Annotated in this window: 105 protein-coding genes and 1 tRNA gene (2 of these 106 only partly in view); 45 read left to right on the forward strand and 61 right to left on the reverse strand. The window is 69.5% G+C overall.

Annotated features, from left to right (window positions below; all coding sequences use genetic code 11):
• Positions 1-470, forward strand: the end of a protein-coding gene (yhjD, locus tag ACFOW8_RS08545; protein WP_378547951.1) for an inner membrane protein YhjD. The gene continues 553 nt to the left of window position 1, outside the view; the window shows 470 of its 1,023 coding nt (coding positions 554-1,023); the start codon falls outside the window, past its left edge; the stop codon is at positions 468-470.
• A 225-nt stretch (positions 471-695) separates the two neighbouring features.
• Here yhjD and ACFOW8_RS08550 read toward each other — a convergent pair whose 3' ends face one another.
• The 4 genes from ACFOW8_RS08550 to ACFOW8_RS08565 all read right to left on the reverse strand — a co-directional run bounded on the left by ACFOW8_RS08550 (position 696) and on the right by ACFOW8_RS08565 (position 4,479).
• Positions 696-1,319, reverse strand: coding sequence for a Uma2 family endonuclease (locus ACFOW8_RS08550; protein WP_378547954.1), 624 nt, complete (start codon positions 1,317-1,319; stop codon positions 696-698).
• Between the two features lie 28 nt (positions 1,320-1,347).
• A complete protein-coding gene (locus tag ACFOW8_RS08555) occupies positions 1,348-2,643 on the reverse strand; it encodes a D-alanyl-D-alanine carboxypeptidase family protein (protein WP_378547957.1) in 1,296 nt (431 codons plus the stop codon).
• Between the two features lie 139 nt (positions 2,644-2,782).
• A complete protein-coding gene (locus ACFOW8_RS08560; protein ID WP_378547960.1) occupies positions 2,783-3,454 on the reverse strand; it encodes an ester cyclase in 672 nt (223 codons plus the stop codon).
• A 143-nt stretch (positions 3,455-3,597) separates the two neighbouring features.
• Entirely contained in the window at positions 3,598-4,479 is an 882-nt protein-coding gene (locus tag ACFOW8_RS08565; protein ID WP_378547963.1) for a phenylalanine 4-monooxygenase, read from the reverse strand.
• Between the two features lie 259 nt (positions 4,480-4,738).
• Between ACFOW8_RS08565 and ACFOW8_RS08570 the strand changes: the two genes are divergently transcribed.
• Positions 4,739-4,930 carry a type II toxin-antitoxin system VapB family antitoxin gene (locus tag ACFOW8_RS08570; RefSeq protein ID WP_378547966.1) on the forward strand — a complete coding sequence of 64 codons (192 nt, stop codon included), beginning with the start codon at positions 4,739-4,741 and terminating at the stop codon, positions 4,928-4,930.
• Between the two features lie 67 nt (positions 4,931-4,997).
• On the forward strand, positions 4,998-5,669 hold the full coding sequence (locus tag ACFOW8_RS08575; protein WP_378547969.1) for a JAB domain-containing protein: 672 nt from the start codon (positions 4,998-5,000) through the stop codon (positions 5,667-5,669).
• Here the strand turns inward: ACFOW8_RS08575 and ACFOW8_RS08580 are convergent.
• The 3 genes from ACFOW8_RS08580 to ACFOW8_RS08590 all read right to left on the reverse strand — a co-directional run bounded on the left by ACFOW8_RS08580 (position 5,666) and on the right by ACFOW8_RS08590 (position 8,888).
• Complete coding sequence (locus tag ACFOW8_RS08580; RefSeq protein ID WP_378547972.1) at positions 5,666-6,835, reverse strand: hypothetical protein; 1,170 nt, start codon at positions 6,833-6,835, stop codon at positions 5,666-5,668. The two genes, ACFOW8_RS08575 and ACFOW8_RS08580, sit on opposite strands and share 4 nt — an antisense overlap.
• Before the next feature lie 75 nt (positions 6,836-6,910).
• A complete protein-coding gene (locus ACFOW8_RS08585) occupies positions 6,911-7,630 on the reverse strand; it encodes a TetR/AcrR family transcriptional regulator (protein ID WP_378547975.1) in 720 nt (239 codons plus the stop codon).
• 28 nt (positions 7,631-7,658) lie between these two features.
• Positions 7,659-8,888 (reverse strand): cytochrome P450, encoded by a 1,230-nt coding sequence (locus ACFOW8_RS08590; protein WP_378547978.1) that lies wholly within the window; start codon positions 8,886-8,888, stop codon positions 7,659-7,661.
• Between the two features lie 159 nt (positions 8,889-9,047).
• On the opposite strand from ACFOW8_RS08590, the gene ACFOW8_RS08595 reads away from it, so the two are divergent.
• Positions 9,048-9,947, forward strand: coding sequence for a fructosamine kinase family protein (locus tag ACFOW8_RS08595; protein ID WP_378547981.1), 900 nt, complete (start codon positions 9,048-9,050; stop codon positions 9,945-9,947).
• 4 nt (positions 9,948-9,951) lie between these two features.
• On the opposite strand, the gene ACFOW8_RS08600 is transcribed toward ACFOW8_RS08595, so the two are convergent.
• Positions 9,952-10,368, reverse strand: a complete 417-nt coding sequence (locus ACFOW8_RS08600) for a PIN domain-containing protein (protein WP_378547984.1) — start codon at positions 10,366-10,368, stop codon at positions 9,952-9,954.
• An 11-nt stretch (positions 10,369-10,379) separates the two neighbouring features.
• Between ACFOW8_RS08600 and ACFOW8_RS08605 the strand changes: the two genes are divergently transcribed.
• The 3 genes from ACFOW8_RS08605 to ACFOW8_RS08615 all read left to right on the forward strand — a co-directional run bounded on the left by ACFOW8_RS08605 (position 10,380) and on the right by ACFOW8_RS08615 (position 11,808).
• On the forward strand, positions 10,380-10,781 hold the full coding sequence (locus tag ACFOW8_RS08605) for an endonuclease/exonuclease/phosphatase family protein (protein WP_378547987.1): 402 nt from the start codon (positions 10,380-10,382) through the stop codon (positions 10,779-10,781).
• Positions 10,782-10,895: 114 nt separating this feature from the next.
• Positions 10,896-11,048, forward strand: coding sequence for a hypothetical protein (locus ACFOW8_RS08610; RefSeq protein WP_378547990.1), 153 nt, complete (start codon positions 10,896-10,898; stop codon positions 11,046-11,048).
• A 151-nt stretch (positions 11,049-11,199) separates the two neighbouring features.
• Positions 11,200-11,808: a dihydrofolate reductase family protein gene (locus tag ACFOW8_RS08615; RefSeq protein ID WP_378547993.1), complete on the forward strand. Its 609-nt coding sequence runs from the start codon at positions 11,200-11,202 to the stop codon at positions 11,806-11,808.
• A gap of 27 nt (positions 11,809-11,835) precedes the next feature.
• Here the strand turns inward: ACFOW8_RS08615 and ACFOW8_RS29140 are convergent, their stop codons facing one another.
• From ACFOW8_RS29140 to sdhC, 6 genes are all read right to left on the reverse strand, one after another.
• Positions 11,836-12,339, reverse strand: a complete 504-nt coding sequence (locus ACFOW8_RS29140; RefSeq protein WP_449289758.1) for a DoxX family protein — start codon at positions 12,337-12,339, stop codon at positions 11,836-11,838.
• Between the two features lie 210 nt (positions 12,340-12,549).
• Positions 12,550-12,828: a hypothetical protein gene (locus ACFOW8_RS08625; RefSeq protein ID WP_378547996.1), complete on the reverse strand. Its 279-nt coding sequence runs from the start codon at positions 12,826-12,828 to the stop codon at positions 12,550-12,552.
• 198 nt (positions 12,829-13,026) lie between these two features.
• Positions 13,027-13,797 carry a succinate dehydrogenase iron-sulfur subunit gene (locus ACFOW8_RS08630; RefSeq protein ID WP_378547999.1) on the reverse strand — a complete coding sequence of 257 codons (771 nt, stop codon included), beginning with the start codon at positions 13,795-13,797 and terminating at the stop codon, positions 13,027-13,029.
• Complete coding sequence (gene sdhA, locus ACFOW8_RS08635; RefSeq protein WP_378548002.1) at positions 13,797-15,566, reverse strand: succinate dehydrogenase flavoprotein subunit; 1,770 nt, start codon at positions 15,564-15,566, stop codon at positions 13,797-13,799. The genes ACFOW8_RS08630 and sdhA overlap by 1 nt, the downstream gene beginning before the upstream one ends.
• 16 nt (positions 15,567-15,582) lie before the next feature.
• On the reverse strand, positions 15,583-16,038 hold the full coding sequence (locus ACFOW8_RS08640; protein WP_378548005.1) for a succinate dehydrogenase hydrophobic membrane anchor subunit: 456 nt from the start codon (positions 16,036-16,038) through the stop codon (positions 15,583-15,585).
• A 2-nt stretch (positions 16,039-16,040) separates the two neighbouring features.
• Entirely contained in the window at positions 16,041-16,445 is a 405-nt protein-coding gene (gene sdhC / locus ACFOW8_RS08645; protein ID WP_378548008.1) for a succinate dehydrogenase, cytochrome b556 subunit, read from the reverse strand.
• Positions 16,446-16,735: 290 nt separating this feature from the next.
• Between sdhC and ACFOW8_RS08650 the strand changes: the two genes are divergently transcribed.
• The 4 genes from ACFOW8_RS08650 (at position 16,736) to ACFOW8_RS08665 (ending at position 20,395) form a co-directional block, all read left to right on the forward strand.
• The gene (locus ACFOW8_RS08650) at positions 16,736-17,137 is read left to right on the forward strand and encodes a cytidine deaminase (RefSeq protein WP_378548011.1); all 402 of its coding nucleotides are present in this window, start codon (positions 16,736-16,738) and stop codon (positions 17,135-17,137) included.
• Between the two features lie 179 nt (positions 17,138-17,316).
• A complete protein-coding gene (locus ACFOW8_RS08655) occupies positions 17,317-18,603 on the forward strand; it encodes a thymidine phosphorylase (RefSeq protein ID WP_378548014.1) in 1,287 nt (428 codons plus the stop codon).
• 19 nt (positions 18,604-18,622) lie between these two features.
• Positions 18,623-19,147 (forward strand): hypothetical protein, encoded by a 525-nt coding sequence (locus ACFOW8_RS08660; RefSeq protein ID WP_378548017.1) that lies wholly within the window; start codon positions 18,623-18,625, stop codon positions 19,145-19,147.
• Between the two features lie 147 nt (positions 19,148-19,294).
• Positions 19,295-20,395, forward strand: a complete 1,101-nt coding sequence (locus tag ACFOW8_RS08665) for an adenosine deaminase (protein WP_378548020.1) — start codon at positions 19,295-19,297, stop codon at positions 20,393-20,395.
• Positions 20,396-20,447: 52 nt separating this feature from the next.
• Here ACFOW8_RS08665 and ACFOW8_RS08670 read toward each other — a convergent pair whose 3' ends face one another.
• Genes ACFOW8_RS08670 through ACFOW8_RS08690 form a run of 5 tightly spaced genes read right to left on the reverse strand, consistent with a single transcriptional unit; the run spans position 20,448 to position 23,869 of the window.
• Positions 20,448-21,689 carry a primosomal protein gene (locus ACFOW8_RS08670; protein ID WP_378548023.1) on the reverse strand — a complete coding sequence of 414 codons (1,242 nt, stop codon included), beginning with the start codon at positions 21,687-21,689 and terminating at the stop codon, positions 20,448-20,450.
• Positions 21,690-21,709: 20 nt separating this feature from the next.
• Entirely contained in the window at positions 21,710-22,063 is a 354-nt protein-coding gene (locus tag ACFOW8_RS08675; protein ID WP_378548026.1) for a YbaB/EbfC family nucleoid-associated protein, read from the reverse strand.
• Positions 22,060-22,413 (reverse strand): hypothetical protein, encoded by a 354-nt coding sequence (locus tag ACFOW8_RS08680; protein WP_110037008.1) that lies wholly within the window; start codon positions 22,411-22,413, stop codon positions 22,060-22,062. The genes ACFOW8_RS08675 and ACFOW8_RS08680 overlap by 4 nt, the downstream gene beginning before the upstream one ends.
• Complete coding sequence (locus tag ACFOW8_RS08685; RefSeq protein WP_378548030.1) at positions 22,410-23,540, reverse strand: C40 family peptidase; 1,131 nt, start codon at positions 23,538-23,540, stop codon at positions 22,410-22,412. Before ACFOW8_RS08685 ends, ACFOW8_RS08680 begins: the two co-directional genes overlap by 4 nt.
• The gene (locus tag ACFOW8_RS08690) at positions 23,537-23,869 is read right to left on the reverse strand and encodes a hypothetical protein (protein WP_378548033.1); all 333 of its coding nucleotides are present in this window, start codon (positions 23,867-23,869) and stop codon (positions 23,537-23,539) included. Before ACFOW8_RS08690 ends, ACFOW8_RS08685 begins: the two co-directional genes overlap by 4 nt.
• A 144-nt stretch (positions 23,870-24,013) precedes the next feature.
• Here ACFOW8_RS08690 and upp point away from each other — a divergent pair, with 144 nt between their 5' ends.
• Positions 24,014-24,637: a uracil phosphoribosyltransferase gene (upp, locus tag ACFOW8_RS08695; protein ID WP_378548036.1), complete on the forward strand. Its 624-nt coding sequence runs from the start codon at positions 24,014-24,016 to the stop codon at positions 24,635-24,637.
• 33 nt (positions 24,638-24,670) lie between these two features.
• On the opposite strand, the gene ACFOW8_RS08700 is transcribed toward upp, so the two are convergent.
• On the reverse strand, positions 24,671-26,179 hold the full coding sequence (locus tag ACFOW8_RS08700; protein ID WP_378548038.1) for a phospho-sugar mutase: 1,509 nt from the start codon (positions 26,177-26,179) through the stop codon (positions 24,671-24,673).
• Positions 26,180-26,959, reverse strand: coding sequence for a purine-nucleoside phosphorylase (locus ACFOW8_RS08705; RefSeq protein WP_378548041.1), 780 nt, complete (start codon positions 26,957-26,959; stop codon positions 26,180-26,182).
• Between the two features lie 197 nt (positions 26,960-27,156).
• Between ACFOW8_RS08705 and ACFOW8_RS08710 the strand changes: the two genes are divergently transcribed.
• The 3 genes from ACFOW8_RS08710 to ACFOW8_RS08720 all read left to right on the forward strand — a co-directional run bounded on the left by ACFOW8_RS08710 (position 27,157) and on the right by ACFOW8_RS08720 (position 30,408).
• A complete protein-coding gene (locus ACFOW8_RS08710) occupies positions 27,157-27,858 on the forward strand; it encodes an enoyl-CoA hydratase-related protein (protein ID WP_378548044.1) in 702 nt (233 codons plus the stop codon).
• Between the two features lie 37 nt (positions 27,859-27,895).
• On the forward strand, positions 27,896-29,098 hold the full coding sequence (locus tag ACFOW8_RS08715) for a M20 family metallopeptidase (protein WP_378548046.1): 1,203 nt from the start codon (positions 27,896-27,898) through the stop codon (positions 29,096-29,098).
• 125 nt (positions 29,099-29,223) lie between these two features.
• Positions 29,224-30,408, forward strand: coding sequence for a M20 family metallopeptidase (locus ACFOW8_RS08720; protein ID WP_378548580.1), 1,185 nt, complete (start codon positions 29,224-29,226; stop codon positions 30,406-30,408).
• Positions 30,409-30,644: 236 nt separating this feature from the next.
• On the opposite strand, the gene ACFOW8_RS08725 is transcribed toward ACFOW8_RS08720, so the two are convergent.
• Entirely contained in the window at positions 30,645-31,106 is a 462-nt protein-coding gene (locus tag ACFOW8_RS08725) for a gamma-glutamylcyclotransferase (protein WP_189030880.1), read from the reverse strand.
• Between the two features lie 258 nt (positions 31,107-31,364).
• On the opposite strand from ACFOW8_RS08725, the gene ACFOW8_RS08730 reads away from it, so the two are divergent.
• From ACFOW8_RS08730 to ACFOW8_RS08745, 4 genes are all read left to right on the forward strand, one after another.
• A complete protein-coding gene (locus ACFOW8_RS08730; protein ID WP_378548050.1) occupies positions 31,365-32,765 on the forward strand; it encodes an NAD(P)H-quinone dehydrogenase in 1,401 nt (466 codons plus the stop codon).
• A 282-nt stretch (positions 32,766-33,047) separates the two neighbouring features.
• Positions 33,048-34,019, forward strand: coding sequence for a hypothetical protein (locus ACFOW8_RS08735; protein WP_378548052.1), 972 nt, complete (start codon positions 33,048-33,050; stop codon positions 34,017-34,019).
• Between the two features lie 69 nt (positions 34,020-34,088).
• Positions 34,089-35,405: a hypothetical protein gene (locus ACFOW8_RS08740; protein WP_378548055.1), complete on the forward strand. Its 1,317-nt coding sequence runs from the start codon at positions 34,089-34,091 to the stop codon at positions 35,403-35,405.
• Between the two features lie 91 nt (positions 35,406-35,496).
• A complete protein-coding gene (locus tag ACFOW8_RS08745; RefSeq protein WP_378548058.1) occupies positions 35,497-36,672 on the forward strand; it encodes an aminotransferase-like domain-containing protein in 1,176 nt (391 codons plus the stop codon).
• 34 nt (positions 36,673-36,706) lie between these two features.
• Here ACFOW8_RS08745 and glpK read toward each other — a convergent pair whose 3' ends face one another.
• Positions 36,707-38,203: a glycerol kinase GlpK gene (gene glpK / locus ACFOW8_RS08750; RefSeq protein WP_378548061.1), complete on the reverse strand. Its 1,497-nt coding sequence runs from the start codon at positions 38,201-38,203 to the stop codon at positions 36,707-36,709.
• 234 nt (positions 38,204-38,437) lie between these two features.
• Here glpK and glpD point away from each other — a divergent pair, with 234 nt between their 5' ends.
• Entirely contained in the window at positions 38,438-40,222 is a 1,785-nt protein-coding gene (glpD, locus tag ACFOW8_RS08755; protein ID WP_378548064.1) for a glycerol-3-phosphate dehydrogenase, read from the forward strand.
• Positions 40,223-40,323: 101 nt separating this feature from the next.
• On the opposite strand, the gene ACFOW8_RS08760 is transcribed toward glpD, so the two are convergent.
• Genes ACFOW8_RS08760 through ACFOW8_RS08775 form a run of 4 tightly spaced genes read right to left on the reverse strand, consistent with a single transcriptional unit; the run spans position 40,324 to position 47,579 of the window.
• Positions 40,324-41,181, reverse strand: a complete 858-nt coding sequence (locus tag ACFOW8_RS08760) for an MBL fold metallo-hydrolase (RefSeq protein ID WP_378548067.1) — start codon at positions 41,179-41,181, stop codon at positions 40,324-40,326.
• Positions 41,181-41,744 (reverse strand): TetR/AcrR family transcriptional regulator, encoded by a 564-nt coding sequence (locus ACFOW8_RS08765; protein ID WP_378548070.1) that lies wholly within the window; start codon positions 41,742-41,744, stop codon positions 41,181-41,183. Before ACFOW8_RS08765 ends, ACFOW8_RS08760 begins: the two co-directional genes overlap by 1 nt.
• Before the next feature lie 32 nt (positions 41,745-41,776).
• Positions 41,777-42,556: an Fpg/Nei family DNA glycosylase gene (locus ACFOW8_RS08770; RefSeq protein ID WP_378548073.1), complete on the reverse strand. Its 780-nt coding sequence runs from the start codon at positions 42,554-42,556 to the stop codon at positions 41,777-41,779.
• A gap of 4 nt (positions 42,557-42,560) precedes the next feature.
• Positions 42,561-47,579, reverse strand: coding sequence for an Lhr family ATP-dependent helicase (locus tag ACFOW8_RS08775; RefSeq protein WP_378548076.1), 5,019 nt, complete (start codon positions 47,577-47,579; stop codon positions 42,561-42,563).
• A gap of 88 nt (positions 47,580-47,667) precedes the next feature.
• Here ACFOW8_RS08775 and ACFOW8_RS08780 point away from each other — a divergent pair, with 88 nt between their 5' ends.
• Positions 47,668-48,207, forward strand: a complete 540-nt coding sequence (locus ACFOW8_RS08780; RefSeq protein WP_449289763.1) for a histidine phosphatase family protein — start codon at positions 47,668-47,670, stop codon at positions 48,205-48,207.
• Between the two features lie 55 nt (positions 48,208-48,262).
• On the opposite strand, the gene ACFOW8_RS08785 is transcribed toward ACFOW8_RS08780, so the two are convergent.
• Together ACFOW8_RS08785 and amaB are read right to left on the reverse strand one after the other, a co-directional pair.
• Positions 48,263-48,336, reverse strand: a tRNA-Met gene (locus tag ACFOW8_RS08785).
• 53 nt (positions 48,337-48,389) lie between these two features.
• Positions 48,390-49,913 carry an L-piperidine-6-carboxylate dehydrogenase gene (gene amaB, locus ACFOW8_RS08790; RefSeq protein ID WP_378548082.1) on the reverse strand — a complete coding sequence of 508 codons (1,524 nt, stop codon included), beginning with the start codon at positions 49,911-49,913 and terminating at the stop codon, positions 48,390-48,392.
• Between the two features lie 117 nt (positions 49,914-50,030).
• On the opposite strand from amaB, the gene ACFOW8_RS08795 reads away from it, so the two are divergent.
• Complete coding sequence (locus ACFOW8_RS08795; protein ID WP_378548085.1) at positions 50,031-50,483, forward strand: Lrp/AsnC family transcriptional regulator; 453 nt, start codon at positions 50,031-50,033, stop codon at positions 50,481-50,483.
• A 65-nt stretch (positions 50,484-50,548) separates the two neighbouring features.
• Positions 50,549-51,889, forward strand: coding sequence for an L-lysine 6-transaminase (gene lat, locus ACFOW8_RS08800; protein WP_378548088.1), 1,341 nt, complete (start codon positions 50,549-50,551; stop codon positions 51,887-51,889).
• Between the two features lie 78 nt (positions 51,890-51,967).
• Here lat and ACFOW8_RS08805 read toward each other — a convergent pair whose 3' ends face one another.
• The 6 genes from ACFOW8_RS08805 to ACFOW8_RS08830 all read right to left on the reverse strand — a co-directional run bounded on the left by ACFOW8_RS08805 (position 51,968) and on the right by ACFOW8_RS08830 (position 58,507).
• Positions 51,968-52,315 (reverse strand): hypothetical protein, encoded by a 348-nt coding sequence (locus ACFOW8_RS08805; RefSeq protein WP_378548091.1) that lies wholly within the window; start codon positions 52,313-52,315, stop codon positions 51,968-51,970.
• Between the two features lie 16 nt (positions 52,316-52,331).
• The gene (locus tag ACFOW8_RS08810; protein WP_378548094.1) at positions 52,332-53,699 is read right to left on the reverse strand and encodes a DoxX family protein; all 1,368 of its coding nucleotides are present in this window, start codon (positions 53,697-53,699) and stop codon (positions 52,332-52,334) included.
• Between the two features lie 178 nt (positions 53,700-53,877).
• Complete coding sequence (locus ACFOW8_RS08815) at positions 53,878-54,846, reverse strand: patatin-like phospholipase family protein (protein ID WP_378548097.1); 969 nt, start codon at positions 54,844-54,846, stop codon at positions 53,878-53,880.
• A gap of 84 nt (positions 54,847-54,930) precedes the next feature.
• The gene (locus tag ACFOW8_RS08820; RefSeq protein ID WP_378548100.1) at positions 54,931-55,515 is read right to left on the reverse strand and encodes a hypothetical protein; all 585 of its coding nucleotides are present in this window, start codon (positions 55,513-55,515) and stop codon (positions 54,931-54,933) included.
• A 116-nt stretch (positions 55,516-55,631) separates the two neighbouring features.
• Positions 55,632-57,431 (reverse strand): acetyl/propionyl/methylcrotonyl-CoA carboxylase subunit alpha, encoded by a 1,800-nt coding sequence (locus ACFOW8_RS08825; protein ID WP_378548103.1) that lies wholly within the window; start codon positions 57,429-57,431, stop codon positions 55,632-55,634.
• A 185-nt stretch (positions 57,432-57,616) separates the two neighbouring features.
• The gene (locus tag ACFOW8_RS08830) at positions 57,617-58,507 is read right to left on the reverse strand and encodes a sulfurtransferase (protein WP_378548582.1); all 891 of its coding nucleotides are present in this window, start codon (positions 58,505-58,507) and stop codon (positions 57,617-57,619) included.
• Positions 58,508-58,671: 164 nt separating this feature from the next.
• Between ACFOW8_RS08830 and ACFOW8_RS08835 the strand changes: the two genes are divergently transcribed.
• On the forward strand, positions 58,672-59,445 hold the full coding sequence (locus ACFOW8_RS08835) for a helix-turn-helix transcriptional regulator (protein ID WP_378548106.1): 774 nt from the start codon (positions 58,672-58,674) through the stop codon (positions 59,443-59,445).
• Here ACFOW8_RS08835 and ACFOW8_RS08840 read toward each other — a convergent pair.
• The 3 genes from ACFOW8_RS08840 to ACFOW8_RS08850 form a co-directional block, all read right to left on the reverse strand.
• The gene (locus ACFOW8_RS08840; protein ID WP_378548109.1) at positions 59,371-60,006 is read right to left on the reverse strand and encodes a nucleoside triphosphate pyrophosphatase; all 636 of its coding nucleotides are present in this window, start codon (positions 60,004-60,006) and stop codon (positions 59,371-59,373) included. The genes ACFOW8_RS08835 and ACFOW8_RS08840 overlap by 75 nt on opposite strands.
• A gap of 7 nt (positions 60,007-60,013) precedes the next feature.
• The gene (locus tag ACFOW8_RS08845; protein ID WP_378548112.1) at positions 60,014-60,343 is read right to left on the reverse strand and encodes an acyl-CoA carboxylase epsilon subunit; all 330 of its coding nucleotides are present in this window, start codon (positions 60,341-60,343) and stop codon (positions 60,014-60,016) included.
• A gap of 131 nt (positions 60,344-60,474) precedes the next feature.
• Positions 60,475-62,115 (reverse strand): acyl-CoA carboxylase subunit beta, encoded by a 1,641-nt coding sequence (locus ACFOW8_RS08850; protein WP_378548115.1) that lies wholly within the window; start codon positions 62,113-62,115, stop codon positions 60,475-60,477.
• Positions 62,116-62,238: 123 nt separating this feature from the next.
• On the opposite strand from ACFOW8_RS08850, the gene ACFOW8_RS08855 reads away from it, so the two are divergent.
• Complete coding sequence (locus tag ACFOW8_RS08855; protein ID WP_378548118.1) at positions 62,239-63,033, forward strand: biotin--[acetyl-CoA-carboxylase] ligase; 795 nt, start codon at positions 62,239-62,241, stop codon at positions 63,031-63,033.
• Between the two features lie 154 nt (positions 63,034-63,187).
• On the opposite strand, the gene ACFOW8_RS08860 is transcribed toward ACFOW8_RS08855, so the two are convergent.
• The gene (locus ACFOW8_RS08860) at positions 63,188-64,153 is read right to left on the reverse strand and encodes an acyl-ACP desaturase (RefSeq protein ID WP_378548121.1); all 966 of its coding nucleotides are present in this window, start codon (positions 64,151-64,153) and stop codon (positions 63,188-63,190) included.
• A gap of 128 nt (positions 64,154-64,281) precedes the next feature.
• Between ACFOW8_RS08860 and ACFOW8_RS08865 the strand changes: the two genes are divergently transcribed.
• From ACFOW8_RS08865 to ACFOW8_RS08875, 3 genes are read left to right on the forward strand one after another with little or no spacing between them, the layout of a single operon-like run.
• Positions 64,282-64,812 (forward strand): PH domain-containing protein, encoded by a 531-nt coding sequence (locus ACFOW8_RS08865; RefSeq protein ID WP_378548124.1) that lies wholly within the window; start codon positions 64,282-64,284, stop codon positions 64,810-64,812.
• 29 nt (positions 64,813-64,841) lie between these two features.
• The gene (locus tag ACFOW8_RS08870; RefSeq protein ID WP_378548127.1) at positions 64,842-65,540 is read left to right on the forward strand and encodes a response regulator transcription factor; all 699 of its coding nucleotides are present in this window, start codon (positions 64,842-64,844) and stop codon (positions 65,538-65,540) included.
• The gene (locus tag ACFOW8_RS08875) at positions 65,540-66,847 is read left to right on the forward strand and encodes a sensor histidine kinase (RefSeq protein ID WP_378548130.1); all 1,308 of its coding nucleotides are present in this window, start codon (positions 65,540-65,542) and stop codon (positions 66,845-66,847) included. The genes ACFOW8_RS08870 and ACFOW8_RS08875 overlap by 1 nt, the downstream gene beginning before the upstream one ends.
• 65 nt (positions 66,848-66,912) lie before the next feature.
• Here ACFOW8_RS08875 and ACFOW8_RS08880 read toward each other — a convergent pair whose 3' ends face one another.
• Positions 66,913-67,461, reverse strand: coding sequence for a GtrA family protein (locus tag ACFOW8_RS08880; RefSeq protein WP_378548133.1), 549 nt, complete (start codon positions 67,459-67,461; stop codon positions 66,913-66,915).
• Between the two features lie 87 nt (positions 67,462-67,548).
• On the opposite strand from ACFOW8_RS08880, the gene ACFOW8_RS08885 reads away from it, so the two are divergent.
• From ACFOW8_RS08885 to ACFOW8_RS08900, 4 genes are all read left to right on the forward strand, one after another.
• Positions 67,549-68,724 carry a 5-(carboxyamino)imidazole ribonucleotide synthase gene (locus ACFOW8_RS08885; protein ID WP_378548584.1) on the forward strand — a complete coding sequence of 392 codons (1,176 nt, stop codon included), beginning with the start codon at positions 67,549-67,551 and terminating at the stop codon, positions 68,722-68,724.
• The gene (purE, locus tag ACFOW8_RS08890) at positions 68,721-69,257 is read left to right on the forward strand and encodes a 5-(carboxyamino)imidazole ribonucleotide mutase (RefSeq protein ID WP_378548136.1); all 537 of its coding nucleotides are present in this window, start codon (positions 68,721-68,723) and stop codon (positions 69,255-69,257) included. Before ACFOW8_RS08885 ends, purE begins: the two co-directional genes overlap by 4 nt.
• A 111-nt stretch (positions 69,258-69,368) precedes the next feature.
• Positions 69,369-70,028, forward strand: a complete 660-nt coding sequence (locus tag ACFOW8_RS08895) for a TetR family transcriptional regulator (RefSeq protein ID WP_378548139.1) — start codon at positions 69,369-69,371, stop codon at positions 70,026-70,028.
• Between the two features lie 167 nt (positions 70,029-70,195).
• Positions 70,196-71,353, forward strand: coding sequence for an acyl-CoA dehydrogenase (locus ACFOW8_RS08900; protein ID WP_378548142.1), 1,158 nt, complete (start codon positions 70,196-70,198; stop codon positions 71,351-71,353).
• A gap of 163 nt (positions 71,354-71,516) precedes the next feature.
• On the opposite strand, the gene ACFOW8_RS08905 is transcribed toward ACFOW8_RS08900, so the two are convergent.
• Entirely contained in the window at positions 71,517-71,801 is a 285-nt protein-coding gene (locus ACFOW8_RS08905) for a GNAT family N-acetyltransferase (protein WP_378548145.1), read from the reverse strand.
• Between the two features lie 77 nt (positions 71,802-71,878).
• The gene (locus tag ACFOW8_RS08910; RefSeq protein WP_378548148.1) at positions 71,879-73,246 is read right to left on the reverse strand and encodes an FAD-binding oxidoreductase; all 1,368 of its coding nucleotides are present in this window, start codon (positions 73,244-73,246) and stop codon (positions 71,879-71,881) included.
• A gap of 283 nt (positions 73,247-73,529) precedes the next feature.
• Here ACFOW8_RS08910 and ACFOW8_RS08915 point away from each other — a divergent pair, with 283 nt between their 5' ends.
• Positions 73,530-73,856, forward strand: a complete 327-nt coding sequence (locus ACFOW8_RS08915; protein ID WP_378548151.1) for a hypothetical protein — start codon at positions 73,530-73,532, stop codon at positions 73,854-73,856.
• A 108-nt stretch (positions 73,857-73,964) separates the two neighbouring features.
• Positions 73,965-74,465, forward strand: coding sequence for a GtrA family protein (locus tag ACFOW8_RS08920; protein ID WP_378548154.1), 501 nt, complete (start codon positions 73,965-73,967; stop codon positions 74,463-74,465).
• Between the two features lie 54 nt (positions 74,466-74,519).
• On the opposite strand, the gene ACFOW8_RS08925 is transcribed toward ACFOW8_RS08920, so the two are convergent.
• Genes ACFOW8_RS08925 through ACFOW8_RS08935 form a run of 3 tightly spaced genes read right to left on the reverse strand, consistent with a single transcriptional unit; the run spans position 74,520 to position 76,488 of the window.
• On the reverse strand, positions 74,520-75,161 hold the full coding sequence (locus ACFOW8_RS08925; protein ID WP_378548156.1) for a Type 1 glutamine amidotransferase-like domain-containing protein: 642 nt from the start codon (positions 75,159-75,161) through the stop codon (positions 74,520-74,522).
• The gene (locus ACFOW8_RS08930) at positions 75,161-76,003 is read right to left on the reverse strand and encodes a maleylpyruvate isomerase N-terminal domain-containing protein (RefSeq protein WP_378548159.1); all 843 of its coding nucleotides are present in this window, start codon (positions 76,001-76,003) and stop codon (positions 75,161-75,163) included. Before ACFOW8_RS08930 ends, ACFOW8_RS08925 begins: the two co-directional genes overlap by 1 nt.
• Complete coding sequence (locus ACFOW8_RS08935) at positions 76,000-76,488, reverse strand: HIT family protein (RefSeq protein ID WP_378548162.1); 489 nt, start codon at positions 76,486-76,488, stop codon at positions 76,000-76,002. Before ACFOW8_RS08935 ends, ACFOW8_RS08930 begins: the two co-directional genes overlap by 4 nt.
• Positions 76,489-76,887: 399 nt before the next feature.
• On the opposite strand from ACFOW8_RS08935, the gene ACFOW8_RS08940 reads away from it, so the two are divergent.
• The 3 genes from ACFOW8_RS08940 to ACFOW8_RS08950 are packed head-to-tail and all read left to right on the forward strand — an operon-like array spanning position 76,888 to position 79,744.
• Entirely contained in the window at positions 76,888-78,006 is a 1,119-nt protein-coding gene (locus ACFOW8_RS08940) for a Re/Si-specific NAD(P)(+) transhydrogenase subunit alpha (RefSeq protein WP_378548165.1), read from the forward strand.
• Entirely contained in the window at positions 78,006-78,308 is a 303-nt protein-coding gene (locus ACFOW8_RS08945) for an NAD(P) transhydrogenase subunit alpha (protein WP_378548168.1), read from the forward strand. The genes ACFOW8_RS08940 and ACFOW8_RS08945 overlap by 1 nt, the downstream gene beginning before the upstream one ends.
• A 17-nt stretch (positions 78,309-78,325) precedes the next feature.
• The gene (locus tag ACFOW8_RS08950; RefSeq protein WP_378548587.1) at positions 78,326-79,744 is read left to right on the forward strand and encodes an NAD(P)(+) transhydrogenase (Re/Si-specific) subunit beta; all 1,419 of its coding nucleotides are present in this window, start codon (positions 78,326-78,328) and stop codon (positions 79,742-79,744) included.
• A 145-nt stretch (positions 79,745-79,889) separates the two neighbouring features.
• Here ACFOW8_RS08950 and ACFOW8_RS08955 read toward each other — a convergent pair whose 3' ends face one another.
• The 5 genes from ACFOW8_RS08955 to ACFOW8_RS08975 form a co-directional block, all read right to left on the reverse strand.
• On the reverse strand, positions 79,890-80,888 hold the full coding sequence (locus tag ACFOW8_RS08955) for an ABC transporter substrate-binding protein (RefSeq protein ID WP_378548171.1): 999 nt from the start codon (positions 80,886-80,888) through the stop codon (positions 79,890-79,892).
• Between the two features lie 33 nt (positions 80,889-80,921).
• Positions 80,922-89,996, reverse strand: coding sequence for an amino acid adenylation domain-containing protein (locus ACFOW8_RS08960; protein ID WP_378548174.1), 9,075 nt, complete (start codon positions 89,994-89,996; stop codon positions 80,922-80,924).
• 155 nt (positions 89,997-90,151) lie between these two features.
• Positions 90,152-90,808: an isochorismatase family protein gene (locus tag ACFOW8_RS08965; RefSeq protein WP_378548177.1), complete on the reverse strand. Its 657-nt coding sequence runs from the start codon at positions 90,806-90,808 to the stop codon at positions 90,152-90,154.
• A gap of 30 nt (positions 90,809-90,838) precedes the next feature.
• Positions 90,839-91,984 carry an isochorismate synthase gene (locus tag ACFOW8_RS08970; RefSeq protein WP_378548180.1) on the reverse strand — a complete coding sequence of 382 codons (1,146 nt, stop codon included), beginning with the start codon at positions 91,982-91,984 and terminating at the stop codon, positions 90,839-90,841.
• A complete protein-coding gene (locus ACFOW8_RS08975) occupies positions 91,981-92,826 on the reverse strand; it encodes an SDR family oxidoreductase (protein WP_378548182.1) in 846 nt (281 codons plus the stop codon). Before ACFOW8_RS08975 ends, ACFOW8_RS08970 begins: the two co-directional genes overlap by 4 nt.
• Before the next feature lie 88 nt (positions 92,827-92,914).
• On the opposite strand from ACFOW8_RS08975, the gene ACFOW8_RS08980 reads away from it, so the two are divergent.
• Positions 92,915-94,570 (forward strand): (2,3-dihydroxybenzoyl)adenylate synthase, encoded by a 1,656-nt coding sequence (locus ACFOW8_RS08980; RefSeq protein WP_378548184.1) that lies wholly within the window; start codon positions 92,915-92,917, stop codon positions 94,568-94,570.
• A gap of 40 nt (positions 94,571-94,610) precedes the next feature.
• On the opposite strand, the gene ACFOW8_RS08985 is transcribed toward ACFOW8_RS08980, so the two are convergent.
• Genes ACFOW8_RS08985 through ACFOW8_RS09015 form a run of 7 tightly spaced genes read right to left on the reverse strand, consistent with a single transcriptional unit; the run spans position 94,611 to position 100,803 of the window.
• Complete coding sequence (locus ACFOW8_RS08985) at positions 94,611-94,826, reverse strand: phosphopantetheine-binding protein (protein WP_378548187.1); 216 nt, start codon at positions 94,824-94,826, stop codon at positions 94,611-94,613.
• Positions 94,826-95,671 (reverse strand): siderophore-interacting protein, encoded by an 846-nt coding sequence (locus ACFOW8_RS08990; RefSeq protein ID WP_378548190.1) that lies wholly within the window; start codon positions 95,669-95,671, stop codon positions 94,826-94,828. Before ACFOW8_RS08990 ends, ACFOW8_RS08985 begins: the two co-directional genes overlap by 1 nt.
• Entirely contained in the window at positions 95,668-96,894 is a 1,227-nt protein-coding gene (entS, locus tag ACFOW8_RS08995) for an enterobactin transporter EntS (protein ID WP_378548193.1), read from the reverse strand. The genes ACFOW8_RS08990 and entS overlap by 4 nt, the downstream gene beginning before the upstream one ends.
• Positions 96,891-97,904 (reverse strand): ABC transporter substrate-binding protein, encoded by a 1,014-nt coding sequence (locus tag ACFOW8_RS09000; RefSeq protein WP_378548196.1) that lies wholly within the window; start codon positions 97,902-97,904, stop codon positions 96,891-96,893. The genes entS and ACFOW8_RS09000 overlap by 4 nt, the downstream gene beginning before the upstream one ends.
• A gap of 27 nt (positions 97,905-97,931) precedes the next feature.
• The gene (locus ACFOW8_RS09005) at positions 97,932-98,744 is read right to left on the reverse strand and encodes an ABC transporter ATP-binding protein (RefSeq protein ID WP_378548199.1); all 813 of its coding nucleotides are present in this window, start codon (positions 98,742-98,744) and stop codon (positions 97,932-97,934) included.
• Positions 98,745-98,752: 8 nt separating this feature from the next.
• Complete coding sequence (locus ACFOW8_RS09010; protein WP_378548590.1) at positions 98,753-99,778, reverse strand: FecCD family ABC transporter permease; 1,026 nt, start codon at positions 99,776-99,778, stop codon at positions 98,753-98,755.
• 26 nt (positions 99,779-99,804) lie between these two features.
• Entirely contained in the window at positions 99,805-100,803 is a 999-nt protein-coding gene (locus ACFOW8_RS09015; protein ID WP_378548202.1) for a FecCD family ABC transporter permease, read from the reverse strand.
• A gap of 285 nt (positions 100,804-101,088) precedes the next feature.
• Between ACFOW8_RS09015 and ACFOW8_RS09020 the strand changes: the two genes are divergently transcribed.
• Entirely contained in the window at positions 101,089-101,718 is a 630-nt protein-coding gene (locus tag ACFOW8_RS09020; protein ID WP_378548205.1) for an MspA family porin, read from the forward strand.
• A gap of 41 nt (positions 101,719-101,759) precedes the next feature.
• Complete coding sequence (locus ACFOW8_RS09025; RefSeq protein WP_378548593.1) at positions 101,760-102,419, forward strand: MspA family porin; 660 nt, start codon at positions 101,760-101,762, stop codon at positions 102,417-102,419.
• A 64-nt stretch (positions 102,420-102,483) separates the two neighbouring features.
• Here the strand turns inward: ACFOW8_RS09025 and ACFOW8_RS09030 are convergent, their stop codons facing one another.
• On the reverse strand, positions 102,484-104,049 hold the full coding sequence (locus ACFOW8_RS09030; protein ID WP_378548208.1) for an MFS transporter: 1,566 nt from the start codon (positions 104,047-104,049) through the stop codon (positions 102,484-102,486).
• Between the two features lie 98 nt (positions 104,050-104,147).
• On the opposite strand from ACFOW8_RS09030, the gene ACFOW8_RS09035 reads away from it, so the two are divergent.
• Positions 104,148-105,299 carry a DUF5925 domain-containing protein gene (locus tag ACFOW8_RS09035; RefSeq protein WP_378548211.1) on the forward strand — a complete coding sequence of 384 codons (1,152 nt, stop codon included), beginning with the start codon at positions 104,148-104,150 and terminating at the stop codon, positions 105,297-105,299.
• On the opposite strand, the gene ACFOW8_RS09040 is transcribed toward ACFOW8_RS09035, so the two are convergent.
• Positions 105,300-105,887, reverse strand: a complete 588-nt coding sequence (locus tag ACFOW8_RS09040; RefSeq protein WP_378548214.1) for a TetR/AcrR family transcriptional regulator — start codon at positions 105,885-105,887, stop codon at positions 105,300-105,302. It abuts the gene before it with no gap.
• A 105-nt stretch (positions 105,888-105,992) separates the two neighbouring features.
• Between ACFOW8_RS09040 and ACFOW8_RS09045 the strand changes: the two genes are divergently transcribed.
• Complete coding sequence (locus ACFOW8_RS09045; protein ID WP_378548217.1) at positions 105,993-107,690, forward strand: nitroreductase family deazaflavin-dependent oxidoreductase; 1,698 nt, start codon at positions 105,993-105,995, stop codon at positions 107,688-107,690.
• Here ACFOW8_RS09045 and ACFOW8_RS09050 read toward each other — a convergent pair.
• Entirely contained in the window at positions 107,680-108,957 is a 1,278-nt protein-coding gene (locus ACFOW8_RS09050; protein ID WP_378548596.1) for an MFS transporter, read from the reverse strand. The genes ACFOW8_RS09045 and ACFOW8_RS09050 overlap by 11 nt on opposite strands.
• 122 nt (positions 108,958-109,079) lie before the next feature.
• Here ACFOW8_RS09050 and ACFOW8_RS09055 point away from each other — a divergent pair, with 122 nt between their 5' ends.
• The 3 genes from ACFOW8_RS09055 to ACFOW8_RS09065 are packed head-to-tail and all read left to right on the forward strand — an operon-like array spanning position 109,080 to position 111,693.
• Positions 109,080-110,312 carry a linear amide C-N hydrolase gene (locus tag ACFOW8_RS09055; protein WP_378548220.1) on the forward strand — a complete coding sequence of 411 codons (1,233 nt, stop codon included), beginning with the start codon at positions 109,080-109,082 and terminating at the stop codon, positions 110,310-110,312.
• Between the two features lie 26 nt (positions 110,313-110,338).
• Positions 110,339-111,280 carry an AraC family transcriptional regulator gene (locus ACFOW8_RS09060; protein WP_378548223.1) on the forward strand — a complete coding sequence of 314 codons (942 nt, stop codon included), beginning with the start codon at positions 110,339-110,341 and terminating at the stop codon, positions 111,278-111,280.
• Between the two features lie 20 nt (positions 111,281-111,300).
• Positions 111,301-111,693: an acyl-CoA thioesterase gene (locus tag ACFOW8_RS09065; protein ID WP_378548599.1), complete on the forward strand. Its 393-nt coding sequence runs from the start codon at positions 111,301-111,303 to the stop codon at positions 111,691-111,693.
• Between the two features lie 146 nt (positions 111,694-111,839).
• Here ACFOW8_RS09065 and ACFOW8_RS09070 read toward each other — a convergent pair whose 3' ends face one another.
• On the reverse strand, positions 111,840-113,124 hold the 3' portion of the coding sequence (locus tag ACFOW8_RS09070) for a uracil-xanthine permease family protein (RefSeq protein WP_378548226.1). The gene runs 80 nt beyond the window's last position; 1,285 of the gene's 1,365 nt are visible here — the last part of the coding sequence; the start codon falls outside the window, past its right edge — the gene reads right to left on this strand; its stop codon occupies positions 111,840-111,842.

The raw sequence follows: 113,124 nt of genomic DNA on the forward strand, positions 1-113,124 counted from the left end.
ATCATCTGCCCGGCGCGTCGGTGGTGCTGCGGGCGGTGTCGATCGGGCTCGGTCTGCTGGCCTCGTGGGCGGTGTTCGCCTGGATGATCGCCAGACTGCCACGGGAACCGGTGTCGGTGCGTAGCGCGCTGCGCGCTGCCGCGCTTGCCGCGGTCGCGTTCGAGGTGTTCAAGTTCGTCGCCGCGATCTATCTGCAGATGGTGTTGCGCAGCCCGGCCGGAGCGACGTTCGGTTCGATCATCGGTCTGATGGTGTTCAGCTACACCACCTACCGCATCCTGCTGTTCGCCACCGCGTGGGCGGCGACCTCGGCCGACAATGTCGGCGATGCGGCGATCGCGCCGCCGGGTGCGGTGGTGATCCGGCCACGGGTGGTGGATCGCGGCATGTCGACAGGGGCGGGCGCGGCGTACTTCGGCGCAGGCGCGATCGCGGCGCTGGCGCTTGTACTGTTCGGCAGACGCCGCTAGCGCCGGATCCGCGGCGAGGAACTCCGCTGGTCCGGAGAGCGCAGTCGATGCCGGATTGTGCGGTGGAACTGATCACGAGAGTGGCCGCGCATAGTCAGCGTGACACGTGTCGAAGGTGTCGCCGGCTCGGTGAGTCCGCGGAATCGGGCAGTGATCCGGCGATGGATCAGTGACTTCATCGTCCTGGAGAGCTGACAGAGCAGGTCTGCGAGTGAGGACCGACGATCACAGGACCAGGTCGGTCAGTTGCTCCCAGTCGAGGGTGACCCGGATCGGCAGGTCAAGGGCGAACCCGGTGCCCGGCCGCAGTGTCCGTGCGTGGCGATAGTGCCCGACGGTGTGGTCGAGGCCGTAGGCTTCGATCGATGTCACCGCGCTGTCATCGACGCTCACCAGCCAGTACCAGGGGATGCCTGCGGCCGCGTATTCAGCCATCTTCTCGAGCCGGTCCGTCTTCACGTTCCCAGGTGAGATGATCTCGACGGCGATTCGCAGCGATCGCGCAGGTACCGGCCGCACCTCTGGTGGTACGCAATCGAAGAGCGCGACGTCCGGCCTGCGGATCGTGGCATGCGGGACTTCCCAGAGCAGAACATCGAAATCCTGATTGGCGTCCAGGCATGCAGAGGGATCCTCGGCCATGTACTCCCTTGCTGCGTTCTCGAGCATGGTGAGCAGCCGGTGGGCGGCCTTCTGATGCGCCCGGCTCGGCGATTCACATCGCACGGCCTGGCCGTTGACGACCTCGACCTGTCGGCAGAACTCTTCGGGCAGTTCTCGCCACACATCGACGGTGATGGGCTCGGGTTGGAGATTGTCCGCGTGTGCCCAGTCGTGGATCGACACCATGACTCGAAGTCTAGTGCTCGGCCCGCTACTAGCGCCGGTACGCGCGCCGGATCCACAGCAGCAGCACCATCACCAGGACCGGGGCCCCGAACAGCACGGCCACCCTGGCTGCCTGGTGTGGCGGCTGGTCGGGCTCGACCCTGGTGCCGTCGGCGCGCGGCGGGGGTGTGGCCAGTGGCACGCTTGGCTGTATTGCCGCACTGCCGGATTCGGGGAGCTTGCCGATCCTGGCGTCGGTGTCGAGCGCGAAACCGTAGTCGAGCAGCCGGGCCGCCTGTTCCCACGGCCGGATCGGGCGCACATCGGCCTGGAGCAGGGTGACAACGAGGCGGTGGCCGTCGCGTTCGGCGGCGGCGACGAAGGTCTGCCGCGCGTCGTCGGTGAAGCCGGTCTTGCCGCCGATAGCGCCCGCGTAGTTGTAGAGCAGCTGGTTGTCGTTGCCGATCGGGAAGCCGGGATGATCCTCGTCGTCGGGGATCGTCGGGTCGGCCGGATAGCCGGGGAAGTCCACCTGCTCGGTGTGGATCAGTTCGGCGAACAGCGGGATGGTCATGGCCTCGCGGAACAGCACCGAGAGGTCGTAGGCGGAGGTGGTCATCCCAGGACCGTCAAGGCCCGACGGTGTCGCTGCGCGGGTATCCAAGGCGCGCAACGACTTCGCCAGATCGTTCATCTTCGCCACCGCGGCCTTGTCGCCGCCGAGCTGGGCGGCGATCGCGTGCGCGGCGTCGTTGCCGGAGCACATGATCAGCGCCTGCATGAGCTGGCGGTTGGTGTAGCGTCCGCCCGGCCCGATGCCGACCCTGGTGCCCTCGACGTCGGCATCGGCTCTGGTTCCGGTGACCACGGTGTCGAGGTCGAGGGTGCGCAGCGCGACGATGGCGAGGGCCACCTTGATCGTGCTGGCGGGCCGGTAGCGCCCGTGCGGGTCCTTGGCGGCGAGCACCCGGCCGGTGTCGAGGTCGGACACCAGCCACGAGGTGGCGGAGATGTCGGCGGGTGGCGCAGGCGCGCCCTCGGGCAGGACGACGCCGCATTCGCCCATCCGCTCGCCGCCGATGGCCGGCGACGGCACCGGCAGCGCGCTCGGCGTCGGCTCGCCGGGTGCGGGTACCTCGGAGCTGTCGATCGGCGGTGGCGGCAGCGTTCGCTGCGGACAGTCGTCGGTGTTCGGGGTGGTGAACGGGGGCGTGGTCGTCGTGCTCGACCCGCCGGCCGGCGGGGTGCTCGGCGCGGCGGGCGCGGGAGCGGTGGTCAGCACGGCCGCGATCGCGGCGGCGCCGAACGTACAGGCGGCGCGCACGCCGTGTTCACGGAGCTTCATCGCCTCAGAGATTAGCGAGAGCCCGGCCGCGAGACTGCGCTCGGACCACTCCGCTGCGGGTCGCGGCGGGCGCGATGATCGGCTCCATGCTCACCACCGCGCCCGTCACCGGCGCTGAACGCGGGCGATCGGTGACCGGTTACTCGGCCGCCGCGTGCGGAACCGGGCAGCCGTGTGCCAGCGGACCGAGCAGCTTGTTGTTGTCGTAGAAGTGCTCGAGCTCGAGGATGCGCAGGTCCTCGCTGACCCTGGCGATGGTGACGCCGAACATCTCGACCTGCTCGCCGGTGGGCTGGTGACCCTTGTACTCGCCCTCGTACTTACCCCAGTGCCGCCACCGGAGGGTGACCGAGGGCGGGCCCGACAGCACCTCGACGACCTCCCAGAAGAAGCCGCCGGGGAACGCGGTGTGGAACACCTTGTGCGAGGACTCGAAGGTCTCGTTCGCCGCGTCGTAGTACGGGTTGTCCCCGATCAGGATGTTGTAGCTGCCGATCCGCGCGAATTCAGCGGCGTCCTGCCACTGGCCGCCGTTGACCCGGCCGCGGTACTGCTCGGCGACCACCGACAGCCAGGTCGCCGGATCGGCCTTGTGCGAGACCTCCATCTCGAAGACCTTCACCAGCTCCTCGACGATCTCCTCCAGCGAGCCGGGCGCGTGCTCGGTGCTGCGCTCACGCGGCATGACCACGTGGCTGAGGTGGTAGTCCGGGGCGCCGTCGCGCCATTCTTCCGGTGCGGCCGCGGCGATCACCGCTTCCCTGCCCTGCAGCCACAGCGGAGTTTCCGTCTTCGTCTCTTCCACAGTCATTTTCGGTCTACCCGACCCTTTCGCAAAGCTCGAACAACCGATCGAAAATAACAGCAGGACGGCGTGTGCGCGCGGCAGGATCTCAGTGGTTGAGACGACGTTGGGAGTCGAACTATGTTCTGTAACAATGCTTTCGGATGGATCTATCGCGATCCGAGCCGCTGCGGGGTCTCGTCGTCCATGGTCGCGAAGAATTCGCCGAGCACGTCGGAGAGCTGATCCACCGACTCACCGCAGAACAGCACCGGCTGGTAGTGGGTGATGTCGTAGGTGATGGTGCCCATCGCGGCCACGTCGAGCGGACGTAGCTCGGCCTGCCGGAATTCGTCGATTTCGCCGTAGGAGGAAAGCAATCCGGCGCCGTAGCAGCGGATCTCGTCGCGTTCGCGGACGACCCCGAATTCGAGCGAGAACCAGAAGACGTCGGCGAGGAATTTCAGTGCCGTGTCGGTCTCCAGCCTGCCGACCGCGGCGCCGACGATCTCGTACAGCGCGGCGAAACGCGGGCAGGCGATCTGGTTGGCATGGCCGATGATCTCGTGGATGGCGTCCGGTTCCGGGGTGTACAGCGGCGCCGAGTGATGCCGGATGTACTGGGTGGAGTGGAAGGTACGCTCGGCGAACGAGCCGAAGAACTCGCGCAGCGGAACAAGGCCTGCCGCGGGGACGTAGCTGAAGCCGGTCAGCGGGGCGAGGAGTGCGGACACCTCGTCGAGCTGCGGAATGTGATCACGTGGCAGGCCGAGGTTCGCCGCGGCCGCACGCACCTCGGCACACGCGTAGACCTCGTGCTTGCGCGCCAGTTCCGCCGACGCGATCCGCCACACCTGCTGTTCGGCTTCGGTGTAGTCGATGTGCGGTAGCGGCTCGCCCTTCGTGTAGTCGAGTGCGAGCGCCGCGATGGCATTGCGCCTCGCGCGGTATGCCTCGTCGTCGACGCCGGGGTGATCGTCACTGAGGTGCACGGTGACATCGCCGTCCCGCTCGCGCGTCACCGGCGAGTACAGCTTTGCCTCTGTGAACATACTTCCAGGCAAGCACCGGGCGGCGGTGCCGACAACAACGACGCGCGCAACTTGGCAAACTGCACAGTTGGTGCCGGGTATCCGTTGCGATTCCGGCGATCGTCCAGGTTTTCTGTGCGCTTGCCGACGCAGGCGGTCCGGTGCGGGAACCTGCCGTTTGTGCGGGTTTGCGAACGGGTGGATCCGGTAACGACCCGCTGAATCGGCAGACGCGCGCGTAGGGCATAACGCAAGATTGCGATCAGACGAAGGAGGACCTGTGCGATCCCTGCGGATAGATCTTGATCAGCGCTTGCTCGCCGCGGCGGCCGACATAATGGGCACGGCAGACTGCACCGCGACCGTCAATGAGGCGCTGCGCCGCATCGTCGTGCACGAGCGGCAGCTTCGCAATCTGGAGCGGCTGATGGTCGACTCGATCTTCAGTGCCGATCCGGTGGCCGAAGGATAGCCGGGCAGCGAAACTGTCGGTACCCGCTGGGATGATCAGCTCCGTCGCCGATCCACAGGGGGAAACGATGTCGGTACCGATCGCGCAGCTGCCACACACCCAGCGCCCACGCGAGCGGCTGCGGCTGCTCGGGCCGCACGCGCTCAGTGACGCCGAGCTGCTCGCGCTGCTGCTCGGCAACGGAACGCGCGGCAATTCCGCGCTGGAGCTGGCGGCCCAGTTGCTCTGCGAGTACGGCGGATTGGCAGGCCTCGCCGCGGCACGGCCAGAAGAGCTGGCGCGAAGGGCTGGCATCGGACCAGCGAAGGCGGCGACGGTGATCGCCGCCTTCCACCTCGGCACTCGCTCCCGCATCGCCTGCGCGGTACCTCAGCTCACCGACCCTGCCCGCATCGCCGACATCGCGGTGCCGCTGTTCGCCGGTGCCAGGGTGGAGCGCCTGCTCGTGCTGATCTGCGATGCCAAACACCGGCTGCGCCACCGCGCCTTCGTCGCCGAGGGCGCCATCGATCACGTCGCCGTCCCGGTCCGCGAGATCCTCAATACGGTCCTGCGCCACGACGGCCGCGCCTTCGCCGTCAGCCACAACCACCCCTCCGGCGACCCGACACCGAGCACCGACGATCGCAGAGCCAGCGCCATCCTCGCCGCCGCGGCCACCACCGTCGGCCTGCGCTACCTCGACCACATCGTCGTCGCAGGCGAGTCCTGGTCCACCGCCCCGCCATTGGACTTCTAGCGTTCGATGTCGGCGGCGGTGAGGCGGGCGAGCGCGGCGGGGTCGGGCCAGTCGCGTGCCTCGAAGCGGGTCGGTTCGATGGTCGGCAGTGGGGTGAGGCCGAGGATCTCGACGACGGTGGGGAAGGGGACGGTGCAGAGGAGTTCGACGTCGCCGCTGTCGTCGCGGCGCAGGAAGCGGACCACGTCGGTTTCCGGGAGCAGGTACTCCACGCCTTCGCCCCAGACCACCGAGGTGAACGCGCCGTCGGTGGATTCCTCGTAGTTCACCGAGGCGGCGTAGGCGGGGGCGATGTCGAGTTCGGGGAGTTCGAGGTAGGTCTCGAAGGTGTTGTTCAGGTATTCGGTCTGGATGCTGTACTCGGTGGTGGCCAGTCCGGCGCGGGCGCGCAGGGCCAGCGGCAGCGAAGGATGCTCGCCCGCCTCGTCGAACGGCACCACCGCGCCGTCGGCGTTGACCGTGTAGCCCTGCGGGGAGACCGGTCGGGCCGCGTCGCGGTACTGCCGCTCCACCATCTCGAACACCCCTGGCAGCAGCTCCGGGTCGTCGGGGACGACGAGCAGCGAATCGTTCTCGGCGATGAACGCCACCGGCCGGAACTCCCCGCCCGCGTATCCGGCCAGCCAGCCGGGCACGAGCAGCCAGGAGGCGCTGTAGGCGTCACCGGTGTCGATGAACCGCACCACAGCCAGATTCTCCGGTGCGCCCGGTTTCGCCAGCGCCGCCAGATTCGCCCTGGCCGCGGCGAACACCTCGTCGGCACCGACACCCCACTCCGCAGGCGCGTCCACCGAGACGAACGAGCGGGTGCGTGGCAGGTCGACCACGACGACCTCGTCGATGAACGGGAACGCGGCCCGGTGCAATGGCCGTTGACCGTCCTGCCCGAGTGTCACCGGGCGCAGCACCGCGCGCAGCATCGGCCGTACGGACTCCCAGTCTTCCGGAACCTCGTCCGGGCCCGTCACCGCGGTGACGAACGCGTCGACCCGCTCGGCGGTCTCGTCGGGTCCGAGGTGTTCGCAGTCGTGAAAGATGTTGCCGAGAAAGATCACCCGCCCGTCGCCGAGCCGCACGCTGAACTCCTCTGGGGAGTACTGGGCGTCGCCGATCCCGCTCTCGCGCACCCGTGCCAGCACCGTGTGCGCGAACTGCTCGCGATCCATCAGTCACTCCCCGTCCGATCGGCGTCGGTCTCGATCTTGGCCCACCGCACCGGCTCCCGTCGAGGCGAGGACCGATCAGCCGGCGAAGCCGGTGGTTCTGGCCAGGTCGGCGAGCATGGCGTCGAACATGACCTCGGGGTCGGTCAGCGGGATCGGGTAGTTGCCGAACACCTCGAGGGTGACGTGCCCGAACAGTCTGGCCCAGATCTGCACCATCAGGTAGGTGACGCCGAGGTCGAGCTTCTCGGCAGGGAACTTCTGCCCGGATTCGGAGAGCATGGCGAGCAGTTCGGTCTGGAAGCCGATGAGGTCCTCACGCAGCGCGGCGGGGATGGCCTCGCCCGGCGGGGTCGCGATCTCGAAGGTGGCGAGCAGCCTGCCCGCGGCGGCGAGGAAGATCCGGCCGAAGGGTTCGTCGAAACGCCGAAGGGCGGCGCCGCTGCCCGGCGCCGGCGAGGCGAACACGAGGGTGAAGGCCTTCGGGTTCGCCAGTGCCCAGCGCCGGAAGCCACGGCAGATCGCGAGGAACTGCGCCGCGCCGTCGTCGGGGAGCGGCGCCAGTTCGGCGGAGAGATGGTCGGCCAGATCGGCGCAGAACTCCGCGCGGATCCGTTCGATCAGCTCGTCGCGTGAGGCGTAGTGCCGGTACAGCGCGGGCGCGGTGACCCCGAGCTCGCGGGCGATCGCCCGCAGCGTGACCGCCTCGGGCCCCCGCTCGGTCAGCAGTGCTCTGGCAACCCGCCGGATATCGGGATCGGTCACCACCGGCGTCCGTCCCCGCGCCCTGTCCGTCACCGGCGTTCCCCTTCGATTCCGTTCCAGCTCAGGCGTATTCGACTTCCCAACGCTTGATGCCGTTGAGCCAGCCGCTGCGCAGCCGCACCGGGTCGGAGATCTGGCGCAGATTCGGCATCGCATCGGCAATGGCATTGAACATCAGATCGATCTCCAGCCGGGCCAGATTCGCCCCCACACAGTAGTGCGTGCCGGTGCCGCCGAAGCCGACGTGTGGGTTGGGGTTGCGCAGCACGTCGAACTCGAAGGGGTTGGTGAAGGCCTCGGAGTCGAAGTTGGCCGAGCTGTAGAACAGGCCGATCCGCTGGCCCTTCTCGATCCGCTGCCCGCCGAGCTCGAGGTCGCGGGTGGCGGTGCGCTGGAACGCGGTCACCGGGGTGGCCCAGCGCACGATCTCGTCCGGCGCGGTGCGCGGCCGCTGCTGCTTGTAGAGCTCCCACTGGTCCGGGTTGTCCACGAAGGCCTTCATGCCGTGGGTGATGGAGTTGCGAGTGGTCTCGTTCCCGGCGACCGCGAGCAGGATGACGAAGAACGCGAACTCGTCGGAACCGAGGTGCTCGCCGTCGACGTCGGCGTTCACCAGCTGGGTGACGATGTCGGCCGCCGGACAGCCGCGCCGCTGCTCGGCCATGTTCCAGGCGTAACCCATGACCTCGGCGGTGGCGACGTGGTGGTTGCCCTCGAACTCGGGATCGTCGTAGGAGATCATCTGGTTGGTCCAGTCGAAGATCTTGCGCCGGTCCTCCTGCGGTACGCCGAGCAGTTCGGCGATCGCCTGCAGCGGCAGTTCGACCGCGACCTGTTCGACGAAGTCGCCGCAGCCGGACCGCTTGGCCTCCCACACGATCCGCTCGGCGCGTTCGGTGAGCGCGGCCCGCAGGTTCTCCACCGCGCGCGGGGTGAAGCCCTTGGACACGATGCGCCGGATCTTGGTGTGCTGCGGCGGATCCAGGTTCAGCATGAGCATGTTGCCGAGCATGTCGATCTGCTCGCGGGTGGTCTCTTCGTTGAACCGGATGATCGCGGTGTTCTCGTGGGAGGAGAAGTCGTCGGGGTTCTTCGAGATCTCCTTGATGTCGGCCAGCTTCGACACCACCCAGTAGCCGCCGTCGTCGAAGCCACTGGCGCGGTCCGGCTGGGCGCACCACCAGACCGGCGCGGTGCGCCGCAGCTCGGCGAACTCCTCGATCGGCAGGCGGGTGGCGAGCAGGTCGGGGTCGGTGAAATCGAATCCCGCGGGGATGTTGGGGCTGGTCACGACTGTCTCCTCTGATCCGCACGTGACGTGGGCCACGTTCGCTGGTTCGATGAAACCACGAATCACTCCATCGTGAACAGTGTTTAGTAATACCTGTTTAGAAAATCAGGGCCCGCGGTACGCGCCGATTGCCCGCCGGGACCGGCATCGCTGGGCACAATGGCGGCCGTGGACCTGCCGTTTCTGCGGGACAACCCGCACCTGCTGCCGACCTTCCTCGCGCATCAGCGCGTGCGCACCACGCCGGTCGGCGGCGGTTCCATCGCGGTGACCGAGCGGATCGGTCTCGACGACGGCGCCCAGGCGTTCCTCAAGACGTGGCCGGGCGGGCTCGCCGCGGCGCCGACGGCGGCTAAGGTCAGCGCGCCGCCGGGCTTCTTCACCGCCGAGGCATCCGGTTTGCGCTGGTTACGGGCGGCCGGTGGGGTCGCAGTGCCGGAGGTGTACGCCGCGACCGACGACCTGCTCCTGCTGGAATGGATCGACCACGCCGCGCCCACCGCCGCCGCCGCCGAGCGGTTCGGCCGGGGCCTGGCGGTCACGCATCGCTGCGGCGCCCCGGCCTTCGGTGCCCCCGCCGACGGCTACTTCGGCAGCCTGCCGCTCGACAACACCCCCGGTCGGGACTGGCCCACCTGGTTTCGTGAACGGCGCATCCTGCCCTATCTGCGGCTCGCGGTCGACGCGGGCAGCCTGGATACCGCTGATGCCGCGAGGGTCGAATCCATCCGCATCGAGGCGCCCGCCGAACCGCCTGCTCGCATCCACGGTGATCTGTGGCCCGGCAATGTCCTGTGGGGTCGCGCCGATACGGCCTACCTCATCGACCCCGCGGCCCATGGCGGGCACCGGGAAACCGACCTGGCCACCCTCACCCTCTTCGGTGCCGCGCCGCATCTCGAACGAATCATCGCCGCCTACCGCGACATCCATCCGCTGGATCCGGGCTGGCGAACCCGCGTCGCCCTGCACACCCTGCCGATCCTGCTCGTCCACGCCGTACTGTTCGGTCGCACCTACCGTGCGGACGTGCTCGAGGCCGCACGGCGCTATCGGTAGCGGTTCAGTCGACACTGCCCGCCGGGACCACCCAGATGTGCGGTTGGCGGGTGACCGCGGCAATGTGCTCGAAGTCGCGGTCATAGTGGACGACGACGGCGTCGTGGAACTCGGCAACCGCCGCGGTGAGCAGATCGACCAGACCCGCGCTGCGGTGCGGGCCCCTCTTCGCCATCAGGAGTTGAACTTCTTTGGCGCGCTGCGCGATCGAGTCGTTGATCGGAAGATCGTGGTACAGGGTGCCGCGACGCTGTGCGATGTTCTGGACATCCGCGAAGTTGCGGCCCGAATACCCGGCTTCCAGATCCACGGTGACGCAGGTCGCGGCCGCGCGGTCCGCGATGAGCCCGGCGAGGACTGCGCGGACGGGCTCGTGCCGGATTCTTGCGGCCGCCGAGGTGTCGATCAGGTGTAGCCGCAAGGGTGACCCCGGTGGTCGGGCGATCTCGCTCCGGCTGGGACGCCACCCAGGGCTCCTACTCGTCGTTCACGCCCGAGGACGGCGGCGTCGCGATCGCCAGCCGGTGGCCGATCAGCCGGAAGGTGCAGTTCGTGTTCAAGGACGCGTGCGGCGCCGACTGGTTCCCCAACAAGGGCTTCGCCTACGTGAAGCTGGCCGCGCCGAGTGGTCCGGTGCACGTGCTCGGCACGCACATGCAGTCCGAGGACGACGGTTGCAGCTCGGGTCAGCCGGGCCAGGTGCGGGCGAAGCAGCGCGCGCAGATCGCGGCCTTCCTCGCCGCCGAACGCATTCCGGCGACCGAACCGGTCTACGTGGCCGGTGATATGAACGTCATCGAATCCAGCGCCGAGTACCCCGCCATGCACGGCTAGCTCGGCGCCGTCGCCCCACGGCACACCGGCCACCCGCATTCCTGGGATTGCGTCGACAATTCCATCTGCCTCGACCAGTACGGTCCCGAATACGCCGCAGAGCACCTCGATTACGTGCTGCCGATCAGCGGCCACGCTGTCCCCGGCGACTACGTCAACGAGACGCGGCGGGTCAAGAGCCCGTCCTGGAGTGTCACCTCGCAGGGCACCACCTACACCTATGACGACTACAGCGATCACTATCCGGTCTTCGGGTACGCGGGCTGAGTCGACGCGACGGCCGCCCGCGTCCTGCGGTCCGGGCGGCCGGTCCGTCGAGGTCCGGTGCCCACGGTGACGGCGGCGTGCGGTCGCGATGAGTTCGCGGGCCGTGCACCGTCTTATCGATCGACACTCACCGCTGCTGAGGAGAATCTCGATGCGAAAGATCACCGCAGGCCTGTTCATGTCCCTCGACGGCGTGGTCGCCGACCCGCAGGACTGGCACTTCCCCTACTTCGACGACGCCATGGGCGCCGCGGTCGACGCTCAGCTCGGCAGCGCCGACACGCTGCTGCTCGGGCGAGTGACCTATGACAGCTTCGCCGGTGCGTGGCCGGACCGCGAAGCCGAGGGTGGACCGGACGCCGTGTTCGCGAAGAAGCTGGGCGACGCGCGCAAACTCGTTGTCACCCACCAGGATCCAGACTTCACCTGGCGCAATTCCGAGCGGCTCGACGGTGAGCTGACCGAGGCCGCCGCCGCGCTGAAGCGCGAGCCGGGCGGCGATATCGCCATCAGCGGTTCGGTGTCGGTGGTGCGCCGGCTGCTGGCCGCCGGCCTGCTCGACGAACTGCACCTGCTGGTGCACCCGATCGTGGTCGGCAAGGGTGAGCGGATGTTCGCCGAGGATGCCACGATCCCGCTGCGCCTGCTGTCCTCGGAGGCCTTCGGCACCGGTGTGCTGCACCTGGTCTACACCAGCGACGACGCCGCGCCGAGCGGGTCCTACGACGCCGCGAAGGCCCATCTCACCCAGGAGTCGTAGCCCCGCGCGGCGGCGTACGCCGCGGGGTCAGTGATCGGCCATGGCGTCTGCGCGCACCTGCCGCGTCGCCACCGCCGTCCTGGTGGCCCACAGCGCGAAAGCGATGTAGACGACCTGCTCGGGGATCCGCTGCCACAGCGGGGAGGCGGGTTCGCCCGCGAACGGAACGTCGTTCACGGCGGCGTAGATATTGGCGGGCAGCAGCATGACGAACAGGGGGATCAGCGCCCATCCGGCGATCCGGCGGGTGCTGGTCAGGATCAGGCCGATGGCGGCAAGGATCTCCAGCACGCCGGTGGTGATCACCATGAACCCGGGGAACGGGACGAACGGCGGGACGATCGCCACCAAGTCGGCGTAGTTGGGCATGACCGTGACGCTCGCGGGCATGAAGTGCGCGGTGCCGGTCATCAGCAGCATGACGGCGAGCGCGTGCGCGGCACTGGCCGGCCACGACGCGAACCGCCGCACACCGAATGCGCCGAGTGCCCGGAACCCGAGCAGTGAGCCGATAAGGACGAAGGTGGTCACCGTGAACTCCTGGTGGATAGTGCGACTATCTATATGATGGATAGTAGCACTATCCACTCTCGTGTAGGAGAGGGTAGGGAGAAGCGTCGCCGGAACGACGAAGGCCGCCTCCATCGAATGATGAAGGCGGCCTTCAGTGACCAGCAGGGTTCGGGAAGCGAAGAGTCGGGCGGATCACCCGACCGGGAGCCGATTGTCGCCAACGACCCGTTACTGGGTGACGAGTACCAGTGCGAGGGTCAGAGTCCAGGCCAGTGCGGCGATCAGCGCGCCGATCGCCAGATCCCGCCCGTTCTGATCTTTCTTGTCGATGACCCACAGTGCCTGCGCGGCCAGCGGAACGCTGATCACCAGCAGCAAGGGCCCACCGAACATCGCCAGCGCCCAGGCAACCGCCGCGCGTCGATCCGCCCGCCGCGCAAAACGCATCAGCGGAGAGCCGGAAGCGGGAGATGGGTGGTCCGACGTGGTGGCGGGGGCAAGCTGCATAGCGATCATCCTTCGAGCACCGACTCCGAGCCACGGCGCAGCCCTCCCTCTGCGGTGCAACCGGGCAAAACGTACGCTACGTAGTAGCTGGAAGCAAATCAGGGTCATACGATCCGGTGGCTGAGAATCGTCGAGTCCTCGAACGACGAAGGCCGTCCGCGTCTTTCGATGCGGACGGCCTTCGCGGGACCGGGGGAATCAGCGGGCGAACAGCAGGGCGCGCTTGACTTCCTGGATGGCCTTGGTGACCTCGATGCCGCGGGGGCAGGCGTCGGTGCAGTTGAAGGTGGTGCGGCAGCGCCAGACGCCTTCGACGTCGTTGAGGATGTCGAGGCGTTCGCGGGCGCCTTCGTCGCGGCTGTCGAAGATGAAGCGGTGGGCGTTCACGATCGCGGCCGGGCCGAAGTAGCTGCCGTCGCTCCAATACACGGGGCAGGAGGTGGTGCAGCAGGCGCACAGGATGCACTTGGTGGTGTCGTCGAAGCGGGCGCGGTCGGTCTGGGACTGGATGCGCTCGCGGGTCGGCTCGTTACCCGAGGTGATCAGGTACGGCTTGACGGCACGGAAGGCGTCGAAGAACGGCTCCATGTCGACGACGAGGTCCTTCTCCACAGGCAGGCCGCGGATCGGCTCGACGGTCATGGTGAGGGTCTTGTCGCCCTTGGGCAACAGGTCCTTCATCAGCACCTTGCAGGCCAGCCGGTTCACCCCGTTGATCCGCATCGCGTCCGAACCGCACACACCGTGGGCGCAGGAGCGCCGGAAGGTGAGGGTGCCGTCCAGGTAGGACTTGATGTAGATCAGCACGTTGAGGAAGCGGTCGGTCGGCAGGACCGGCACCTGGAACGAATCCCAGTACGCGCCCTTGTCGTTCTCGGTGCTGAACCTGGCCACCTTCACGGTGACCATGACCGAGCCCTCGGGAACAGGCGCCGGCTTCTGCGTGGTTGGTTCGGCGACAGCAGTCATCAGTACTTACGCTCCATCGGCTCGTAGCGGGTCTGCACCACCGGCTTGAAGTCGAGGCGGATCTCGGAGATGAGCTCCGGCCCCTCCTTGTACGCCATGGTGTGCCGCATGAAGTTCGTGTCGTCACGATCCGGGTAGTCCTCGCGGGCGTGGCCACCACGCGATTCCTTGCGGTTGAGCGCGCCGACGACGGTGACCTCGGCCAGCTCGAGCAGGAAGCCCAGCTCGACGGCCTCGAGCAGGTCGCTGTTGTAGCGGCGGCCCTTGTCCTGCACCGTGATCCGGGTGTAGCGCTCCTTGAGCGCGTGGATATCGGTCAGGGCCTGCTTGAGGGTGTCCTCGGTGCGGAACACGGCGGCGTTCATGTCCATCGTGTACTGCAGTTCGGTGCGGATGTCGGCCACGCGCTCGTTGCCGTGGTCGGACAGGATCAGCGCCAGCCAGTCCTGCACCATCTGCGCCGGGTTCTCCGGCATCTCGACGAACTCGGTGCGCTGGGCGTACTCGGCGGCGGCGATACCGGCGCGGCGGCCGAACACGTTGATGTCGAGCAGCGAGTTGGTGCCGAGGCGGTTCGCGCCGTGCACGGACACACACGCGCACTCACCGGCGGCGTAGAGGCCGGGGACCACGTCGGTGTTGTTGCGCAGCACCTCGCCACGGATGCGGGTGGGGATACCGCCCATCACGTAGTGGCAGGTCGGCATGACCGGCACGAGCTCCTTGACCGGGTCCACACCCAGGTAGGTGCGCGCGAACTCGGTGATGTCGGGCAGCTTCTCCTCGAGTACGTCCTCGCCGAGGTGGGTCACGTCGATGTAGACGTAGTCCTTGTTCGGCCCGGCGCCACGGCCTTCCAGCACCTCGAGCACCATCGAGCGGGCGACGATATCGCGCGGCGCGAGGTCCTTGATGGTGGGGGCGTAGCGCTCCATGAAGCGCTCACCGGAGGCGTTGCGCAGGATGCCACCCTCGCCACGGACGGCCTCGGAGATGAGGATGCCCAGGCCCGCGAGGCCTGTCGGGTGGAACTGGTGGAACTCCATGTCCTCGAGCGGCAGGCCCTTGCGGAACACGATCGCCATGCCGTCACCGGTCAGCGTGTGCGCGTTCGAGGTGGTCTTGTACATGCGGCCGGAACCGCCGGTGGCGAACACGATCGACTTCGCGTGGAAGACGTGGATATCGCCGGTGGCCAGCTCGTAGGCGACGACGCCGGTGGCGACGGGACCGCGGTCGGTCTCGGTCATCACCAGGTCGAGCACGTAGAACTCGTTGTAGAACTCCACGTCGTGCTTGACGCAGTTCTGGTACAGGGTCTGCAGGATCATGTGACCGGTGCGGTCGGCCGCGTAGCAGGCGCGACGCACGGGCGCCTTGCCGTGGTCACGGGTGTGGCCACCGAAACGACGCTGGTCGATCTTGCCCTCGGGCGTGCGGTTGAACGGCAGGCCCATCTTCTCCAGGTCCATGACCGCGTCGATGGCCTCCTTGGCCATGATCTCCGCGGCGTCCTGGTCGACCAGGTAGTCACCACCCTTGACGGTGTCGAAGGTGTGCCATTCCCAGTTGTCTTCTTCGACGTTGGCCAGTGCGGCGCACATGCCGCCCTGGGCGGCACCGGTGTGGCTGCGGGTCGGGTACAGCTTGGTCAGCACCGCGGTCCTGGTGCGCGGACCGGCCTCGATCGCCGCGCGCATGCCCGCGCCACCGGCGCCGACGATGACCACGTCGTAGCGATGTTCCTGAATCGGACGGGATTCACTCATGCGAGGTGGCCTGTTCCTAACCGGTGTAGTTGGGGTCGATGCTGGGATCGAACGTGAAGATGACGTACGTGCCGACACTCACGACCAGGATCATCGAGACCACCAGAATGGTCTTGAGCCAGAACCGGGTGGAGTCCTTGCGGGAGTAGTCATCGATGATGGTCCGCAGACCGTTGCCACCGTGCAGCTGAGCCAGCCACAGCATGGTCAGATCCCAGAACTGCCAGAACGGGCTGGCCCAGCGACCGGCCACGAAGGCGAAGTTCAGGCGCTTCACGCCACCGTCGATCATCAGCATGATGAACATGTGGCCGAGGACCAACGCGATCAGCAGCAGGCCCGAGAAGCGCATGAACAGCCACGCGTACTTCTCGAAGTTGCCGTTGGACTTTGCCCGCGGCGAGCGGGGCGCGTCCAGGCTGGCGGGGCGGTCGTAGGACTTGCCCAGGACGGGCGCGGCGGGTGTCGTCATGATCAGTGCTCCGTCAGCAGGTAGAAGAACTGGCGGCCGACGCCGGCGGCGGAGACCAGAACCCAGATGGCCAACACGATCCACAGCATCTGCTTCTGGAAGCGCGGACCCTGCGACCAGAAGTCCACCAGGATCACCCGGACGCCGTTGAGTGCGTGGAAGAGCACCGCGACGACCAGGCCCATCTCCATGAGCGCCACGATCGGGCTCTTGTACACCTCGATGGTCTGGTTGTAGGTGTCCGGGTTGACCCGGACCAGTGCCGTGTCCAGCACGTGCACGAAGAGGAAGAAGAACAGCGTGACGCCGGTGATCCGGTGCAACGCCCACGACCACATGCCGGGGTCGCCGCGGTACAGGCTCTTCCGCTTCGGCTGGGCCGGAGCCGGAGCTTCTATCGTGGTCATAGAGTGCGGTGCCTCCAACGTCGTTGATGGACCCGGTCACAGATCCGACGCCGGCGTGCGTGGAGAGGCAAACGCCCAGGTGGCTGCACTGTGTCCGTGAACGCTGGCCCGCCGCCGGGAACCTGAACCGATCTTCGGCTGACTCTAATCGTCTCTGTTTCCCGGAACTAATTCGGCGTGCCGTGCGTTGCGGGCGAATCCGCTGAGTTAGGTTTACCTTTCTCGATGCCGGATACTGGTGCCGCGGCCACTTCGTCGAGGCGTTCGGCGGGATCGGCTGGAGGTTCGTGATGTCTGAAATCGACTGGAATACCTTGCATGACATGGCAATTCGTGTCATGCATGCTGCCTATGCCCCGTACTCGGGTTTCGGAGTCGGCGCGGCGGCTCTCACGGCGGATGGCCGAATTGTGAGCGGTTGCAATGTGGAAAATGTCTCATATGGGTTAACCCTGTGCGCCGAATGCGTACTCATCGGTAACTTATTCACCTCGGGTGGCGGCCGTCTCATCGCGGTCTCGGTGACCGATTCCCGTGGCGAAATTCTGATGCCGTGCGGACGCTGTCGGCAGCTGTTGTTCGAGCACGGCGGTGGCGAGTTGCTCGTCGACCACGCGGCGGGCCCGAAGCCGTTGCGCGAGCTGCTGCCGTTCGCCTTCGGCCCCGATGATCTGGCGGCCGGTCGGAGTTGAGCCGAACCCCGCGCCGAAGAGACCGGTTCTGCGCATGACGGGAACTCTACGGCCGGCCAGCCGGGAACTGCGGGCACCTGAGTCCAGGACGGTTGCCCGCTCGGCAACTGGCGCGCAGGCAGTGCTCACCAGGTGCGACACGCGGCGCGACGACCGCGAGCGCATGCGAGACTGGCGTCGTGACGGCACTCGACGCGGTATCGATCATCAGGGCCAAGCGTGACGGTGGGGAACTCACCGACGCCCAGATCGACTGGGTGGTAGACGGTTTCACCAGGGGGATCGTCGCCGACGAACAGATGTCCGCGCTGGCCATGGCGATTCTGTGGCGGGGCATGACCCGGCGCGAGACGGCCCGCTGGACCGCGGCGATGATCAGCTCCGGCAGCCGGATGGACTTCACCGACCTGCCACGCCCGACCGTCGACAAGCATTCGACCGGCGGCGTCGGTGACAAGATCACCCTGCCGCTGGCCCCGCTGGTGGCCGCCTGCGGCGCGGCGGTGCCGCAGCTGTCGGGCCGCGGCCTCGGCCACACCGGCGGCACGCTGGACAAGCTGGAGTCGATTCCGGGCTGGCAGGCCGATGTCGGCGTCGCGCGCATGCGGGAGATCCTGGCCGACCCGGCGATCGGCGCGGTGGTGTGCGCGGCGGGCGCCGATCTGGCGCCCGCCGACAAACGGCTCTACGCGCTGCGCGATGTCACCGGCACGGTCGAATCGATCCCGCTCATCGCCAGCTCCATCATGAGCAAGAAGATCGCCGAGGGCACCGCGGCGCTGGTGCTCGATGTGAAGGTGGGCACCGGTGCCTTCCTGAAGACCATCGACGGGGCAAGGGAGCTGGCCACGGCGATGGTCGAACTCGGTCGCGACGCCGGGGTGAACACCGTCGCGCTGCTCACCGCGATGGACACCCCGCTGGGCCGGACCGCTGGCAACGCGCTCGAGGTCGCCGAATCGGTGGAGGTCCTCGCCGGCGGCGGACCCGCCGACGTGGTGGAACTGACCCTCGCGCTGGCCCGCGAGATGGTCGCCCAGGCCGGCCTCGATGCCGATCCCGCCGAGGTGCTGGCTTCCGGCCGGGCCATGGACCACTGGCGCACCATGATCCAGGCCCAGGGCGGCGACCCGGACGCCGCGCTGCCGGTGGCCCGCCACACCGAGATCGTCCGCGCCGAGTCCGCCGGAGTTCTCACCCGGCTCGACGCGATGGCAGTGGGCATCGCGGCCTGGCAGCTCGGCGCCGGTCGCGCGCGCCAGGGCGACCCGGTCCAGGCGGGCGCGGGCATCGAGATGCACGCCAAGCCGGGCGACCGGGTGACCGCAGGCCAGCCGCTGCTCACTCTGCACACCGACACCCCGGACACCTTCGCCGCGGCGCTGGCCTCGCTCGCCGACTCCGTCTCCGTCGAACCGGACGCCGACGTGAAACCCGGCGTTCTGATCCTCGACCGGATCGGGTGATCCCGGCGGATTCTCCGGCATGCGGACACCCGGCACCCTGGCTACGGTGAACGCGGCGATGTCGAGGGAGGGCCGGATGGGGCGGAAAGACGCAGCGACCCGTGACCACGACGAGCGCACGGCAGCGGTAGCGCGCCGGCTCGCGCTGGTCGCCGGACTCGTCGACGTGGCGATCGCCGGGCTCGCGGTGAGCGACGCGGTGGACAAGCTGAACGAGGCCCCGCCGACGCAGGGCGCCGACTTCAGGTTCGTCACCTTCGTGATCTGGTCGGTGATCGCTGCCACCGCCGCGGCGATCGGCGTGCTGAACCTGATCGGCGCAGGCGCGATGTGGCGGCGCAAGCCGTTCGGACGCGTCCTGGTGATCATCGCGTCGACACTCGGAACGGTGGCGACGATCCTGTTCGGATACAACGTGCTGCTCATTGCCGCGGCGCTGCTCGTGCTGCACATCGCCGCACTCGTGGCCGCGGCGAGGCCGGGAACGCGCCGCGCGCTCCGAGCCGAACCCACGGTGTCCGAGCCGCCGTGGCCGAAGGTGTGAGGCTGGTGGCAAAGCGGCGAGCGAGACGCGGTGGCGGGTGCACTGCGCGTGACCCGCAATAGTCGGTTGCGGGTCGGATAATCAACGAGACGGTTGCCACCGCGCGAGTTCGCTGCCGGGAACCGCGCGCCCCGCTACCGTCGATACATGACTGGACCGGCGCCCCTAGACCTTGCTTCGATCCGACGCGCGCCCAAGGCGCTGCTGCACGACCACCTCGACGGTGGCTTGCGGCCCGCGACGGTGCTGGAACTCGCGGCCGACTGCGGCTACGACGAACTACCCGCCACCGACGCCGAGAGCTTGGCGACGTGGTTCCGCGACGCGGCCGACAGCGGCTCGCTGGAGCTCTACCTGGAAACCTTCGCCCACACCGTGGCCGTGATGCAGACCCCGGAGGGGCTGCGGCGGGTAGCCAGGGAATGCGCTATCGACCTCGCCGCCGACGGCGTGGTCTACGCCGAAGTGCGCTTCGCGCCTGAACAGCACCTGGAAAAGGGGCTGACCCTCGACGAGGTCGTCGAGCACACCATCGCGGGCTTCCGCGAAGGCGAGGCGATCGCGGCCGAGCAGGGGAACGCGATCCGGGTGACCTGCCTGCTGACCGCCATGCGGCACGCCGCCCGCTCGCGCGAGATCGCCGAGCTGACGGTGCGATTCCGCGACCGTGGCGTCGGCGGCTTCGACATCGCGGGTGCCGAGGCAGGCTACCCGCCCACCCGCCACCTCGACGCCTTCGAATACCTGCGAGCCAACCACGCCCACTTCACGATTCACGCGGGGGAGGCCTTCGGTCTGCCGTCGATCCACGAGGCGCTGGCGTTCTGTGGCTGCGACCGACTCGGGCACGGTGTGCGGATCACCGATGACATCCAGGTTCCCGGCGGGGTGATCGACGACGCCGAACTGGGGCTGGTGGCCAACTACGTGCGTGACATGCGCGTGCCGCTGGAACTGTGCCCGTCGTCGAACGTGCAGACCGGCGCGGTGCCCTCGCTGGACAAGCACCCGTTCGACCTGCTGGCCCGGCTGCGGTTCCGGGTCACCGTGAACACCGACAACCGGCTGATGAGCGACACCTCCATGAGCGAGGAGATGCGCAAACTGGTCGACACCTTCGGCTACGGCTGGAGCGATCTGGAACGGTTCACCATCAACGCGATGAAGTCGGCCTTCATCCCGTTCCCGGATCGGCTGAAGATCATCGACGAGGTGATCAAGCCGGGGTACGCGGTTCTGCTCGGCTGAGCACGCGAACAGGGGCGGCTCCGGTCCGGCGCCGCCCCTGTTCGGTCGAGCACTACTCCTGCGTGAGCCGCGCCTCGAACACGCGCTGCAGGTCGCGGAAGCTCTGTGCCTCCGCGCTGAACGGCGGGTTCGGTGCCATCCGGTTCGGGTCGGGGTTGAGCAGGTAGGAGACATACCAGCCGAGCGGTGTCGACGGTGCCAGCGCCTGTTCCACGCTGTCGTCGTCGGCGTAGTCGGCGGCGTCGCTGAACAGCTCGACCGCCAGATCGAGCTGGTCGACATCGACCGCCTCCGGGCCCTCGGCCAGATCGTCGACGAGGCCGGTGAGCACGTAGACGTTCTCGTCGGTCACCTCGACCTCGAGCGAACCGTCCACCGCCGCGGTCTGCACCTCGGCGAAGGTGGACACGCGAGCGAGCTCGTGCTCGTGATCGTCGGCCAGGTAGCGCGCCAGCGCGCGTTCGGAACCGAACACGGTGATGGTGCGGCCGTTGCCGAGGAAGATCGGCTCGTCGTCGAGGTAGCAGCGCAGCGTGTAGTGCTCGCCGTCGGAGGTGACGATCTTGACCGGGTCGATGCCGACCTCGTGCCAGAACGAGTCGTCCTCGTCCTCCTCGTCGTCCTCGTCGAGGTCGACACTCTCGAACTCTTCGTCCTCGTCGGCCGCGTCGTCGGCGTCGACGACGTTCTCCTCGGCGGCGAGCAGCTCGGCTTCGGCGACGGCGACCGCGGCGGCGTCGACCTCGGGCGTGGTGACGATGCCGTCGATCGCGTCGAGCACGTCGTCCCAGCCCTTGACGATCGCGGCACCGATCTGGTCCCACAGCTCCTCGCCGTCGCGGCCCGCGAAGGTGTTCACCCCGCTGGCCAGCGCGCCGAGCACCGGGTTGGCCCCGAAGAACTTGGTCACCACATCGAGCTCGCACACCTCGCCGACGTTGCGCACCATCGCCAGGGTGTCCTCGAGCTCGCCGACCACGTCGACATCGGGATCGCCCGCTGCCAGCTCGGGCACGGCGACCAGATCGAAGCTGAAGTTCTCCTCCGGCTCCAGCTCGGCGGCCGAGAGCCCGGCGATGATCGCCCAGCTCGGGTGGTCGACGAGATCGTTGTCGGAGTTGGTGCGGATGAACGCCGCCAGCTCCGCAACGGACTCGAATCCGTAGAGGTCGTCCTCGTGACCGAGGAACGCCTCCCACTCGTCGTCACCGTCGCGCCAGCGCGGTGCCCACAGGGTGACGAGATCGCCATCGGTCAGACCGAGCTCGATCGGGACGATGTCTCCAGAAGCCATGACGCGAAGCCTAGCGAGCTTCAGCCGCGCGCACTATCCGGCCCTTGTCCCGATTGTCCCGGCCCCTGCGCTGCCGGTGCGGTGAGTGATTCGTTCAGTGTCGCAATGATGTTGGAACGCGCCGTGCCCGCCGTCTCGGTGGCCTGCCTGCAGGCCTGCAGGATCAGCTGCGATGCCTCCGCGGGCGGCAGTGCCGTGATGCCCTCGTCCAGGGACAACGCGACCAGAGCGCCGTTGCTGTCGACCTCGGCGGTGACCAGCCCGTCCTCGGTGGTGAACCGCCCGTTGACCTGCTTCAACCCGTACAGCGCCGCCTCCAGCGCCTCGAGTTTCCCGGTGACCCCGGCGACCAGGGCATCCATTTCCGCGCTCACAGTGGCCTCATCCAACTGGTCTGGCCGGTGTCGGCATCGTCGATCCGGTCGAGTTCGTCGACCGCCTGGCGGCGGGTCGGCAGATTCATCCGATCGAGCAGGTGATCGGGGATCTGCGCCTGCTCGCTGTAGATCTCGCGCAGCCTGGCGGCGGCGGCGATGGTCGAGCGCCTGGTCAGCCGCAGGATCTCATCGGCGAGCGCCTGCGCGCCGTACTGGTATTCGCTGCGCTCGAACTTGATCGCGATCGGCAGGCCCATGCTGGTCGCGCGGACCGAGATGGTGCCGGACCGGTTGGTGCTGACCGCGGATTCCACATTGGGCACCTCGGGGATCGGCGTGCCGGTCATGCGGTAGGCCTGTAGAAGCCGTAGAACTCCATGCCACTGTTCTCCGTTCGGATGGAACTGATCGAGACCGGGTCACCGGCCTCGACGAGCTGGCCGTTGCCGACCACCATGGCGACGTGGCCGTCCCATACGGCCAGATCGCCGGGCATCAGGTCACCGGGGGAGACCTGAGGATGTCCGATGTGCTGTTCCTGCGCGAGCCGGGGCAATTCCACCCCGGCCTCGCCGTAGGCGTATTTGGTGAGCCCGCTGCAGTCGATGCCGGAACCCGGAGTGTTGCCGCCCCACACGTACGGCGTGCCGACCGCGCTGATGGCCGAGCGCACCGCCGTCGCGGCCTCCTCGTTGGGCGCTTCGACGGTGCTGCCGTCGGGCAGGGTGATCTTGACGCCGGTACCGGTCGACCCGGTGTCGGAGCCAGACGACGAACCTGTCGTGGTCGACGCGCCGGTGTCGGTGGTGCCGGTCGATGTCGACGTTGCGGCGCTCGCCGCGGTACTCATCAGGCTCGACACCCCGGACGACACCGCGCTCAGCACGGTGCTGCCACTGCCGGACAGCAGGCTCGACGCCGTCGAGGCGAGCGTGCTCGCGCCGGAGGTGACACCGGCCAGCGACGTGCTGGACGGGGCCGGAGTGAGCTCCTGGATGGCCGCGGTCTGCGTGCCGAGTTCGTCCTGCACACGTCCGACCACCCCGAGCCCCTGCCCGATGTGATCGATCGCCGAGGTCACCACCGCCGCGAGACCGGCGGGGGTCGCCAGCGTCGGGCTCAGCGCGGAGACGTCGGTGAGGAACGAGTTGACGATGGCGTCGAGATCCTTCTGTCCCGTCTCCACGTAGGCCGCGGCCTGATCGACGACGGTGGCCATCTCGTTGCCGTTGTCCGACAGGGTGGCCGAGGAAGTCTGCACGCGCAGCGCCTTGGAGGTGGTGGCGTCGACAGCCATACCGTCCCAGGCCTGGTTGACATTGTTGATGCCGGTGCGGCCCATCTCGTAGATCTGATCGAGATTGACCGAGGTCGAGCGCAATCCGTCGGAGGCGCCGCCGGTGCCCGCCACATTCAGCCCGAAGCTCGACAGCAGGTCGTAGAGCGGCTGGGCCAGCCCGCTGAGGTCGATCATGCGTCGGTCCCCAGTTCGCTCGCCGCGGCGGTGAGCGGGGCGGCGATGGCGGCATCGGTGTCGACCAGGGTGGTCGCCGCGCCTGCGGTGGCGGCGCCCATGCTCGCCATGACGGCCGAGAGTTGCGCGATCGCGGCCACGTGCCCGGCATGTGCGGCGGCGTAGGCCGAGACGAAATCCCCGCCGATCAGGCCCATGATCGGGCCGAGCACCGTGGGATCGGAGGCCACCGAACCGGCCGCCGCGGTCGCCAGGTCCGTGGCCATGACTTCGGCGGTCGCACTGTAGGCGATGATGCCGTCGGCATCGGCCGACATCTTTCTCGACATCGAACTTCCCCCAATCCTCGATTCCCGGGCAGAGTACGTCACTCACATGGTTCGACGCACCGAGGCCGCCTTCGGTTCCCTCGGCCCCGCGATTTTTTCCCCTGCGGCCGTACCCGGAGCGCGTGGTGACCCTATCGTTTTTTCATGCGCACCGATACCGTCGACCATCCGCTTGCCGCGACCCTGCTGAGCACCATGCGAGATGTCCGCACCGACAACGCCGCCTTCCGCACCGCACTGCGGGATCTGACCGGCATCCTCATGTACGAGGCGCTGCGCGACGCGCCGGTCACGCGGACCCCCATCGACACGCCGGTCGCGGTCACCGAAGGCATCCGGCTCGCCGCCCCGCCGCTGCTCGTTCCGGTGCTCCGGGCCGGTCTCGGGATGGTCTACGCGGCCGCCGATCTCGTGCCGCAAGCCAGGGTCGGCTTCGTCGGTATCGCCCGCGACGAGGACACCCACGAACCGGTGCCCTACCTGGAATCGCTGCCGACCGACCTCACCGGACTGCCCGTCTTCGTGCTCGACCCGATGCTGGCCACCGGTGGCTCCATGCGCCACACCCTGGAGTTGCTGGTCGCTCGCGGTGCCACCGACATCACCGCCGTCTGCGTCGTGTCTGCCCCCGAAGGCGTTGCCGCACTGGCAGATTCAGGTCTGCCCGTCCGCCTGGTCACCGCCGCGATCGACGAGCGGCTCAACGAGAACGCCTACATCGTTCCCGGTCTCGGCGACGCGGGCGACCGGCAATTCGGCCCGCGTTGACGCCGCGGCGGTGGCGAATCGAGTCGCGATCCATCACCGCGGCCCGGAGCCGAGCGATCGGCAATAGGCAGCGAGTTCGGCGAGGCGTTCGGTGGCCGCGGTGCGGGCTGCCCGCAGCCCGGCCGCATCGGTGACCGGGGCGAAGACCTCCAGGTAGCACTTGAGTTTCGGTTCGGTGCCCGAAGGCCGGATCACGATTCGGAAATCGTCGGCCTCGAAGATCAGCGCGTCGGTCCGCATCCGTCCGCGGACCAGCGCCTGGTCGGTGAATTTCACCGCGGTGCGCGCGATCTCGGCGGGCGGACGCGCGCGCAGTGTCGCGGCGAGCGCGACGGCGGCGGCCTGGTCGGGCAGGCGAAGCGAAACCTGGTCGCCCGCGTGCAGGCCGAATTCGATCGCGTAGGAATCCAACTCGTCGAGCAGGGTGCGATGTCGAGCCTTCAGCAGGGCCACCAGGTCGCAGGCCGCGACCGCGGCGGAGATGCCGTCCTTGTCCCGCACCGTGGCCGGGTCGACACAGTGCCCGATGGCTTCCTCGTAGGCGTAGACCAGCCCCTCGCCCGCCCTGGCCAGCCATTTGAAACCGGTCAGTGTCTCGGCGTAGCGGGCCGAACGCGCCGCGGCGAGCTTCGCGAGCAGCCGCGACGAGACGATGGTGGTGGCCACCAGTGGGTCGGCGGGAGCGGTGCGCAGGACATAGTCGGCCAGCAGCGCCCCGGTCTCGTCGCCGCGCAGCATCCGCCAGCCGTCCGGGCCGGGAACTCCGACAGCGCACCGGTCGGCGTCGGGGTCGAGCGCGATCGCCACGTCCGCGTCCACCCGATCGGCCAGTGCCAGCAGCAGATCGGTCGCGCCCGGCTCCTCCGGATTGGGGAAGGCGACCGTGGGGAAGTCGGGATCGGGGGCGAACTGCTCCTCGACCACGTGCACATCGGTGCAGCCCGCCGCGGCCAGCGCCCGCACGGCCAGTTCGCCGCCCACCCCGTGCAGCGGAGTCAGCGCGATCCGCACCGCGGCCCGCTCGCCCGGACCGCCGAGGACTCCCGGCAGCTGCGCCACCCTGCCCACGTACTGCTCGACGAGTTCGCCGCCCGACGGCGACACAGCCTGGCGCGCGACGGGTTCGGCGACGGCTTCGATGCACTTCTCGATCTCGGCGTCGGCGGGTGCGATCAGCTGGGAACCGCCGTCGAGGTACACCTTGTACCCGTTGTCGGTCGGCGGATTGTGCGAGGCCGTGATCTGCACCCCCGCCACCGCGCCGAGACGTTTGACCGCGAACGCCACCACCGGCGTCGGCACCGGCTCGGGCAGCAGCGTCACCGGGAAGCCCGCCGCGGCGAAGATCTCGGCGGTGGCCGTGGCGAACTCGGCGGAACCGTGCCTGGCGTCGCGCCCGACCACGACCGCGCCGCCACCGAGACACCGCTCGCGCAGCCAGGCCGCCACACCGGCGCCAGCGCGTGACACCGTGGTCACGTTCATCCCGTCCGGGCCATCGCGCAGCGGCCCGCGCAGGCCCGCGGTTCCGAAGCGCAGCATCTACACGCGCTCCAGGATGCCGCGCAGCAGCTTGCCGAGCCGGGGCGCGGCGGCCTGCCCCTCGGCGAGCACCTCCGCGTGCGACAGATGCTGCCCGGTGACGCCCGCCGCCAGATTGGTGACCAGCGAGATGCCGAGCACCCGTGCGCCCCGCGAGCGCGCCTCGATCGCCTCGAGCACCGTCGACATGCCGACCAGGTCGGCGCCGACGGTCGCCAGCATGCGGATCTCGGCCGGCGTCTCGTACTGCGGGCCGGTGAGGCCCGCGTAGACGCCCTCGGTCAGGCTCGGATCGAGTTCCTTGGCGACGGCCCGCAACGCCGGATCCCAGGCGTCGACCAGATCGACGAACCGGGCGCCCTCCAGCGGGGTACGCGCGGTGAGGTTGAGGTGATCGGCGATCAACACCGGCTCACCCACCCGCAGTCCCGGCCTGATGCCGCCCGCGGCATTGGTGAGCAGCACGATCTCGGCGCCCGCCGCGATCGCCGCCGTCACCGGGTGCACCACCTGCTGCGGTGTATAGCCCTCGTACAGGTGCTGGCGGCCCATCAGCAGCAGCGCGTGGCTCTCGCCCACCGGCACCGAGTGGATCATCCCGCCGTGGCCCTGGGCGCTCGGCTTGCCGAAGCCCGGTAGCTCCGGCATGGCGATCGACGCGTGCGGCGCGCCGATCTCGGACGCTGCCTGCTGCCACCCCGATCCCAGCACCACGGCCACGCGGTGACGCGGCACTCCCGTACGTTCGGCGATCGCCTCAGCGGCCTGTTCGGCAAGCATGGCACGCAGTCTAGAGGTGTCCCCGCCCCCTCGGCGCCCCACCGACCAGATCACCGCGGTCGCGGCCTGCCAGGTGATCAGCAGGCGACGGCGGCGCCGTTTTCCCCTCCAGCTCCCGTAATCGCCTGGCGATCTCGACGGCACGGTGGGGTGTACCCGTCGGTAGGGGGTGTGGAGCTGCGGTTTACTCTCTTCGCATGCCGTATTTGGAGCGCTCCGGTGACGTGTTCGTGCTGTACCTGGGTAACGAGGGGCAGACCGACAACGAGAACCGTTTCTCGCCCGACTGGATCGATGCCTTCCACGCCGCCCTGGACGAGGTCGAGGCGTCCGAGGGTGCCGCCGCGCTGGTCACCACGGCGACGGGCAAGTTCTACAGCAACGGTCTCGACACCGACTGGGTGTTCGGCAACCTGGACAAGATCCACGGCTACCTGGACCGGGTGCATACCCTCTACACGCGGCTGCTGACCTTCCCGATGCCCACCGTCGCCGCCGTCAACGGGCACGCGTTCGGCGCAGGCGCGATGCTGGCGACCGCGCACGACTTCCGTGTGATGCGCGGCGACCGCGGCTTCTGGTCGCTGCCGGAGGTGCACCTCGGCATGCCGTTCACCATCGGCATGAACGCGCTGCTGAAGGGCCGTCTCGCCAACCAGGTGTGCGTGCAGGCCATGACCACCGGGCACCGGTTCGCCGCCGACGAGGCGATCGCCGCAGGCATCGTCGACGCCAAGGCCGACGCCGAGGAGCTGCTGCCTGCCGCCGTCGCCCGCGCGGCCGCGCTCACCAGCCTGCGCAAGCCGATCACCCCGATCATCAAGTCCGCGCTACACGCCGAGACCCTCGCGGCGCTGGCCACCCCGGTCACCCCGGAGAACCTGCCGTTCGGTAGCTGACGCGCCGGAGTCGTCCCCTGATGCGAGACTGGGGGGTATGGCACTCTCGCGCACCGGCGAATTCCCGGCCACCGCCGCCGACACCGCGATCAGCGCGGCGGCGGCGGAGCTGGTCGGGCTCTCGCACGCGATCCACGCCGAACCCGAACTCGCCTTCGCCGAGACGCGTAGCGTCGCCAAGATCCTCGCGCCGCTGGCCGAGCGTGGTTTCGCGATCACCTCGGGGGTCGCGGGGCTGCCCACCGCCTTCCGTGCCGTCTACGGCAGCGGCCCGCTGACCGTCGGTCTCTGCGCCGAGTACGACGCGCTGCCCGAGATCGGGCACGCCTGCGGGCACAACATCATCGCCGCGTCAACGGTGGGCGCGGCCATCGGTCTCGCCGAGGTGGCCGATCAGCTCGGCCTCACCGTGGTGGTGCTCGGCACGCCCGCCGAGGAGAGCGGCGGCGGCAAGGTGCTCATGCTCGAGGCGGGTGCCTTCGACGACATCGCGATGGCGATGATGGTGCATCCAGGCCCGGCCGATATCGTCGCCGCGCGCTCGCTCGCGCTGGCCGACCTGGCCGTTACCTATCACGGCCGCGAAGCGCACGCCAGCGCGGCACCGGAACTCGGCCGCAACGCGGGCGACGCGGTGACGGTCACCCAGGTCGCCGTCGGTCTGTTGCGCCAGCATCTGCGGCCTGGTCAACAGCTGCACGGTATAGTGTCCGACGGCGGCGTAGCCCCCAATATCGTGCCAGGGCGGGCGGAACTGCTGTACTACCTGCGCGCGGCCGACTCCGCGTCACTCGACGACCTGATGCGCCGAGCGAAGGCGTGCTTCGAAGCGGGTGCCCTTGCGGCCGGCTGCACGCACGACATACGGACGCTCGCGCCCACCTATACCGAGCTCACGCCCGATCCGGAACTCATCGCTGCCTACCGCACGCAGATCACCGGACTCGGCAGGGTGCCGATCGCATCCGAGCTCGAGGTACTGCGACCGCTCGGAAGTACCGACATGGGCAACGTCACCAACGTCATCCCTGGTATCCACCCGGTCATCGGCATCGACGCCGGCGGCGCGGTGACCCATCAGCCGGATTTCGCCGCCGCCGCGGTGAACGCCTCGGCCGATCGGGCGGTACTCGACGGCGCTGTCGCGTTGGCGCGTACCGCTGTCGCGGTAGCACGCGATGAAGTACACAGGGACAGGTTGTTGCAACGGCTGGTCGAACGACAGGAGGACATTCGGTGAGCATTTCCGGCTATTCGGACACCGCGCGCGCAGGCGCCGAGCCGCTATCGATGGACGTGGACGTCCACGCGATGATGCGCGAGAACGCGGTATGTCCGACCATGCCGGACGCCGAGCGAATCGAGATGTCTGGAGCGGAGATCGTCGACGCGTGGCTCGCCGAGCACACCGCCGACCTGGTGCAGTGGCGCAGGCACATCCACGCAAACCCGGAGCTGTCGCGCGCGGAGTTCGCCACCACCGAGTTCGTGTCGGGCTGGCTCACCAAAGCGGGTCTGAGCTGGGAGGTGCTGCCCGGTGGCACCGGCCTGATCTGTGATCTCGGGCCCTCCGACGGGCCGCGGATCGCGCTGCGCGCCGACATGGACGCACTGCCGATGCAGGAGTTCACCGGCCTGAGCTTCGCGTCCACCGTGCCGGGCGTGTCGCACGCCTGCGGTCACGACGCGCACACCACCGTTCTGCTCGGTACCGCGCTGGCACTCGCCGAGGCCGAGGACCGGCTGCCGGTCGGGGTGCGGCTGGTGTTCCAGCCCGCCGAGGAGGTGATGCCGGGCGGCGCGCTCGACGTCGTCGCGGCCGGTGCCATGCGTGGCGTCGACCGGATCTTCGCGCTGCACTGCGATCCGCGGCTCGAGGTCGGCAAGGTCGGTATGCGCACCGGGGCGATCACCTCGGCGGCCGACACCGTCGAACTGGTTCTAGACTCGCCCGGCGGGCACACCTCCCGCCCGCACCTGACCAGCGACCTGGTCTATGCGATCGGCACCGTGATCACCGGGCTGCCCGGCTTGCTCAGCCGCCGCGTCGACCCGCGTACCAGCACTGTCATGGTGTGGGGCGCGGTGAGCGCGGGCAAGGCGCCCAACGCGATCCCGCAGACCGGCATGCTCACCGGCACCGTCCGCACCGGCGACCACGCCACCTGGCTGCTGCTCGAGCCGCTGGTCCGCGAGATCGTCGACAGCCTGCTCGCCCCCACCGGGGTGCGCTACCAGCTCAACTACAAGCGCGGCGTGCCACCGGTGGTCAACGACCCGACCTCGGCCCTGATGTTCGAGAACGCGGTCCTCGCCCTCGGCCCCGACGCGCTGGCCGACACCCCGCAATCCGGCGGCGGCGAGGACTTCTCCTGGTACCTGGAAGAAGCGCCGGGCGCGATGGGCCGCCTCGGCGTCTGGTCGGGCACGGGCGACCAGCTCGACCTCCACCAGCCGACTTTCGACATCGACGAAAGAGCACTGGCTGTCGGCGTTCGCACCCTGACCAACCTCATCCTCCAGGCGCCGGCGCCGGGAGAAGGCAAGTAGCTCGCCGCGGCGCGGCCAGGTCCGGGCGTTCGGCGATCTCCGGGCCTGCCGATCCCGGGCCCGACGCTGCCCGCTCGGCGGTCCGCGCCGGGCTCCGGCTCATCCACAACTGGCCTGATCGTGCAAACGACGCGCGCGAGTCAGCCTTCTGACGGGCGCCGCCGGATTGCCCGATTCGGCCCACCGCTACGGCGGTGGCCGGAGTCCGGCCACAAGGCGCGGGGATGCGGACGAGCTCAGGCTCCTGGCCCGACGTTCTTGCTGTTGCGGGTGCGCAGGGCGTGGACGTAGTCCTCTGGCGCGCCCGCCTTTTCGGCAGCGTCGGCGATCACGCCGATATACCGCGCCGAGGGCAGCCCGCCTTCGTAGGCGTCGAGAACATAGAGCCATGCCAGCCGGGATTCGCCCTGGGTACCGGTGACCCTGAGCCGGATCTTCTTGTGGATGCCGAAGTCCGAACCCTCCCAGCGGTCGAGGCGTTCCTCGTCTTCGGGGGAGACGTCGTAGAGCACGACGAACACCCGGGAGCCCGGATCCTCGACGACGGTGGCCAACGGCCCTTCCCAGCCGATGTCGTCACCGGCGAAGGTCAGGCGCCAACCTTCCAGCCACCCGGTCCCGGACATGGGCGAATGCGGGCAGCGTTCCAGCATCTGCGTCGAGTCCATGTTGGACCCGTAAGCGGCATAGATCGGCACCTGAGGAACTGTAGCCAATAACAGGTGCGGAGTTCCCGTCTCCCACCCAGATCGGCTGACGGTCACAGTCGTGGCGCGGTCGAACACGGGCGAACTTGTTCACCGATCCGACGCGATGCCGTCACAGCTCACCTGAAATGATGAACATCGACACCCAGGGTGAGTCTCACAAGGGCGAGCCCCGACGAGCCTTCGCGCCCCGAAAAGGGGGCCGCGACCCGCGGCGCCCGCGCCGCCGAACAACACAGGAGTGTGGCTGTGGCACGGATTGCGATCATCGGTGGCGGACCGGCGGGATACGAGGCGGCACTGGTGGCCGCCCAGCACGGGGCCTCGGTGACCCTGGTCGACGCCGACGGCATCGGCGGCGCGTGTGTGCTGTGGGATTGCGTGCCGTCCAAGACCTTCATCGCCTCGACCGGGTTGCGCACCGATCTGCGCCGAGCCCGCGATCTCGGCATCACCCTCGACGCCAGCCAGGCCCAGGTGCACCTGCCCGAGGTGAATGGCCGCGTGAAGGCCCTCGCCCTTGCCCAGTCCTCCGACATCAGGGCCAAACTGCAGGCCGCGGGTGTGCGGCTACTCGCGGGCCAGGGCGAATTGGTCGGGCCTGCCGCCGGTTTGGCGCACCGGGTGCGGGCCACGCTGGCCGACGGCAGCACCGAGGAGTTCGAGGCCGAGGTCGTGCTGATCGCCACCGGTGCCAGCCCGCGGGTGCTGCCGGGTGCCGAGCCCGACGGTGAGCGCATCCTGAACTGGCGTCAGCTCTACGACCTGGCCGAGCTGCCCGAGACGCTGGTAGTGGTCGGTTCCGGTGTCACCGGTGCCGAGTTCGTCTCCGCGTACACCGAGATGGGTGTCCGGGTGAAGCTGGTCTCCAGTCGCGACCGGGTGCTGCCCGGCGAGGACGCCGATGCCGCGCTGGTGCTGGAGGAGGCGCTGGCCGAGCGCGGGGTGGAACTGGTCAAGCACGCTCGGGCCGACGCGGTGGAGCGCACCGCCGACGGCATCGTGGTGAAGCTGTCGGATGGTCGCACCGTCTCCGGTTCGCACGCGCTGATGACCGTCGGGTCCACCCCGAACACCAAGAACCTCGGCCTGGACAAGGTGGGCATCGAACTCGACCGCGGTGGTTACCTGCGCGTCGACCGCGTCTCGCGCACGGCGGTGCCAGGCATCTACGCCGCCGGCGACTGCACCGGTCTGCTCCCACTGGCCTCGGTGGCCGCGATGCAGGGCCGGATCGCCATGTACCACGCGCTCGGCGAGGGCGTGAGCCCGATCCGGTTGAAGACGGTGGCCTCTGCGGTGTTCACCCGCCCGGAGATCGCGACGGTCGGGGTGAGCCAGACCGCCATCGACAACGGTGAGGTGCCCGCGCGCACGGTGATGCTGCCGCTGAACACCAATCCGCGCGCGAAGATGTCGGGCCTGCGTCGTGGTTTCGTGAAGATCTTCTGCCGCCCCGCCACCGGCGTGGTGATCGGCGGTGTCGTGGTGGCACCGATCGCCTCCGAGCTGATCCTGCCGATCGCGCTGGCGGTGCAGAACAACCTCACCGTCACCGACCTGGCGCAGACGTTCTCGGTGTACCCGTCGCTGACCGGTTCGGTCACCGAAGCCGGTCGTTTGCTGATGCGCCACGACGATCTGGACTGAGCCCGACCCGCGTGACTGTGAGGTGCGTCACGGCGGGTGTGGGTTTCGAATTGTCTTGTTCGGCAAGGGTCGTCGACAGGGTCCGCGAAACCTACTGCTGCGTTGCCTGTCTCGCGCTCATATGGTTGACTCACGGCCGAGGCGCGATCGGTCATGGTCGCGTGGTGGAGTAATGGGGGATTCCCTCCGGGAAAGGGATTGCGAAAAGTGAAGCATCGTAAGCCGAGTCGGGCGCAGCGAGCGATGGCAAGCACGTCGTTGCCCCTGGCGGCGGCGGCCGCAGTGGCAACTCTCCTCGCGGCTCCCGCGGGCGCGGTTCCCGGTGATCAGACGCCGACGACGCCTGCCACACCCGCTCCCGCGCAGCCGGGCACCAACGAGACCGAGGCGCCGGAGTCGCCGGCACAGGCGACGCCGGAGAACGCCGAACCGGGCGAGACCACGCCGACCCCCGCGCAGCCGGGCGTCACCACTCCGGCCCCCGGCGAGTCGACGCCGGTCCGGCCGACGCCGAGCCAGCCGGGTGTCACCACCCCGCGTGTCGCTCCGCTGCCGGTCCCCGGCCAGTCGGGCCAGGACGGCGAGGCGCAGTCGGCCGTGCAGCCCGATGAGGACGCGGAGCCGGACGAGGAGACCACTCCCGGCGAGTCGGAGACCACCCCCGGTCAGCAGGAGCAGACCCCCGGCACCCAGTCGCAGGGCCGACCCGCGCAGGCCCAGCCGAGCGCGCCGTCCGACGAGGGCGTCGAGGAAGGAGGCCCCGACCAGCTCGTCCAGACCCCGACCTGGGAGGCGCCGCACTTCGCCGACGCCCCGGCCGCGCCCATCGTCGAGATGGAGGGCCCGCACCAGGAGATCGGTGTCTCCGTCGACGGCGGCGGCGTGCTGCCCGGTGTGGTGAACACCCACCACTACAACAACGCCTCTGGCTACGTCGGCACCATCGGCTACCGCACGCCGGGTGGTTTCGGTGACGCCGGTGTCTCGGTGGAGTACATCGGCGAGAACTCGGTGAAGGTCACCACCTACAACGGTGGCGACGGCCGTCCCGACAACACCACGGTCACCGTGCTCGACACCACCCAGGCCAATCTGGCCAAGGCGGCGGTCGAGAACTGGATCAAGGCGCAGCCGGGCGGCGTGGCCGCGATGGAAGCGGCGGCGAAAGCTACACTGCCGGTGCCGGGGGAGCTGCTTCAGACCGCGAACGTCGCGGGCGTGACCGCGCAGTGGGGTGGCTCGCTCCAGTACTGACACGCAGTACGTCGTGTGGGGCGGCCGGGAACGGCCGCCCCACACGTGTGTCTGAGGGAAAGGGTTGGCATGGGCACCGACGGTGACGACAACGAGCGCGGCGAGCACCGGGCCGCGTCCGAATTCGGTCCCCCCGTAGGCGATTTCGGACCGCCGGTCGACGATGCCGGCTTCGGTGGACCGCTGGCGGCGCCGCCGCCCAGCCCGCCGGGTGCCCTGCCGGAGATGGGCTGGCGCCCGGCCGCGCCCGGCCCCGCCGCGCCGAGTCCATCGGACGCGTCCGGTCCCTTCGGCGCGCCCGTTGCCGCGACTCCGCCCGTACCGCCGCCGGGGCCGCCCACCATGCCGCCGCGCGGGCCGGTTCAGCCGTCCGCGCCGACCTCGGTCTTCGGCGACGCCGTCGCCACGCCCCCACCGCCGATGCCGCCGCCCGCCACCGGAGACGGCTCGCCGTTCGGCGCGCCCGATCCACGGATCGGCGCGCCGTCGGAGGATCAGACCGTCCGGTTCACCGGCGAGCGCAGGAACGCCTCGCCGTTCGGTGACGCGGTGCCGGTGGCTTCCGGCCGGGAGCCCACCGAGGTGATGCGGCGGGAGAAGCCGGGGCCACGCGCGCAGGCGTCCGCGGCCGAGCCGTCGCCGGAGACCGAGCGCATGTCGGCGCCGGAACTCGTGCGTCAGCAGGCACCGGAGCGCGCGGAGGCCAAGGGCGAGGACCGGGCCTGGTGGAACAGTACCGACGAGGGCGGTGCGGTGCCGAAGCCGCCCGGCGAGGAGAGTCTGTCCTGGGCCGACGACCCCATCGCCCGCAGGCTCGCGCCGAAGAACCCGATCGCGCCGACCAGCGAGTCGCCCAGGGAACCCGATCGCAGCAGACTGCACTGGATTCTCGGCGGTGCCGCAGCGGCGGTGCTGCTGGTCGTCGTCCTGACCTTGACGATCGCGCTGGTCAAGCGTGGCGGTGGCGACGACCCCGGGGTCACCGCCGCGCCGGTTCCGTCGATCTCCTCGCCGACCGAGTGCAAGGCGATGTCGGAACAGGCGGTCACGGTCGGCAACGGTCCCGGAGACACGTCCTCGGGTGCCAAGGCGATTCTCGGTTTCCAGTACGCGTTCTATGTGGAGCGGTCCGGCGCCGGGGTGCGCGAGTTCGTTGCCCCCGACGCGGAGAACATCTCCCCGGCCGCGACCATCCAGCAGGCGATCGACGACCTGATCCCGCAGGGCTCGACGCACTGCGTGCGGATGCGGGAGACCAGCACCGGCATCTATGACGTCGAGCTGCGGGAATGGCATCCCGACGGGTCGGCGATCGTGTACAAGCAGGAGATCGTCACCACCAATACCGACGGGAAGTGGCAGGTCAAGTCGATCACCGCACGGTGACGTCTCATTAGTTGAGACTGTAATTTCATATTCTGGTGGACGGTGTGTAATCGTAGGATGATTGCCGCTCCCGCTGTCCCCGGAGGTACCCATGTCGCCGACCACCCCAGCATTGGCGGACAAGCTCGCCGGCCTGCGGAGCTCGGCGATCCGGGACCTGCTCAAACTCACCGCGCGCGCCGATGTCATCAGTCTGGCGGGCGGATTGCCCGATGCCGCGCTGATGCCGCGCGAGCGCATCGCCACCGCCGCGGATTCCGCGCTGCGCGATGCCGCGGTGCTGCAGTACACCGAGTCGCCCGGCTGGCCCGCCCTGCGCGCGGTGCTCGCGGCCAGGGAGACCGCGCGGATCGGCCGCGCCGTGCCGGTCGAGGAGGTGTTCATCACCCACGGTTCGCAGCAGGCACTGTCGCTGCTCGCCGAGGTGCTGCTCGATCCCGGCGCGTTGGTGATCGTCGAGGATCCCGCGTATGTCGGTGCGCTGCAGGTGTTCCGGGCGGCCGGCGCGCGCATCGTCGCCGTGCCGCTCGACCGCGAGGGGATGCGGGTCGACGTGCTGGCCGACCTGCTGGCCGCCGGTGAGCGCCCGGCCCTGGTGCACACCGTTTCCAACTTCCACAACCCCGGCGGCGTCACCCTCTCGCCCGAGCGGCGCCGCAGGCTCGCCGAACTCGCCGAGGCGTACGGGTTCTGGGTGGTCGAGGACGATCCGTACGGCGAGCTCTGGTTCGACCAGCGGGCACCGGACCCGGTCGCGACCTACTCGTCCCAGGTGATCCGGCTGTCCAGTGCCTCCAAGATCCTGTCCCCGGCGCTGCGCGTCGGCTGGATGGTGGCCCCCGACCGGGTCTGCCGCGCGGTCGAACTGCTCAAGCAGGGTGCCGACCTGTGCGGCTCCGCGCTCACCCACCAGGTCGCCGCCGATCTGCTGGCCGACACCGAATGGCTCACCGCCCATATCGATGCGGTCCGCACCGCCTACGGCACCCGCGCAGGCGCCCTGGTCGACGCCGTGCGCACCACCTTCGGCGACCGCGTCGAGTGCACCGACGCCACCGGCGGCATGTTCGTCTGGGCCGACTTCACCGACGGCACCGACACCACCACCCTGCTCCCGCGGGCCCTCGACGCCGGCGTCGCCTACGTCCCCGGCTCCGCCTTCGCCGTCTCCGACGGCTACACCCATTCGATGCGCCTGTGCTTCACCACCTCCGACTCCGCCACTCTGACCGAGGCGATCCGCCGGTTGGCGACGGCGGTGAGCTGAGGCGCTGCCCGGTTGGCGGTAGGCCCTGCGGGGTTCACACCCAGTCGTAGGTGCGTTCCACGGCCTTGTTCCATTCGGCGTAGCGGCGGGTGCGGTCGGCTTCGGGCATCGTGGGGGTCCAGGTGTGGTCGGCGGTCCAGTTGGCGCGCAGGTCGTCGAGGCCGGACCAGTACCCGACGGCGAGGCCCGCCGCGTAGGCGGCGCCGAGTGCGGTGGTCTCGCGGACGACGGGGCGGACGACCGGGACGTCGAGGATATCGGCTTGGAACTGCATGAGCAGGTCGTTGCCGGTCATGCCGCCGTCGACCTTGAGGGTGGTCAGTTCCAGGTCGAGGTGCTGGGCGTCGGCGTCGGCGCGCATGGCGTCGACCACCTCGCGAGTCTGGAAGGCGGTGGATTCCAGCGCGGCCCTCGCCAGATGCGCCTTGGTGACGAAACGGGTCAGCCCGGCGATCACGCCGCGCGCGTCGGGTCGCCAGCGCGGGGCGAACAGCCCGGAGAAGGCGGGGACGAAGTAGGCGCCGCCGTTGTCGTCGACGCTGCGGGCCAGCGGTTCGACCTCGGTGGCCGAGCCGATGACGCCGAGATTGTCGCGCAGCCACTGCACCAGCGAGCCGGTGACGGCGATGGAACCCTCCAGCGCGTAGACCGCTGGTGCGTCACCGAGCTGATAGCAGGCCGTGGTGAGCAGGCCGTGCTTACTGAACACCGGCGTGGTCCCGGTGTTGAGCAGCATGAAATTTCCGGTGCCGTAGGTGTTCTTGGCCTCGCCGGGCGACAGGCACGCCTGGCCGAAGGTCGCCGCCTGCTGATCGCCGAGGATGCCGGCGACCGGCGCGCCTGCGAACGGCCCAGCGGTGATCTCGGCGTAGACCTCCGAGGAACTGCGGATGCTGGGCAGCAGTGACATCGGGATGCCGAACTCGGCGCAGATCTGCGGATCCCAGCGCAGTGTCCGCAGATCCATCAGCATGGTTCGCGAGGCGTTGGTGACGTCGGTGAGGTGTTCGCCGGTCAGTTTCCACAGCACCCAGGTATCCATGGTGCCGAAGCACAGGTCGCCCGCCTCGGCCCGCGCGCGGACCCCGGCGACCTGGTCGAGAATCCAGCGCAGCTTGGGTCCGGCGAAGTAGGTCGACAGCGGCAGTCCGGTGCGGTCGGCGTAGCGCTGTGGCCCCTGGTCGCCGCCGAGATCAGCGCACAGCTGATCGGTGCGGGTGTCCTGCCAGACGATCGCGTTGTACACCGGCTCGCCGGTCTCGCGATCCCAGACGACGGTCGTCTCGCGCTGATTGGTGATGCCGATCGCGGCCAGATCACCGGCCGAACAGCCGCTGTTGCCGAGCGCGGCGCCGAGCACCCACTCGGTATTGCGCCACACCTGGATCGGATCATGTTCGACCCAGCCCGGTTTCGGGAAGATCTGCCGGTGTTCCCGTTGCGCGGTCCCGACGATCCGGCCCTGCCGGTCGAAGACGATGCACCGACTCGAAGTCGTGCCCTGATCGATGGCGGCCACATAGCGACGCATCCAAGCAGGCTACCCAAGGGCGGCGATCCGACATGCCACAGTCGAGCGCTTCGGTGCCGGGACCCAACCACCGGGCGCCGGTTGGGTGTGCTGGGCAAACTTCGGCGGCCACGCCAGTGGCCAAGCGTCCCGCGCGCCGCGCAGGTACTACGTTTAGCCTGTACCCAGCGGCGCCGGATGTGCACCGGCGTCGGCGAACCACGGTCAGCTGCACCGGTCGGTGAGGAGTCCAGCATGTCGCAGTCACCGGAGTTTCCCTTCCTGCACCCGGGGGAGTTGGTCGCGGGCGGTTCCCGGCTCGGCCCCGGTCAGCTCGGGCCGGAGCAGCGCCGCACCGCCTGGGAGCGCCTCGGCAAGGACCAGTTCGACGTTCTCGTGATCGGTGGCGGCGTGGTCGGCGCCGGTATCGCGCTCGATGCCGCCACTCGCGGCCTCTCGGTGGCGCTGGTGGAGGCCCGCGATCTGGCCTCCGGCACCTCGAGCCGGTCGTCGAAGATGTTCCACGGTGGTCTGCGCTACCTCGAACAGCTCGAGTTCGGCCTGGTCAGGGAGGCGCTCAAGGAGCGCGAGCTGGCGCTGTCGACGCTGGCTCCGCACCTGGTGAAGCCACTGCGCTTCCTCTACCCCCTGACGCACCGGTTCTGGGAGCGGCCGTACGTGGCCGCGGGCCTGACCCTCTACGACAGCATGGGCGGCGCGAAATCGGTTCCCGGGCAGCATCATCTGACCAGGCACGGTGCCATGCGGCTGGCGCCCGGCCTGCGCAGGGACTCGTTGATCGGCGGCGTCACCTACTACGACACCGTGGTCGACGACGCCCGCCACACCATGACCGTGGCCCGCACCGCCGCCCATTACGGTGCGGTGATCCGCACCTCCACCCAGGTCGTCGGACTGCTGCGGGAGGCCGACCGGGTGGTCGGGGTGAAGCTGCGCGACACCGAGGACGGGCGCACCGGCGAGGCGCGGGCCAACGTGGTGATCAACGCGACCGGCGTGTGGACCGACGACGTGCAGAGCCTGTCGCATCAGCGTGGCCGATTCCATGTGCGGGCCTCCAAGGGTGTGCACATCGTGGTGCCGCGCGACCGGATCGTCAGCGATGCCGCGATCATCCTGCGCACCGCCACCTCGGTGCTGTTCGTCATCCCGTGGGGCGCGCACTGGATCATCGGCACCACCGACACCGACTGGAATCTGGACCTTGCCCATCCCGCGGCCACCAAGGCCGATATCGACTATCTGCTCGACCGGGTGAACCAGGTGCTGGTCACCCCACTGACCCACGCCGATATCGACGGCGTCTACGCGGGGCTGCGCCCGCTGCTGGCCGGGGAGAGCGACGAGACCTCCAAGCTCTCACGCGAGCACGCGGTGGCCAGGGTGGCGCCCGGCCTGGTCAGCATCGCCGGCGGCAAGTACACCACCTACCGGGTAATGGCCGCCGACGCCATGGACGAAGCGGCGCGCGACATTCCGGCCAGGGTGTCGCCGTCGATCACCGAGAAGGTGGCCCTGCTCGGCGCCGACGGCTACTTCGCGCTGGTGAACCAGACCGTGCAGCTGGCCGAGCACTACGGCATCCACCCGTACCGGATGACGCACCTGCTCGACCGGTACGGCTCGGTGGTCGACGAGGTGCTCTCCCTCGCCGACGGCAAACCCGAACTGCTGCAACCGATCACCGACGCCCCCGCCTACCTGCAGGTGGAGGCGGTGTACGCCGCCGCCGCCGAGGGCGCGCTGCACCTCGACGACATCCTGGCCCGGCGCACCCGCATCTCCATCGAGTACGCCGACCGGGGCGCGCACTGTGCCGAACAGGTGGCCCACCTGGTCGCGCCCGTCCTCGGCTGGGATGCCGACGAGATCGACCGCGAGGTGCGCAACTATCAGGCGCGGGTGCGCGCGGAGATCGAATCGCAGACCCAGCCCGACGACATCTCCGCCGACGCGCTGCGGGCCGCGGCGCCCGAACCGCGACCGCAGTTGCTCGAGCCGGTGCCGCAGGATCGCTGAGCCGGCCCGCCTCTCCGCGTATTTCGGCCAGACTTACATGCGTGGTGGGTTGGGTCGGCGGCAAGACCAGGATGGGGTTGGGTCAGTCCGTACCCGGTGAGTCACCTATGTGCTTGCGTGCTCGGTGATGGAGGCATAATGCCTTGTAGAGTGCGCAATTCTAGTGCGTTGTGCGCGCAGAACACGGTGACCTCTTCGCGGTGGTCGCTGATCAGTTCGCGGAGGCGCTGCTGGTTGTCGATGCGGGCGGCGGGCACGGTTTGGACGAGGCGTTCGAACAGGGTGGCGCCGGGCGGTTGGTGCGGGGGCTGGTCGAGCTGGCCCGGGTGGAAATAGGCGTCGCCGACCGAGAACTTCCAGCCGTCACCGGTGTCGATGGCGATCCCGGCGTGGCCGCGGGTGTGGCCGGCCAGCGGGATGATCAGCAGTTCCGGTGGGAGGCCACGTAGTTGGCGCACCGCGCCGAAGCCGAACCAGGGCTCACCGAGTTCGTCGTAGCTCTCCCAGAGCGGCCCGTGCGCGAATTGCGCTGCCCGGTAACGGAATTTCTCACGCGGGCCGTACTTGCCCTCGAGCGCGCGTAGTTCCTCGCCGTACACGTGGACCTTCGCGTGCGGGAAGTCGGCCAGACCGCCCGCGTGGTCCAGGTCGAGGTGGGTGAGCACGATATCGGTGACATCCTCGCGACGGTAGCCGAGCGCCTCGATCCGCCGGGCGACGGTGCCGTCGAGGTCGAGGACGGGGCGAGTCATCCTGATGAAGCGGCGACCGAGCCATTCGTCGGGGCGATGCACGGAACCTTCGCCGATGCCGGTTTCGATGAGCACCAGCCGGTCGTCGAGTTCGATCAGGACGCAGTGGCAGACCATTTCGGCCCGTCGGGTGAGACCGCCGACGCCGTCGAGCAGGCGGCCGCCGAAGGGGCGCATGGTGCCGCCGTCGAGATGGTGGATACGCATCAGGAGAGCTCCTGTTCGAGAGTGGTGCGCAGGTGGTCGGCGACCGCCCGCAAGGGGGTGAGATCGTGCTTGGTTCGGGCGAGCAGCAGGGCGCCTTCCAACGCGGCCAGTGCGACGGTGGCCAGCTGGTCGGCGCGCGCGTCGGGAATCCCCTTGGCGCGCAGGAATTCCTCGATGGCGCTGCGCCAGGAGTCGAACCCGGTGGCGCACGCGGCCCTGATCGGTTCGCTGTCGCCACCGGCGTCGAGGGCGATGGTGGCGATGGGGCAGCCGCGCTGGAAATCCGAATCGGTGAGCATGGCGCCGAGAGCGGCGAAGACACCGTCGATATCGCCGGATTCGAGTGCGCTCGTCAGCAGCGCCCGCAGCGCGTCGGCCGATTGGGTGACGGCCTCGGCGGCGAGCTGTTCCTTGCCGCCGGGGAAATGGAAGTAGAAGGATCCCTTGGGCGCGCCACCAGCGCTGACCAGCTGGTTGATGCCGGTGGCGTGATAGCCCTTGGTATGGAACAGGTCGACGGCCGCGTCGAGGAAGCGCTGCCGGGAGTCCGTGCGTGGAGTCACTCCATGAGCGTAGCTCGAGTATGACGACCGGTCTAGTTAGTCGGCTCCGATTGGCAGCGGGGGCAGTAGTAGATCCCACGTTCGCGCCGGGTGACACGGTCGGCGTGGTCGTCCTCGCCGAGCAGGCGCGAGACGATCGCGGTACCGCAGCGCTGGCACGGCCTGCGGGTGCGCCCGTACACCATGGGTCGCCACGGTGGTTCGTGCGCGGCCTTACCGAGCACCCGGTGGGCCTCGTCGACGAGGGCGGGCAGGTCGGGGATGTCGGCGACCGGGGTGGCCGGATGGACGCGGCGCAGGAAGCAGATCTCGCTGCGGTAGATATTGCCGATCCCGGCGAGATTGCGCTGGTCGAGCAGGGCGAGGCCGATGGGGCGCCGGGGATGGGTGGTGAGTCTGCGCAGCGCCTCGTCGCTGTCCCAATCCGGGCCGAGCAGGTCGGGGCCGAGGTGGTCGACGACGGTGTGTTCCGCCGCGCGCGGCAGTACCTCGACCTTGCCGAGCGCGAACCCGACCGCTTCCGCGTCGTCGTTGGCCAGCACCACCCTGGCGGTGACGCGCGGTTTGGTCCAGCGCTGGCCGCAGTGGAACACCCGCCACTCGCCCTCCATCTTCAGATGGCTGTGGATGCTCACCCGATCGGTGCGGATGAACAGGTGCTTGCCGTAGCTGCCGACCTCGGTGACGAGGTCACCGGCCAGATCGACCGTCGCGAAACGCGGCACCCGGAAGTCGCTGCGGGTGAGGGTTTTTCCCGCCAGGGCGGCGCGCAGCCGTTCGGCCGTGCGGAAGACGGTGTCGCCCTCTGGCATCCGGCTACACCTGCCTGCGCAACCGCAGACCGCGCGGGGTCATCGCGAAGCCGGACTCGACGAGCAGATCGGCGAAGGTGTTGCCGTGCACGGATTCACCATTGATCTTGTCGACTACCAGGCTGTCGACCCTGCGGTCGTGCACCAGGCCCGCCAGCGCTCTCGCGGCCTCCCCGCGCAGAGCAGGGTCCTCGGTGAAGCTGAGCAGGGTCTTGCCGCCGCGTTCCACATACAGCACCAGCTCGCCGCCGACCAGGACCACCAGCGCGCCCGCCTTGCGGCCTGGCCGGTGACCACCCTCCGCGTCACCCTTGGGCCACGGCAGCGCCGCGCCGTACGGATTCGCCGGGTCACAGGCGGCCAGCGCGAGCGCGACGCCGGGCGCGGCGGTATCGCGATCGGTGTCGAAGGAACGCAGCCGGTCGACGGTGTCGGTGGTGGAGAACTGGGCGCCGCCGAGGGTGTCGACGAAGTAGCCGCGGCGGCAGCGTCCCCGGTCCTCGAACTCGGTGAGCACGCGGTACATGAGCGCGAAACCGCCGGGCACCCCCTCGTTCTGCACCGAGCCGCGGGTCAGCACGCCATAGCGTTCGAGCAGCTGATCGGCGGTGGCGTGGGCGCGCAAGGTGTTGTCCCGCACCCGTTCCGGCAGGATCGACCAGCGCCCGGCCAGCGTCGGCGGGCCCGATCTGGTCGGCATGGACGGACGCGGCAGGTAGGCACGGCCACGAGGGGCCCGGCGCGGGGTGCGGTGCGCGGTGGTGCTGCGGGCGGTGCCGGAGAGCAGCGCGCGCACGGGGGCGAAGGTGTCACCGGAGACGTATCCGGCCCACACCAGCTGCCACAGCGCGTCGCCGACGGCGTTGTCGTCGAGCAGGCCGGTGGCGTCGGCGAGCTGGCGGAAGAAGAACGCGCCGCCGCCGCGCAGCGTGGCGGGAAGTCCGCGCGGGGTGACCGGATCGCCGGTTGTCGCTGGCTCGGCGCTGCCGCGACTGTCGAGGGATGCCGGCGCTGCGGGGCCGGGATGGTCCGGGGTCGACTCCGTGCCGTCGTCGGCGCCCGGCGCGGTCGCGGCGTCGAGGTCGACGGTGTTCGGCCGCCGGCCGCGCGGCGGCCACGGTTCGAGCTCCGCGCCGAGGGCGGCGAGCAGGCCGAGCTGGACGTCGGAGGGGTCGATGTCGTCGGGTGGGGGCAGGGTGAACGGGGCCTGCTCGGCGAGATGCAGGGCGATCCAACCGTCGCGGGCGGTGATCGCACCGTGGCCGGACCAGATCACCTCGCCGGTGGCCATCAGTTCGTCGAGCATGGCGGGGGAGTAGTCGCGCACCCGCGTCGGCAGGATCAGCGACTCCCATGCCGACGCCGGAATCGGCACGCCCGCGAGCTGATCCACCACGGTAGCGACTCCGTCGACGCCGCGAAGTTCACCGGAGCCCACGTGCTGCCAAGCAGGCAAGAAGCGGGCGAACGCGGCGGTGGCTACCGGTTCCACCTCGTGCCGGGCGGCGGCCAGTGAGCGTCGGCGCAAGCGCCGCAACACCTGGGCGTCGCACCATTCGGTCCCCGCGGTGGCCGGGGTGAATTCGCCTTCCACAACGCGTTTCTCGGCGAGCAGCCGGTGCAGCGCGGTCGCGGCGACGGCCGTACCGAGTCCGAAGCGGGCGGCGACATCGGCGGTGCTGAAAGGCGCATGGGTGCGCGCGTACCGGCCGACGAGATCACCGAGCGGATCCGGGACCGGCTCGATGAACGCGGCGGGCACACCGATCGGCAGCGGCACACCCAGTGCGTCTCGCAGGCGTGCGGCATCCTCGATGGCCACCCACCAGGTCTCTCCGGTGAACGAGACTTCCAGCGCACGACGGGAATCGCGTAATTCGGCGAACCAAGCGGGGGCATCCGAGCCGGCGAGGGGATCGCCGCCGCCGACCGGGTCGGGATCCCGGCTGGCATCGCCCGCGGGTACGACGTCGGCCCTTTTCCCCTGGATCGCGTCGGTCCGTTGCGCAGTGGGCTCGGTGGCCGTGGTCGGACGGCGGACGCAGCGCGCGGCCGCCTCGACAGGTGTCAGCGGTCCGAGCAGTCGCAGCAGATCGGCCAGGCCCTCGGCGTCGGTGGCCAAGCGTTCGGGCGTGCGGCGCTGGAGTTCGCGTTCGGTGAGCGCGATGACCTCCGGGTCGAGGAGCTCGCGCAGTTCGACGCGGCCGAGGAGTTCGGCGAGCAAGCTCGAGTCCAGCGCGAGTGCGGCGGCGCGGCGTTCGGCGAGTGGGCTGTCGCCGTCGTAGAGGAACTGGCCGACGTAGGAGAACAGCATCGCGTTCGCGAACGGCGACGGGGTGGCGGTCTCCACATCGATGAGCCGGATTTCGCGGCGAGCCACCTTGGTGAGCAGCTCACGCAGCGACGGCAGGTCGTAGACATCGCGCAGGCACTCGCGCACGGTTTCCAGCAGGATCGGGAAGTCCGGGAATTTGCGTGCCACATCCAGTAATTGGGCCGAACGCTGCCGCTGCTGCCAGAGCGGCGCGCGTTTTCCTGGGTCGCGGCGCGGCAGCAGCAGGGCCCTGGCGGCGCACTCGCGGAAGCGGGAGGCGAACAGGGCCGAGCCGCCGACCTGCTCGGTGACGATGTCGTCGATCTCGTCGGGCTCGAAGACGAACAGTTCGGCGCCCGGCGGCTCGTCGGTGGTGTCGGGCAGGCGGACCACGATGCCGTCATCGGACGCGGTGGGCGCGGCATCGATCCCGAAGCGCTCCTGCAGGCGGGCGCCGACGGCCAGCGCCAATGGCGCGTGCACAGGGGTGCCGAAGGGGGAGTGCAGCACCAGGCGCCAGTCGCCGAGTTCGTCGCGGAAGCGTTCGACGACCAGGGTGCGATCGGTCGGGAGCTGGCCGGTGGCGGTGCGCTGTTCCTCGAGCAGGACGACCATATTGGCCGTCGCGTTCTGATCGAGTCCGGCGGCACGGACCAGTCGGTCCAGGTGCGCGGCAGCGGGACTCAGCTCTGTGGGTCGATTCGCCGCCGCCCTGGTGGTGCGGCGAGAACCTTTCCGCGCACCGTCCGTTGGCGTGCCCGCAGCGGTGTCCGGCGAGTCGTCGACGGCGGTCGGCGTGACCGCGTCACCGGTCGCGGTGGCGTCCACACCCATGCCAAGCACGATCCGGGTGAGCTCATCGGCCGGAACCTGACCGGCGGACCGCACGAATTCACCCAACGCCGAACCCAATTCAGCCGGGCGGCCGAGACCGTCGCCGTGCCAGAACGGGAGCCTGCCGGGTAGGCCGAACGCGGGCGACACCAAGACCCGGTCGAAGGTGATCTCCTCGATGCGCCAGCTCGTGGCGCCGAGGGCGAACACATCGCCGACCCGTGACTCGTAGACCATCTCCTCGTCGAGTTCACCGACCCGCGAAGCCTTCTCGCCCACCATGAACACCGCGAACATGCCGCGGTCGGGGATCGCGCCGCCGGAGGTGACGGCAAGGCGCTGGGCGCCGGGGCGGCCGGTGAGCGTGCCCGCGTCGCGGTCCCACACCACGCGCGGGCGCAGTTCGGCGAACTCGTCGGAGGGGTAGCGGCCCGCGAGGAGATCGAGCACGGATTCGTAGGCCGAGCGGGGCAGGCTCGCGTAACTGCCGGTGGCGCGGACGATGTCGAACCAGGCGTCGACATCGATCGGTTCCAGCGCGCAGGCGGCCACGGTCTGCTGGGCGAGGATATCGAGGGGATGGGTGGGGATCTGCAACCGTTCGATCTCCCCGGCCAGCATGCGCTGCGCCGCGACCGTGCAGTGGATGACATCGGTGCGGTGCTTCGGGAACAGCACACCGCGCGAGACCTCACCCACCTGATGCCCGGCCCGCCCGACCCGCTGCAACCCGCTCGCCACCGACGGCGGTGCCTCCACCTGCACCACCAGATCCACCGCACCCATGTCGATGCCGAGCTCGAGACTGCTGGTGGCGACCACACAGCGAAGGCGCCCGGTCTTGAGGTCGTCCTCGATGAGCGCGCGCTGCTCCTTGCTCACCGAGCCGTGATGGGCCCGCGCGAGCAGCTGGTCGGCGCCGTGGACCACCTCGGTCGACGGGCCGAGCTGGGCGGGCGGGGCGTGCTCGGTGTCCACCGGCTCGCCGAGGCGCGCCGAATAGGCCTCGTTGAGCCGGGCGGTGAGCCGTTCGGCGAGCCTGCGCGAATTCGCGAAAACGATCGACGACCGGTGCTCGAGCACGAGGTCGACGATGGCCTCGTCGACGTGCGGCCAGATGGAGCCCGGCTGGTCGGAGTCGCCGGGATCGGTCATATCGGCCACCGGCACCCGTACCGACAGGTCGAAGGTCTTCGGGGCCGGTGGCCGCACGATGGTGATCGGCGCCGATCCCACCAGGAACCGGCCCACCTCCTCGGGTGGCCGCACGGTCGCCGAGAGCCCGATCCGCTGCGCAGGCCGCTCGGTGAGCTGGTCGAGCCGGGCCAGCGACAGCGCCAGATGCGCGCCGCGCTTGGTCCCGGCGATGGCGTGCACCTCGTCGACGATCACCGTGCCGACCTGGGTGAGGCTCTCCCTGGCTGCCGAGGTGAGCAGCAGGAACAGCGACTCCGGCGTGGTGATGAGGATGTCCGGCGGTGTGCGCTGCATGGCCCGGCGTTGCGCGGGCGTGGTGTCACCGGACCGCACTCCCACCGAGATCTCCGGCGGATCCAGCCCCAACCGTTTCGCGGTCTGCGTGACCCCGACCAGTGGCGCCCGCAGGTTCCGCTCCACATCCACCGCGAGCGCCTTCAGCGGCGACACGTACAACACCGACGTGCCACGCGAGCTCCCCGGCTCCGGTGCGGGCCTGGCCGCCAGCTGGTCGATCGCCCACAGGAACGCCGACAGCGTCTTACCCGACCCGGTAGGCGCGATGACCAGCGTGTTCTCTCCCCGCGAAATCGCCTCCCACGCCCCGAGCTGCGCCGACGTAGGCCCGGCAAAGGCCCCGTCGAACCACTGCGCCGTCGCCGCCGAAAACCGCTCCATCCCCTCAGTCTGCACCGCCCCACCGACAACGCCGGGTAGGTGATCACCGTCACGATGACCGGCGCTACTGTGGGGTCTCGTGCAGACGGTGCTCAGGGTTGACCTTGTTGGTCATGGCTTGACCGAGGCGGTGCGGAAGGCGCGATTCCCGGTGGACGAGCCACTGGATGAGGCGGGGCGCGGCGCGGTGCGGGAGTGCGTGACGTTGACGGACGCGCAGGTGCGGACCGGGCCGGAACGGCGGGCCAGGGAAACGGCTGAGGCGTTGGGGATGGTCGGCGAGCTGGACGCGCGACTACGGGATCTGGACGCGGGCTCGTGGCGCGGGACCGAGATGGGAGCGCTGGCACAGGATCAGCTGTTCGCCTGGCTGACCGACCCCGGATTCCGTGGGCACGGCGGCGAGTCGGTCACCGAGTTGGTGGAGCGGGCCAGGTTCTGGCTGGCCGAGATCGCCTCGGCTGGCCGCGACACCGTGGCGGTGACCCACCCGGCGGTGATCCGCGCGATCCTGCTCGCCGCGCTCGACGCACCACCGAAGTCGTTCTGGCGCATCGATATCCCACCCGCCAGCGTCACCCGCCTGCACTACCGCGGCAATTGGACCCTGCGGCTGGGTGGGGTATAGCCCGGCGCTGAACGAGCGAAGCCCCCGGAGTGGAACTCCGGGGGCTTCGATCTAGTAGCGGGAACAGGATTTGAACCTGCGACCTCTGGGTTATGAGCCCAGCGAGCTACCGAGCTGCTCCATCCCGCGTCGTAAATACCACTGTACACGGCGCGGGCAGGATGGCGAAATCGGTGCGGTGATCAGCCGAAATGGATGCCCTGGGCCAGGGGGAGTTCGGTGGAGTAGTTGATGGTGTTGGTGGCTCTGCGCATGTACGCCTTCCAGGAATCCGACCCGGATTCGCGCCCGCCGCCGGTGTGCTTCTCGCCGCCGAACGCGCCGCCGATCTCGGCGCCGGAGGTGCCGATGTTGACATTGGCGATGCCACAGTCGGAACCGGCGAGGAACAGCTCGGCCTCACGCTGGTCGAGGGTGAAGATGGCAGAGGAGAGGCCCTGCGGCACATCGTTGTTCAACGCGATGGCGGCGTCGATGTCGTCGTAGGTGAGGACGTAGAGGATCGGTGCGAAGGTCTCCTCGCGCACCAGCTCGGTCTGGGCGGGCATCCGGACGATAGCCGGCCGGACGTAGTAGGCGTCGGGGCCGATCAGCTCCACCCGTTCACCGCCGCAGACGATCTCGCCGCCCGCCGCCACCGCGCGCGAGAGCGCCTGCTGCATCGCGACATACGCGCGCTCGTTGATCAGCGGGCCGACGAGCACGCCGTCGTCGAGCGGATTGCCGACGCGCAGTTGCCTGTACGCGGCGGCCAGCCGCTCGACCAGCCGATCGGCGACGCGGTGGTGTGCGATCAGCCTGCGCAGGGTGGTGCACCGCTGGCCCGCCGTCCCCGCCGCCGCGAAGACGATGCCGCGCACCGCCAGGTCGAGATCGGCACTCGGCGCGACGACGGCGGCATTGTTGCCGCCCAGCTCGAGCAGGCAACGGCCGAACCGCGCCGCCACCCGTGGCGCGACCGTGCCGCCCATCCGGATCGATCCGGTGGCGCTGAGCAGGGCGACGCGCGGATCGTCGACGAGTACCTCGCCGACCGCGGCGTCGCCCTGGATCAGCTGGTGCACTTCGGGATCGGCGCCGACCTCGACGGCGGCGCGTCGCAGCAGCGTGTGGCAGGCCAGCGCCGTCAGTGGGGTGGTATCGGAGGGCTTCCACACCACCGTGTCACCGCACACCAGCGCGATCGCGGTGTTCCACGCCCACACCGCCACCGGGAAGTTGAACGCCGAGATCACCCCGACCACGCCCAGCGGATGCCAGGTCTCCATCAGCCGGTGGCCCGGCCGCTCGGAAGGCATTGTGGCGCCGTAGAGCTGGCGGGACAAGCCGATCGCGAACTCGCAGACGTCGATCATCTCCTGCACCTCGCCGAGGGCCTCGGCGCCGATCTTGCCCGCCTCCAGGGTGACCAGCTCGGCGAGCTCGCCCTGGTGCGTGACCAGCAGCTCGGCCAGCTTGCGCACCAGCGCCGCCCGCACCGGGGCGGGCACCGTTCGCCACGACTGGAAGGCGGTGGCGGCCCGGCCGATGGCGGCGTCGACCTCGGCCCGCGAGTCGGCGGGCAGCCGCAGCAGCGCTCCGCCGGAGATCGGGGAGCGGGCCGTCAGGTCGCCGGATTCGGGCACCTGCGCCCCGAGCCCGTGTAGCAGGGCCCTGGCGCGCAGCGAGAGCTGCTCGGCGAAGTGCTCGGTCACGGTGGGAATCATCGCTACTGCTCACCTTCTGCTCATTGGTACTGCTCACGGAAAAGTTGGGTCGAATTCGGTGGGGGAACAGAAAGAAGTTTTCCCCGCGCGACCCCCGTGCTGGGTTAGCCTTCGCTGATGGCGGATACACCGGCTAGACCCCAGCTCGACGACATCGACCGACTATTGATCAAAGAACTGATGAACGACGGTCGCGCCACGTTGTCGAACCTGGCGGAGAAGGCCAGCCTCTCGGTCTCGGCAGTGCAATCGCGGGTGCGCAGGCTCGAAGCGCGCGGAGTGATCCGCGGGTACGCGGCGCACGTCGACCCCGAAGCGCTCGGGCACCTGTTGTCGGCGTTCGTGGCGATCACTCCTCTCGACCCGTCCCAGCCCGATGACGCGCCCGCCCTGCTGCAGCACATCCCCGGCATCGAGGCATGCCACTCGGTGGCGGGCGAGGAGAGCTACGTCCTGCTGGTGCGGGTGGCCTCGCCGCGGCATCTGGAACAGCTGCTGGCCGAGATCAGGGCCACCGCCAATGTGCGGACGCGCAGCACCATCATCCTGCAGACATTCTACGACAGGTAACGATTTCTCGTAATAGTTCCACGATTACGTAGAGGTTCCGTAAATATTTGCGTACCCTCGGTGGCGTGACCATCGAACTGGAGCGCCCCGGCGCGGCGGTCACCCCCGCCAACCGGGTCAACGAAATCCTGTCCTCGCACATCCTCGCGGACGGCTTCGAGCTGGTGCTCGACCTGCACAAGTCGCACGGCCGCACGCTCATCGACGAGCGCGACGGCACCGCGTACCTCGACATGTTCGGCTTCTTCGCCTCCAACGCGCTCGGGATGAACCATCCGGCGCTGGCCGCCGACGAGCGGTTCCGTGCCGAGCTGGCCACCGCCGCTATCAACAAACCGAGCAACTCCGATATCTACACCGTGGAGATGGCTCGCTTCGTCGAGACCTTCGCCAGGGTGCTCGGTGATCCCGCGCTGCCGCACCTGTTCTTCGTCGACGGTGGTGCGCTCGCGGTGGAGAACGCGCTCAAGGTCGCGTTCGACTGGAAGAGCAGGCACAACGAATCGCACGGCCGCTCACCGGAACTCGGTACCAAGGTGCTGCACCTGACCGGGGCGTTCCACGGCCGCAGTGGCTACACGATGTCGCTGACCAACACCGATCCGATCAAGACCGCGCGCTTCCCGAAGTTCGACTGGCCCCGCATCGACACTCCGCACGTGCACGCCGGCCCCGATCTCGACGCGCTGGAGGCCAGGTCGATCGCGCAGGCGGCGCAGGCCTTCGCCGATCATCCGCACGACATCGCCTGCTTCATCGCCGAGCCCATCCAGGGCGAGGGTGGTGACCGGCATCTGCGCTCGCGTTTCCTCGCCGCCATGCAGCGGCTGTGTCACGACAACGACGCGCTGTTCGTGCTGGACGAGGTGCAGACCGGGGTCGGGATGACCGGAACCACCTGGGCTTACCAGCAATTGGCGATCCAGCCGGATGTGGTGGCCTTCGGCAAGAAGACCCAGGTGTGCGGAATCATGGCGGGCGGGCGCGTGGACGAGGTGCCCGACAATGTGTTCCGGGTGAGTTCACGGCTGAACTCCACCTGGGGCGGCAACCTGACCGACATGGTGCGCATCCGCCGCATTCTCGAAGTGCTGGAACAGGATCGGTTGATCGAGAAATCGGTTCCGCGCGGTGCCTACTTGCTCGATCAGCTCGGCCAGCTGGCCGCCGCGCACCCGGACAAGGTGAGCGAGCCGCGCGGACGCGGCCTGATGTGCGCCATCACCCTGGCCTCGCCCGAGCTGCGGGACCGGGTGGTGACGGCGATGCGGGAACGCCAGCATGTGCTGCTGCTCGGCACGGGGGAGCGTGGCATCCGGTTCCGTCCGCCGCTCACGGTCACCGTCGAGGAACTCGGCAGCGCCGTCGACGCGCTCGACGCGGTACTGCTGCGCGAGCGCGTGTAGCGCGGCGGAGTTGCCCGCCGGTCGTGCGCCCGCGGAGTGGCCGCGGCCGGGACGCTGTCCGCACCGCGCACACCGGCGTCACGCGGTCGCTGTCACCGTCAGCCCCAGCGCGCCGGCGACGAAGCGGTGCACCGAGGCCAGGCCTGCCGCCAGCGCCTCGTCCTCGCCGGGCCGCGCCCAGCCGGTGACCGTCGCGGTATCGCCGGGGCCGGGAGTCACCCCGATCTCGGCGACCAGCTCGGCAGTGGTCGGCACACAGACCGCCCAGGAGAAGTGGGACTCGTCGGCCCACTGGGCGGCACGGGTGGTGACATAGCCGGGATCGGTGATGCCGCCGTCGGCCAGCGCGGGCCGGTCGTCGATGCGGTCGTCGGCGCGCAGCGCGCGCAGATACCAGGCGCCTGCGTTGATCTCGATCGGTTCCACGTGACGAGCCTAGGCCTCACCGGTAGTAGGGCGTGGCCTGGACCCAGTGGAAGCCACGCGCGACGGCGGGGAACTGCGCGAGGTCGACCAGGTCCAGCCGCATGCGGACCGGCTTGCCGCCGAGCGTGCCGGTGAGGATCAGCTGATCCCGCTGTGGCCGCACGTAATCGAACCGCGCCAGCTGCCACTGGTGTTCGGTGTCCCTGGACAGGGTGATCATCCGCTGCTCGGTGTCGACGCGGGCCGGGAACGACACCAGGGAATCGTCGAGTCGCTGCACCGTCATGCCCTGGGGGATGTCGAAGATGATGCGGCGAAAGCGTTCCGTAGGCACCGGCAGGCCGCTGTCCTGCGTGGTGAAGTCGACCAGGGCGGGGACGGGTTCGCCGTCCCTGGTGTACTCGGTGACGTTCCAGATCCCGTAGAGCGGGGACGTCGGCCTGGCGCTGCCGTAGGTGTGCCAGCCGTCGTAGGCCTCTGCGATCGACGCGGCCAGAATCCACATCCCGAGCAGGGCCTGGGCGATCAGTAACCGCCGGTTGCCGCGTGGGCTGTCGAGCAGGGTCTCGGCGGGACGCGCAGGCACCGCGGTGCCGAGCACGGCTCGGACGATCCTGGCGAGCTCGGGTGCGGCCAGGATCGTGGCGTACAGCAGCACCTGCATCGCGAACAGCTTCACCGGCACGTCGAAGGTGAGGTTCACCAACAGCACCTGCAACCCGACCAGCACGGCGAGCACCGAGCCGAGTCCCGCCGTGCGCGGCAGGATCAGCAGCAGCGCCGCGGTGACTTCCGCCGCGCCGAGGGCGATCTCGTAGGGCGCCGACAGCGACGACTGCGCCCACAGCACCGCCATCGGGCTCATGTGCCCGAACGGTTCGACCAGCCGCTCCAGATTGAACGACATCTGGGTTGGCAGCACCTTGATCATCCCGTACAGCATCAGCGCGCTGACCAGGGCGAATCGCAACAACAGCCGGAACGCCCCGGCGAGGCGCCGGTAGTCGGTGCGGCGGCGGTCGAGCACTGTCCACGCGGCGGTGATCGGCACGGCGACCAGGACCAGCGTGAACACGCCCACCCACTTCGCCGCGGTGTCGCCGCTTCCGGTGATCGTGTAGTCGATCTCGGCACCGAACACCCGCGCGCCGATCCAGTCGCTGAGCGGAGACAGTGCCGCCCACCTGGCGACCGAGTTCACCGTCTCCGGCGGCAAGCCCGCGGTGCGCAGCAGCGTGTGCAGCAGCCATGTCCCCGCCATCCCGATACCGACGACCAGGAAACCGAACCGGAAGATGATCCGGTGCGCCGGATGCCACTGCGGCCCGGTTCCCCGCTCCGGCTCGGTCACCGGTTCACGACGCGTCACAACCCCTGTGGCCACCCATCACTCCTACGCGCTCGCCGTGCGGGTGACACGCTGTGTCGAACAGCGCTGCCCCGGCGGTCCAGTGTGGTGGCTGCTCAGCCAACGCTTCCTGGCCCGCGGGGACGACGCTATGGGAGCGGCCGGAAGCGGGAAATCCGGCAAAACCACTGCCCCGACAAATCGGGGTACGCGATCAGGCCGGCCGGGGCTGGGCGCCGAGCAGGGCGTGGACCGCGCTGCGGCCGATGTCGAGCGCCCTGGTGAGCAGATCGGTGTCGCGGGCGGCACTGTCGATGGCGGGCGAGTTCGCGGGCGGGTGCACCTGCAGGACCCGCTCGCCGAGTCCGGCGAGGAAGTTGTCCTCGACGGCCTGCTGACCGGGGCGCTGCGACCAAGCGCGGAAGGCGCCGGGGGCGATGGCACGCATGTAGCCGCCGCCGACGATGCGGTGCAGCAGCGGCGCAGGCGGCCGGACCTCGTCGGTGCGCCGGGTACGCAGGACCAGGGCATGGGTGATGCCCGCGGCCACCGCCGAACGGATCGGGACGGTCTCGGACAGGCCGCCGTCGAAGTAGCTGCGGCCACCGAGCTCCACCGGCGGACCGGCGAGCAGCGGCAATCCCGCCGAGGCGCGCAGCGCGGTCATCAGGGTGGGCTTGTCGACGATGTGCGGGGCCAGGTCCACCGGCTCGCCGGTGCGGACATCGGTCGCGATCGGGTGGAAGGTGGTGGGGTTGGCCAGAATCGCGGGGAAGTCCATCGGCTCGATGCCGTCGTACACGTGGTGCACCAGGTAGCGCAGATCGAAGACCGGACGGCCGCGCAGGATGCGCACCGGGTCGACCACCCGCCGCATGATCGTGGCGTCGGTCCAGGACCGCATGCCGGTCTCGGCCCGGCCACACAGCAGCCAGGCGCCGTTGATGGCGCCCGCCGACGTGCCGTACACCGCGTCGAAAACCGAGGCCAGCCCGAGTTCCTCGATGGCCTGCACCATGCCGCTGGAGTACACCCCGCGGCTGCCACCGCCCTCGATCACCAGTGCCAGCCGGTGCCCGTCGTGGCGATGCCCGGCCGTGCGACGGCCCTCGATCACCGCGGCGACCGTGGCCGGACCCGGAGTCGCGATGGGGTCCTCATCGATGCGCGCACTGCTGGTCACCCGATCCACGATACGACAGGACCCCCGCGCCCGGCCTGGCCGAAGAGCTGTTCTTCGCCGCCCGTTCACCCAGGGCGACGCGGATCAGCCGGGAATGTTCAGCAGCTGCTTGGCAACGCCGACCGCGGCCGGACCGTCCAGGTCAGGCGCGTCCGCCCACTGTCCGCCGGTGATCGACACCTTCGCGGTCGGCAGCTCCACCGTGGTGGCCGCGACAGCCGCGACAGCGGTCGTCGCGCCGAGCGTGTAGGCGATGCCGCCCGCCGAATCGAGTTCCTGGTCGGGGATCACGGTCAGGCCGCCCGCCGAGAGCGTCTGCGCGGTGGGCACCTCGCCGTTGCCCGGCTCGATGATGACCTCGACCGAACGGATCTCGGCGATCGTGCCCGAGTCGGTGTCGGTCTCCCAATTGCAGTAGCTGCCGTACTGGTCAGCCTCGTTGGTATCCAGGGGTACCAGGCCCTCGATATAGGGTGCCACGGCGGCGGCGACGGTGTCGCAGCCGATCGTCTCGGCCAGGATCGGGTCGTCGTCGGTGCCGAGCGCCGGTGCGGCGGCGGCCGAGGACGCGTCGGTCGCGGTGGCCGGCACAGCGGCCTCCTCCGACGAGCAGGCGGTGAGGAATCCGGTCAGGACGAGGGCGGTGAAGGGCAGAGCAATTCGAAGCACTTCGGCACGCTAACAGTGTTGTGGGCGGCTGACCGAATATGACGAACTTTGTGATGAACCGGCGAGGACCCGGCCACCCATCGGGTGCCGGGTCCTCGACCGCGCTGGAACAGCGACTACTTGATTTCCGCCAGGACGGTGCCCTGGGTGATCGCGGCGCCGGCCTCGACGGCGAGTCCGGTGACGACACCGGCCTTGTGCGCGTTGACCGGGTTCTCCATCTTCATGGCCTCGAGCACCACGATCAGGTCGCCCGCCTCCACGGTCTGGCCCTCTTCGACGGCGACCTTCACCACGGTGCCCTGCATGGGCGCGGTGACCGCGTCACCGGAGGCGGCGCCGCCACCCGCACCGCCACGCTTGCGCGGCTTGGGCTTCTTGCGGATCACGCCGTTACCGGCCGAACCGGCCGCACCGCCACCGAGGGTGAACTGGCCGGGCAGCGACACCTCGACGCGACGGCCACCGACCTCGACGACGACCTTCTGCCGGGGCAGGTCCTCGTCGTCGCCCTCGGCGGGCGCACCGGCCGTGTACGGCTCGACGCTGTTCTTCCACTCGGTTTCGATCCACTTGGTGTAGACGTCGAACTTCTCGCCGTCACCGATGAACGCCGGGTCCTCGACGATCGCGCGGTGGAACGGGATGACCGTCGCCAGACCCTCGACCTCGAACTCGGCCAGCGCGCGGCGGGCCCGCTGCAGCGCCTGCTCGCGGTTCTCGCCGGTGACGATCAGCTTGGCCAGCATCGAGTCGAACTGACCGCCGATGACGCTGCCTGCGACCACACCGGAATCCACGCGGACACCGGGGCCCGACGGCTCACGGTAGACGTTCACCGGGCCGGGGGCGGGCAGGAAGCCGCGACCGGCGTCCTCGCCGTTGATCCGGAACTCGAAGGAGTGACCGCGCGGGGTGGGGTCCTCGGTGATGGTGAGCGCGTCGCCGTTGGCGATGCGGAACTGCTGGCGCACCAGGTCGATGCCCGCGGTCTCCTCGGTGACCGGGTGCTCCACCTGCAGGCGGGTGTTCACCTCGAGGAACGACACGGTCTCGCCCTGCACCAGGTACTCCACGGTGCCTGCGCCGTAGTAGCCCGCCTCGCGGCAGATGCGCTTGGCCGAGGAGTGGATCTTCGCGCGGACCTCGTCGGACAGGAACGGCGCCGGCGCCTCCTCGACGAGCTTCTGGAAGCGGCGCTGCAGCGAGCAGTCGCGGGTACCCGCGACGACGACATTGCCGTGCTGGTCGGCGATGACCTGGGCCTCGACGTGGCGGGCCTTGTCCAGGTACTGCTCGACGAAGCACTCACCGCGGCCGAACGCGGCCACGGCCTCGCGGGTCGCCGACTCGAACAGCTCGGGGATCTCCTCGATGGTGTGGGCGACCTTCATGCCGCGGCCACCACCACCGAAGGCCGCCTTGATGGCGACCGGGACGCCGTACTCCTTGGCGAATGCGACGACCTCGTCGGCGTTCTTGACCGGGTCCTTGGTGCCCGCGGCCATCGGGGCCTGCGCGCGCTCGGCGATGTGGCGCGCGGTGACCTTGTCGCCCAGGTCGCGGATGGACTGCGGGGAGGGGCCGATCCAGATCAGCCCGGCGTCGATGACGGCCTGGGCGAAGTCGGCGTTCTCGGAGAGGAAGCCGTAACCGGGGTGGATCGCATCCGCACCGGACTTGGCGGCGGCGTCGAGGATCTTGTCGAACACGAGGTACGACTCGGCGGAGGTCTGGCCACCGAGGGCGAAGGCCTCGTCGGCGAGCTTCACGAAGGGAGCGTCGGCATCGGGCTCGGCGTACACCGCGACGCTGGTGATCCCCGCGTCCTTGGCAGCCCGGATCACGCGGACCGCGATCTCGCCGCGGTTAGCTACGAGTACCTTCGTGATCCGTGCGCTGGCATGGCTGGGCACTGAGCCTCCTGTGTGCAATCTTTGGTCGCTTCGGGTGGGGCGCCTTGCAGGTCCCGTGCCCGGTATCGACAACTTTCGTCTCGGGCGAGTGTAGGCAGTCTGCCAATTCGGCCCGCACCCGGCTAGCCCTACTGTGCAGTAGGTCGCGGGTCACACTACCCGGCGGAGGTAACTGTGAACACGTTTCAATTGATCCGGCCGTGGCTACCCGGTTCGGCGCCCTTGCTGATCGGCAGTCGTACCGAATTGCCCCATTCGATCCAGGAGCCGTCGTAATTGCGCACCGACCTGCGGCCGAGCAGGAACGTCAGGACGAACCAGGTGTGGCTGGAGCGTTCGCCGACCCGGCTGTAGACCACCAGGTCCTCGGCGGCCAGCTCGCCGTAGACCGCGTCGAGCTCGGCCCGTGCGCGGAACCGGCCGTCGGCGCCGCACGCCGCGGTCCACGCGATGTTCACCGCGGTCGGGATGTGGCCGTCGCGCAGGGTGGCGTACTCCTGCTCCAGCGGCTTCGGCGCGGGCTCGCCCGCGTACTCCTCGGCCGAGCGCACGTCGACCAGCGGGGCGCCGAGGCGGGCGAGCACGTCCTCGCGGAACGCGCGGGCCGCCGAGTCGTTGCGGTCGACGAGCGGGTAGTCGCCGGGGGCGGCGTAGGGCAGATCGAAGGTGGTGTCGCGTTCCTCGGAGATCCAGGCGTCGCGGCCGCCGTCGAGCAGGCGCACGTCCTCGTGGCCGAACAGGGTGAAGATCCAGGCGGTATGGGCGGCCTGCGCATTGCCACGGTCGCCGTAGATCACCACGGTGTCGTCGCGCCGGATGCCCTTGGCGCGCATCAGTTCGGTGAAGCGGGCGCCGTCGATGTAGTCCCTGGTGACCGGGTCGCTCAGATCGCCACGCCAATCGATCTTGACCGCGCCCGGGACATGGCCGATGTCGTAGAGCAGGATGTCATCGTTGGACTCGATGATCTTCAACCCGGGCACGCCGATGTTTGCGGACAACCATTCTGTGGTTACCAATCGATGCGGGACTGCGTAGGAACCGAAGGCGGGGTGCGGATCCGGGGCGACGGGCACGGTGTGGTCCTTCACGCGAGAGTATGGGTGGATGCGACAGTGTGAACGAGTCGTAGCCGATGGTATGTGTGTGATCGCTTTGTGATGGCACGTCACGAATCGACACAATGCCTCAATAAAGCGCAGAGCTGTCCGATAAAGTCTCCGGAGAGGAGGGGTGAGCTATGTCCGATTCGTGGCCGCGACGGCGACTGCTCGCGATCCTACGTGGCGCGACCGAGCCCCTCGATGCCCAGGAACTGGCCAGGATCACCGGACAGCACGTCACCACCGTGCGGTTCCACCTCGATGTGCTCACCAGGGAATCGCTGGTCCGGCAGTTCCAGCAGCCCCCGCGCGGCCGTGGCCGCCCCCGGATCGGCTACCGCGCCGTCCAGCGTTCGGTGGGCTACCAGGAGCTCGCCCAGATCCTCGCCGACCAGCTCGGGCCCGACCCCATCGCCAGGTCCGCCGCCGCCGTCGCCGCGGGCCGCGCCTGGGGCGCGCGGATGGACATCGGCGCGCACCAGGTGGAGACGCTGGCCGATGCCAGGGACATCACCATGTCGCTGATGTCGGAACTCGGCTTCGCCCCCGAGAAGGATCCGGCGGGCGAGACACCGGAGCACGTGCAGATCAACCTCACCGCCTGCCCGCTGCGCGAACTGGCCCGCTCGCACGCCGAGGTGGTGTGCGGGGTACACATGGGGCTGATGCAGGAGGTGCTCGAGCGCAACGGTGCCCGTGGCCGGGTCGACGTGCGGCTGCACCCCTTCGCCGAGCCGGAGCTGTGCACGGCCAGGCTGGAACTCACGCTCGGCGCGGAGAACTCGGCGCCGAAGGCGGAGGTACCGGCGGCGGGCCAGGAGCCGGTGATCGCGCCGTCAGGCCCGCGCGTCCCGCCACAGCTGCGTGACACCGATACCGACGTCTTCGAGCAGCCTGCGCAACAGCGGTAGCCCGATCCCGATCACGCTGGACGGGTCGCCCTCGATCCGGTCGACGAACCAGCCACCGAGCCCGTCCAGGGTGAACGCCCCGGCGACCTGCAGCGGCTCACCGGTGGCGATGTAGGTGTCGAGTTCGTCGGGGGTCGGCTTGGCGAAGTGCACCGTGGTGGCGCTGCACTCGGCCGACTCGGCCACGATCACGCCGTCACGCAGCCGCAGCACGCAGTGCCCGGTGAGCAGGTCGGCGCTGCGACCGGCCATGTCGGCCCAGCGGGTCCGAGCCACCTCGGGTTCGTGTGGTTTGCCCTGCAATCGTCCGTCGACGAGCAGCATCGAATCACAGCCGACGACGACACAGTCGGCGGCGAGTTCGGGAATCACCGCGGCGACATCGGCGGCCTTGGCCCTGGCCAGGGCCACCACGATATCGGGCGATGAGGTGTCGGGGGGAAGTGCGGCCGCGACCGCGTCCTCGTCGACGCCGGACACCCGCACGACGGGATCGATGCCCGCCGTGCGCAGCACCCCGAGCCGGGCGGGGGACGCGGAGGCCAGGACCAGCCGGGTCACCTGGCGGTCAGCGCAGGTGCGACAGCAGCGGGTACGCGTACGGCGAGAACGGGGAGTTGCCCCGGTGCTGCAGCGTCGGCACACCCCAGGCGTCGGCGGGGCCGGACGGGCCGGTCGCAGGCGCCGCGGCGGCCGCCGCGCTCAGGACCGCGACCAGCGCCGCGATATCGGAGTCGGTGGGGGAGCCCTTGACGATGCGGAACATCGGTTCGCCGAGTTCGGCGGGAGCCACGCCGGTCTCCACGTCTGCGGGTGCTTCGACTTCGTCGACGAGTGGTTCGACAGCGAGCTCGAGCTCGGCGGCGGTCAACACGTCATGTTCTGCCACAGTGGTCACGGTGCCAGATCCTTCCTGCACGTACGTCGATCTAACGGCGCGGTTCACGCGATCATTCCCGGTGGGGACGCGCAGATCAACAGTTGCGTCACACCGTCCAGTGTGCGCGGCCCACCGGGATTATCGCGGTTTCAGAGCGGAATGTTGCCGTGTTTCTTCGGCGGAAGGGTCACCATCTTGCGCTCGAGCAGGCGCAGCGCCGACACGATCTGGCCTCGGGTATGCGACGGCGGGATGACCGCGTCGACGTATCCGCGCTCGGCCGCCACGTACGGGTTCACGAGGGTGTCCTCGTACTCGTTCTGCAGCTCGAGGCGCAGCGCGTCGACATCGGCGCCGCTCTCGGCGGCCTCGGCCAGCTGCTTGCGGTAGACGAATCCGACCGCGCCGGAGGCACCCATCACAGCGATCTGGGCGGTCGGCCAGGCCAGGTTCACATCGGCACCCATGTGCTTGGAACCCATGACGTCGTAGGCGCCGCCGTAGGCCTTGCGGGTGATGATGGTGATTTTGCCCACAGTGGCCTCACCGTAGGCGTAGAGCAGCTTCGCGCCGCGGCGGATGATGCCGTTGTACTCCTGGCCGGTGCCGGGCAGGAAGCCGGGCACGTCGACCAGGGTGATGATCGGGACGTTGAACGCGTCGCAGGTGCGCACGAAGCGCGCGGCCTTCTCCGAAGCGTCGATGTCGAGGCAGCCGGCGAACTGGGTCGGCTGGTTGGCGACGATGCCGACGCTGCGGCCGTCGACCCGGCCGAAACCGCAGATGATGTTCATCGCGCGCTCGGCCTGCACCTCGAGGAACTCGTCGTCGTCGAGCAGCCGGGTGATCACCTCGTGCATGTCGTACGGCTGGTTCGGCGAGTCGGGGATGATCGTGTCGAGCTCGATGTCCTCGTCGGTGAGCGAGTCCTCGATCGCGCCCTCGATCGGATCCGACGGCGCCATCCGCGGTGCCTCGGCGCGGTTGTTGCTCGGCAGGTAGCTCAGCAGATCCTTGACGTAGTCGAGGGCGTCCTGCTCGCCGGAGGCCACGTAGTGGGCCACGCCCGATTTGACCATGTGGGTGTGCGCGCCACCGAGGTCCTCCATGGTGACCTCTTCACCGGTGACGGTCTTGATCACGTCGGGGCCGGTGACGAACATCTGCGAGGTCTGGTCGACCATCACCACGAAGTCGGTGAGCGCGGGGGAGTACACGTGCCCGCCCGCCGCCGGACCCATGATCAGCGAGATCTGCGGGATCACGCCGGAGGCCTGCACGTTGCGGTGGAAGATCTCGCCGTAGAGGCCGAGCGAGACGACGCCCTCCTGGATGCGCGCGCCCGCGCCCTCGTTGATGCCGACGAGCGGGCGTCCGGTCTTGAGCGCCAGGTCCATGACCTTGACGATCTTCTCGCCGTACACCTCGCCGAGCGAGCCACCGAAGACGGTGACGTCCTGGGAGAAGACACACACGTCGCGGCCGTCGATGGTGCCGTAGCCGGTGACCACACCGTCGCCGGTCGGGCGGTTGTTCTCCAGGCCGAAGTTCACGCTGCGGTGCTTGGCGAGGGCGTCGAGCTCGACGAAGGAACCCTCGTCGAGCAGGGCCAGAATGCGCTCACGCGCGGTCATCTTGCCCTTGGCGTGCACCTTGTCGACCGCCGCGACACCCATCGGGTGTTGCGCTTCTTCCAGCCGATTCCGCAGGTCAGCCAGCTTCCCGGCGGTCGTGTGGATATCGGGGGCGCCCGCCGAATCCGATGCGGGCTGCTGCTGGACACTCGTCATGGGTTGCGAGTGTAACGAGTGACACCTCGCCGCACTACGGCAGTCTCGCTACCGGCCGGTAGAAAAAGCCCAGCTAGGTGCGCCCACCAGAGGGTCGCGCCAGGTCGGAGTAGCGTGCCGGTCATGAACAGGGCACCGATCGACGCGCAGCGTCTGCACAGCTCCTCGGCCGATGGGCCGCTGTCGTTCTACGACCGGATCGATGTCGTCGAGTCGACCGGTTCCACCAATGCCGACCTGGTGGCCCGTGCCGCCGATTCGACCGTGGATCGCCAGGCCCTGCTCGCGGAGGAACAGGTGCACGGGCGCGGCAGGCACGCCCGCACCTGGGTGAGCCCACCGCGCGCGCAGATCTCGCTGTCGATCCTGGTGCGCCTCGCCGATATCGATCCGGCCGCGCTCGGCTGGCTGCCGCTGCTCACCGGGGTCGCGGTCGTCGACGCGCTGCGGACCACCCCCGGCGTCGACGCCGAGCTGAAGTGGCCCAACGATGTTCTGCTCGGCGGGCGGAAGCTGGCAGGCATCCTCGCCGAGGTCGCCGCCACCGGTGCCGCACCGGCCGTGGTGGTCGGGGTCGGCCTCAATGTCGACCTCGCGGAAGCGGAACTGCCCGTCCCGCACGCGACGTCGCTGACCCTGGCAGGCGTCGACACCGATCGGACCGCCCTCGTCGCCGCGATCCTGAGCGAATTCGCCACCCGCTTCACCGCCTGGCAGCGCGCGGGCTGGGCGACGGGCGAACTCGCCGCCGCCTACCGCGAGCGTTGCGCGACCATCGGCGTCGAGGTGCGCGCCGAACTGCCCGGTGGCGAGGTGGTGGAAGGGTTGGCCACCGATATCGACGCCACCGGCAGGCTGCTGATCGGCGATCGGGCGGTGTCGGCGGGCGACGTCTCTCACTTGCGTGGCCAGTACTGACAGCGGGCGGTGGCGCGGGTACGCGCCTGCTGTGGTCGGTCAGGCACCGCGGCTCGCTTCGTCGGTGTGGGCGCCGCGGCACCTGATCGACCTGGCCGGGCCGCCACGGTCATCGTCCGTGGCGGTCGATCGGCGGGCGGGCCGGTAGGAGTGCTCAGTGGGCGGCGACGCCCGCGTTGCGTTCGGCGACCTCCCGTTCGCGGGCGAGCAGCCGGTCGCGCTGTTCCTCGAACCGCAGCACGTCCTTCTCCAGCTTGTCGAGGAAGGCGGCCAGGTCGTCGCGGGCGGCTTCGCCCGCGGGGCCGAAATCGGTGCGGCCGAAGATGTTCCACTGTTTGAGCACGGGGCGCACCACCTCGTCGAGGTGCTGACGCAGGTCGTAGATGCCGTGCTTGGCCATGAGTACGCCGTTGCGCCGCCAGTTCGGCATGCCTGCGCCGGGCATCTGGAAGTTGGTGAGCACCTTGGTGATCGCGGGCATCGCCTGATCGGGGACCAGGTCGAGCGCGGCCGAGCACAGGTTTCGGTAGAAGATCATGTGCAGGTTCTCGTCGGTGGCCACGCGCGCCAGCATGCGGTCGGCGATCGGGTCGTCGCAGACGCGGCCGGTATTGCGGTGGCTGACTCGGGTGGCCAGTTCCTGGAACGTCACATACGCGACATTCACCAGGAATCCGCCCCAGTTGGCCGGGGCGTGCGCGCCCTGGGTCATGTGGACCATCCTGGCCTCTTCCAGGGCCACCGGGTCGACCCCGCGGGTGACGACGAGGTAGTCGCGCAGCACGATGCCGTGCCGGTTCTCCTCGGCGGTCCAGCGACCGACCCAGGTACCCCAGGCGCCGTCCTGGGAGAAGTTCTCGGCGATCTCACGGTGGTAGGAGGGCAGATTGTCCTCGGTGAGCAGGTTGGTGATCATGGCGGCCTTGGCCACCTCGCTGAGCTTGGACTGTTCGGGCTCCCAGTCGATTCCGCCCATGGCGGCGAAGTTGCGGCCCTCGTCCCATGGGACGTAGTCGTGCGGATTCCAGTCCTTGGCGATGGCCAGATGCCGGTTGAGATTCTGTTCGGCCACCGGCTCGAGCGCGGTGAGGATTTCGAGCTGAGTCAGAGCTTTGGTCACGCGTGCCTCCACTGTCGGGTGTCGAGCAAGCAGAAATGGGCAAAACCTGGTGACTAGCGTGGAAGTCACAGTATCGCCTCCGTCGTGGCAACGAGAAATGCGGTGTGACAACGGGGTATCGTTCGGCCATGGGGTACCCGGAGGACGTGCTCGCGCCCGACGAACAGCTGATCCTGCATCGTCACCCGCACTGGAAGATGCTGGTGTGGCCGGTCGTCACCCTGATCGGTGGCACCGCGATCGCGGGATTCCTCGGCGGACTCGCCTGGCGAAATACCGAGGGCCAGGTGCGTACGGTGCTGCTCATTCTCATCGGGCTGGTCTGGCTCGGGATCATCCTGTGGCGCTGCGTCGGCAAGGTGATCGCCTGGAAGTCGACCCACTTCATCATCACCGACCGCCGGGTGCTGGTGCGGCAGGGCGTGATCACCCACACCGGCATCGACATCCCGCTCAGCCGCATCTCCAGCGTGCAGTTCGAGCACGGGGTCTTCGACCGGATGCTCGGTACCGGCACCCTGATCATCGGTTCCTCCTCGGAGGAGCCGCTGGAGTACGACGACATCCCGCAGGTTCAGCAGGTGCACGCGCTGCTCTATCACGAGGTGTTCGAGGCGGGCAGCAGGCGCGACCAGTCCTGGGGTGGCGGTTACCGGTGAGCGGGCGCCGTCATCCGTAATCTGAGCACATGACCGCCGTACTGCTCGCCGAAGACGACGAGGCGATCGCCGCCCCGCTGTCCCGTGCCCTCGGCCGTGAGGGCTACACCGTCACCGTCGAACGGTTCGGTCCCGCCGTGCTGCGCCGCGCCCTCGAAGGCGATCACGACCTGCTGATCCTCGATCTCGGGCTGCCCGGGATGGACGGGCTGGAGGTGTGCAGGCAGGTCAGGGCCAGTGGCGCCGATCTGGCGGTGCTCATGCTCACCGCCCGCACCGACGAGGTCGATTTCGTCGTCGGTCTCGACGCGGGCGCCGACGACTATGTCGGCAAGCCGTTCCGGCTGGCCGAGCTGCTGGCCCGGGTGCGTGCGCTGTTGCGGCGCAGCGGAATCGGCGACGACGCGGTGGAGGTCGGCGGCATCAGGCTCGAGCCGGCCGCCCGCCGGGTCCTGGTGAACGGCGCCGAGGTGAACCTGGCCAACAAGGAGTACGAGCTGCTCAAGGTGCTCATCGACCGGGCCGGTCAGGTGGTGCCGCGCGAGACCATCCTGCGTGAGGTGTGGGGTGATGCCGACCTGCGCGGCTCCAAAACTCTCGACATGCACATGTCCTGGTTGCGTCGCAAGATCGGGGACGAGGGGCCGATGGCGGAGCGGCGCATCGTGACTGTGCGCGGGGTGGGCTTCCGGCTCAACACCGACGGACCGGCGAGCGGCCGCGGCTAGTGCGCCGCCGCATTCTGCGCTCGATCCTCACCGTGCTGACCATCACCACGGTGGTGCTCGGTGTGCCGTTGATCTACACCGCCTGGCTGTGGGTGGAGGACATCACCCGCAACGATCTGCAGAGCAGGCTGGAACGTATCGCCGCCGAGGTGATCGCCCAGGAGATGGGCGACGGGACCGTGCACGACGGCCTCGACACCAGGGCCATGCGGGCGCTGGTGCCGGAGGGCGGCAAGCTCACCGTGGTCTACCCGACCCCGCAGGACAACGCCGCGCGCTCGGATATCGGCGTCGACCACATCGACGAGCCGCTGGTGGAATCGCTGTCGATGGGCACGTCCGGATCGTTGCGGCTCGAGGTGCCCGCCGGTCCGATGCATGCCAGACAGGAGCAGGCGGTGGCCGCGGTGGCGCTGGCCGTGCTCGCCTCGCTCGGCGCCGCGTTCTCGGTGGCGGTGGTGACCGCCCGCCGGGTCGCCGACCCGCTGCGCGATGTCGCGGCGCGCGCCGCCCGGCTGGCGATGGGCGACTTCCGGCCGGATCCGCGCAGGCACGGCATCGCCGAGCTGGACCGGGTCTCGGATGTGCTCGACTCGGCGACGGTCGAGATCGCCGGTCGCCTGCAGCGCGAGCACGCGCTGGTCGCCGATGTCTCGCATCAGCTGCGCAGCCGCCTGACCGCGGTGCGGTTGCGGCTGGACGAGTTGTCCACCCACGCCGACCCGGAGGTGGTGCACGAGGCCGAGGAGGCCATGGCCCAGGTGGACCGGCTCACCGACGCCATCGACGACCTGGTGCGCGCCTCGAGGGACGAAGACGCCGCCGACCGCGATCCGGTCCCGGTGATGGCCGAGTTGCGGGGCGTGGTGGCCGAGTGGGCGCATCCGTTCACCGAGGAGGGCAGGGAACTGCGCCTGATCGGCGACGAGTCGCTGCGTGCCCCGATCACCGGTTCGCGGTTGCGGGAGGCGGTGGCGGTGCTGGTCGACAATGCCCTGATGCACGGCGGCGGCACCTGCACGGTGTCGGTGCGCACGGTGCCGACGATGAGCAGCCGGGATCCGCTGATCTGTGTGGAGGTCGCCGACGAGGGCGAGGGGGTGCGCGACGAACTCGCGCCGCACATCTTCGACCGCGGTTTCTCGGCAGGGGGTTCCACCGGTGTCGGCTTGGCACTGGCTCGCGCCCTGGTGGAGGCGGACGGTGGGCGCCTGGAGTTGCAGCGCCGTCGGCCCGCCCTGTTCGCGGTGTTCCTCGGCTCGAAGGTCAACCGCTCACCCAGCGCGACGTTGACCGAGCCACGCTGATCGCGACCCGGCCACCGCCGCGTACCGAGCCACCGCGCCGTCGAGGGGCGAGACGTCAGCCGCCGTCAACTCCGTCCCAGGTGCTGCTGTTCCTCTTCGATCAGGTCCTCGAACTCGGCCACGATCTCGTTCATCTCGTCGGGGAACACCCAGCGGCGCATCGCCCAGAACCGGAACGCCATCTGCAGCAGGTTGCCGATGATGAACGCGCTGACGAAGTCGGCGACGTTCTCGACCAGGAAGCTCACGTCGGGTTGCCGCAGGTGGAAGACGTAGCTCGAGATCCAGAGGGGAATGTTGCTCAGCGCGACGCCGATGCCGCTGACGCCGAAGAACAGCAGGGCCTCGTGGTGTTTCTCCCGGCCGCCACGGTTCTTGAACGACCATTCCCGGTTGAGGATGTAGGACGCGATCACCGCGATCACGCCGGAGATGATCTTGGCGGTCACCGGCTTGTCGGTCAGTACCGTCCATTTCAGGAGGTAGAAGATGCCACTGTCGATGACGAAAGTGGTGGCACCGACGATGGCGAACTTGATCAGCTCACGGTGCTTGTACGCGGTTTCGCGTAGGCGTGGGGGAAGGACGCTGACCACGTCGTCGACAACTGACACGGGTTCCGAGTGTACCGGTAGCAAAGATTCGCTTTCGACATGACAAGATTGCACGACGTGACTGCACGTTCGTTCGATCCGTCTGCCATGCCCACCGTCACGATGGTCGGTGGTGGTCAGCTCGCGCGCATGACGCACCAGGCCGCGGTGGCCCTCGGCCAGCGTCTGCGGGTGCTCGCCGAGCGCCCCGACGACCCGGCCGCCCAGGTCACCCCCGAGGTGGTGCTGGGCAGCCACAGTGACCTGTCCGCGCTGCGTAAGGCCGCTGTCGGCTCGCACGCGCTGACCTTCGACCACGAGCACGTGCCGACCGAGCACCTCGACGTGCTGGTCGCCGAGGGCGTGCATGTGGCGCCGCCGCCACAGGCGCTGATCTATGCCCAGGACAAGCTGGCCATGCGCACCAAGCTGTCCGCGCTCGGGCTGCCGGTGCCCGCGTTCGTCGAGGTCACCTCGCCCGAGGACGCGATCGCCTTCGGTGCCGAGCACGGCTGGCCGTTCGTGCTCAAGGCCGTGCGTGGTGGCTACGACGGCCGCGGGGTGTGGATGCCCGCCGACGCCGACGAGGCGCGGCGGCTGGTCACCGAGCAGCTCGCGCACGGTGTGGGCTTGCTCGCCGAGGCCAAGGTGGCGCTGAAGCGGGAGCTGTCGGCGATGGTGGCGCGTTCGCCGTTCGGGCAGGCCGCGACCTGGCCGGTGGTGGAGACCGTGCAGCGCAACGGGCAGTGCGCGGTGGTGATCGCGCCCGCTCCCGAGCTGTCGGAGGACACCGCGGCCCGCGCCGAGACCATGGCGCTGGAACTGGCCGCCGGGCTCGGCGTGGTCGGGGTGATGGCGGTCGAGCTGTTCGAGACCCACGACGGCGAGATTCTCGTGAACGAGCTGGCCATGCGCCCGCACAATTCCGGCCACTGGGGCATGGACGGAGCCCGCACCGGCCAGTTCGAGCAGCATCTGCGGGCCGTGCTCGACTACCCGCTCGGCGACACCACCCCGCTGGCGCCGGTGACGGTGATGGCCAACATCCTCGGTGCCGCCGAAGCGCCCGCGATGTCCATGGACGAGCGGCTGCACCACCTGTTCGCCCGGCTGCCAGAGGCCAAGGTGCACCTGTACGGCAAGGGCGAGCGGCCCGACCGCAAGATCGGCCACATCAATATCCTCGGTGACGATGTCGCGGTGGTGCGGGAGAAGGCCGAACGGGCCGCGCACTGGATGTCGCACGCTGTCTGGACCGACGGCTGGGATCCGCACGGCGAATGACCACCACTTTCGAGAGGAACTCCACAGTGAGCAACAACGGCCCCCAGGTCGGCCTGATCATGGGCAGCGATTCCGACTGGCCGACGATGGAGGCCGCCGCCGAGGCGCTTGCCGAGTTCGGCGTCCGCTTCGAGGTGGGCGTCGTCTCGGCGCACCGCACCCCGCAGCGCATGCTCGACTACGCGCGTGAGGCCGCGGGCCGGGGTGTCTCGGTGATCATCGCGGGTGCGGGTGGTGCCGCCCACCTGCCCGGCATGGTCGCCTCGGCCACGCCGCTGCCGGTCATCGGTGTCCCCGTGCCGTTGAAGTACCTCGACGGCATGGATTCGCTGCTCTCGATCGTCCAGATGCCGGCCGGTGTTCCGGTCGCCACGGTGTCCATCGGCGGCGCCCGCAACGCGGGTCTGCTCGCCGTGCGCATCCTGGCGGCCGCCGACCCCGCGCTGCGCACCCGCATGGAACAGTTCCAGGCGGGCTTGGAACGGATGGTTCTCGACAAGGACGAGGCCCTGCGCGCCAAGCTCCTCGGCTGAACGCGCGGCCCGCTCGTCGGGCTTCGTACGCGGTGGTCGTCGCGGACCGACCACTGGTCACCGGGTCCGGCTGGCTGATGGTGACCGTGAGCCGCTGACTAGGGTGGGCGGGTGGCACACGACGATGCGGCGCAGTTCCGGCTCACGGTGGTGGATCAGGCATTGCGGTTGTTCGCCGAGCGGGGGTACGAGGCGACGGCCGTGGACGAGATCGCGGTCGCGGCGGGGATCTCCCGGCGGACGTTCTTCCGGCAGTTCCGGTCCAAGGAGGATGTGATCTTCGCCGATCACGAGTTCCAGCTGACGCTCGCCGCCGAGTTCCTCGAGCAGGCCGCCGGTGATCCGTGGGACGCGGTGTGTGAGGCCGTGATCGGTGTGTTCGAGCGGTTCACGCAGTGGCGTGATATCGCCGCGCGCCGGTATCAGGTGGTGCGTCGGGTACCCGCGTTGCGCGAGCGGGAGATCGTCACGGTGTTCCGGTACGAGCGGTTGTTCACCGATTTCCTGCGCGCGCGGTTGCCGGAGGTGCCGGATCTGGCACGGGTGCAGTTCACCGCGGCGGTGACCGCCACACACAACTATCTGCTGCGGCGGATGGTCCGGGGTGAGCCGGGCGCGGCGGTCGCGGATCTGCGCGCGGAGCTGGCGCTGATCCCGCGCGGCACGCAGGAGTCGGCGCCTCGCGAGGAGCTGGTCGTCGCGGTGTTCCCTCGGGACATGCCGCCGCGTCAGATCGCCGACATGATCACCGCGAAGCTCGATAGCCTGTGAGCGCCGCACTGGCGACCGACGCTCCATCTGACACTCAGTGCCACGGATATATGCCCACGTAGTAGTGGAACAAAGGGCGTATAATCCGAGTCGGATTGGCACTCGGTGCCGATGCAAGACGGCGCTGTGGACCGCAGCGATCACTACCACGACCAGGAGTGTGCCCGATGGCGGGAAACCCGGATTTCAACCTGTTCCAGCTCGAGGACTTCCACGATGAGCTCCGCGGCGCGATCCGTGGTCTCGCCGAGAAGGAGATCGCTCCCTACGCCAAGGACGTCGACGGCAACGCCCGCTTCCCCGAGGAGGCGCTGACCGCCCTCAACGCCGCGGGCTTCAACGCCGTGCACGTGCCGGAGGCCTACGGCGGCCAGGGCGCCGACTCGGTCGCCACCTGCATCGTGATCGAGGAAGTCGCCCGCGTCTGCGGTTCGTCCTCGCTGATCCCGGCCGTCAACAAGCTCGGCACCATGGGCCTGATCCTCAACGGCTCCGAGGAGCTGAAGCAGAAGGTGCTCGGCGACCTGGTCGAGGGCAAGATGGCCTCGTACTGTCTGTCCGAGCGCGAGGCGGGCTCCGACGCCGCGTCGATGCGCACCCGCGCCAAGGCCGACGGTGACGACTGGGTCCTCAACGGCTCCAAGTGCTGGATCACCAACGGTGGCAAGTCCGAGTGGTACACGGTGATGGCCGTGACCGACGCCGAGAAGGGCGCCAACGGTATCTCCGCGTTCATGGTGCACTCCGATGACGAGGGCTTCGTCGTCGGCCCGCTCGAGCACAAGCTGGGCATCAAGGGCTCGCCCACCGCCGAGCTGTACTTCGAGAACTGCCGCATCCCGGGTGACCGCATCATCGGCGAGCCCGGCACCGGTTTCAAGACCGCGCTGCAGACCCTCGACCACACCCGCCCGACCATCGGCGCGCAGGCCGTCGGCCTGGCCCAGGGCGCGCTGGACGCGACCATCGCCTACACCAAGGATCGCAAGCAGTTCGGCAAGGCCATCGCCGACTTCCAGAACACCCAGTTCATGATCGCCGATATGGCGATGAAGGTCGAGGCCGCCCGCCTCATGGTCTACACCTCCGCGGCCCGCGCCGAGCGTGGCGAGAAGAACCTCGGCTTCATCTCCGCCGCCGCCAAGTGCTTCGCCTCCGATGTGGCCATGGAGGTCACCACCAACGCCGTCCAGCTCTTCGGCGGCGCCGGTTACACCACCGACTTCCCGGTCGAGCGCATGATGCGCGACGCGAAGATCACCCAGATCTACGAGGGCACCAACCAGATCCAGCGTCTGGTGATGTCGCGCCAGCTCCTGCGCTGATCTCGCGCGGCCCCACCACATTCCGTGGCCCCTGGCACCGCCCGTGCCGGGGGCCACGCCGCGTCTGTCGCCGAACTACTTGCGGCCGAACCACTTCCGCGGGCCGGAGCGGGGACGTGGCTCCGTGGTGGCGACGCGGACCTGGGCTGACCGGTTTTCGATATCAGCCGACGAGTTCGGCGTATTCGGGGTGCGTGCCGATGTACTTCTCCACGTACCAGCAGGTGGGGACGATCCGGAAGCCGTTGTCGCGCGAGTCGCGCAGCGCGTACTCGACGACGTCGGCGGCTACCCCGCGGCCCCGGAACTCCGGGAAGGTCATGGTGTGGTGGAAGTCGCGGACCTTGCTGTCTTCGCGTTCGGCGTAGTCGGCGTAGCCGGCGAGGACGTCGTCGAGGTAGATCTCGAAACGGGTGTCGGCGACGTTGTGCTCGAGCCTGGTGGTCATATCGGATGTTAACCCGGAGGCCGCGTCGGTTTGTTCCGCTGTGATCGGCGGCGCGCCGAGCGCGGACGTTCGGGGCGTCAGAGGATCGCGCCGGGGTTGAGGATTCCCGCCGGGTCGAGCGCGTCCTTGATCCGGCGGGTCAGTGCCATCACCTCGGGGCCGACCTGGTCGGGTAGCCACGCCTTCTTCAACCGGCCGACTCCGTGCTCGCCGGTGATGGTGCCGCCGAGCGCGATCGCGAGGTCCATGATCTCGCCGAAGGCGCGATGCGCGCGGGCGGTGTTGTCCGGGTCGGTGGGGTCGTGCACGATCAGCGGGTGGGTGTTGCCGTCGCCCGCGTGCGCGATGACCGATACCAGCACGTCGTTGCGTTCGCCGATGGCGGTGATCCCGGTGATCAGGTCGCCGAGGCGGGGCAGCGGCACCCCGACGTCCTCGAGCAGCAGTGGGCCGATCTTCTCCACCGCCGGGATGGCGAAACGCCGCGCGGCGGTGAAGGCCTCACCTTCCTCAGGGTCGGCGGTGTCGAAAACCTCACTCGCCCCGGCCTTCTCACACAGCGAGACCATCGTCTTCGCCTCGTGTCCGGCGAATTCGCCCGGCGCGTCGGACCTGGCGACCAGCAGTGCGGCGGCGGTGCGGTCCAGGCCCATCCGCATCTCGTCCTCCACCGCGTTGATCGCCACGGTGTCCATGAACTCGAGCATGGCCGGGCGCAGGGTCGAGGTGATGGCCAGGATCGCGTCGGTGGCGGCGGACAGCGAGCCGAAGCTCGCGACCACGGTCGCCTGCGGTGGTTGCGCGGGCAGCAGCCGCAGGGTGAGTTCGGTGATCACGCCGAGTGTGCCCTCGCTGCCGACGAACAGTTTGGTCAGCGACAGCCCGGCCGAGTCCTTCAGCCGCGGCCCGCCGAGCCGCACCACGGTCCCGTCGGCGAGCACCACCTCCATCCCGAGGACGTAGTCGGTGGTGACGCCGTACTTCACACAGCACAGCCCGCCCGCGTTGGTGGCCGCGTTGCCACCGATCGAGCACATCTCGAACGAGGACGGGTCCGGCGGGTACCACAGCCCCTGCGCCGCCACCGCCCGCTTGACCTCGGCATTGAGCAGTCCGGGCTGGACCACCGCGGTCCGGGTGACCGCGTCCACGGTGATCTCCCGCATCGATTCGGTGCTCAGCACGATCCCGCCCGCCACCGCGGTCGCCCCGCCGGACAGCCCGGATCCGGCGCCGCGCGGCACCACCGGCACCCGGTTGGCGTGGGCCCACCGCAGCGTCGCCGCCACGTCGGCGGTGCCGCGCGCGCGGACCACCGCGACCGGTGTCCCCGCCGCCGGGTCGCGCGCCCAATCCTGCCGGTACCCCGCCAGCAGATCGGGATCGGTCACCACCGCGCCCGCCGAAACGACCGCACTCAACCCGTCGATATCCACCGCGCCCATCCCCTTAAGCTAACCCGCCCCACCCCCGTCGGTCAGGCGATCACCAGGCATCGCGGGCGGAATCCGGCGGGGAGTCCGCGACGCCTGAGCCCGGTGATCGGACGACCAGTCGGCCGGGCGGGGTGCTGGGTTGCGAACCAAGTCGTTTCGCGCATGACTGTGATCTGGCGCGCCCGGTTGGTGTATACGGCGTCCAAGCCGTCACAATGCGTGGAACGGGTGCGGCGGGTGTTCGGTGCGCCGCACGATCCGACGCACCGTTCATCACCGGGAGGGCCGGAAGATGCAGGAACCGCAGGACCGAAGCGATATCGTCGGCGCCCTGCTCGCCGCGGAGTACGCCGACGCTGGCATCGATCCCGACGCGATGCGCCGGGTGCACGCGGGCGAGCACACCGAATGGCTGGCCGCGCTCGAGTCCACCGGCATGTTCGGGGTGCGCGCGCTGGCCGAGATCGCCGCGGCGTGGGCAGCCACCCCGATCCTGTTGCGCGATGCGCTCCTCGCCGAAGCCGACGAGTTCACCCGCCGCCGCTGCCTCGCTGCCTGGACCGCGCTCGACCGCGGGCACGACGAGGATCCGCGCCGGGCTGTCGCGCTGCCGCGCTGAGCCGGATCGGTCGCGGGTCGAGGACGCCGGCGTCGAGCCGAGCGCGGGACCCTCACCCGTTCGCCGATTGCTCACCTCGGCGTCATCTCGCGCTGGCAGGCTGACGCCGTGGAGCAGCACGCGGGTATCGATTCGATCGCCGACCGGTTCACCCGCTGGTGCGGTGCCGTGGTGGCCGTGCTGCCGTTCGGGCTGGACCGGGTCGTCCCGGCGACCCTGCTCGGCTTCGCGCTGATCAACAGCTTCACCTTCGCGGTCGACCTGCTACTGCTCACCCTGCTGCATTCGGTATTCCACCTGCCGGTACCGGTGGCGTTCACCCTCGCCTACATCACCGCGTTCGCGCTGGCGTTCGTGCTCAACCGCACCTTCAACTTCCACTCGCACGCGCCGATGGGCAGGCAGGCCGTGGTGTACGCGGTGGTGGTGCTGGTCAACTATCTGGCCTTCATCCTCGGCGTCGGTTCCGCGCTGGTGGCCATCGGCGTGGACTACCACGTCGCGCGGGTGCTGGCGGGTGGGTGCGAGGCGGTCTACATGTACTCGGCGATGCGCTGGATCGTGTTCAGGGGCAAGCGATCCGAGCATCCGGTCGCCGCCGGTCGGTGAGCCTCGGGATGCGGGGCTCCGGTGTGCGCGAGTGCTCGATGGGGCGAAAGCTGTTCACCCGCGCAGAAGTTCGAGCTCCTGACCGTCGACAACGACGACATCGTCGTCGGTGAGCGTCCAGTGCGCGACGCCGTCGGCGCGGTAGCGGGCGATGACCTTCGCCGCGTCGTCGTCGGGGTCGGTCGGGGAGTCGACGTGGACGACGAGCTGCCGGTCCACCAGACCGAGCCCGTCCCAGCGCGCCTCGACGCCGGTCGCGGGCCGCACCTCGGCCGGATCGTCCATCGTCTCCAGCCCGGCCAGCGAGGGTGCGAGCAGGCACGCGCCCGCGCTGTAGCCCGCGTAGACGAGGGCGTCCTCGCCCAGCAGTGCGGGCAGCACCGAATCGGCTCCGCTGCGAGCGAATTGGGCCCGCAGCACGAAGGTGTTCCCGCCGCGCACCCACACGGCCGTGAACTCGCGCAGCCGCCGTTCCAGCGCCGAAGGGCGCCCCGCGTATTCGCGCAGATCGAGCACCTCCGGCGAATACCCGTGCCGCCGTAGCGGAGTCACGTCGCTGGTCACCGCCGCCGCCCACGCGTCCGGCCAGGCGTCGCAGGCATTGGGGATCACCGCGATCGGCCCGGGGGTCCCCACCAGCCCGGCGAGCCGGTCGGCGAAGGCCCCGAACCGGTACGACGCCAGGAACAAGCGCATCAGATGGTGAAGGCCAGGTTCCGCGCCAGCCGCTCGCCCAGCGCCGTATCTCCCGAGACGGTGATCTCGTCGCGATGCGCGTCCGCTGTGGTCCGGCCGCCACGCAGCCGCGCGAACAGCCCGGAATCCAGGCCGAGTACCGCGGACGGCTCGCCGTCGGGCTCGTCGAGCACCGCGCCGCGCCCGTCGACGACGGCGAGATGGATCCGCCTGGTCACCGGGCCGGTGAGGTCGAGGGTGATCCGCGAACCGTCGGGTGCCTTGGCGCCCTTCACGACCGCGCGGCCGAGGCCCGCGGTGAGCTCGGCGAACGCCGTTTCCGCGCGCGGGCCGCCCTCGGTGACGCTGCGGCCGATGCCGTCGGCCAGGTCGAGTTCGTGCATCCAGCAGTCGAACAGCCGCACCCGCATGAACCGTCCGTAGGGCACCTGCCCGACCGGTGACACCGTCGGCGTCTCCCATGCCTTGGTGTCCATCGCCGCCAGTGCCGCCAGCCTGCGGTCGGTGACTTCGTCGAAGAGCGCGAGCAGCCGCTTGCCCGAGAGCGGACGCAGCCGGTCCACCCAGATCTCGTTGAGCACGGCGATCTCGTTGCGCACATGCGGCAGCGTCCGCACATCGGTCTTCGGCCGCAGCGGGTCGTGCGGCGGCGGGGTCTCGCCGAGCAGCCAGGATTCGGTGCCGACCACGTGCGCCACCACGTCGAACAGCGTCCAGCCCGGCAGGGGTGACGATGCCCGCCACGCCTTCTCGTCCAGATCGGCCACCAGGGTGCCGATGGCCTCCCACTGCTGGGCGAGCAGATCGGTGAGCTGTTCGCGGTCGGGGGTCGGCTCGGTCATCCCTGGGCTCCTTCGGCTTCGCTCGGGTTGGACGGCGAGACGGTCGACGCGATGTCGGGTCCCGCGAGCGCGGTGAGGCCCGCGCGGATCGCCGCCGCGGTGGCCTCCGGTTCGTGGGGGCGGCGCAGCAGGAATCCCTTGGCGAAGCTGAGTTTGTCACCGTGTTTGCGCGGTACTACGTGCAGGTGCACATGGCCGACGGTCTGGAAGGCCGCGACGCCGTCGTTGAGGACCAGATTCGCGCCGTCGCTGGCCAGACCGCCGCGGCGCAGGGCGCGCGCGAGCCGGTGGGCGGTGCGGAAGACCGCGGTGCCGAGCTCGGGATCGAGATCGTCGAGCTCGGTGGCGTGCGTTCGGGGAACGACCAGGGTGTGGCCGCGGGTGATCGGCCTGATGTCGAGGAAGGCGCACACCGCGTCGTCCTCGTAGACCATGGTGGCCGGCGCGGCACCCGCCACGATCCGGCAGAAAACGCAGTCGTTCACAGCGTCGACCCTACGGTGTGACATGCATCGCGCAACAGTCGTGCGCTATGGCCGGGCATGACGCGCGTCACGTTCGGGTGACGAGCCGGTCGGCCGACCAGGATTCGGACCCGTGAGTAAGTAACGCACGCGGGTGTGCGTACTTGTCCGGCCCGACCTGCGGCGACGAATATTCTCGGCTATGTCGACGGCGAGGAAGTGGCGCCAACTTGGCGAAACGTGTCGGGTCTGCCCGATTCGGGGCCGGGTTGTCCAGCACTCCGCTGTGACCGGCATCTCGGCTAGGCTCACCGCGAGCCGAGTACAGTTGCGAGGATTTAAGCCGAACTTACTCGCAAGTAATATCGGCGGGTCCGTTGTTCCCAGGCGCGTAGCCAGCACGAAAAGGAAGTCTGACCAGTGGAGACAACGCAAAACGTCGGCGCGGATTCGCCGCGCGGCGCGCGTGTCGGAGTCGTTCGCGAATCCGGCGCGGGTGAGCGGCGGGTTGCGCTGGTGCCCAAGATCATCCCCACCCTCGTCAAACAGGGTGTCGAGGTGGTCGTGGAAGCCGGCGCGGGCCTAGGTGCGCTCATTCCCGACGAAGCCTATGTCGCGGCGGGTGCGACCATCGGGGATCCGTGGTCGGCCGAGGTCGTGGTGAAGGTGGCACCGCCCAGTGATGCCGAGGTGGCCGAGCTGTCCTCGGGGCAGACGCTGATCGGGTTCCTGGCACCGCGGAATGCCGAGAACCAGATCGGTGCGTTGAAGTCGGCGGGGGTGCAGGCCTTCGCGGTGGAGGCGATTCCGCGGATCTCGCGCGCGCAGGTGATGGACGCGCTGTCCTCGCAGGCGAATGTGTCCGGGTACAAGGCGGTGCTGCTCGCGGCGTCGGAGTCGACCCGGTTCTTCCCGATGCTGACCACCGCGGCGGGCACCGTGAAACCGGCCACCGTGCTGGTGCTCGGTGTCGGCGTCGCCGGTCTGCAGGCTTTGGCCACGGCCAAGCGGCTGGGTGGGCGCACCACCGGTTACGACGTGCGTCCCGAGGTCGCCGATCAGGTGCGTTCGGTTGGTGCCCAGTGGCTCGATCTCGGCATCGACGCCGCCGGTGAGGGCGGCTACGCCCGCGAACTCACCGACGACGAGAAGGCCCAGCAGCAGAAGGCCCTCGAAGACGCCATCAAGGGCTTCGACGTGGTGATCACCACCGCGCTGGTGCCGGGCCGTCCCGCGCCGCGCCTGGTCACCGCCGCCGCGGTGGAGGGGATGAAGCCCGGCAGCGTGATCGTCGACCTGGCCGGGGAGACCGGCGGCAACTGCGAGCTCACCGAGCCCGGCCAGACCGTGGTCAAGCACCAGGTGACCATCGCCTCGCCGCTGAACCTGCCCGCGACCATGCCCGAGCACGCCAGCGAGCTGTACTCCAAGAACATCGCCGCGCTGCTGGAACTGATGCTGGTCGACGGCAAGCTCGCACCCGATTTCGACGATCAGGTGCTGGCCGATTCCTGCGTCACCCGGGAGGGGCAAGCCTGATGTACACCGAACTTTTCGCCAATATCGCCATCCTGGTGCTGTCCGGCTTCGTGGGCTTCGCGGTCATCTCCAAGGTGCCCAACACCCTGCACACCCCGCTGATGTCGGGCACCAACGCCATCCACGGCATCGTGGTGCTCGGTGCGCTGGTGGTGCTCGGCAATATCGAGGACCCGTCGCTGCTGGCGCAGATCATCCTGTTCGTCGCGGTGGTGTTCGGCACGCTGAACGTGATCGGTGGCTTCGTGGTCACCGACCGGATGCTCGGGATGTTCAAGGGCAAGAAGAAGGCGGCCGAGTGATGCACGCAGTCGACAACATGACCTATCTGGTCAACGGCCTCTACATCGTGGCCTTCTCCATGTTCATCTACGGCCTGATGGGCCTGACCGGCCCCAAGACCGCGGTGCGCGGCAACCAGATCGCCGCGGTCGGTATGGCGATCGCGGTCATCGCCACGCTGATCTCGATCCGCGACGCGGCCATGCTGAACTGGGTCCTGATCGTGGCAGGCCTGGTCGTCGGTGTCGCGCTGGGTGTTCCGCCCGCGGTGCGCACCAAGATGACCGAGATGCCGCAGCTGGTCGCGGCGTTCAACGGTGTCGGTGGTGGCACGGTCGCGTTGATCGCCTGGGCCGAGTTCATCGACAGCTCCGGTTTCTCCCAGCTGCACGACGAGCCGACTATCCACATCATCATCGGTTCGCTGTTCGCCGCGGTGATCGGCTCGGTGTCGTTCTGGGGCTCGATCATCGCCTTCGCCAAGCTGCAGGAGATCCTGTCCGGCAAGCCGATCGGCATCGGCAAGCTGCAGCAGCCGCTGAACCTGCTGCTGCTGCTCGGCGCGATCGTGTGCGCGGTGGTGATCGGGTTCGGCGCCGACAACGGCGGCGTCTCGCAGCTGTGGATGATCGGCCTGCTGGTGCTGGCCGGTGTGCTCGGCCTGATGGTCGTGCTGCCCATCGGCGGCGCGGACATGCCGGTCGTGATCTCGCTGCTCAACGCGCTCACCGGTCTGTCGGCCGCGGCCGCGGGTCTGGCGCTGAACAACACCGCGATGATCGTGGCGGGCATGATCGTCGGCGCGTCGGGCACCATCCTGACCAACCTCATGGCCAAGGCCATGAACCGCTCCATCCCGGCCATCGTCGCCGGTGGTTTCGGTGGTGGCGGTGGTGCGGCCGCCAGCGGTGGTGGCGAGGCCAAGTCGGCCAAGGCCACCTCGGCGGCCGACGCCGCGATCCAGATGGCCTATGCCAACCAGGTCATCGTGGTGCCCGGTTACGGCATGGCCGTGGCCCAGGCCCAGCACGCGGTCAAGGAGATGGCCGAGCTGCTCGAGGGCAAGGGCGTCGAGGTCAAATACGCCATCCACCCGGTCGCCGGTCGGATGCCCGGCCACATGAACGTGCTGCTGGCCGAGGCCGAGGTGTCCTACGACGCCATGAAGGAAATGGACGACATCAACGGTGAATTCACCCGCACCGACGTCGTCCTGGTGATCGGCGCCAACGACGTCACCAACCCGGCCGCCCGCGAGGACTCCACGTCCCCGATCTACGGTATGCCGGTCCTCAATGTCGACCAGGCCAAGAGCGTCATCGTGCTCAAGCGCTCGATGAACTCCGGCTTCGCCGGCATCGACAACCCGCTGTTCTACGCCGACCACACCTCCATGCTGTTCGGCGACGCCAAGAAGTCCGTCGGCGCCGTCACCGAGGAGCTGAAGGCACTGTAAGACAACCGAAGACACCGGCCCCGTCGTCCTCCTGACGACGGGGCCGGTGGCGTTTCGGGCCTGCGAAACGAACTCACCCCGCCCGCCGGACTCGGCGAACGGGGTGAGTGCAGGTGTTGCGGCCGGTTCGATCAGCCGCGGGTGCTCACTTGAAGTACCCGGCCAGCAGGTCGAGGGTCGCCATGGCCTCCCGGTAGTCCGGGCGCTTCGCGGTCGCGGGCAGCTTGTACACCTGGTTCTGCTGGAAGGCGGGCAGCATGGCCATCGCCGGATCCTGCTTCAGCGCCGCGATGTCACGGCCGCCGTCGAGCTGCAGCACGAACAGCACGGGGGCGTCGACGACGGTGCTGATCAGCTCGGGGCTGAAGGTCACCCAGTCGCCGGCCTCGGCCCTGGAAGGGTTGCCCGCCTTGGCCTCGATCTGCTCGTCCATGGTGATGCCGACATCGGAGAGCAGCCCGGCCAGCGGGGTGTTGGGGGCCAGCAGAATCGGCTTGGCGTCGGCCTGCGACTGCCAGACGGCGGCCGCGCCCTGCGGCAGCTTCAGCCCGGCCTTCACCTGGGCGACCTTGTCGGAGTAGGCGGTGATCATGCCGTCCACCTGCTCGGGACGGTTCACGAAATCGGCGACCGCCTTCAGCTGGTCCTGCCAGTTGGCGGCATCCGACGGCACCAGCGCCGTCGGTGCGATCGCGGTGAGCTTGTCGTAGTTCTTGATCGTCTGCTGGCCGGGCCAGCCGGGGCCGCCGCCGATGATCAGGTCGGGCCGCTGGGCGGCGATGAACTCGAGGTTCAGGTCGTCGCCGGAGGGCACCGCTTCGGTGCCCTGCTCCTCGGCGTCGGCGGCCCAGGCCGGCGGGAACTCACCGGGATTCAGGGTGAGCCCGAGGATGCGCGGATCGGCGGCCTGAACCTTCGCGTCCAGGTCGTAGAGGTAGCCGGCGAGCGCGCCGTTGAGGACGACCACGCGCTGCGGGTCGGCGGGCACGGTGACGGTGCCCTTGGCGGTGGCTACCTCGCGGGTGCCGGTGTCGGCCGCCTCGTCGGCGGTGGAGCTGCCGCAGCCCACTGCCGTCGCGGTCACCGCGACGATCAGGAGTGCGACGGCGGAACGCATGCGTGCCGTCATTCGGTGCGCGGACATGGGGTGTTTCCTACTTTCTTTCCGGTGGAAGGTTCAGGTGCGGATCGCGGGATCCACATCGAGGAGCGCGGCGACCTCGAGCCAGCCGGTCGGCATCGCGATGTCGTTGTGCGTGTAGGGGAGTCGCCGGACCACCAGCTGTGCGCCCGCGGCTGTCCATCCGGTCAGCTGGGCGTGCACACGTTCGGGTTCGAGCCCGTTGTCGGCGCAGTACAGTGCCATCGTTCCGCCGTAGCGTGGTGATTCCGACAGCGTCACCATGCGCAGCAGATCGGTCGCAGCGTTGCGCACGACCACCGCCAATTCCGGGGCGTACTCGGCGATTTCGGGGAGCAGTGCGTCCATGCCGGACGGGTCGGCCAGGGTGGCCGCCGCCCGTTCGGTGAGGTTCGACAGCGGATGCGAGTCGAGCAGACCGACGAAGGCCACCTGTTCACCCTCGGCCTCCAGGATGGCCGCCATCGCGTGCGCGAGATTGCCGCCGAGCGAGTAGCCGAGGAAGTGGTACGGGCCCTGCGGCTGAATGCGGCGGACGGCGTCCAGGTAATACTCGGCCAGCTCGTCGAGCGTGCGCGTCGGGAAACCCGGCTCGGTGAGCTGCGGCATCTGCAGGCCGACGATCGGTCGCTCGGCCCGCAGCAACCGGGCCAGCGGCGCGTATTTCCATGCGGTGCCGCCGATCTGGTGGATGCAGAACAGCGGCTCGGCGGTGCCGTCGGCGCGCAGCTCGAGGACCGGATCGAGGCGCCTGCCCAGACTGGCGAGCCCGTCGGCCGGTGGCCTGCCCGGCTCGGCCGCGCCGATCCGCTGAGCCAGCCCGTGCGCGGTGGGCGCGGTGAAGACGTCGTCGAGCACCACCGGCAAGCCGGCTCGGGTCAGGCGGCCGACCAGGCGCACCGCGAGCAGGGAATGCCCGCCGGCGCCGAAGAAGTCGTCATCGGCCCCGATATCGTCGATGGTGAGGACCGCCGCCATCGCCGAGCGCACGAGGGCGAGTGCGCTGTCGTCGGGCGTGGCAGGTGCCGGGTCGGTGCCCGTGCCCGGCGTGGGGGTGCGGGCCGTCGTCGAGTCGGCGCCGGCTACCGGCGCGCCGTCCATGGGCGCTCCGCCTGCCCCGGCGGCTGCCGTACCGAGCCCGACGTGCGGTTCGGCGGTAGCGCCGATGCGCGCGGGACGTGGGGCCGCCGTTTCCGGCGCAGGCAGTTCCAGGCGGGCGATCTTCTCGGTCGCGGTGCGCGGGATGTGCTCGAGTGCCAGGAACGCGGCGGGAATCATGTACGGGGGCAGCATGGTTCGCAGCTGTTCGCGGACGGCCGCGGGATCGAGGTCGACGCCGGACCTGGCGATGAGATACGCGACAAGGCGCTGATCACCAGGGGTGTCCTCGCGAAGCAGCACCACCGCCTGCGCGACGCCGTCGCAGGCGAGCAGGGCCGATTCGATATCGCCGAGTTCGATGCGCTGGCCGCGCAGTTTCACCTGACTGTCGGTGCGGCCGACGTAGTCGAGTTCCCCGTGCGCGTCACGCTTCACCAGATCGCCGGTGCGGTACATCCGCGTTCCGGTTCCCTCCGGGTCGGCCACGAAGGCGGCCGCGCTCAGGTCGGGCCTGGCCAGGTAGCCGCGGGCCAGCCGGACGCCGGTCAGGTACAGCTCGCCGATGGCGCCGTCGGGGACGGGGCGCAACTGTTCGTCGAGGATGCGGACGGCGTCGGCGGGGGCGCCGACCGGCACCGAGACGGTGTCGGCTGCCACGGTCTCGTGCATGGTGAAGCCGATCGCGGCTTCGGTGGGGCCGTAGAAGTTGTGGACGGCGGCGCCGGTGAGCGCGCGCACGCGGTGCGCGGTCGCGGGCGGGAGTACCTCACCGCCGGTGAGGACACAGCGCAGGTCCGCGCAGCCGGACAGATCGGCCTCCTCGGCGAGCACGGTGAGCATCGAGGTGGTCATCCACATCGCTGTCACGCGCTCGGCGCGGATGAGCTCGGCCTGGTAGTAGGGGTCGCGGTGCCCGCCGGGCCGGGTCAGCACGATCCTGGCGCCGAGGTGCAGCGGCAGGAACATCTCCATGAGCGAGGCGTCGAAGATCGGCGGCGTGCGGTAAAGCATGGTGTCGCCGGGGCCGAACCGGCATGCGCGGTAGAGCCATTCGAAGGTGGAGATGATCGCGGCGTGCGACAGGCTCACGCCCTTGGGGGTGCCGGTGGAGCCCGAAGTGAACAGCAGACAGGCGATATTGGCGGGGCGCAGCGGGGCGAGCCGGTCGCGGTCGGTGAGTTCGGTGTCGTCGAAGCCGCTGGTGTCGATGTCGTCGAGCGAGCGAAGCACCAGCGCCGGGGTGGCGGTGTCGAGGATCTTCTCGACGCGCCGCGCTGGCTGTTCCGGGTCGATCGGGAGGTAGACGCCACCGGCCCGGCAGACGGCGTGCGCGGTGAGCACCGAGTCGATGGTGCGCGGCATGGCGACGGCAACCACGGTTTCGGGGCCGACGCCGTTGGCGATGAGCCAGCGGGCCAGCCGGTTCGCGCGGGTACCGAACTCGCGGAAGTCGATGGTCACCCCGCCTGCGGTGACGGCGGGTGCGTTCGGGTCGGCGGTGACACCCCAGTCGGCGAGGGTCGCTCCGCGCGGGGCCGGTGCCGGATTCCGCGTGGTCGGCTCGGTGACCGGATTCGCGAGTCCGGCAGGCTCGGTGGGGTGCGGTGCGGCAGCGGACACCGCGAGCGGCGTGAGGAAGTCCGCCGGGCTGGTCCACGGCGCGGTGGTCAGCGCGGTCAGGATCGCGCCGATCCGTTCGGCGATCGGGGGCAACGCGGTATCGGGGACGGCGGCGCGGTCGTACCAGATCACCAGTTCCAGCCGGTCACCTGGCGGGGCGATCAGCGTCATCGGGTAGTGGGTGTTGCCGTGGTTGTGGAATTCCCCGAGCCGCAAGGTGTGCGAGTTGGGTTGTCCCGCAGCGGAGTTCGGGAAGTTCTCGAAGGCGACCAGCGTGTCGAACAGGGTACCGAGGCCGACGATCCGCTCGATCTCCGCCAGACCGGCATGGTCGAACTCCTGCATGGCGAACCGGTGTTCCTGCAGATCGGCCAGCTGCTCGAGCAGGGTGCGTTCGGGATCGAACGCGCAGCGCACCGGCACGGTATTGGCGAACAGGCCGACCATGCCCGCGACGCCTGGCAGCTCGGCCGGACGGCCGGAGACGGTCGCGCCGAACACGACATCGGTGCGTCCGGTGATGGCGGCAAGTACCAACGCCCAGCTGCCCTGCACCAGGGTGTTCATGGTGAGACCGCGCGCGCGGCCGAGTTCGGCCAGTGCCGCGCCGAGGGTGTCGGGCAGCGGCACCTGCCAGCGCCGGAATTCGCGCTGCCGGGCGGTCTCGGTGCGGACCAGCGTCGGTGCGGTGAACCCGGCCAGGCGCTGGGCCCAGGCCGCGCGCACGGCAGCGCGGTCGCGGCTGCCGATCCAGGCCAGGTAGTCGCTGTAGCGGGCGGCGGCGGGCAGGTCGTCGCCGTGGTAGGCGGCAAGGACCTCACGCAGGACGATCGGGGTCGACCAGCCGTCGATCACCAGGTGATGGGTGTTGAGTACCAGGCGGTTGGTGTCGCCGGGCAGGCGGATCAGTGTGGCGCGCAACATCGGTGACCGGTCCACCGCGAACCGGTGCCGGATCGCCTCGGCTTCCAGCCGGTCGGCGGCGGCCAGCGCGGCGCGCGGCGGCAGCCCGGACAGATCGACCTCGCGCCACGGCATCCCGACCGCGCGCGGCACGGCCTGTACCGGCTGGTCGAGTCCCGCGTAGTGGAAGGCGGCGGCCATGGTGGGATGCCTGCCGACGACGGTGTCGAAGGCCGCCGACAGCCGGGCACCGTCGGTCGGTCCGTGCAGATCGACCCGGGCGCCCAGGGTGTAGGCGTCGTCGGATCCGTCGCGAATCGCGTGGAACAGCAGGCCTTCCTGCAGCGGCGAGAGCGGCAGCAGTTCGGCCAGCGGTCCGTGCGTCCGCTCCAGCGCGTCGATGGTTTCCTGGCCGATGGACAGGCCGGGGCAGTCCGACGGGGTGAGGCCGCCGGGGAACAGCTGCGCGTGCGCGGCCAGCGCCTCCAGCGCCAGTTCCCAGTGCCGCTGCAGGTCCGCCACCTGACGCGCGTCCAGAATCTCGCCCGCCGCGGTCCACTCCACCGCGAGGCGGGGCGCACCCGGTTGCGCGGTGGTTGGTTCGCGCACGAAGACGTTGAGCGACAGCACTTCCGTGAGCGCCTTCGCCGGCGGTTCGGTCACCGCGAAGGCGTCGTTCTCGGGCAGGCTCCAGCCCGCGGTGGTGCTGCCGCCGAAGCGGCCGAGGTAATTGAGCAGCAGCTCCGGCGTAGGCAGACCGGCCAGCCGCGGCGCGGTCTCCGGGTCGAGCCTGCGCAGCACGCCGTAGCCGACACCGTTACCGGGGACGGCCCGCTTGGCCTCCTTGACCGCTCGCAGCAGCCGTCCGGCCGCCGCACCACCGGCGAGCGCGTCGGCGAGACCGGCGCTGTCGTCGATGCCGGTGGCCGGGGTCCACACCGGGAATTCGCTGGTGAACCAGCCGATGGTGCCCGCGAAATCGGTATCGGCGCGCAGCGGTTCCCTGCCATGGCCTTCCACGGCGACCGGTCTGCCCGTTTCCAGCGTCTCGCCCCGTTCCTGCCGCCAGGCATTGACCGCCAGCATGAGCGCCGCGAGAAGAACGTCGTCGGGCTTGGCCAGGTAGGCCGTGGGCAAGGTGGTCAGGATCGCCTCGGAGATGCCGGGAGTCGCGAAAGTCCTGCTCCGCTGAGCACTCTCGACCAGATCGACGGTGTGGTCGATGGCTCGTGCACCGAGTGGGGCCACCGGCTCGGCGCCGAGCGCGCGCTCCCAGTACGGAAGTTCGCCGCGATGCGCGCCCTCGGCACCGGCCACGGCGAGCAAGGTGGCGTGCCTGCGCCACGAACTCCCCTTGGCGGACATGCGCGCCGGACGCTCCTCCCGCGCGGCCGCACAGGCCTCGTACAGCTCGGGGATGAGGATGCGCCACGAAACACCGTCCACTACGAGGTGATTGACGACGAGGACGAGGTGATCGGGGCTCCCCGGCGCGGCACGCATCAAGGCGGCGCGAATCTCGACACCCGCGTCAGGATCGAGTTCCGCGGCGAGTTCCGCCGCAATGGCTTCGATCCGCGCGGCCGGGCTCGCGATGACCGCATGGTTGGTTGCCGCGTCGGCCGTCTCCGGCCGCGCACGGCTGGCATCCACCGGTGCACGGCTGGTGTCGTGCGGGTCCGATGTTGCCTGGGTCGCGGCGCCGGACAGGATCGCGGGCGTGCCGGATCGACCGGGGATCTCGCCGGGAGCGATCGCCTGCACCTCGGCGTCGGCTCGGCCGATGTCGTCAGCCCGGCTCGGCAGCGGGTCGGGGAAGGCGATCTCGCCGACCAGGTCCGCGGCGCGGACCGTGCCGACGCCCGCGACCTCGAGCCGGGGGCCGGTGCCGGAGTCGCCGAGGACCACCCGCAGGGCGTCGTGGCGGTCGATCAGGGTTTGCAGACCGGTGGTCAGGTCGTCGAGGGTCAGGTCCTCGTGCAAGGTCAGCGCGGTCCACTGGGCGTAGCCCGAGACGGCCGAGCGGTCGGGGTTCGCGTCGAGCAATGCGCCGACCATGGGCGGGATCGGGACCGTACCGGTGGCCTCGTCGGGGGCCGGTGCGCCCGCGTCGTCGGCCACCGGCTCGGCGGTGGCGGCGATGGTAGCCAGGTCACGTTGCGCGAGCAGGGTTTTCGGCGGCACGTGCAGGCCGAGTGCGCGCAGGCGGCTGCTCACGCCGATGGCGGTGATGCTGTCGCCGCCGAGACCGAAGAAGTCGTCGGTGGCGTGCACCCGCGCCGCTCCGAGCGCCTCGGCGACCACGCCGCACAGCGCGCGTTCGGCGTCGGTGCGTGGCGGGCGGCCGGTGGTGGTCAGCTGAGGTGCGGGCAGGGCGGCGCGGTCGAGTTTGCCGTTGACGGTGGTCGGGAGCGCGTCGAGCACGACGAGCGCCGATGGCACCAAATGGTCGGGCACCAGGGTGGTCAGCCGGTGCCGCAGCTGGTCGGGATCGAGCGCCCGCCCTGCCTCGGGGACCAGATAGCCGACCAGCCGGGTGCTCTCGCCGGAGGTGCGGATGGTGGCGGCCGCGGCGGCCACGCCGGGCAGCGCGCCGAGCGCGGCCTCGACCTCACCCAGCTCCACCCGGTAACCGCGCACCTTGATCTGCTGATCGCCGCGCCCGAGGTAGTCGTAGCCACGGCCGGGCAGCCAGCGGGCCCGGTCGCCGGTGCGGTACATGCGCTCGCCCGCCGCGAACGGGTCGGCGACGAACCGCTCCGCCGTCACCACCTCGCGGCCCAGATAGCCACGCGCCAATTGCGGTCCGGCCAGATAGAGTTCGCCGATCTCCCTGTCCGGCACCGGGCGCAGCGCGCCGTCGAGCAGATAGGCGCTGGTACCGGCGAGCGGCCCACCGACATGCGGTTGTGCTCCGGTCACCGGTGCGCTGAGCGCGTCGACGGTGGCCTCGGTGGGGCCGTACATATTGCGGGCGGCCACCCCCGCTGCCACGATGGCCGACCACAGGGCGGGCGGAGTCGCCTCGCCGCCGAGCAGCAGCAGCTCCGGCCGGTGCGCGCTGTCGAGCAGGCCGTTGTCCAGTAGCGCGGTCGCCATCGACGGCGTCGTGTCGACGACATCGATGCGGTCGGCGGCGAACGCGGCGACCTGGGCGGCGGCGTCCTTCTGGATATCGGTGTCGTACAGCTGGATTCGATGCCCACACCACAGCCACAGCAGCTGATCCAGCGCCGCGTCGAAGGCGAACGAATAGGTGTGCGCAACACGTAGCTGCCGCCCACCGGCCCGCTCGGCGGCCTCGGCGTAAACGGTCGCGCGATGGTGGTGCAGCAGTTGTGCCATCGCCCCGCAGGTGATCTGCACGCCCTTGGGCTTGCCGGTCGAACCGGAGGTGTACACGACATAGGCCAGGTGGGCGGGCGAGCGTGGCGCGGCAAGCTCGCCCACCACCAGCGGACCGCTGTCGAACTGGGCGATGCTCTCGCGAAGTCGATTGTCCGACAGGCGAACCAAAGACGACCGTGGCGTGCCGGCCGACTGGGCGACGGCCACCTCTGAACTCACGGTCGCGTGTGCCGGCTCGGCGGCCACCGTTTCGGAACCGGCGGCTGGTCGCGGCGGCTGTGCGGCCACCGTGTTCGATCCGGCGACCGGTCGCGCCGACTCGGTGACCATCGTGTCTGAACCGGTAGTGGTGTGCGTGAGCTCGGTGGTTGCCGTGTTCGGACCGACGGCCGGGTAGGTCGATCCCGCGAACATGGCGACCGCGTCGTCGGTGAGGATCAGTACCGGTGCGGCGTCGGCGACGATGTCGGCGAGACGCTGTGCGGGATGGGCGATGTCGAGCATCAGGAAAGCGGCACCCGCGTGCCGCACCGCCAGTAGTGCGACCACCAGGTCGATCCCGCGGGGGAGCGCGATGCCGACGATGTCCTCGGGTCCGACGCCGCGACCACGCAGGTAGCGTGCCAGCCGGTGCACCCTGGCGCCGAGTTCGGCGGCGGTGAGCCGGTCGGCGCCGCCGGCGAGCACGATGTCGTCGGGCCGCGCGGCGACCATGGCGTCGAACACCGCGACCACGTCTTCGGGGCTGCCCGGCAGCGCGGCCCCCGCTCGCTCGGCGGCGATGCGTTCCCCGAGCTCGGCCGGGTACAGCCCGATCGCGCCGATCGGCCGGTCCGCCGCGTCGACCAGCTCGGTGATCAACGTGACCAGCGCGGCCATCCGCCGCCGGACGGTGACGGCGTCCAGCGAGCGCGCGTCGACCTCGAAGCCCAGCTGGATACGGTCCTCGGCCAGCGGGGTCACGGTCAGGCCGAGGTCCTCCGGCGGGCCACCGGCGACATTGCGCAAGGTGCCGGTGGCGCCGTCGAAGTCGAGGGCGAAGTCGAACGCCTTGAGGTTGATGCCGATGCCGTGCAGCAGCGCACCGGTCTGCGCGCCGCCGAACTCGCGGGCCAGGTCCTCACCCCGGAATCGCTGGTGCGCGCGCACCTCGCGCAGCGCGTCGGCCACGCGCTTGCCGAGGTCGCCGAGGCGATCCTGGCTGGACACCGAAACCCGAAGGGGCAGCACATTGACAGCCATGGACGGCGTGGTGAGCGCGGTCTTGCCGACGCGCGCCATCACCGGCAGCGCGATGACCACATCGGTCTCCCCGAGCAGCCGGTGCACGAATCCCACATATCCGGCGACGAGTACATCGGCCCAGGTGATGCCCGCCGCGGTGGCCGCTTCCTTGACCCGGGCCACCAGGTCGGCGTCGAGCACGGCGCGCGCCTCGTGCGTCCGCTCGACAACGCCGTCGGGTGCCTGTCCGCGACCGTCCAGCGGCGGCAGTGGGGTGAGCCGGTCGCGCCAGTAGTCGCGGTCGTGCTGATGTGCCTGGCTCGCACGGTATTCCAGGTCCTCGGCGACGAGGGTGTCGATCGAGCCCCAGCGCAGGCGCGGCGCCTCTGCGCCGCGCCGCAGCGCGGTGTAGTGCGCGGCGACCCGGCGCGAGACCATGGCCGCGCTGTAGCCGTCGATGATCAGATGGTGGTAGAGCTGGATGCACCACACGTCGGTATCGGTGAGGCGCAGCAGGGTGTAGGTGTAGAGCTGCCGGTCGACCATCGCGCGGCAGTAGGTGGCGGAGCGTTCCCGTTCGGCCGCGACCAGCCGGTGCGCCGCGGCGACCGGATCGGCCTCGCCGCGCAGATCGACCAGCGGACGGAGTTCGGGCGCCAACGCGGTGATCCGCTGACGCGGACCGTCGGCGGTATCGGCGAAACGCAGTCGCATGGTGTCGGTTTCGGCGATGGTGTGCCGAATCGCGGTGTCGAGCAAAGTCACATCGATGGGCTCGGTGCCCGCGATCTCGAGCACCTCGCCGACCAGGTAGCTCAGCGATTCGGGATCGAGACGCTGGGCGTTCCAGATGCCCAATTGCGCTCCGGTGAGCGGCAATCCGGGATTATCGGCGCTGCTGTCGGCCCGTTCCACCGTTCCCACTACTCCTTCATGTTCAACACTCACCCACCCCGCCCCGTCCCGCAGGCGGGCCGAACGGGAGAGAGCGGAGAGTAGGTTAGCCTAACTTTGGTTTGTATGGCAGATTGTGACCCGCGCCACCCGAATAGCGCGGTGCGCGGGCCGGATCAGGCGTCGGCTTCGACGCGCGCCGCGTCCAGCCTGCGCAACAGCGCATCGGTGCCGGTGACCGCGCCGCAGCGCCGGGCCACATAGTTCAGCGCCATCACGTGCTCATCGCGGCTGAAGTCCGCGGTCGCGTCGTGCACGAGGAACGGCCGCACGTCACCCATGAACGCCTCGGCGGCGCTGAGCATGCAGCCCATGTGGGTGTAGACGCCGGTGACCAGCAACTGGTCGCGCCGGTAGTAGCCGAGCAGCTCACGCAGATCGGTGCGCTGGAAGGCCGAATAGCGCCACTTGGTGACCTGGATGTCCTGCGGCTGTGGGGCCAGGGCCGCGATGACCTCGGTATCGGCGCCCTCGGCCATGCCGCTGCCCCAGAAGTCGGCGAGAATGCCGCGCCGGGACGGATGCTGGTTGCCCGGTTGCATCGTGTAGATCACCGGGATGCCGAGGTCGTGGCAGCGGGCGCGCAGCCTGGTGATGTTCGCGACCAGGGTCATGGCCGGATCCTGGTTCAGGTCGTAGGCGTCGAGGAAGTACTGCTGCATGTCGTGGATCAGCAGCGCGCAGCGCCCTGGTTCGGCGGTCCAGTCGACCTGCGCGGCGGTGAACGCGTCGGCGCCGGGCATCGAATAGGGGGCGATCGGGGGAATAGCCATGCGGAGCTCTCGTTCGCTCGGGATAGCGGTTCAGACGGTGACGGGCAGGTCGGCGATGCCGAGCGGGCCGAGGATGCGCTGGAATTTGCCGGTGGTCTCGGCCAATTCGGCGGCGGGGTCCGAGGCGGCCACGATCCCACCGCCCGCGTGCGCGAGCAGCGTGGTGCCGTCGGCGGACAGTTCGGCGCAGCGGATGCTCACCATCCACTCGCCGTTGCCGTCGGCGTCGCACCAGCCGACCGCGCCCGCGTAGAAGCCGCGTTCACCCTCGAGTTCGGCGATGAGCCGGGCGGCCGTGCCGGTAGGCGTACCGCAGATCGCCGGTGTGGGATGCAGGGCTACCGCCAGCTCGAGGGCCGACGGCCCGGCGAGCGGCACGGTGGCGGAGATGGGCGTGCCGAGATGCCACATGGCCGGGGTGGAGGTGAGTTCCGGTGCGGGCGTGTCCACATCGGCGCAGCGGTCGCTGAGCACGGCCGAGACCTGGTCGACGACGTAGCGGTGTTCGGCGTGGTCTTTGGCCGAGGTGAGCAGGGTGTCGGCCGCCAGCCGATCGGCCGCCGGGTCGGCGAGTACCCGCCGCGCCGAACCCGCGAGCGGATGACTCAGCACCTCGCCGCCGGTGCGGCGCACCAGGATCTCCGGGCTCGACCCGACGAGATGACGCCCCGGATAGCGGCCACCCGCCGCCGAGAGGTCGACCAGGAAGCCGTTGGAGTGCGGATCGGAGCCGACCATCAGGTCGAGAATGTCGCGCGCCCGCACCGGCCGCGCCGCCACTGCGCGAACAGCCCTGGCCAGCACCACCTTCCGCAGCGGGTGGCCTGGATCGCCGAGCTGTTCGACCGCGGCGGCGACGCGGTGCAGGTGCTCGTCGGGTGTCGGCAGGGCGGCGTCGAACTCGAAGCGGGGGACGGGGGTGGGTAGCCGGGGCGGATACGGCGCGTCGGTGACGGTCACCGAGTCGGGTGCCCACAGCGCGGTGGGCGCACCGGGGGTGAAGGGCAGCGCGCCGACGATATGGCTGATCCGGCCGCTGCGCAGGGCGGTCACCGCCTCGTGCGCCGAACGGAAGATCGTCCCGCCCGCGGACGCGGACACGGTCCGCTGCGGACGGGACAGCACGAAAGCGGGGTCTGAACTGTCGGTACTGATGGTGATCACCCTTTCGGTCACATATCCAGCGTTGCGCCACCGTCGACCCGCAGGTCGTGCATGGTGATGTGGCGGGCACCGTCGGACGCCAGGAAGTGGACGGCCGAGGCGACGTCGGTGGGAGCGGCGATGCGCCGCAACGGGATACCGAGCCGGTAGACGGTGGGATCACCGTCCAGCAGCGCGGTCTCGGCGGTCTCGTCCAGCGGCGCGCCGCCGAACATGTCGCGCAGCATGGCCGTGTCGGTGGAGCCGGGGGAGACCAGGTTGACCCGGACCCCCAGCGGTGCCACTTGCAGCGCAAGCGATCTGGTGAACGCGGTGGCGGCGGCCTTGGCGGCGCCGTAGGCGGCCATACCGACGCGGGGGGCGGCCGCGGCGTTGGAGGAGACGACGACGATCGATCCGTGGCCGGCGGCGGCCATGTCGGTGGCGGCGCGCTGGGTGACCAGCATGGTCCCCGTGGCGTTCACGGTGAGGCAGCGGGTCCAGTCGGCCGGGTCCAGATGCAGCGCGGTGCCGCCGACCATGACGCCCGCGGCGTGCGCCAGCACCTCGACGGTGCCGTGTTCGGCGCTCAGCCGGTCGAAGGCGGCATGTACGGCGTCGGCGTCGGTGATGTCGACGGTGACTCCGTGGACAGCCGCGCGGGTATCGGATGCCGCTGCGGCTCCGGCATTCTCGTCGTGGAGATCGGTGGCGGCGGAGTTGATCGCGGCTGCGGTGTCGTGCACCGTGGGGTCGAGGTCCCAGAGCGAGACGACGCGCTCCCCGGCGGCGAAGTGGGCGGCGATCGCGGCGCCGATACCCCTGGCCGCGCCGGTGACGACGACGATCCGGCCACGAGAATCCCCATTAGACATGAGGTTAGCCTAACCTGAATCTGCCGCCAGGTGGTTAGCTTCCCTCATAACCGCAGGCGGCGGTACTTTTATCGCCCGCTGGAAAGAGGTGCTCGACGTGACCGAACCCGTCCTCCCCGGTTTCACCCCGTGGCCCGCCGACTTGGCTCGCCACTACCGAGACCGGAACCTCTGGACCGGTGAGACATTCGGCGATGTCCTCGCCGCTCGCGCCGCCACCGCACCGGACCGGATCGCGGTACTCGACCCCGCCGTCCGCTGGACCTACGCCGAACTCCACCACCGCGCGCGCTCCATGGCCACCGGCCTGGCCCGGCTGGGCATCGGCCGGGGCGAGCGGGTGCTGGTGCAGCTGCCCAACCGCGCCGAATTCGTCGAAGTGGTCTTCGCGCTGTTCGAACTCGGCGCGCTGCCGGTGTTCTGCCTGCCCGCGCACCGCGCCGCCGAGCTGGTGCCGATCGCCAGGGCGGCGGGCGCGACCGCCGTGATCACCTGTGGCACCCATCAGCGCTTCGACTACGCGGCGCTCGCGGCGACCGTACGCGCCGAGGTGCCGAGCCTGCGCCATGTGCTGCTTGTCCTCGACCATGGCCAGGACTCGCCCGAGGGCGCGCACGATATCGCCGAGTTCCGCGACGAGCCGGTCGATCTGGCCGGACCGTCGGCGGCCGATGTCGCGTTCCTGCAGCTCTCCGGCGGCAGCACCGGCATTCCCAAGCTCATCGCCCGCACCCACGACGACTACCTCTACAGCGTGCGCCGCAGCGCCGAGATCTGCGAACTCGACAGCGACACCGTCTATCTCGCCACCCTGCCGATCGCGCACAACTTCCCGATGAGCTCGCCGGGCATCCTCGGCGCGCTGTGGGCCGGTGGCGCGGTGGCGATGACGCCCGACCCCACCCCGGCGACCGCCTTTCCGCTGATCGAGCGGTTCGGTGTCACCATCACCGGCCTGGTGCCGCCGCTCGCGCGGCTGTGGACCGAGCGGGCCGAAGCGGGGCAGCCACACGATCTGTCCAGCCTGCGGGTGCTGCAGGTGGGCGGCGCCCGCTGTCAGGACGAGCTGGCCCGCCGGGTCGGACCGGCGCTCGGCGTCACCCTGCAGCAGGTGTTCGGCATGGCCGAGGGGCTGGTCTGCTACACCCGGCTCGACGATCCGATCGAGGTGGTGGTGGGCACCCAGGGCAGGCCGATGTCGGAGTTCGACCGGATCGCCGTGGTCGACGACACTGGCGCGCCGGTAGCACCCGGCAGCCAGGGCAATCTGATCACCCAGGGCCCGTACACGATTCGCGGCTACTACGACAATCCCGAGGCCGATGCCCGCAGCTTCACCGCCGACGGCTGGTACCGCACCGGCGATATCGTCTCGGTGCGCCCCGACGGCAATCTGATCGTCGCGGGTCGCGCGGGCGACTGGGTGAACCGGGGCGGGGAGAAGGTGTCGGCCGAGGAACTCGAGGCCCATCTGCTCGAACATCCCGACGTCCGTGACGCGGTGATCGTAGGTACCCCGGATCCCGTACTCGGCCAGCGCATCTGCGCGTTCGTCCAGCCCGCCGACTCGGTGCGGCGGCCGACTCTGACCACGGTGCGCTCGTTCGTGCGGCAGCGTGGTGTCGCGGCCTGGAAGATGCCCGACGCGGTGGTCGTCGTCGACGAGTTCCCCGAGACCGGCGTCGGCAAGACCAGCCGCAAGGAGCTGCGGCAGTTGCTGGCCGACGGCGCGCACGGGAACTGAACCAGCCGGGGGTGGCGTGCCCGGCACACCACCCCGCGGCTCAGGCCAGCAGTTCGATCCAGGACCCGAGGACGGGATCGCCTGCGAGCGTGGGGAAGTCGATATCCGCATGTCCAGCCGACCGCCATTTCTCCACCAGCGACATAATGCGCACCGAATCGAGCCCGGCATCGAGCAGATCGGTCTGCGCGGTCAGTTCGGCCGGGTCGACACCCAGCACACCTGCCACGTCACCGATCACCTGTTCATCGGTCATTACCGCTCATCCTCTCGATCGAAGTCGGCGACGCCACGCTTCCAGTAGCCGGCGACAAGGGAGTCCTTCGGCCCGATGCCGAGGTCGTTGCGGACGAACTTGCGGATGCCGCGCAGGCACCCCGCTTCGCCGGCCACCCACGCGTACACCCGGCGTCCGGCAGGTACCTTCACCTCGCGCACCGCCTGCTCGAGCACATCGCTGGTGCCCGGCGCGAGCTCGCCGCGATGCACCCAGCGCACCGCGACCCCGGCAGGCGGGTCGAGCGGGATCTCCTCGGCCGGACCGGCCACCTCCACGAACGCCCAGCCGGTGGTGTCGCGCGGCATGCGTTCGAGCAGGCGGGCGATGGCAGGCAGCGCGGTGATGTCGCCGGCCAGCAGATAGTCGTCGTAGGTCTCGGGGATCACCACGCCGCCGGGCGGGCCCGCGATGTGGACCTTGGTGCCCGGAGTGACCGAGGCGGCCCAATCGGAGGCGAGGCCACCGGGATGGATGACGAAATCGATATCGAGCTCGCCGGCTTCGGCGCTGTGGCGGCGCACGGTGTACTCGCGCGAGACCGGTCGCGGGTTGCCCCACTCGAGCATGGTGCCGTTGAGCTCGGGCAGTCTCAGCACCCCGTCCTCGCCGGGAAAGATCAGCCGCACATGCTCATCCGGCACGTAGCTGTGGAACGTCGCGAGCTCCGAGCCGCCGAAGGTGATCCGCAGCAGGGCGGCGCCGACGGGTGCGACCCGCAGCACCTCCACTTCCCGCAGGCCGATCGGGTACGGCACCTTGGCGTAGTGGTCGCCGGCGAGCACCTCGGCGATGTTGTCGGCATAGGCACTGCGATCTTTCACGATGGGTCCTTTCTGTGCAGCGGCCCGGCGGCGAGCGCCGTCAGGCCGGTGAGTACGAGCACCGCGACGCCGTAGAGCACGAGCGCGCGTCCCGGCGCGAACAGCTGGCCCGCGATACCGGCCACCATGGAGCCGACCGCGGTGCCAGCGACCGACTGCACCATCAGCAGCCCGGACATGCGCCCGCGCATGTCCTCGGGCGCCGCCTGCTGCAGCATCGTGTAGCGCAGCACCATGTTCACGGCTCTGGCCATGCCGAATCCGGCGAGGCCGAGGAACACCGGCACCGCGTGCGACCACGAGCCGGCCACGATCACGCCGACCGGCATCAGCGCCAAGGTGATCAGCAGCGCCCTGCCGGTGTTGACCCGGCTCATCCAGCCACTGGTGAGCGTGCCGAGTACCGCGCCCGCGCCGGGCGCCGCGTACAGCAGGCCGAGAGTGCCTGCGCCCGCGTCGAGTTCGATATCGGCGAAGGCGGGCAGCAGCACCAGCGGTCCGCCTGCGAGCATGCCGATCAGGCCGGTCAGCAGGATGAGCCGGATGGATTCGTGCCGGACCGCGAAGCCGATGCCGGAGATCAGCTCGCGCACCGGATTCTGCAGGTCGCGCTGTGGCGGCGGGGAAGGGCCGATCGCGGTGATGAGTCCGACCGTAGCCGTGGTGGCCAGGGCGCACAGGAAATAGGCCGAGGCCACACCGGCTTTCGCGACGAGCAGCCCGGCGACCGCGGGGGTGAGCATCGTGCCGAGGTCGGTGGTCAGCGAGACCAGTGCGCCCGCGGCCGCCACCTTCTCCCGGCCGACCAGCACCGGCACCATGGCCATCAGCGCCGAACCGCTCACCCCGCCCGCGAGGCCGTCGATGACGGCGGCGAGATAGATGGCGGACAGGAACGGATCCGGCAGGATGGCATTCACACCGAGCAGCAGGAATCCGACACCCGCTGCGCTGCGCGACCATTGGATCACCGTGCGGCGGTCGTACCGGTCGGCGACCACACCGCCGGCGAGACTGCCGAAGAACAGAGCCGCCGCGGTCGTGGTGGCGACCCCGGCGACCTGCACACTCGATCCGGTCAGCTCGTAGACCTGCAGCGGCAGGGCCACCATGAGCAGCCCGATGCCGAGCACCGACACCAGCCGCGCCGCGAACGCGCACCGGAACGGGCGCGAGGCCCGCAGCGGGCTGAGGTCGATGAGCAATCCCCCTTGGGCGGTCACTTGAAGCGTTCCACGAGCAGATCGAGGGTGGTCATGACGGTGCGGTAGTCGGGCCGCGAGCTGGTGGCGGGCAGTTCGAAGACCTTGTTCCCCACGAACGCCGGGAGCGTCGCGTACATCGGGTCGGCGCGCAGTTCCTCGAGCGAACGGCCGCCGCTGAGCGGGATGGTGAACAGCACAGGCGCGTCGATCACGGTGTTGAGCAGTTCGGGGCTGAAGCTGATGAAGTCGGCGCTCTGCTCCTTGGCAGGGTTGCCCGCCTTGGCTTCCACCGCCGTGTCCAGGGTGAAACCGACCTCGGCGAGCAGGGTGGGCAGCGCGGCGCTCGGCACGAAGAGGGTCGGCTTCTGGCTCTTGATCGACTGCATGACCGCGGTCGCGCCGGCGGGTGTCTTGATCTTGCTCTTGGCCTCGGACAGCTTGGCCTGGTAGTTCGCGATCAGGGTGTCGACCTTGGCTGGCTTGTCGACCGTGGTGGCGATGAAGCGCAGCTGGTCCTGCCAGTAGGTGGTCTCGGTCGGCAACAGCACGGTCGGGGCGATCGCGCTGAGCTGGTCGTAGGCATTGACCGACTGCTGGCCCGGATAACCCTGGCCGCCACCGATGATCAGATCGGGGCGCTGGGCGGCGATGAACTCGAGGTTGATGTTCTCGCCGGACGGCACGGCCTGGGTGCCCTGCTTCTTCGCGTCCTCGGCCCAGCCGGTGGGGAATTCGCCCGGCTCGTTCGGGACACCGAGCAGACGCGGATCCGCCGCGACGACAGTGGCCTCGAGGTCGTAGAGATAGCCGGCCAGGTTGCCGTTGAGCACGACGATGCGCTGCGGGTCGGCGGGCACCTTGACGGGGCCCTTGGCCGACGGCACTTCACGCGGGCCGGTGTCGGCGGCGTCGGAGGACGAGTTACCGCACGCGGTGAGCATCGCGACCAGCGCGAGGACCAGCAGGGCGAGGGCGGCGCGGAGACGGCCCGATAAGCGGTTGGTGAGCATGGACGGGGAATTCCTCATTTCTTACGACGGTGGCGCTGGGCCACCTCAATGCACCTGTGCGGCGTTCTCCGCCAGCGGAATCACCAGTGGCGTACCGGTTTCCGGGTCTTCGACGATGCGGCACCGCAGCGAGAACACGTCGTGGACGAGCTCCGCGGTGACGATCTCCGCGGGCTGCCCGCAGGCGACGACCCGCCCGTCGCGCATGGCGATCAGGTGGTCGGCGTAGCGGAAGGCATGGTTGAGGTCGTGCAGGACCGCGACGACCGTTCGTCCCGAATCGCGGTTGAGCGAGCGGCATAGATCCAGGAGCTGGATCTGGTAGGCGATATCGAGGTAGGTGGTCGGCTCGTCGAGCAGGACGATGGGCGTTTGCTGGGCGAGCACCATCGAGATCCACACCCGCTGCCGCTGACCACCCGACAGTTCCTCGACCGGACGCGCCGACAACTCCGCGACGCCGGTGGCTTCCATCGCCGCCGCGACCGCCTCCTCGTCGGTGCGCGACCACTGCCGCAGCAGCGTCTGATGCGGATATCGCCCGCGCGCGACGAGGTCCGCGACGCGGATGCCGTCGGGCGCGGTCGATGACTGTGGCAGCAGGCCGACCTGGCGGGCCAGCTCTTTGGCCGGATAGTCGGTGACCGGCTTGCCGTCCAGCGATACGGTTCCAGCTTCTGGCGTGAGCAGCCGGGCCAGTGCGCGCAGCAGGGTGGACTTGCCGCAGGCGTTCGGGCCGATGATCACGGTGAACTTGCCGTCGGGGATGTCGACCGAGAGCTGGTCACTGATCGTGGTGCCCTTGTACCCGAGCCGGACCTGATCGGCGCGCAACCGCGCGGCGTGAGAATCGTTCATGTCGCTTCCTATTTCCGCCGCGCTTCGGCGACGAGCAGATACGCCAGGTACAGGCCACCGATCGAGCCGGTGACGATGCCGACCGGCACCGTGGTCGGCGCGAAGGCGCGCTGCGCGATCCAGTCGCACACCACCAGCAGGGTCGCGCCCATCGCCGCGGCGGGCAGCAGCGCGATCGACGGCGTGCGGGTGAGCCTGCGCGCCAGATGCGGTGCGGCCAGCGCGACGAACGCGATCGGCCCGGCGACCGCGGTTGCCAGCGAGGTGAATCCGACGCTGAGCGCGATCAGCCAGCCGGTCGCCTTGCTCGCGTCGATGCCGAGGGCGCGCGCGGTGTCGTCGCCGAGTTCGAGGATCTGCAGCCGGGGCGCGGCCGGGATCAGCGCCAGCGAGAGGACGGCCAGGATGAGGATCGTCGGCGCGACCTGCGGCCAGGACAGGCCGTTGAGTGAGCCGGCGCCCCAAGCGGCCGCCGACATCGCCGCGTCCAGATCGGCCCGCATGATCAGCCAGGTGTTGACCGAGGCGAGCATGGCGCTCACCCCGATCCCGACGATGATCAGCCGGAAGCCGGTCACGTTGTGCCGGAAGGCGAGCAGATGGATCACCAGCGCGGCGCCGAGACCACCGATCATCGCGCCCGCCGCCGTCTGGAAGCTGCCGCCGCCGAGGATCAGGATCACCAGCAGCGCACCGGTGTAGGCGCCGGTGCTGAACCCGATGATGTCGGGGCTGCCGAGCGGATTGCGGGTGACCGACTGCAGAATCGCGCCGCTGACGCCGAGCGCGGCCCCGAGGGCGAGCGCGAGCAGGATGCGCGGCAGCCGCCAATCCCACACCACCAGCCGGTCGAAGCGCTCGTCGCCGATGAACAGCGCACGCAGCACCCGCGCCGCCGGAATCGGGAAATCGCCGGTGCCGAGCGCGAGAACCGCGGCCGCGGCGCCGATGGTGAGCAGGACGGCGCACACAACCAGGGTGCGCACACCGATCCTGGCGGTGATGCGCAGGCGGCGTGGCCGGATCACGAGCATGGTACGGCCGAAGTCGATCTCGGTGTTCACGCGGCAGCTCCCACCCGTGCTCTGCGGGCCAGCCAGATCAGCATCGGCGCGCCGAGGAATGCCGTGACCAGGCCCGCGGGCACCTCGTCGGGCCGGATGACGATGCGGCCGAGCACATCCGCGGTGAGCACCAGCAGCGGCGCGAGCACCAGCGAGTACGCGAAGATCCAGCGCTGATCGGGGCCGACCAGCCAGCGGGCGATGTGGGGCACCGCGAGCCCGACGAAGGCGATCGGGCCGACGGCCGCGGTCGCGGTGCCGCACAGCAGCACCAGCGCCAGCGCGGTGAGCAGCCGGGTCCTGGCGACGTGCACGCCGAGCGAGCGGGCCAGGTCGTCACCGAGCGCGACGGCGTTGAGCGAGCGCGCGCACACCGCGGCGATCAGCAGCCCGGCCACGATGAACGGCGCCGCACCGGCGATGATGTCGAATCCGCGGCCGGTGAGCGAACCGGCGTCCCAGCGCCGCATCTCGTCGAAAGCCTTGGGGTCGACCAGCATCAGACCCCGAGTGAGTCCGGTGAGGACCGCGGTCGCGGCGACGCCTGCCAGGGTGAGCCGGATCGGATCGGTGCCGGTGTGGCCCGCGGTGCCGAGTCGGTACACGACGACCGAAACCAGTGCGGCACCGGCGAAACCGAACCACACATACGAAGTGATTTCACTCACGCCGAGCAGCCCGACAGCGACGGTGATGGCAAAGGCTGCGCCAGCGTTGACTCCCAGCAAACCGGGGTCGGCGAGTGGGTTACGGGTCAGGCCTTGCATCAGACAGCCCGCGACACCGAGCGCCAGGCCGCAGAGCAGTCCGAGCACGGTTCGCGGCAGTCGGTATTCGGTGACGGTGACGTGATCGGGGGTGGTCACCGGCCCGGTCAGCGCCAGCCAGACCTCGCCGACCTGGATCGCTTTCGTGCCGACCAGCAGGCTCAGCAAACAGGCCGCGACCAGCAGTGTGACCGTCAGCAGCCAGCCGAACCAGCGCGGACTTCTCATCAGGGAATCTCTCTTACGTAGAACCAATCCGTTCGGTAGGTTAGCCTAAGGAAGGACTTCGTAGGTGAGCCTTGCCTGACTCGACTGATGGGCAAACTCTCGACTTTGCCTTGCTCACCGGGGGTTTCGCGACCGCAGGCGGTTCGTCATTCGAAAACGTGATCGCGCGAGAGGTTGACAGGGCAAGCTCTTGATTAGGTGAGCCTAACCTGTTTACAGTGCCAGCTGTTCAAGATCGGTGAGAATCGGTCACAACAGTTGATGAGGACATCCAGAATGCGAAAAATGCTTGCGGCCACCGCGCTGGCGACGGCCGCGCTGGCCGTTGCCGGCGGAACGGCGAACGCGGACACCTTTGTTCCGCTCCCCGACGGTGAGAAGGCCGGCCCCGGTGTGACGATCAAGCGAGTCGGCGAGAGCGCCCTCATCTCGCCCTCGATGGCGGCCAACGGTGCCGGCCGCGTGGCCTGGGTGAGCGGCACTGTGCTCGCCGATGTCACCGAGACCCCCAAGGGCGACCCCCGCCCGTTCGTCGGCGGCAACAACGCCCCCGGCACCAACAACTCCTCCACCCACGGCTCCTCGCGGATCAACACCGGCTACATCGTCGGCTGCCAGGTGAGCATCGCCGACAACGCGATCTCGGCGGGCGTCTCCGGCGGCATCTCCACCAGCGGCGTGAACGCCGGTGGCTCGATCGGTGTCAAGCTCGGTCCCGGCGAGGTGAAGTTCGTCGGCATCGAGGGCTTCGACATCGTCGAGGCCGGTAACTACCACGTCAGCTACAAGGACGTGGAGCTGCAGATCCAGGGTTGCGCCGGCTACGCCCAGGCCCGTTCGTACACCGTCGTGGAAATCATCGGCGACCACTACTCCAAGACCACCCTCTACGGTGCTCCGTTCAGCATCGGCTGACCTGGTCGCCCCTTTCTACGAATAGGAATCTCCTCATGACCATGTTCACGAAGGCTGCCGCCCGGCTGGCCGGCGCCGCCGCCGCGGCGACCGTCGCGCTCGGCCTGTTCTCCACCGGTGCCGCGCACGCAGACACCTTCATCCCGCTGCCCGGCGGTGAGATCACCGAGACGCTGCCCGACGGCACCGCGGTGACCATCCGGCTCACCGACGAGTCGGCCAACATCAGCCCCTCCATGGGCGCGACCCCGCTGCACCGCAACGTCTGGGTCTCCGGCCGCGCCGAGGTGAAGGTCCACGCTGAGCACAACGGCGTCAAGCTGTACCCGGGCTACGTCGTCGGCTGCCAGGTCGACATCTCCGGCGGCGGGGCCACCGGTGGTGCCAATGCTTCCAGCAACTGGGAGGGCAAGGGCAGCGGCGGTGTGACCTCCGGCGGCAACCTGACCCTCGGCCCCGGCCAGGCGTCGACCTTCTGGGTCCTGCAGGTCGAGGGCCCGAACGCCTACGGCGAGCAGGGCTACGTTCCCGCCATCAAGTTCAAGGGCCAGGAGGGCTCGGTGACCTGGGCCGACTCGACCCTCGGCCTGGAAGGCTGCGCGGGCTACGCCCAGGCGCGCGCCTTCGTCGCCGTCGAGGTGACGACCAAGTTCGGTCGTTCCGAAATGCGCCTGTGGGGCCAGCCGTTCAGCCTCGGCTGATCGACGACCGCGACATCGGACCCCGTCGGGGAGCAGTTCGCTCGCCGGCGGGGTCCGTCGTCCATCAGTCCTTGTCGGCGGCGTGATTCGGTGCCGGAATGTGCCGCAGCAGCCCCATCACCAGACCGGCGGCGATGGCGGTGAGCCCGATGCCGACGAGTGAATTCACCTGCAACGCATGGGTGTAGGCCTGGCGCGCGATGGTGGTGAGTTCGGTGCCTAGCGCCTCAGGAAGCGACGCGGCGACCTGTAGAGCCCCAGCGAGGGTGTCCTCGGCCGTGTGCGCGAGCTCGGCGGGCAGCAACCCGGCGGGCAACTCCTGCGCCATCTGCCCGCGATAGACCGCGGTGCCGATACTGCCGATCACCGCCACGCCGAGCGCGGCCGACAGTTCCTGCCCGGTCTCGGAGATCGCCGATGCGGCACCGGCCCTGGCCGGATCGACCGCGCCGACGATCAGATCGAGGCCGAGCACGAACATCGGGCTGAGCCCGAGCGAGAACACCACCATCCCGGTGACGATGAGCGCGAGATCGTCGGCGCCGGAGAGCTGGGTGAACAGCGCGTAGCCGAGCATCGCGATCACCAGACCACCGGTCATCAGATAGGCGGGCCGCACCCGCGGCGCGAGCCCGCTCACCACCCCGGCGGCGACCACCATGGCCAGCGCCTGGGGCACCGTCCACAGACCCGCTTCGAACGCCGAAAGCCCGAGCACCAGTTGCAGATACTGCGACAGCAGCAGGAACAGCCCGCCCATCGCCAGCATGGCGACCATCAGCGCTACCAGTGATCCGCTGAACCGCACATTGCCGAACAGTCCGAGATCGATCAGCGGATCGGTGAGCCTGCGCTGCCGCACCACGAACGCCGTGCCGAGCACCAGCCCGCCTGCCAGCACCGCGAGGGCCTCGACCGCCCAGCCGTCCTTGGCCAGCTCCTTGATGCCGTAGATCACGGCCATCACCGACAGCAGCGACAGCAGCGCGCTGAGCACATCCAGCTTCCCTGGGTTCGGATCCTTGTACTCCGGCAACAGGATCGGGCCCGCCACCAGCAACAACACCATGGCGGGCACCGCGACCAGGAACACCGAGCCCCACCAGAAGTTCTCCAGCATCGCGCCGCCGACCAGCGGCCCGATCACCATGCCGATCATGAAGCTGGTCATCCACACGCTGATCGCGGTGGTGCGCTGCCGGTCGTCGTGGAACATGTTGCGGATCAGCGCCAGCGTCGACGGCATCAGCGTGGCGCCCGCGATCCCGAGCAGCGCCCTGGTGCCGATGAGGCCCGCCGCGCTGGTGGAGTAGGCGGCGATGATCGAGGCGACGCCGAAGGCGAAGGCCCCGATCATCAGCAGCCTGCGCCTGCCGATCCGGTCACCGACGGTGCCCATCGTGATGAGGAATCCGGCCACCAGGAACCCGTAGATGTCGAGAATCCACAGCAACTGCGTGCTGCTCGGCCGCAGCGCCTCGCTGATATGCGGAATGGCGAGATAGAGCACGCTCAGATCCATCGAGATCAGCAGCGTCGGCAGAGCGAGCACGCCGAGCCCGATCCACTCTTTGACGCCTGCCTTGTCGGTGGGCTCGGTGGCCGTCTGTTCGGGCTGGGTGGAGGTCACGGAATCGACGGTACCGACGGCCACCGACAAGTTGCCACGCGTTTTCGGCGGCGGTCGGCGGGGAAGTCGGTGGACAACACGCGGCGAATGCCGTCAGCATGGGCGCGGTGTCCTCTCGCAACGAACAGATCGAACTCGTCGACGCGACCGGCCGTGGGGAGCCGGATCCGCCGTTTCCCTGGGCGGCGGCCATCGACTCCACCTACTCCACCCGCGACGCCATAGACGCGCTGGCGCTCGCGCCGTTCCTGCGTGGTGACCAGCCCTTCGCCCGGCAGGCGCACCTGGATCGGGTGCGGCCCGACGCGCCGCTGCGGCCCGCCGATTCCCGGATCGTGCGCTCGGTCGCCGACGACGACAGCAGCGCCGTGCTCGCCGCCGGTGACGGTTGGTCGCTGCGGGCGGTGCGCTGGGCGGGCGGCTCGGCCACGATCGAGGTGACAGCCGCGCGGGACGAACTCGCGGTGGCGGTCCTGGCCGCCGCGACCGCGGGCGCGGTGCAGCCACCCGGCGCCGATACCACCGTGGAGATGGGTTTCTGGCATATGGACTCGCGGCGGCCGCTGCGCAGGCGGCGCCGGATCACCGCGCCGGACTGGCCGCAGATCCGCGGCAATTACGCGGCGGGCGTTGCCGCGAGCCTGGACCGGTTGATGGCGCTCGAGGTCGCCGATATCCGGGGCAGGCTGGTGCTGCTGCACGGTGAGCCGGGAACCGGCAAGACCACCGCGCTGCGCGCACTCGCGCGGGCGTGGGCGCCGTGGTGCCAGGTGGACTGTGTCGTCGATCCCGAGGAACTGTTCAGTAACCCCGGCTATCTGATGGAGGTCGCGGCGGGCGCCGACGGTGACGACGCGGGCCGATGGCGGCTGCTGGTTTTGGAGGACTGCGACGAGCTGATCCGCGGCGAGGCGAAAGAGGCGGCGGGACAGAAACTCTCGCGGCTGCTCAATCTCACCGACGGCATGCTCGGCCAGGGCAGGAACGTGCTGATCGCGATCACCACCAACGAGGACCTGTCCCGCCTGCACCCCGCCGTCGTACGGCCGGGACGCTGCCTGGCCCAGATCGAGGTCGGACGGCTGTCGGTCGTCGAGGCCGTGGACTGGCTGGCCGGGCAGGACTGCCCGGCCGGTGATCCGATCGACGCGCGGGGCGCGACGCTGGCCGAACTGGTCGCCCGGCGCGACGGCGAGATCATGATCGCCTCGGCCGATGACCGGTCGACGAGTGTCGGTATGTATCTGTGATCACGGCTGTGCCGCGGTGTCGTCCTGCGGCCTTGCATTGGCTCTGATCAGCTCGGACAGGTGCAGGCCCGCGTGCTCGAGCGGTTCAGTGCTCTGCTTGGCCAGCGACATCACCACCGCGCCCTCGATGGTGGCGATGACCGTCGTCGCCAGTGACTTCGCCGTGTCGGGGGCGATGTGCTCCGCGCGCAAGCGGCTCTCCAGCGCCTGCTCCCACTCCGTGAAGGCAGCGCCCGCGGCGTCGGCGGCGGCGGGCGCTTCCAACCGGCCCAGAGCGGCGGCCACGATCGGGCAGCCCGCGAGGAAGCCGCTGGACTCGACGATCTGTTTCCAGGTGTCGGCGAAGGCGTTGATGGTGGCCTCCGTCGTGCCGCCACGGCCGAAGGTCTCGATCAGCGTCGTGGTCGCCCGGCCGGAGACCCGGGTGGCCTCGGCGATCAGCTCCGACTTGCCTCCGGGGAAGTTGAGGTAGATCGTGCGGCGCGAGAGCCCGCTGTGTTCGAGCAGCTGGGCGACGCCGGTACCGGCCACGCCGCGCCTGCGCACCAGATCGATCGCGCTCTGCACCAGTCCGTCGCGTGCGGCCATCCGGCGTCCTTTCGGTCGGTTCGATTGAAGTATACCGATTGGTATACTACGGTTCGGGAAGTACACCGATCGGTGTACTTCCCGTGATTCGCGGAGGAGCCGACCATGACCGCCCTGACCGATCCGCTCACCCTGCCCTGCGGCCAGGTGCTGGGAAACCGGCTGATGAAGGCCGCGCTGAGCGAAGGCCTCGGCACCGCCGACGGCGCGCCCGACGAACGACTCGACCGGCTCTACCACCGATGGAGTGCGGGTGGCTTCGGTGTGATCGTCACCGGAAACGTGATGGTCGATCGCGATCATCTCGGCGAGCCAGGCAATGTCGTGATCACCGACGAGCGTCACCTCGATGATCTGCGCCGCTGGGCGGCGCGGGCGAGAGCGGGTGGAGCCAAGCTGTGGATGCAGATCAATCACCCCGGTAGGCAGGCGAACCCGCTGGCGAGCCGGGCGCGGCCGGTGGCGCCGTCGGCGATCGCGGTCGGCCTGCCAGGGGTACCCGCGCCCCGCGCGCTCACCGCCGCCGAGATCGTCGACATCATCGGGCGCTTCGCCACCACCGCGCGGATCGCCGAGCGCGCCGGTTTCGACGGTGTGCAGATCCACGGCGCGCACGGCTACCTGGTGTCGCAGTTCCTGTCGCCGCTGGCCAATCGGCGCGACGACCGCTGGGGCGGTGATCCGCAGCGGCGGGCCCGTTTCGTGGTCGAGGTCGTCCGTGCCATCAGAGCGGCGGTCTCGCCCGGCTTCGCGGTCGCGATCAAGCTGAACTCCGCGGACTTCCAGCGGGGCGGATTCACCGAGGAAGAGTCACATGACGTAGTCGGCGCGCTCGCCGCCGAGCGGCTCGACCTCATCGAAATCAGCGGCGGCAGTTACGAATCGCCCGCCATGATAGGTAGGCCCGCCGCGCGTTCGGCCGGCACGGCCGCCAGGGAGGCGTACTTCCTCGAGTACGCGCGGTCGGTGCGGTCGGTCGCGGGCACCGTGCCGCTGGCGGTGACCGGCGGGTTCCGCTCCCGCGCCGCGATGCTCGACGCGGTGAGCGCGGGGGAGTGCGATGTGATCGGTCTCGGTCGTCCCAGTGCCGTGACGCCCGGCGCCGCCGCCGACATCCTGCACCAGCGGATCGAGCGGCTCCCCGCGCGCAGCATCTCGCTCGGCCTGCCTGCGCGGGTGGCCACCCTGCCCAATGTCAAGAGCCTCGAGGGTGCGCTCGACCTGCAATGGCACACCGATCAGCTGCACCGCCTCGGTGCGGGCGCCGACCCGGATCCCGCGCGCACGCCCTGGCTCACCGCGGCCGCCATGCTCAAACACCATGGGGTCGATGCGTTTCGGAGCAGGCGGGGTGCCGGCGCACCAGCGCCGAGGGATCCCGCGCTGCGCAAGTTCGAGTTCGAACGGGCGGTCGGCCGCTACCTCGCCAACCCGGCCGTGCGCGCGCTGGGCCGGATCGGCATTCGCACCACCTTCGCCACCGAGCTGGAGACCACCGGCCGCAAATCCGGTGAGCTGAGAGTGGTTCCGGTGTCGGTGTCCTTCGACGACACCGGGGCGTGGGTGATCAGCCAGCACGGAACCAGGTCCGGGTGGGCGGCCAATATCGGTGCCGAACCGAAAGTCCGGGTGCGCCAGGGTGATCGGTGGCGCTCCGGGGTCGCTGAACTGCGCCCCGACGACGACGTCGTGGCAAGGGCCCGCGGCTTCGCGCCGAATCCGGTACTCGCCGGACTCACCGCGGCCACCTTCCGCGCCCTGCAGAGCACGCCGATCTCGGTGCGGATCACCTTCACCGACTGACGACGTTCGCGGCGGCCGCGCAGGCCAGGGTGAGCACCAGCGGCACGATCAACGCCGCGGTGAGCGGGATCAGCGCGGCCAGCCAGCCGATCGCCGCGGGCCCGGCGAGCAGGCCGAGGTAGCCGATGGTGAACACCCCGGACATGTCGGTGGCCGCTGTTGTGCCGCCGAGATTGCCCGCGGTGGTGAAGATCTGCGGTACGCCACCGGCCAGTCCGAGCCCACACAGTGCCCAGCCGAACAGGGTCAGCGGCAGCACCGGCGAGGCGATCACCACGGCGAGGCCGGTGGCGGCCAGCAGACTGCCGAAGCGGACAACGGCGACCGGTCCGATCGCCCCGCTCACCCGATCGGCACCGAACCGGCCGAGCGTCATCGCCGCCGAGAACGCGCCGAAGGCCAGCGCGGCCGCGGACTCGGGGACGCCGAGGTGTTCGCGGGCCTGTAGCGCGCTCCAATCGGCGGCAACGCCTTCGGCGAGCAGCAGCACGAAGGCGATGACGCCGAGCGACAACACCTTTCGGCGCCGATCGGCGGCTGATCGCGGCGTGTGCGGTGTGGGCCGCGCGGGATCGGCATCGGCGGGCCGTGGATCGAACGACGGTGGTCGCGGTCCGCCGCTCGCCTCGGCGGGCTCCGGTCGATGGTCGCCCGGTGTGGCCGACCCTCGGGGTCGGTCTTGCGGCTGCGAGACCGCACCATGCCGGTGATGCCGGATCAGATGTGGCACCAGCAGCGCTGTCGTGATCAGTCCGCCGACTCCGGCGCAGGTCAAGGTCAGCTGCGGCGACCAGCCTGCCCGCTGGGTGGCCGCGCCGACCAAGGCGCCGGCGAAGCCGCCCCCGGAGAACATCGCGTGGAACGCCGACATGATCGGGCGGTGGTATTCCCGTTCGACGAGCACCGCCTGCGTGTTCATCGAGACATCGAGGGCGCCGTTGCCGAAGCCGAAGCAGGCCAGCGCGATGCCAAGGGTGACCGGCCCGGTCGCCAGCGCCGGTCCGAGCACCGTCACCGAGATCGCGCTCGCGGCCACGGCAACCAGGGTCCGGCTGCCGAGCCGGTCCGCGGCCGGTCCGGCCAGCCGCATCCCGACCAGCGCCGCCCCGGCCAGCAGCAGCACGAACATCCCGAGCAGCGAGGCCGAGACCCCGGTCCGATCGGTGATGGCGGGGATGTGGACCACCCACATGGCGAGCAGGAACCCGTTGAGTGTGAACGCGCCGAATACCGCGGCTCTGGCCGACCGGAGCTCTCGGCCGATCATCGCTGAGGTCACCGAATCGACGGTACCGGCCGAACCGCCGCGGCGTACCTCACCGATGCGGCGGGCCAGGTGTGCTTGGCTTGGGACGCCCAGCTGGTCCCGTGACGATGGAGGTATGTGCCGTGTTCTCCGCCGACTCCTATCTCGTTCCCGCCGCACCGGACGACTACCTGTCGGTTCGCGCCATGACCGTACGCGGCACGAACACCGAAATCGGTTCCGACCTGGGTGGTCTGGCCCAGCGCGACTATCACGCGGCCATCGCGCCCTACGCCGATCCCGCCTATGGCCGCGGCAGGCTCGCCTACCTCGACCGCAACTATCCGGCCCTCGGTGCACGGGCGCGCGGGGTCGCCGACGCCTTCGGCGTCTCGGCCTCGCTCGACGAGCACGACACGACCACGCTGGCCTTCGATGTGCCCGGTGGGGTGCCGGGCTGCTCACTGGTGTGGTTCCCGCCCACCCTCACCAGCACCGGCAGGCCGATGTTCGGCCGCAATATGGACTGGTTCATCGGCCCGCTCAGCACCCAGCTCGGCCTCGCGCCCGGCCCCGACGAACATCCCTCCTGTTCACGAGCCATCCTGCTCACCACCGTGCCCGCCACCGGCCGCCCGGTAGCCACCCTCGGCAGCCACGATCTGCTCAATCCCGCGCTGGACGGAGTCAACGACGCGGGCCTGATGATGGCGGTGCTGGTCGACCACTCCGACCGTGGCAATGTCGGGGCGAGCCTGACCGGCGGCTACACCAGCGGGCTCACCGCGCTGCAGGTGCCCGGCTGTGTGCTCAGCGCCGCCGCCACGGTCGCGGAAGCCAAGACCACCGTGCTGACGCAGTCGATCTTCTGCGCGGGCGCAACGAACATGCACTGGTTCATCGCCGACGCGCACGGCGCGGCCACCGTGCTCGAGATCGACGGCGATTCGCGGCAGTACCGGTTCATCGATGCCGAGCCGGACCGGCCGTTCGTGGTGACCAACCACGCGCTGCACCGGTACCCGACCATCGACACGTTCCCGCAGTCACCGATCGGGGCCGAACACAATTCGTTCGTCCGTTACCAGGTGCTCACCGATGCCATCGCCGCCCATCGCGGCCCGTGGACGCCGGCCGACATCAGCGCCCTGCTCGACGTCGTGCTGTGCGCCTACGTCGACGACAAGGCCGCCGGGATCGCGGGCAGCGTGCCCGAGCGCACGCTGTGGCACTACCTGGCCGACCCGGTCGAGCGCGGCTACCGATTCCGGTTCTATCAGCGCGATCTCGACCAGGAACCGGGCACCAACCATCTGCGGATCCGGCGCACCGAGCCGATCGCGTGGGACCTCGGCGGCGCGCTCGGTGCGGGCTGAGCCCGGCGCGGGCTAGGCTGGAACACGTGGATGCGCTGGCCGGACTGCTGGAAGGTCCGCGGGCACGCGGCGCGTTTCTGATGTGTTCGCTGCTCAACCCGCCGTGGTCGTTGCGGATCCAGGACGAGGCGCCGCTGACAGTGCTCGCGATGATCCGCGGAAAGGCCTGGGTCAGTACCGATTCCCAGCCGCCACGGCAGCTCGCCGGTGGCGATGTCGCGATTTTCCGTGGGCCGCGGCCGTACACGGTGGCCGACGACCCGGCCACCGCACCGCAGATCGTCATCCGCCCCGGTCAGGTCACCACCACTCCCGATGGCGAAGTGCTGTGCGAGACACTGAGTCTCGGCGTTCGGCAGTGGGGCACCGACCCCGACGGCGAGACCCTGATGGTCACCGGCACCTACGAGACGGCGGGCGCGGTGAGCAGACGGCTGCTGCGCGCCCTGCCGCAGCTCGCGGTGCTGCCGCACGGCGAGCTCGACGCCCGCCTGCTGGATCTGCTCGTCGACGAGGCCACCAAGGATCTGCCCGCGCAGACCGCCGTGCTGGACCGGCTGCTCGATCTGGTCCTCATCGCGGCCCTGCGCGCCTGGTTCGCCCGCGCCGACGCCCCGGCCTGGTATCACGCATACAGCGACCCCATGGTCGGCAAGGCGCTGCGGCTGCTGCAGCACAATCCGGCGCACCCGTGGACGGTGGTGGCGCTCGCCGAGGCGGTCGGCATGTCGCGGGCCGCGCTGGCCCGCCGGTTCACCGATCTGGTCGGCGAGCCACCGATGACCTTCCTCACCGAGTGGCGGCTGTCGCTGGCCGCCGACCTGCTCGCCGAATCCGACGCCACGGTCGAGGCGATCGCCCGCCAGGTCGGTTACGGCAGCGCCTTCGCCCTCAGTACCGCGTTCAAACGCCACTTCGGGGTGAGCCCCCGCGACCACCGGCAGGGCACTGCCATGATGAGTGCGTGAACTATCCCGTGCTGTGGCCGATGCCGACCCGCTGGGCCGACAACGACCAGTACGGTCACGTGAACAACGTGACCTACTACTCCTATTTCGACACCGCGGTGAACGGCTGGCTGATGCGCGCCACCGGCACCGACATCACCGCGCTGCCCGCCCTCGGCGTGGTCGCCCAGACCGCGTGCCGCTTCCACGGCTCGGTCAGCTTCCCCGACCGGCTGCAGGTCGGCCTGCGGATCTCCCGGCTCGGGAACTCGAGTATCACCTACGACCTGGCCATCTTCCGCGAAACCGACGCGGGCCTCGAACTCGCCGCGACCGGCGATTTCGTGCACGTGTATGTCGACGCCCAGACCCGCAAGCCGGTGCCGATCCCCGACGTGATCCGCGAAGCCGCCACCGAACTGGTCACCGAGTAGCGAAAGATCGCTGAAGCGGCGAAAGCGGCACAGGCGGACTGGGTGGTCGAGAGAGAAGGTGGAAATCACACCATCTATCGATTGGGAAAGAAACAGATACCCGTCGGTCGACATGCCGAGCTGGGTAATCGGTATGCGGAGATGGTCTACAAGCAGCCGGTGACCGGTGTGCTCGTCACCGGGCCTTGCGGTGCGATCGATGCGCGGGCCAGCGCGCCCAGCTTGGTGTGGTTGAAGACCAGGTTGAGCAGGAACGCCGCTCCGGCGCCGAGGGTGACGCCGCTGTCGAGCAGGATCTGCGCGGAGGTCGGGAACTTGTGGAACATGCCGCTGGTCAGTTCGGGCAGCAGGCCGATGCCGATGGCGGTCGCGGCGATGGTGGCGTTCACCCGGTCGCCGAGGTCGGCTTGGCGCAGCGTGTTCAGGCCGACAACGGCGACCGTCGCGAACAGCACCAGCCCCACGCCGCCGACCACCGGTTTCGGGATCATGGCGACCACCTCGCCGATCCGCGGGACCAGCCCGAGCAGTACCAGGATCGCCCCGCTCACGGCGGTGACATAGCGGCTGTAGACCCTGGTCGCGGCGACCGCGCCGACGTTCTGGTTGAAGATCGTGTCGACGAACGCGGTGAACACCCCGCCGAGCACCCCGGAGAGACCGTCGCCGACCAGGCCGCGCGCCAGATCGCCCTTGCCGACCGGTTTGCCGGTGATCTCGCTGATCGCCAGCATGCTCGCCGTCGATTCGGCGAACACCACGGCCATCACGATGCTCATCGCCACCACCGCGGTCACCGGGAATTCCGGGGCGCCGAAGTGGAACGGCTGCGGAATGCCGATCCAGTCGGCGGTGCCGAGCCCGGCGGTCGAGACCAGGCCCATCGGCAGCGCGAGCACGATCCCCGCCGCCAGCGCGATCAGCACGCCCAGCTGTGACCACACGCCGCGCCCGAGGCAGACGAATCCGACCGCGATCAGCACCACCACGGCGGCCAGCCCGATATTCGACGGCGCGGCGAAACCTGCCGCCTCGGGATCGGTACCGATGATCAGGCCCCCGGCGACCCCGATCAGCGAGACGCCGACCACCGTGAGCACGGTGCCGGTGACCAGTGGCGGGAAGAACCGCACCACCCTGGCGAACGGCCACGCCAGCGCCACGCCGACGACGCCGCCGATCAGCATCGACCCGTACACGGCCTCGAGCCCGTACTCCTTGGCGATCAGGATCATCGGGTTCAGGCCGACGAAGGTCGCCCCGCAGACGATCGGCAGCCTGGCACCGGCCAGCTTGCCGACGCCGAGGCTCTGGATCAGCGTGATGATGCCGGCGACCAGGAGATCGGCGCTGATCAGCAGACCGATCGTGGCCCGGTCGAGTCCGGCCGCCGCGCCGAACACCAGCGGCACGGTGATACATCCCGTGTAC

Origin of the sequence: Nocardia rhizosphaerae (assembly GCF_042650365.1) — a bacterium.
GTDB lineage: Bacteria > Actinomycetota > Actinomycetes > Mycobacteriales > Mycobacteriaceae > Nocardia > Nocardia rhizosphaerae.

Excerpts from the sequence above, each read along its gene's own strand:
- upp (WP_378548036.1), top strand. The coding sequence starts at position 24,014 with ATGCGCACCGATACCGTCGACCATCCGCTTGCCGCGACCCTGCTGAGC.
- glpK (WP_378548061.1), bottom strand. The coding sequence starts at position 38,203 with ATGCGTCGCTATGTGGCCGCCATCGATCAGGGCACGACTTCGAGTCGG.
- ACFOW8_RS08950 (WP_378548587.1), top strand. The coding sequence starts at position 78,326 with ATGACCTATCTGGTCAACGGCCTCTACATCGTGGCCTTCTCCATGTTC.
- sdhA (WP_378548002.1), bottom strand. The coding sequence starts at position 15,566 with ATGAGTGAATCCCGTCCGATTCAGGAACATCGCTACGACGTGGTCATC.
- ACFOW8_RS09050 (WP_378548596.1), bottom strand. The coding sequence starts at position 108,957 with ATGATCGGCCGAGAGCTCCGGTCGGCCAGAGCCGCGGTATTCGGCGCG.
- ACFOW8_RS08885 (WP_378548584.1), top strand. The coding sequence starts at position 67,549 with ATGCCCACCGTCACGATGGTCGGTGGTGGTCAGCTCGCGCGCATGACG.
- ACFOW8_RS08690 (WP_378548033.1), bottom strand. The coding sequence starts at position 23,869 with ATGTCGAGAAAGATGTCGGCCGATGCCGACGGCATCATCGCCTACAGT.
- ACFOW8_RS09035 (WP_378548211.1), top strand. The coding sequence starts at position 104,148 with ATGGGCGCGGTGTCCTCTCGCAACGAACAGATCGAACTCGTCGACGCG.
- ACFOW8_RS09010 (WP_378548590.1), bottom strand. The coding sequence starts at position 99,778 with ATGCTCGTGATCCGGCCACGCCGCCTGCGCATCACCGCCAGGATCGGT.
- ACFOW8_RS09045 (WP_378548217.1), top strand. The coding sequence starts at position 105,993 with ATGACCGCCCTGACCGATCCGCTCACCCTGCCCTGCGGCCAGGTGCTG.
- ACFOW8_RS08925 (WP_378548156.1), bottom strand. The coding sequence starts at position 75,161 with ATGCGCTTGTTCCTGGCGTCGTACCGGTTCGGGGCCTTCGCCGACCGG.
- ACFOW8_RS08915 (WP_378548151.1), top strand. The coding sequence starts at position 73,530 with ATGCAGGAACCGCAGGACCGAAGCGATATCGTCGGCGCCCTGCTCGCC.
- ACFOW8_RS08835 (WP_378548106.1), top strand. The coding sequence starts at position 58,672 with ATGTCCGATTCGTGGCCGCGACGGCGACTGCTCGCGATCCTACGTGGC.
- ACFOW8_RS09005 (WP_378548199.1), bottom strand. The coding sequence starts at position 98,744 with ATGAACGATTCTCACGCCGCGCGGTTGCGCGCCGATCAGGTCCGGCTC.
- glpD (WP_378548064.1), top strand. The coding sequence starts at position 38,438 with ATGTCGCAGTCACCGGAGTTTCCCTTCCTGCACCCGGGGGAGTTGGTC.
- ACFOW8_RS08955 (WP_378548171.1), bottom strand. The coding sequence starts at position 80,888 with ATGTCCGCGCACCGAATGACGGCACGCATGCGTTCCGCCGTCGCACTC.
- ACFOW8_RS08900 (WP_378548142.1), top strand. The coding sequence starts at position 70,196 with ATGGCGGGAAACCCGGATTTCAACCTGTTCCAGCTCGAGGACTTCCAC.
- ACFOW8_RS08740 (WP_378548055.1), top strand. The coding sequence starts at position 34,089 with ATGGGCACCGACGGTGACGACAACGAGCGCGGCGAGCACCGGGCCGCG.
- ACFOW8_RS08595 (WP_378547981.1), top strand. The coding sequence starts at position 9,048 with ATGGCGGCCGTGGACCTGCCGTTTCTGCGGGACAACCCGCACCTGCTG.
- ACFOW8_RS08865 (WP_378548124.1), top strand. The coding sequence starts at position 64,282 with ATGGGGTACCCGGAGGACGTGCTCGCGCCCGACGAACAGCTGATCCTG.
- ACFOW8_RS08720 (WP_378548580.1), top strand. The coding sequence starts at position 29,224 with ATGTCTGGAGCGGAGATCGTCGACGCGTGGCTCGCCGAGCACACCGCC.
- ACFOW8_RS08985 (WP_378548187.1), bottom strand. The coding sequence starts at position 94,826 with ATGACCGATGAACAGGTGATCGGTGACGTGGCAGGTGTGCTGGGTGTC.
- ACFOW8_RS08870 (WP_378548127.1), top strand. The coding sequence starts at position 64,842 with ATGACCGCCGTACTGCTCGCCGAAGACGACGAGGCGATCGCCGCCCCG.
- ACFOW8_RS08560 (WP_378547960.1), bottom strand. The coding sequence starts at position 3,454 with ATGACTGTGGAAGAGACGAAGACGGAAACTCCGCTGTGGCTGCAGGGC.
- ACFOW8_RS08705 (WP_378548041.1), bottom strand. The coding sequence starts at position 26,959 with ATGCTTGCCGAACAGGCCGCTGAGGCGATCGCCGAACGTACGGGAGTG.
- ACFOW8_RS08855 (WP_378548118.1), top strand. The coding sequence starts at position 62,239 with ATGAACAGGGCACCGATCGACGCGCAGCGTCTGCACAGCTCCTCGGCC.
- ACFOW8_RS08630 (WP_378547999.1), bottom strand. The coding sequence starts at position 13,797 with ATGACTGCTGTCGCCGAACCAACCACGCAGAAGCCGGCGCCTGTTCCC.
- ACFOW8_RS08905 (WP_378548145.1), bottom strand. The coding sequence starts at position 71,801 with ATGACCACCAGGCTCGAGCACAACGTCGCCGACACCCGTTTCGAGATC.
- ACFOW8_RS08685 (WP_378548030.1), bottom strand. The coding sequence starts at position 23,540 with ATGATCGACCTCAGCGGGCTGGCCCAGCCGCTCTACGACCTGCTGTCG.
- ACFOW8_RS08930 (WP_378548159.1), bottom strand. The coding sequence starts at position 76,003 with ATGACCGAGCCGACCCCCGACCGCGAACAGCTCACCGATCTGCTCGCC.
- ACFOW8_RS08650 (WP_378548011.1), top strand. The coding sequence starts at position 16,736 with ATGTCTGAAATCGACTGGAATACCTTGCATGACATGGCAATTCGTGTC.
- amaB (WP_378548082.1), bottom strand. The coding sequence starts at position 49,913 with ATGATTCCCACCGTGACCGAGCACTTCGCCGAGCAGCTCTCGCTGCGC.
- ACFOW8_RS08665 (WP_378548020.1), top strand. The coding sequence starts at position 19,295 with ATGACTGGACCGGCGCCCCTAGACCTTGCTTCGATCCGACGCGCGCCC.
- ACFOW8_RS08745 (WP_378548058.1), top strand. The coding sequence starts at position 35,497 with ATGTCGCCGACCACCCCAGCATTGGCGGACAAGCTCGCCGGCCTGCGG.
- ACFOW8_RS08670 (WP_378548023.1), bottom strand. The coding sequence starts at position 21,689 with ATGGCTTCTGGAGACATCGTCCCGATCGAGCTCGGTCTGACCGATGGC.
- ACFOW8_RS09000 (WP_378548196.1), bottom strand. The coding sequence starts at position 97,904 with ATGAGGAATTCCCCGTCCATGCTCACCAACCGCTTATCGGGCCGTCTC.
- ACFOW8_RS08775 (WP_378548076.1), bottom strand. The coding sequence starts at position 47,579 with ATGGAGCGGTTTTCGGCGGCGACGGCGCAGTGGTTCGACGGGGCCTTT.
- ACFOW8_RS08625 (WP_378547996.1), bottom strand. The coding sequence starts at position 12,828 with ATGCAGCTTGCCCCCGCCACCACGTCGGACCACCCATCTCCCGCTTCC.
- ACFOW8_RS08770 (WP_378548073.1), bottom strand. The coding sequence starts at position 42,556 with ATGCCAGAGGGCGACACCGTCTTCCGCACGGCCGAACGGCTGCGCGCC.
- ACFOW8_RS09040 (WP_378548214.1), bottom strand. The coding sequence starts at position 105,887 with ATGGCCGCACGCGACGGACTGGTGCAGAGCGCGATCGATCTGGTGCGC.
- ACFOW8_RS08660 (WP_378548017.1), top strand. The coding sequence starts at position 18,623 with ATGCGGACACCCGGCACCCTGGCTACGGTGAACGCGGCGATGTCGAGG.
- ACFOW8_RS08615 (WP_378547993.1), top strand. The coding sequence starts at position 11,200 with ATGCGAAAGATCACCGCAGGCCTGTTCATGTCCCTCGACGGCGTGGTC.
- ACFOW8_RS09025 (WP_378548593.1), top strand. The coding sequence starts at position 101,760 with ATGTTCACGAAGGCTGCCGCCCGGCTGGCCGGCGCCGCCGCCGCGGCG.
- purE (WP_378548136.1), top strand. The coding sequence starts at position 68,721 with ATGACCACCACTTTCGAGAGGAACTCCACAGTGAGCAACAACGGCCCC.
- ACFOW8_RS08580 (WP_378547972.1), bottom strand. The coding sequence starts at position 6,835 with ATGGATCGCGAGCAGTTCGCGCACACGGTGCTGGCACGGGTGCGCGAG.
- ACFOW8_RS08850 (WP_378548115.1), bottom strand. The coding sequence starts at position 62,115 with ATGACGAGTGTCCAGCAGCAGCCCGCATCGGATTCGGCGGGCGCCCCC.
- ACFOW8_RS09020 (WP_378548205.1), top strand. The coding sequence starts at position 101,089 with ATGCTTGCGGCCACCGCGCTGGCGACGGCCGCGCTGGCCGTTGCCGGC.
- ACFOW8_RS08975 (WP_378548182.1), bottom strand. The coding sequence starts at position 92,826 with ATGTCTAATGGGGATTCTCGTGGCCGGATCGTCGTCGTCACCGGCGCG.
- ACFOW8_RS08795 (WP_378548085.1), top strand. The coding sequence starts at position 50,031 with ATGGCGGATACACCGGCTAGACCCCAGCTCGACGACATCGACCGACTA.
- ACFOW8_RS08700 (WP_378548038.1), bottom strand. The coding sequence starts at position 26,179 with ATGCTGCGCTTCGGAACCGCGGGCCTGCGCGGGCCGCTGCGCGATGGC.
- ACFOW8_RS08550 (WP_378547954.1), bottom strand. The coding sequence starts at position 1,319 with ATGGTGTCGATCCACGACTGGGCACACGCGGACAATCTCCAACCCGAG.
- ACFOW8_RS08910 (WP_378548148.1), bottom strand. The coding sequence starts at position 73,246 with ATGGGCGCGGTGGATATCGACGGGTTGAGTGCGGTCGTTTCGGCGGGC.
- ACFOW8_RS08680 (WP_110037008.1), bottom strand. The coding sequence starts at position 22,413 with ATGACCGGCACGCCGATCCCCGAGGTGCCCAATGTGGAATCCGCGGTC.
- ACFOW8_RS08965 (WP_378548177.1), bottom strand. The coding sequence starts at position 90,808 with ATGGCTATTCCCCCGATCGCCCCCTATTCGATGCCCGGCGCCGACGCG.
- ACFOW8_RS08565 (WP_378547963.1), bottom strand. The coding sequence starts at position 4,479 with ATGTTCACAGAGGCAAAGCTGTACTCGCCGGTGACGCGCGAGCGGGAC.
- ACFOW8_RS08555 (WP_378547957.1), bottom strand. The coding sequence starts at position 2,643 with ATGAAGCTCCGTGAACACGGCGTGCGCGCCGCCTGTACGTTCGGCGCC.
- ACFOW8_RS09065 (WP_378548599.1), top strand. The coding sequence starts at position 111,301 with ATGCCGACCCGCTGGGCCGACAACGACCAGTACGGTCACGTGAACAAC.
- ACFOW8_RS08575 (WP_378547969.1), top strand. The coding sequence starts at position 4,998 with ATGTCGGTACCGATCGCGCAGCTGCCACACACCCAGCGCCCACGCGAG.
- ACFOW8_RS08640 (WP_378548005.1), bottom strand. The coding sequence starts at position 16,038 with ATGACGACACCCGCCGCGCCCGTCCTGGGCAAGTCCTACGACCGCCCC.
- ACFOW8_RS08945 (WP_378548168.1), top strand. The coding sequence starts at position 78,006 with ATGTACACCGAACTTTTCGCCAATATCGCCATCCTGGTGCTGTCCGGC.
- ACFOW8_RS08760 (WP_378548067.1), bottom strand. The coding sequence starts at position 41,181 with ATGCGTATCCACCATCTCGACGGCGGCACCATGCGCCCCTTCGGCGGC.
- ACFOW8_RS08715 (WP_378548046.1), top strand. The coding sequence starts at position 27,896 with ATGGCACTCTCGCGCACCGGCGAATTCCCGGCCACCGCCGCCGACACC.
- ACFOW8_RS08710 (WP_378548044.1), top strand. The coding sequence starts at position 27,157 with ATGCCGTATTTGGAGCGCTCCGGTGACGTGTTCGTGCTGTACCTGGGT.
- sdhC (WP_378548008.1), bottom strand. The coding sequence starts at position 16,445 with ATGACCACGATAGAAGCTCCGGCTCCGGCCCAGCCGAAGCGGAAGAGC.
- ACFOW8_RS09015 (WP_378548202.1), bottom strand. The coding sequence starts at position 100,803 with ATGAGAAGTCCGCGCTGGTTCGGCTGGCTGCTGACGGTCACACTGCTG.